At 65.1% G+C, this 113,627-nt stretch carries 117 protein-coding genes and 1 pseudogene (2 of these 118 cut by a window edge); 70 read left to right on the top strand and 48 right to left on the bottom strand.

Features of this window, described 5'->3' with window-relative positions; translation table 11 throughout:
* The 10 genes from CH290_RS29845 to tuf all read left to right on the top strand — a co-directional run.
* Positions 1–461 carry the 3' portion of an acyl-CoA dehydrogenase family protein gene (locus tag CH290_RS29845; RefSeq protein ID WP_033190196.1) on the top strand. Its footprint begins 700 nt before the window's first position, so only the last 461 of its 1,161 coding nucleotides appear in the window; its start codon lies beyond the left edge, outside the window; it ends in the stop codon at positions 459–461.
* Positions 461–1,228 carry an enoyl-CoA hydratase family protein gene (locus CH290_RS29840; protein WP_019665497.1) on the top strand — a complete coding sequence of 256 codons (768 nt, stop codon included), beginning with the start codon at positions 461–463 and terminating at the stop codon, positions 1,226–1,228. Before CH290_RS29845 ends, CH290_RS29840 begins: the two co-directional genes overlap by 1 nt.
* Positions 1,229–1,263: 35 nt before the next feature.
* Positions 1,264–1,887, top strand: coding sequence for a TetR/AcrR family transcriptional regulator (locus CH290_RS29835; protein WP_026347861.1), 624 nt, complete (start codon positions 1,264–1,266; stop codon positions 1,885–1,887).
* 129 nt (positions 1,888–2,016) lie between these two features.
* Positions 2,017–3,405 (top strand): guanine deaminase, encoded by a 1,389-nt coding sequence (locus CH290_RS29830; RefSeq protein WP_033190241.1) that lies wholly within the window; start codon positions 2,017–2,019, stop codon positions 3,403–3,405.
* Positions 3,406–3,440: 35 nt separating this feature from the next.
* Positions 3,441–3,953 carry a DUF3558 domain-containing protein gene (locus CH290_RS29825; protein ID WP_020112655.1) on the top strand — a complete coding sequence of 171 codons (513 nt, stop codon included), beginning with the start codon at positions 3,441–3,443 and terminating at the stop codon, positions 3,951–3,953.
* Positions 3,950–4,468, top strand: coding sequence for a DUF3558 domain-containing protein (locus tag CH290_RS29820; RefSeq protein WP_033190197.1), 519 nt, complete (start codon positions 3,950–3,952; stop codon positions 4,466–4,468). The genes CH290_RS29825 and CH290_RS29820 overlap by 4 nt, the downstream gene beginning before the upstream one ends.
* A gap of 301 nt (positions 4,469–4,769) precedes the next feature.
* A complete protein-coding gene (gene rpsL, locus CH290_RS29815; protein ID WP_008714048.1) occupies positions 4,770–5,144 on the top strand; it encodes a 30S ribosomal protein S12 in 375 nt (124 codons plus the stop codon).
* On the top strand, positions 5,144–5,614 hold the full coding sequence (gene rpsG / locus CH290_RS29810) for a 30S ribosomal protein S7 (protein ID WP_003941856.1): 471 nt from the start codon (positions 5,144–5,146) through the stop codon (positions 5,612–5,614). The genes rpsL and rpsG overlap by 1 nt, the downstream gene beginning before the upstream one ends.
* Before the next feature lie 135 nt (positions 5,615–5,749).
* Positions 5,750–7,861: an elongation factor G gene (fusA, locus tag CH290_RS29805; RefSeq protein WP_019665492.1), complete on the top strand. Its 2,112-nt coding sequence runs from the start codon at positions 5,750–5,752 to the stop codon at positions 7,859–7,861.
* 123 nt (positions 7,862–7,984) lie between these two features.
* Entirely contained in the window at positions 7,985–9,175 is a 1,191-nt protein-coding gene (tuf, locus tag CH290_RS29800; protein WP_019665491.1) for an elongation factor Tu, read from the top strand.
* 171 nt (positions 9,176–9,346) lie between these two features.
* Here tuf and CH290_RS29795 read toward each other — a convergent pair whose 3' ends face one another.
* The 5 genes from CH290_RS29795 to CH290_RS29775 are packed head-to-tail and all read right to left on the bottom strand — an operon-like array spanning position 9,347 to position 11,804.
* Positions 9,347–9,886 carry an Asp23/Gls24 family envelope stress response protein gene (locus CH290_RS29795; protein ID WP_019665490.1) on the bottom strand — a complete coding sequence of 180 codons (540 nt, stop codon included), beginning with the start codon at positions 9,884–9,886 and terminating at the stop codon, positions 9,347–9,349.
* A complete protein-coding gene (locus CH290_RS29790) occupies positions 9,883–10,806 on the bottom strand; it encodes a DUF6286 domain-containing Asp23/Gls24 family envelope stress response protein (RefSeq protein WP_230621068.1) in 924 nt (307 codons plus the stop codon). The genes CH290_RS29795 and CH290_RS29790 overlap by 4 nt, the downstream gene beginning before the upstream one ends.
* Positions 10,807–10,849: 43 nt before the next feature.
* The gene (locus tag CH290_RS29785) at positions 10,850–11,029 is read right to left on the bottom strand and encodes a hypothetical protein (RefSeq protein WP_033190199.1); all 180 of its coding nucleotides are present in this window, start codon (positions 11,027–11,029) and stop codon (positions 10,850–10,852) included.
* A complete protein-coding gene (locus tag CH290_RS29780) occupies positions 11,026–11,364 on the bottom strand; it encodes a hypothetical protein (protein ID WP_033190200.1) in 339 nt (112 codons plus the stop codon). Before CH290_RS29780 ends, CH290_RS29785 begins: the two co-directional genes overlap by 4 nt.
* Positions 11,361–11,804: an Asp23/Gls24 family envelope stress response protein gene (locus tag CH290_RS29775; RefSeq protein WP_019665486.1), complete on the bottom strand. Its 444-nt coding sequence runs from the start codon at positions 11,802–11,804 to the stop codon at positions 11,361–11,363. Before CH290_RS29775 ends, CH290_RS29780 begins: the two co-directional genes overlap by 4 nt.
* A gap of 75 nt (positions 11,805–11,879) precedes the next feature.
* On the opposite strand from CH290_RS29775, the gene CH290_RS29770 reads away from it, so the two are divergent.
* Both CH290_RS29770 and ilvA read left to right on the top strand, forming a co-directional pair.
* Positions 11,880–13,028, top strand: a complete 1,149-nt coding sequence (locus CH290_RS29770) for an NAD(P)/FAD-dependent oxidoreductase (protein ID WP_033190201.1) — start codon at positions 11,880–11,882, stop codon at positions 13,026–13,028.
* A gap of 59 nt (positions 13,029–13,087) precedes the next feature.
* On the top strand, positions 13,088–14,245 hold the full coding sequence (gene ilvA / locus CH290_RS29765; RefSeq protein ID WP_230594052.1) for a threonine ammonia-lyase: 1,158 nt from the start codon (positions 13,088–13,090) through the stop codon (positions 14,243–14,245).
* A gap of 26 nt (positions 14,246–14,271) precedes the next feature.
* Here ilvA and CH290_RS29760 read toward each other — a convergent pair whose 3' ends face one another.
* Positions 14,272–14,646 (bottom strand): VOC family protein, encoded by a 375-nt coding sequence (locus CH290_RS29760; protein ID WP_019665483.1) that lies wholly within the window; start codon positions 14,644–14,646, stop codon positions 14,272–14,274.
* A 185-nt stretch (positions 14,647–14,831) separates the two neighbouring features.
* Between CH290_RS29760 and CH290_RS29755 the strand changes: the two genes are divergently transcribed.
* Entirely contained in the window at positions 14,832–15,800 is a 969-nt protein-coding gene (locus CH290_RS29755; protein ID WP_026347857.1) for an ATP-binding cassette domain-containing protein, read from the top strand.
* On the top strand, positions 15,797–16,588 hold the full coding sequence (locus tag CH290_RS29750) for an ABC transporter permease (protein WP_019665481.1): 792 nt from the start codon (positions 15,797–15,799) through the stop codon (positions 16,586–16,588). Before CH290_RS29755 ends, CH290_RS29750 begins: the two co-directional genes overlap by 4 nt.
* A 60-nt stretch (positions 16,589–16,648) precedes the next feature.
* Here CH290_RS29750 and greA read toward each other — a convergent pair whose 3' ends face one another.
* A complete protein-coding gene (gene greA, locus CH290_RS29745; RefSeq protein ID WP_026347856.1) occupies positions 16,649–17,143 on the bottom strand; it encodes a transcription elongation factor GreA in 495 nt (164 codons plus the stop codon).
* 264 nt (positions 17,144–17,407) lie between these two features.
* Positions 17,408–17,833 (bottom strand): DUF4307 domain-containing protein, encoded by a 426-nt coding sequence (locus tag CH290_RS29740; protein WP_033190203.1) that lies wholly within the window; start codon positions 17,831–17,833, stop codon positions 17,408–17,410.
* A gap of 124 nt (positions 17,834–17,957) precedes the next feature.
* Between CH290_RS29740 and mca the strand changes: the two genes are divergently transcribed.
* The 3 genes from mca to CH290_RS29725 are packed head-to-tail and all read left to right on the top strand — an operon-like array spanning position 17,958 to position 21,096.
* The gene (gene mca, locus CH290_RS29735) at positions 17,958–18,836 is read left to right on the top strand and encodes a mycothiol conjugate amidase Mca (RefSeq protein WP_026347855.1); all 879 of its coding nucleotides are present in this window, start codon (positions 17,958–17,960) and stop codon (positions 18,834–18,836) included.
* Positions 18,833–19,084 carry a hypothetical protein gene (locus tag CH290_RS29730; RefSeq protein ID WP_019665477.1) on the top strand — a complete coding sequence of 84 codons (252 nt, stop codon included), beginning with the start codon at positions 18,833–18,835 and terminating at the stop codon, positions 19,082–19,084. The genes mca and CH290_RS29730 overlap by 4 nt, the downstream gene beginning before the upstream one ends.
* A 2-nt stretch (positions 19,085–19,086) precedes the next feature.
* Complete coding sequence (locus CH290_RS29725; protein WP_019665476.1) at positions 19,087–21,096, top strand: thioredoxin domain-containing protein; 2,010 nt, start codon at positions 19,087–19,089, stop codon at positions 21,094–21,096.
* On the opposite strand, the gene trhA is transcribed toward CH290_RS29725, so the two are convergent.
* On the bottom strand, positions 21,093–21,758 hold the full coding sequence (trhA, locus tag CH290_RS29720; protein WP_019665475.1) for a PAQR family membrane homeostasis protein TrhA: 666 nt from the start codon (positions 21,756–21,758) through the stop codon (positions 21,093–21,095). The genes CH290_RS29725 and trhA overlap by 4 nt on opposite strands.
* 168 nt (positions 21,759–21,926) lie before the next feature.
* Here trhA and CH290_RS29715 point away from each other — a divergent pair, with 168 nt between their 5' ends.
* Positions 21,927–22,709, top strand: a complete 783-nt coding sequence (locus CH290_RS29715; RefSeq protein WP_019665474.1) for an isoprenyl transferase — start codon at positions 21,927–21,929, stop codon at positions 22,707–22,709.
* 69 nt (positions 22,710–22,778) lie between these two features.
* Here CH290_RS29715 and coaA read toward each other — a convergent pair whose 3' ends face one another.
* Positions 22,779–23,702 carry a type I pantothenate kinase gene (gene coaA / locus CH290_RS29710; protein WP_026347854.1) on the bottom strand — a complete coding sequence of 308 codons (924 nt, stop codon included), beginning with the start codon at positions 23,700–23,702 and terminating at the stop codon, positions 22,779–22,781.
* 157 nt (positions 23,703–23,859) lie between these two features.
* Here coaA and CH290_RS29705 point away from each other — a divergent pair, with 157 nt between their 5' ends.
* The 3 genes from CH290_RS29705 to phoH2 all read left to right on the top strand — a co-directional run bounded on the left by CH290_RS29705 (position 23,860) and on the right by phoH2 (position 28,176).
* Complete coding sequence (locus CH290_RS29705; RefSeq protein ID WP_026347853.1) at positions 23,860–25,056, top strand: hypothetical protein; 1,197 nt, start codon at positions 23,860–23,862, stop codon at positions 25,054–25,056.
* A gap of 58 nt (positions 25,057–25,114) precedes the next feature.
* Entirely contained in the window at positions 25,115–26,398 is a 1,284-nt protein-coding gene (glyA, locus tag CH290_RS29700; RefSeq protein ID WP_019665471.1) for a serine hydroxymethyltransferase, read from the top strand.
* Between the two features lie 452 nt (positions 26,399–26,850).
* The gene (phoH2, locus tag CH290_RS29695) at positions 26,851–28,176 is read left to right on the top strand and encodes an RNA 5'-3' helicase PhoH2 (RefSeq protein WP_170947447.1); all 1,326 of its coding nucleotides are present in this window, start codon (positions 26,851–26,853) and stop codon (positions 28,174–28,176) included.
* 37 nt (positions 28,177–28,213) lie between these two features.
* Here the strand turns inward: phoH2 and CH290_RS29690 are convergent, their stop codons facing one another.
* The gene (locus CH290_RS29690) at positions 28,214–28,582 is read right to left on the bottom strand and encodes a limonene-1,2-epoxide hydrolase family protein (protein ID WP_033190204.1); all 369 of its coding nucleotides are present in this window, start codon (positions 28,580–28,582) and stop codon (positions 28,214–28,216) included.
* A gap of 135 nt (positions 28,583–28,717) precedes the next feature.
* Here CH290_RS29690 and CH290_RS29685 point away from each other — a divergent pair, with 135 nt between their 5' ends.
* The gene (locus CH290_RS29685; protein ID WP_020112643.1) at positions 28,718–29,575 is read left to right on the top strand and encodes an acyl-ACP desaturase; all 858 of its coding nucleotides are present in this window, start codon (positions 28,718–28,720) and stop codon (positions 29,573–29,575) included.
* 84 nt (positions 29,576–29,659) lie between these two features.
* On the opposite strand, the gene CH290_RS29680 is transcribed toward CH290_RS29685, so the two are convergent.
* Positions 29,660–31,063: a class II fumarate hydratase gene (locus CH290_RS29680; protein ID WP_019665467.1), complete on the bottom strand. Its 1,404-nt coding sequence runs from the start codon at positions 31,061–31,063 to the stop codon at positions 29,660–29,662.
* Positions 31,064–31,143: 80 nt separating this feature from the next.
* On the bottom strand, positions 31,144–32,184 hold the full coding sequence (glpX, locus tag CH290_RS29675) for a class II fructose-bisphosphatase (RefSeq protein ID WP_026347852.1): 1,041 nt from the start codon (positions 32,182–32,184) through the stop codon (positions 31,144–31,146).
* Positions 32,185–32,341: 157 nt separating this feature from the next.
* Between glpX and CH290_RS29670 the strand changes: the two genes are divergently transcribed.
* Positions 32,342–32,911 (top strand): DUF4245 domain-containing protein, encoded by a 570-nt coding sequence (locus CH290_RS29670; protein ID WP_020112642.1) that lies wholly within the window; start codon positions 32,342–32,344, stop codon positions 32,909–32,911.
* Here CH290_RS29670 and CH290_RS29665 read toward each other — a convergent pair.
* Genes CH290_RS29665 through CH290_RS29655 form a run of 3 tightly spaced genes read right to left on the bottom strand, consistent with a single transcriptional unit; the run spans position 32,908 to position 34,938 of the window.
* Entirely contained in the window at positions 32,908–33,129 is a 222-nt protein-coding gene (locus tag CH290_RS29665; protein WP_019665464.1) for an exodeoxyribonuclease VII small subunit, read from the bottom strand. The two genes, CH290_RS29670 and CH290_RS29665, sit on opposite strands and share 4 nt — an antisense overlap.
* A 10-nt stretch (positions 33,130–33,139) precedes the next feature.
* The gene (gene xseA / locus CH290_RS29660) at positions 33,140–34,360 is read right to left on the bottom strand and encodes an exodeoxyribonuclease VII large subunit (RefSeq protein ID WP_033190205.1); all 1,221 of its coding nucleotides are present in this window, start codon (positions 34,358–34,360) and stop codon (positions 33,140–33,142) included.
* Complete coding sequence (locus CH290_RS29655; protein WP_020112640.1) at positions 34,357–34,938, bottom strand: lipid droplet-associated protein; 582 nt, start codon at positions 34,936–34,938, stop codon at positions 34,357–34,359. Before CH290_RS29655 ends, xseA begins: the two co-directional genes overlap by 4 nt.
* Before the next feature lie 91 nt (positions 34,939–35,029).
* Between CH290_RS29655 and CH290_RS29650 the strand changes: the two genes are divergently transcribed.
* Positions 35,030–36,040: a 4-hydroxy-3-methylbut-2-enyl diphosphate reductase gene (locus tag CH290_RS29650; RefSeq protein WP_019665461.1), complete on the top strand. Its 1,011-nt coding sequence runs from the start codon at positions 35,030–35,032 to the stop codon at positions 36,038–36,040.
* A 31-nt stretch (positions 36,041–36,071) separates the two neighbouring features.
* On the opposite strand, the gene CH290_RS29645 is transcribed toward CH290_RS29650, so the two are convergent.
* Positions 36,072–37,058: a DUF6542 domain-containing protein gene (locus tag CH290_RS29645; protein ID WP_176460159.1), complete on the bottom strand. Its 987-nt coding sequence runs from the start codon at positions 37,056–37,058 to the stop codon at positions 36,072–36,074.
* 20 nt (positions 37,059–37,078) lie between these two features.
* Positions 37,079–38,245, bottom strand: coding sequence for a DNA recombination protein RmuC (locus CH290_RS29640; protein WP_033190242.1), 1,167 nt, complete (start codon positions 38,243–38,245; stop codon positions 37,079–37,081).
* Between the two features lie 213 nt (positions 38,246–38,458).
* Between CH290_RS29640 and CH290_RS29635 the strand changes: the two genes are divergently transcribed.
* Together CH290_RS29635 and CH290_RS29630 are read left to right on the top strand one after the other, a co-directional pair.
* Positions 38,459–39,655 carry a metallophosphoesterase family protein gene (locus CH290_RS29635; RefSeq protein WP_020112637.1) on the top strand — a complete coding sequence of 399 codons (1,197 nt, stop codon included), beginning with the start codon at positions 38,459–38,461 and terminating at the stop codon, positions 39,653–39,655.
* The gene (locus tag CH290_RS29630; protein ID WP_020112636.1) at positions 39,652–42,654 is read left to right on the top strand and encodes an AAA family ATPase; all 3,003 of its coding nucleotides are present in this window, start codon (positions 39,652–39,654) and stop codon (positions 42,652–42,654) included. The genes CH290_RS29635 and CH290_RS29630 overlap by 4 nt, the downstream gene beginning before the upstream one ends.
* On the opposite strand, the gene CH290_RS29625 is transcribed toward CH290_RS29630, so the two are convergent.
* From CH290_RS29625 to CH290_RS29600, 6 genes are all read right to left on the bottom strand, one after another.
* Complete coding sequence (locus CH290_RS29625; RefSeq protein WP_019665456.1) at positions 42,633–43,853, bottom strand: AI-2E family transporter; 1,221 nt, start codon at positions 43,851–43,853, stop codon at positions 42,633–42,635. The genes CH290_RS29630 and CH290_RS29625 overlap by 22 nt on opposite strands.
* A 224-nt stretch (positions 43,854–44,077) precedes the next feature.
* Positions 44,078–44,590 carry a methylated-DNA--[protein]-cysteine S-methyltransferase gene (locus CH290_RS29620; protein WP_094628389.1) on the bottom strand — a complete coding sequence of 171 codons (513 nt, stop codon included), beginning with the start codon at positions 44,588–44,590 and terminating at the stop codon, positions 44,078–44,080.
* Positions 44,587–46,032: a DNA-3-methyladenine glycosylase 2 family protein gene (locus CH290_RS29615; RefSeq protein ID WP_033188098.1), complete on the bottom strand. Its 1,446-nt coding sequence runs from the start codon at positions 46,030–46,032 to the stop codon at positions 44,587–44,589. The genes CH290_RS29620 and CH290_RS29615 overlap by 4 nt, the downstream gene beginning before the upstream one ends.
* 74 nt (positions 46,033–46,106) lie before the next feature.
* Complete coding sequence (locus tag CH290_RS29610) at positions 46,107–46,277, bottom strand: YbdD/YjiX family protein (protein WP_371828032.1); 171 nt, start codon at positions 46,275–46,277, stop codon at positions 46,107–46,109.
* Between the two features lies 1 nt (position 46,278).
* A complete protein-coding gene (locus CH290_RS29605) occupies positions 46,279–48,564 on the bottom strand; it encodes a carbon starvation CstA family protein (RefSeq protein ID WP_033188099.1) in 2,286 nt (761 codons plus the stop codon).
* 137 nt (positions 48,565–48,701) lie between these two features.
* On the bottom strand, positions 48,702–49,877 hold the full coding sequence (locus tag CH290_RS29600; protein WP_020112630.1) for an ROK family protein: 1,176 nt from the start codon (positions 49,875–49,877) through the stop codon (positions 48,702–48,704).
* A 148-nt stretch (positions 49,878–50,025) separates the two neighbouring features.
* Here CH290_RS29600 and edd point away from each other — a divergent pair, with 148 nt between their 5' ends.
* The 4 genes from edd (at position 50,026) to CH290_RS29580 (ending at position 55,309) form a co-directional block, all read left to right on the top strand.
* Positions 50,026–51,849: a phosphogluconate dehydratase gene (edd, locus tag CH290_RS29595; RefSeq protein ID WP_033188033.1), complete on the top strand. Its 1,824-nt coding sequence runs from the start codon at positions 50,026–50,028 to the stop codon at positions 51,847–51,849.
* A 46-nt stretch (positions 51,850–51,895) separates the two neighbouring features.
* Positions 51,896–52,513, top strand: a complete 618-nt coding sequence (gene eda, locus CH290_RS29590; RefSeq protein WP_020112628.1) for a bifunctional 4-hydroxy-2-oxoglutarate aldolase/2-dehydro-3-deoxy-phosphogluconate aldolase — start codon at positions 51,896–51,898, stop codon at positions 52,511–52,513.
* Between the two features lie 91 nt (positions 52,514–52,604).
* The gene (gene ychF / locus CH290_RS29585; RefSeq protein ID WP_019665448.1) at positions 52,605–53,684 is read left to right on the top strand and encodes a redox-regulated ATPase YchF; all 1,080 of its coding nucleotides are present in this window, start codon (positions 52,605–52,607) and stop codon (positions 53,682–53,684) included.
* A 77-nt stretch (positions 53,685–53,761) separates the two neighbouring features.
* The gene (locus CH290_RS29580) at positions 53,762–55,309 is read left to right on the top strand and encodes a carboxylesterase/lipase family protein (RefSeq protein WP_033188034.1); all 1,548 of its coding nucleotides are present in this window, start codon (positions 53,762–53,764) and stop codon (positions 55,307–55,309) included.
* A 49-nt stretch (positions 55,310–55,358) separates the two neighbouring features.
* Here CH290_RS29580 and CH290_RS29575 read toward each other — a convergent pair whose 3' ends face one another.
* The 5 genes from CH290_RS29575 to CH290_RS29555 are packed head-to-tail and all read right to left on the bottom strand — an operon-like array spanning position 55,359 to position 59,977.
* Positions 55,359–56,363, bottom strand: a complete 1,005-nt coding sequence (locus tag CH290_RS29575) for a polysaccharide pyruvyl transferase family protein (RefSeq protein ID WP_033188035.1) — start codon at positions 56,361–56,363, stop codon at positions 55,359–55,361.
* Entirely contained in the window at positions 56,360–57,262 is a 903-nt protein-coding gene (locus CH290_RS29570; protein WP_033188036.1) for a glycosyltransferase family 2 protein, read from the bottom strand. The genes CH290_RS29575 and CH290_RS29570 overlap by 4 nt, the downstream gene beginning before the upstream one ends.
* Before the next feature lie 54 nt (positions 57,263–57,316).
* The gene (locus CH290_RS29565; protein ID WP_033188037.1) at positions 57,317–57,835 is read right to left on the bottom strand and encodes an acyltransferase; all 519 of its coding nucleotides are present in this window, start codon (positions 57,833–57,835) and stop codon (positions 57,317–57,319) included.
* Positions 57,836–57,840: 5 nt separating this feature from the next.
* A complete protein-coding gene (locus tag CH290_RS29560) occupies positions 57,841–58,773 on the bottom strand; it encodes a glycosyltransferase family 2 protein (protein ID WP_052082962.1) in 933 nt (310 codons plus the stop codon).
* A gap of 40 nt (positions 58,774–58,813) precedes the next feature.
* Complete coding sequence (locus tag CH290_RS29555; RefSeq protein ID WP_033188038.1) at positions 58,814–59,977, bottom strand: winged helix DNA-binding domain-containing protein; 1,164 nt, start codon at positions 59,975–59,977, stop codon at positions 58,814–58,816.
* Between the two features lie 100 nt (positions 59,978–60,077).
* Here CH290_RS29555 and CH290_RS29550 point away from each other — a divergent pair, with 100 nt between their 5' ends.
* Positions 60,078–60,437 carry a helix-turn-helix transcriptional regulator gene (locus CH290_RS29550; RefSeq protein ID WP_230620848.1) on the top strand — a complete coding sequence of 120 codons (360 nt, stop codon included), beginning with the start codon at positions 60,078–60,080 and terminating at the stop codon, positions 60,435–60,437.
* 31 nt (positions 60,438–60,468) lie between these two features.
* On the opposite strand, the gene CH290_RS29545 is transcribed toward CH290_RS29550, so the two are convergent.
* Positions 60,469–61,428: an SDR family NAD(P)-dependent oxidoreductase gene (locus CH290_RS29545; RefSeq protein WP_020112623.1), complete on the bottom strand. Its 960-nt coding sequence runs from the start codon at positions 61,426–61,428 to the stop codon at positions 60,469–60,471.
* Positions 61,429–61,463: 35 nt separating this feature from the next.
* Between CH290_RS29545 and CH290_RS29540 the strand changes: the two genes are divergently transcribed.
* From CH290_RS29540 to CH290_RS29525, 4 genes are all read left to right on the top strand, one after another.
* Entirely contained in the window at positions 61,464–63,365 is a 1,902-nt protein-coding gene (locus tag CH290_RS29540; protein WP_033188039.1) for an alpha-amylase family protein, read from the top strand.
* Positions 63,366–63,448: 83 nt separating this feature from the next.
* Positions 63,449–64,435, top strand: coding sequence for an alpha/beta hydrolase (locus CH290_RS29535; protein ID WP_019665440.1), 987 nt, complete (start codon positions 63,449–63,451; stop codon positions 64,433–64,435).
* A 26-nt stretch (positions 64,436–64,461) separates the two neighbouring features.
* The gene (locus tag CH290_RS29530) at positions 64,462–64,827 is read left to right on the top strand and encodes a VOC family protein (RefSeq protein ID WP_019665439.1); all 366 of its coding nucleotides are present in this window, start codon (positions 64,462–64,464) and stop codon (positions 64,825–64,827) included.
* A gap of 13 nt (positions 64,828–64,840) precedes the next feature.
* Positions 64,841–65,314 carry an SRPBCC family protein gene (locus CH290_RS29525; protein ID WP_026347847.1) on the top strand — a complete coding sequence of 158 codons (474 nt, stop codon included), beginning with the start codon at positions 64,841–64,843 and terminating at the stop codon, positions 65,312–65,314.
* Here CH290_RS29525 and CH290_RS29520 read toward each other — a convergent pair.
* From CH290_RS29520 to CH290_RS29505, 4 genes are all read right to left on the bottom strand, one after another.
* Positions 65,296–66,174, bottom strand: coding sequence for a PE-PPE domain-containing protein (locus CH290_RS29520; protein WP_033188040.1), 879 nt, complete (start codon positions 66,172–66,174; stop codon positions 65,296–65,298). The genes CH290_RS29525 and CH290_RS29520 overlap by 19 nt on opposite strands.
* Before the next feature lie 49 nt (positions 66,175–66,223).
* Positions 66,224–67,531, bottom strand: a complete 1,308-nt coding sequence (locus tag CH290_RS29515) for a WS/DGAT domain-containing protein (RefSeq protein ID WP_033188041.1) — start codon at positions 67,529–67,531, stop codon at positions 66,224–66,226.
* Between the two features lie 52 nt (positions 67,532–67,583).
* Entirely contained in the window at positions 67,584–68,363 is a 780-nt protein-coding gene (locus CH290_RS29510) for a hypothetical protein (RefSeq protein WP_019665435.1), read from the bottom strand.
* A gap of 130 nt (positions 68,364–68,493) precedes the next feature.
* Positions 68,494–69,072 (bottom strand): TerD family protein, encoded by a 579-nt coding sequence (locus CH290_RS29505; RefSeq protein ID WP_033188042.1) that lies wholly within the window; start codon positions 69,070–69,072, stop codon positions 68,494–68,496.
* Between the two features lie 135 nt (positions 69,073–69,207).
* Here CH290_RS29505 and CH290_RS29500 point away from each other — a divergent pair, with 135 nt between their 5' ends.
* Positions 69,208–69,975, top strand: a complete 768-nt coding sequence (locus tag CH290_RS29500; RefSeq protein ID WP_033188043.1) for a DUF1906 domain-containing protein — start codon at positions 69,208–69,210, stop codon at positions 69,973–69,975.
* Between the two features lie 62 nt (positions 69,976–70,037).
* Here the strand turns inward: CH290_RS29500 and CH290_RS29495 are convergent, their stop codons facing one another.
* Positions 70,038–71,273, bottom strand: a complete 1,236-nt coding sequence (locus CH290_RS29495) for an MFS transporter (RefSeq protein ID WP_033188044.1) — start codon at positions 71,271–71,273, stop codon at positions 70,038–70,040.
* A gap of 51 nt (positions 71,274–71,324) precedes the next feature.
* Positions 71,325–72,167, bottom strand: a complete 843-nt coding sequence (locus tag CH290_RS29490; RefSeq protein WP_026347845.1) for an Rv1157c family protein — start codon at positions 72,165–72,167, stop codon at positions 71,325–71,327.
* Positions 72,168–72,452: 285 nt separating this feature from the next.
* Between CH290_RS29490 and CH290_RS29485 the strand changes: the two genes are divergently transcribed.
* Positions 72,453–73,697: a mannosyltransferase gene (locus CH290_RS29485; protein ID WP_019665430.1), complete on the top strand. Its 1,245-nt coding sequence runs from the start codon at positions 72,453–72,455 to the stop codon at positions 73,695–73,697.
* On the opposite strand, the gene CH290_RS29480 is transcribed toward CH290_RS29485, so the two are convergent.
* The gene (locus tag CH290_RS29480; protein ID WP_019665429.1) at positions 73,639–73,929 is read right to left on the bottom strand and encodes a 4a-hydroxytetrahydrobiopterin dehydratase; all 291 of its coding nucleotides are present in this window, start codon (positions 73,927–73,929) and stop codon (positions 73,639–73,641) included. The two genes, CH290_RS29485 and CH290_RS29480, sit on opposite strands and share 59 nt — an antisense overlap.
* Here CH290_RS29480 and CH290_RS29475 point away from each other — a divergent pair.
* Complete coding sequence (locus CH290_RS29475) at positions 73,928–74,347, top strand: (deoxy)nucleoside triphosphate pyrophosphohydrolase (RefSeq protein ID WP_019665428.1); 420 nt, start codon at positions 73,928–73,930, stop codon at positions 74,345–74,347. The genes CH290_RS29480 and CH290_RS29475 overlap by 2 nt on opposite strands.
* Here CH290_RS29475 and CH290_RS30495 read toward each other — a convergent pair.
* Entirely contained in the window at positions 74,325–74,501 is a 177-nt protein-coding gene (locus tag CH290_RS30495) for a hypothetical protein (RefSeq protein WP_019665427.1), read from the bottom strand. The genes CH290_RS29475 and CH290_RS30495 overlap by 23 nt on opposite strands.
* Before the next feature lie 187 nt (positions 74,502–74,688).
* Here CH290_RS30495 and typA point away from each other — a divergent pair, with 187 nt between their 5' ends.
* The 5 genes from typA to CH290_RS29450 all read left to right on the top strand — a co-directional run bounded on the left by typA (position 74,689) and on the right by CH290_RS29450 (position 80,036).
* Positions 74,689–76,626 (top strand): translational GTPase TypA, encoded by a 1,938-nt coding sequence (gene typA, locus CH290_RS29465; protein WP_020112613.1) that lies wholly within the window; start codon positions 74,689–74,691, stop codon positions 76,624–76,626.
* Positions 76,627–76,760: 134 nt separating this feature from the next.
* On the top strand, positions 76,761–78,488 hold the full coding sequence (locus CH290_RS29460) for an ABC transporter family substrate-binding protein (RefSeq protein ID WP_033188045.1): 1,728 nt from the start codon (positions 76,761–76,763) through the stop codon (positions 78,486–78,488).
* Entirely contained in the window at positions 78,464–79,369 is a 906-nt protein-coding gene (gene mshB / locus CH290_RS29455; protein WP_033188046.1) for an N-acetyl-1-D-myo-inositol-2-amino-2-deoxy-alpha-D-glucopyranoside deacetylase, read from the top strand. The genes CH290_RS29460 and mshB overlap by 25 nt, the downstream gene beginning before the upstream one ends.
* Before the next feature lie 27 nt (positions 79,370–79,396).
* On the top strand, positions 79,397–79,555 hold the full coding sequence (locus CH290_RS30490) for a hypothetical protein (RefSeq protein ID WP_019665422.1): 159 nt from the start codon (positions 79,397–79,399) through the stop codon (positions 79,553–79,555).
* 28 nt (positions 79,556–79,583) lie between these two features.
* A complete protein-coding gene (locus CH290_RS29450) occupies positions 79,584–80,036 on the top strand; it encodes a hypothetical protein (protein ID WP_019665421.1) in 453 nt (150 codons plus the stop codon).
* Here the strand turns inward: CH290_RS29450 and CH290_RS29445 are convergent.
* Genes CH290_RS29445 through CH290_RS29435 form a run of 3 tightly spaced genes read right to left on the bottom strand, consistent with a single transcriptional unit; the run spans position 79,963 to position 82,627 of the window.
* The gene (locus tag CH290_RS29445) at positions 79,963–80,655 is read right to left on the bottom strand and encodes a uracil-DNA glycosylase (protein WP_170947449.1); all 693 of its coding nucleotides are present in this window, start codon (positions 80,653–80,655) and stop codon (positions 79,963–79,965) included. The genes CH290_RS29450 and CH290_RS29445 overlap by 74 nt on opposite strands.
* On the bottom strand, positions 80,652–82,142 hold the full coding sequence (locus tag CH290_RS29440; protein ID WP_020112611.1) for a PH domain-containing protein: 1,491 nt from the start codon (positions 82,140–82,142) through the stop codon (positions 80,652–80,654). Before CH290_RS29440 ends, CH290_RS29445 begins: the two co-directional genes overlap by 4 nt.
* Positions 82,139–82,627 (bottom strand): PH domain-containing protein, encoded by a 489-nt coding sequence (locus tag CH290_RS29435; protein ID WP_019665418.1) that lies wholly within the window; start codon positions 82,625–82,627, stop codon positions 82,139–82,141. The genes CH290_RS29440 and CH290_RS29435 overlap by 4 nt, the downstream gene beginning before the upstream one ends.
* Positions 82,628–82,863: 236 nt before the next feature.
* Here CH290_RS29435 and CH290_RS29430 point away from each other — a divergent pair, with 236 nt between their 5' ends.
* The 6 genes from CH290_RS29430 to CH290_RS29405 all read left to right on the top strand — a co-directional run bounded on the left by CH290_RS29430 (position 82,864) and on the right by CH290_RS29405 (position 89,641).
* Positions 82,864–85,443 (top strand): bifunctional FO biosynthesis protein CofGH, encoded by a 2,580-nt coding sequence (locus CH290_RS29430; protein ID WP_051104911.1) that lies wholly within the window; start codon positions 82,864–82,866, stop codon positions 85,441–85,443.
* Position 85,444: 1 nt separating this feature from the next.
* Positions 85,445–86,194: a hypothetical protein gene (locus CH290_RS29425; RefSeq protein WP_020112609.1), complete on the top strand. Its 750-nt coding sequence runs from the start codon at positions 85,445–85,447 to the stop codon at positions 86,192–86,194.
* 111 nt (positions 86,195–86,305) lie between these two features.
* Positions 86,306–86,629, top strand: a complete 324-nt coding sequence (gene fdxA / locus CH290_RS29420; protein WP_019665415.1) for a ferredoxin — start codon at positions 86,306–86,308, stop codon at positions 86,627–86,629.
* 2 nt (positions 86,630–86,631) lie between these two features.
* A complete protein-coding gene (dapC, locus tag CH290_RS29415; RefSeq protein ID WP_033188047.1) occupies positions 86,632–87,735 on the top strand; it encodes a succinyldiaminopimelate transaminase in 1,104 nt (367 codons plus the stop codon).
* 40 nt (positions 87,736–87,775) lie between these two features.
* Entirely contained in the window at positions 87,776–89,248 is a 1,473-nt protein-coding gene (locus CH290_RS29410; protein WP_019665413.1) for a SulP family inorganic anion transporter, read from the top strand.
* 3 nt (positions 89,249–89,251) lie between these two features.
* Positions 89,252–89,641, top strand: a complete 390-nt coding sequence (locus CH290_RS29405) for a MerR family transcriptional regulator (protein ID WP_019665412.1) — start codon at positions 89,252–89,254, stop codon at positions 89,639–89,641.
* Here the strand turns inward: CH290_RS29405 and CH290_RS29400 are convergent.
* Positions 89,613–90,017 (bottom strand): hypothetical protein, encoded by a 405-nt coding sequence (locus CH290_RS29400; RefSeq protein WP_033188048.1) that lies wholly within the window; start codon positions 90,015–90,017, stop codon positions 89,613–89,615. The two genes, CH290_RS29405 and CH290_RS29400, sit on opposite strands and share 29 nt — an antisense overlap.
* 2 nt (positions 90,018–90,019) lie before the next feature.
* Here CH290_RS29400 and CH290_RS29395 point away from each other — a divergent pair, with 2 nt between their 5' ends.
* Positions 90,020–91,435 carry an acyl-CoA synthetase gene (locus CH290_RS29395; protein ID WP_033188049.1) on the top strand — a complete coding sequence of 472 codons (1,416 nt, stop codon included), beginning with the start codon at positions 90,020–90,022 and terminating at the stop codon, positions 91,433–91,435.
* On the opposite strand, the gene CH290_RS29390 is transcribed toward CH290_RS29395, so the two are convergent.
* Positions 91,432–92,031, bottom strand: coding sequence for a CHAP domain-containing protein (locus tag CH290_RS29390; RefSeq protein WP_033188050.1), 600 nt, complete (start codon positions 92,029–92,031; stop codon positions 91,432–91,434). The genes CH290_RS29395 and CH290_RS29390 overlap by 4 nt on opposite strands.
* Before the next feature lie 87 nt (positions 92,032–92,118).
* Between CH290_RS29390 and CH290_RS29385 the strand changes: the two genes are divergently transcribed.
* From CH290_RS29385 to CH290_RS29365, 5 genes and pseudogenes are all read left to right on the top strand, one after another.
* Positions 92,119–93,129 carry a DNA polymerase III subunit beta family protein gene (locus tag CH290_RS29385; protein ID WP_033188051.1) on the top strand — a complete coding sequence of 337 codons (1,011 nt, stop codon included), beginning with the start codon at positions 92,119–92,121 and terminating at the stop codon, positions 93,127–93,129.
* Positions 93,130–93,266: 137 nt separating this feature from the next.
* Positions 93,267–93,779, top strand: coding sequence for an OsmC family protein (locus tag CH290_RS29380; RefSeq protein ID WP_019665406.1), 513 nt, complete (start codon positions 93,267–93,269; stop codon positions 93,777–93,779).
* Positions 93,780–93,782: 3 nt separating this feature from the next.
* Positions 93,783–95,080 (top strand): annotated as a pseudogene (locus CH290_RS29375) (O-acetylhomoserine aminocarboxypropyltransferase/cysteine synthase family protein).
* Positions 95,077–95,532, top strand: a complete 456-nt coding sequence (locus tag CH290_RS29370) for a CoA-binding protein (RefSeq protein ID WP_019665404.1) — start codon at positions 95,077–95,079, stop codon at positions 95,530–95,532. The pseudogene CH290_RS29375 and the gene CH290_RS29370 overlap by 4 nt, the downstream one beginning before the upstream one ends.
* 2 nt (positions 95,533–95,534) lie before the next feature.
* Positions 95,535–95,969: a 6,7-dimethyl-8-ribityllumazine synthase gene (locus CH290_RS29365; RefSeq protein ID WP_026347840.1), complete on the top strand. Its 435-nt coding sequence runs from the start codon at positions 95,535–95,537 to the stop codon at positions 95,967–95,969.
* Here CH290_RS29365 and CH290_RS29360 read toward each other — a convergent pair.
* From CH290_RS29360 to dapD, 3 genes are all read right to left on the bottom strand, one after another.
* Positions 95,966–97,372 (bottom strand): cytochrome P450, encoded by a 1,407-nt coding sequence (locus CH290_RS29360; protein WP_033188052.1) that lies wholly within the window; start codon positions 97,370–97,372, stop codon positions 95,966–95,968. The two genes, CH290_RS29365 and CH290_RS29360, sit on opposite strands and share 4 nt — an antisense overlap.
* Entirely contained in the window at positions 97,351–98,061 is a 711-nt protein-coding gene (locus CH290_RS29355; protein WP_033188053.1) for a MinD/ParA family ATP-binding protein, read from the bottom strand. The genes CH290_RS29360 and CH290_RS29355 overlap by 22 nt, the downstream gene beginning before the upstream one ends.
* A 100-nt stretch (positions 98,062–98,161) precedes the next feature.
* A complete protein-coding gene (gene dapD, locus CH290_RS29350; RefSeq protein WP_019665400.1) occupies positions 98,162–99,115 on the bottom strand; it encodes a 2,3,4,5-tetrahydropyridine-2,6-dicarboxylate N-succinyltransferase in 954 nt (317 codons plus the stop codon).
* Positions 99,116–99,225: 110 nt separating this feature from the next.
* On the opposite strand from dapD, the gene CH290_RS29345 reads away from it, so the two are divergent.
* The 11 genes from CH290_RS29345 to CH290_RS29295 all read left to right on the top strand — a co-directional run bounded on the left by CH290_RS29345 (position 99,226) and on the right by CH290_RS29295 (position 108,412).
* Positions 99,226–100,173: an SMP-30/gluconolactonase/LRE family protein gene (locus CH290_RS29345; protein ID WP_033188054.1), complete on the top strand. Its 948-nt coding sequence runs from the start codon at positions 99,226–99,228 to the stop codon at positions 100,171–100,173.
* A gap of 16 nt (positions 100,174–100,189) precedes the next feature.
* Entirely contained in the window at positions 100,190–101,281 is a 1,092-nt protein-coding gene (gene dapE / locus CH290_RS29340; RefSeq protein WP_033188055.1) for a succinyl-diaminopimelate desuccinylase, read from the top strand.
* Between the two features lie 24 nt (positions 101,282–101,305).
* Positions 101,306–102,049, top strand: a complete 744-nt coding sequence (locus tag CH290_RS29335; protein ID WP_033188056.1) for an LOG family protein — start codon at positions 101,306–101,308, stop codon at positions 102,047–102,049.
* Positions 102,046–102,591, top strand: a complete 546-nt coding sequence (log, locus tag CH290_RS29330; RefSeq protein ID WP_019665396.1) for a cytokinin riboside 5'-monophosphate phosphoribohydrolase — start codon at positions 102,046–102,048, stop codon at positions 102,589–102,591. The genes CH290_RS29335 and log overlap by 4 nt, the downstream gene beginning before the upstream one ends.
* 99 nt (positions 102,592–102,690) lie before the next feature.
* Positions 102,691–104,469 (top strand): long-chain-acyl-CoA synthetase, encoded by a 1,779-nt coding sequence (locus CH290_RS29325; RefSeq protein WP_033188057.1) that lies wholly within the window; start codon positions 102,691–102,693, stop codon positions 104,467–104,469.
* 22 nt (positions 104,470–104,491) lie between these two features.
* Positions 104,492–105,352, top strand: a complete 861-nt coding sequence (gene folP / locus CH290_RS29320) for a dihydropteroate synthase (protein ID WP_019665394.1) — start codon at positions 104,492–104,494, stop codon at positions 105,350–105,352.
* Positions 105,349–106,281, top strand: a complete 933-nt coding sequence (locus tag CH290_RS29315) for a glucosyl-3-phosphoglycerate synthase (RefSeq protein WP_019665393.1) — start codon at positions 105,349–105,351, stop codon at positions 106,279–106,281. Before folP ends, CH290_RS29315 begins: the two co-directional genes overlap by 4 nt.
* Before the next feature lie 43 nt (positions 106,282–106,324).
* The gene (locus CH290_RS29310; RefSeq protein ID WP_019665392.1) at positions 106,325–106,618 is read left to right on the top strand and encodes a DivIVA domain-containing protein; all 294 of its coding nucleotides are present in this window, start codon (positions 106,325–106,327) and stop codon (positions 106,616–106,618) included.
* Positions 106,615–107,220, top strand: a complete 606-nt coding sequence (locus tag CH290_RS29305) for a DNA-3-methyladenine glycosylase I (protein ID WP_019665391.1) — start codon at positions 106,615–106,617, stop codon at positions 107,218–107,220. Before CH290_RS29310 ends, CH290_RS29305 begins: the two co-directional genes overlap by 4 nt.
* Positions 107,221–107,317: 97 nt before the next feature.
* Positions 107,318–107,485, top strand: a complete 168-nt coding sequence (locus tag CH290_RS29300; protein WP_068369835.1) for a DUF3117 domain-containing protein — start codon at positions 107,318–107,320, stop codon at positions 107,483–107,485.
* 90 nt (positions 107,486–107,575) lie between these two features.
* Entirely contained in the window at positions 107,576–108,412 is an 837-nt protein-coding gene (locus tag CH290_RS29295) for a methyltransferase domain-containing protein (protein WP_019665389.1), read from the top strand.
* Here CH290_RS29295 and glgA read toward each other — a convergent pair.
* Positions 108,382–109,557, bottom strand: a complete 1,176-nt coding sequence (glgA, locus tag CH290_RS29290; protein WP_026347837.1) for a glycogen synthase — start codon at positions 109,555–109,557, stop codon at positions 108,382–108,384. The two genes, CH290_RS29295 and glgA, sit on opposite strands and share 31 nt — an antisense overlap.
* A gap of 76 nt (positions 109,558–109,633) precedes the next feature.
* Between glgA and glgC the strand changes: the two genes are divergently transcribed.
* The gene (gene glgC / locus CH290_RS29285; RefSeq protein WP_026347836.1) at positions 109,634–110,848 is read left to right on the top strand and encodes a glucose-1-phosphate adenylyltransferase; all 1,215 of its coding nucleotides are present in this window, start codon (positions 109,634–109,636) and stop codon (positions 110,846–110,848) included.
* Positions 110,849–110,972: 124 nt separating this feature from the next.
* Here glgC and CH290_RS29280 read toward each other — a convergent pair whose 3' ends face one another.
* Complete coding sequence (locus CH290_RS29280; RefSeq protein ID WP_026347835.1) at positions 110,973–111,605, bottom strand: O-methyltransferase; 633 nt, start codon at positions 111,603–111,605, stop codon at positions 110,973–110,975.
* Positions 111,606–111,804: 199 nt separating this feature from the next.
* Here CH290_RS29280 and sigE point away from each other — a divergent pair, with 199 nt between their 5' ends.
* The 3 genes in view from sigE to CH290_RS29265 are tightly spaced (at most 59 nt apart) and all read left to right on the top strand, a layout consistent with a single transcriptional unit that may run on beyond the window.
* Positions 111,805–112,410 carry an RNA polymerase sigma factor SigE gene (gene sigE / locus CH290_RS29275; RefSeq protein ID WP_026347834.1) on the top strand — a complete coding sequence of 202 codons (606 nt, stop codon included), beginning with the start codon at positions 111,805–111,807 and terminating at the stop codon, positions 112,408–112,410.
* A gap of 16 nt (positions 112,411–112,426) precedes the next feature.
* Positions 112,427–112,762 (top strand): hypothetical protein, encoded by a 336-nt coding sequence (locus CH290_RS29270; RefSeq protein WP_033188102.1) that lies wholly within the window; start codon positions 112,427–112,429, stop codon positions 112,760–112,762.
* 59 nt (positions 112,763–112,821) lie between these two features.
* Positions 112,822–113,627, top strand: the 5' portion of a protein-coding gene (locus CH290_RS29265) for a S1C family serine protease (protein ID WP_196806923.1). Its footprint extends 670 nt past the window's final position; only the first 806 of its 1,476 coding nucleotides appear in the window; the start codon lies at positions 112,822–112,824; the stop codon falls past the right edge of the window.

Here is a 113,627-nt window from a genome sequence, read left to right as displayed (position 1 = left end):
AGCTGTTCGCCGGTCTGAATCCCGAGCGCATTCTCGGCGCGGCGATGGCCGTCGGGATGGGTAGGTACGCACTCGACGCGGCGGTGAAATACGCCAACGAGCGCACGGTGTGGAAGGCGCCCATCGGGGCGCACCAGGGGATTTCGCATCCGCTGGCGCAGGTCAAGATCGAACTCGAGCTCGCCAAGCTGATGATGCAGAAAGCGGCCGTTCTTTACGACTCCGGCGACGATTTCGGTGCTGCCGAGGCCGCCAACATGGCCAAGTACGCGGCCGCGGAAGCGAGTATCAAAGCGCTCGATCAGGCCATCCAGACCCACGGCGGGGCGGGCTTGACCGAGGAATACGGTCTCGCCGCGATGCTCGGTGCAGCGCGGATCGCGAGGGTGGCGCCGGTCAGCCGGGAGATGATCCTCAACTTCGTCTCCCAACACTCCCTCGGACTACCCAGGTCGTACTGATGGCAGTTCAGGTACATACAGCCGACGCAGTCACCACCCTCACTCTCGACACCCCGCACAACAGGAACGCCCTGTCCACGGCCCTCGTCGACGAACTGACGGCAGGGCTGCACGATGCGGGCGAGGATCCCGACGTTCGGGCAATCGTCCTCACTCACACCGGTGGAACGTTCTGCGCGGGGGCCGACCTCACCGAAGCCGGCGGAACCGTCGAAGGACGCACGGCGCAGATGCTCGGACTGCTTCGTACACTCCTCGAGACCCCGAAGCCCGTCGTCGGACAGATCGACGGCCACGTGCGCGCGGGAGGCATGGGGCTTGTCGGTGCATGCGACATCGTCGTCGCGGGACCGAACTCCACATTCGCGCTGACGGAGGCCCGCCTGGGTCTGGCCCCGTCCATCGTGTCGCTGACGCTGTTGCCTCGGATGAACTCCCGCGCAGCAGGCCGCTACTTCGTCACCGGTGAGAAGTTCGGCTCCCACGAGGCCGAGGCCATCGGCCTGATCAGCGAGGCCGCAGCCGACCCGGCATCCACCGTCGGAGACATTCTCGAGGCTCTCCGGAAAGGATCCCCGCAGGGCCTCGCCGAGTCGAAGCGGCTCACGACGTCGGCGATTCTGGCGGACTTCGACGCTCACGGAACCGACTTGTCGGACCGTTCTGCGAGGCTGTTTGCATCCGAGGAAGCGCGAGAGGGGATGATGTCCTTCTTGGAGAAGCGACCGCCCAGGTGGGTGGCCTCGCGAGTGGCGCCCGCGGAATGAGCGGGCCGGTGCAGAAGTAGGGAGAAGCAGGACCGATGGTGACGGCGCGGGAACCCAAGCAGGATCGAAGTAGGGCGACGCGTCAGCGGCTGTTGGAGTCCACTATCGACTCGCTCGCCGAGCAGGGATGGGGCCCGACGACGGTGGGCGTCGTCGCGGCGCGAGCAGGAGTCTCCCGCGGGGCGACCCAGCACCATTTTCCCACCCGAGAAGACCTGATCACCGCGGCGTTGGACTACATGTTCGACACTCGCATGGACGACGCACGTCGTGAATCCGCGGCGCTGCCACACGGCCCGGCCCGCACCGAACGCGTCGTCGAAAGGCTCGTCGAGTACTACACCGGTTCCGTCTTCAAAGCGGCCCTGCAGGTGTGGACCGCTGCCGCCGCGGACCCGGACATGCGGGCGAGGGTGCTGCCGCTCGAGGAGAAGTTCGGTCGAGTTGCCCACCGCATGGCCGTCGACCAACTCGGCGCCGACGACAGCGACCCGCAGACACACCGGCTCGTGCAGGCGACCCTCGACCTCGCACGTGGGCTCGGCCTCGCCGACGTCCTGAGCGACGACTCACGCCGACGCAGCGAAATCGTCAAGGCATGGGCAGGCGTCCTCGACGCAAGCCTGAAGATCGACCACGCCACCACCGCGGCCGGGTAGGCGAGCGCTCGATCTGCGGCGGTGCCCGGTTCGTGGTTCGCTCTCACCGTGAGTCGGATACGCAGTGCACCTGAAAAACACAGTGCACCTGAAAAACACAGTGCACCTGAAAAACACAGTGCACCTGAAATCCATCGGGGCCATGTTTTCCACATCGCCGGATCTCCGACGGTGACCGCTGCTGCGGACGCGTTGGTCTCCATACCCGACGGTGCGCTGGTGGTCGACGACGACGGTGTCATCACCTATTCGGGACCGTTCGACGCGGTCACGGTCGGGGGCGGCACCGTCGTCGACCATCGTCCTGGTTTTCTTCTTCCCGGGTTCATCGACACTCACGTGCATTTCCCGCAGACGTTCGCCGGGGACGCCTACGGCGGCGGGCAGCTGCTCGAGTGGTTGAACACCTGCATCTTCCCGTCGGAATCGATGTTCGAGGACCCGGAGTTCGCGGCGGAGGCGGCGGCCGCGTTCTGCGATCGACGTATTGCGGCCGGTACGACGCAGGCCATGGTGTTCGGGTCGGCGTTCCCGCACGCGCAGGACGCATTGTTCGAGGAGACCCTTCGTAGAGGACTGCGCGTCGTCAGCGGCAGGGGAGTGCAGACGACGGGCCCCGACTCGGCGAAGGCACTCGTGACCACCGAACAGGACGCGGTACGGCTGGTGTCGGAGGAGATCGAGAAGTGGCATGCCGCCGACACCGGGGACGTCGACACCGCTCTGCTGCACGTCGCCGTCGTTCCACGGTTCTCTCTGTCGGTGACCACGGAGACACTGAGGAACCTCGGCGAGCTGTACGACTCCGTGCGGGACCGCGGCGTCTACTTCCACACCCACCTCAACGAGAACAACAGGCCCGGTACGGGCGAGATCGCAACGACACTCGAGACCTACCAGGTCGACTCGTACCTCGATACCTACGACGGCAAGTTCCTCCCCGGCTCGGTGGTCGGTGGCAAGAGCTTCCTCGGCAAGCGGACGATTCTCGCCCACGCCGTGCACTGCCAGGACGACGAGCTCGCACGGATGGCGGAGACGGGCACGTCCATCGCGCACTGCCCGACATCGCAGCAATTCCTCGGGTCGGGCACCATGCCGTGGAACCGAACCGTGGCCGCAGGGGTGAACATCGCCCTCGGTTCCGATTACGGAGGCGGTGACGAGTTCCTTCTCTCTCGCGTGCTCGGCGACGCGTACAAGGTGCACATCTCCGAACCCGGAGACGCGGGCGTACCCCTGCATCCCGCCGAGCTGCTCTTCACCGGCACCCTGGCCGGGGCGCGGGCGCTCGACATGGAGGGCCGCATCGGCAACCTCGACGTGGGCAAGGAAGCCGATTTCATCGTCGTCGATCCGGCGAAGTGGCAGCCCCTCGACGATCTGATTCGTCGTGGCATCCGTTCCGTCGACCCGGACATGGCTCGCGACCAGACTCTGTTCGCCCTGCTCATGGCGATGCGCGAGCCTGCGATCACGGAGGTCTACGTGCGGGGTCGACGCGTCGACTCCATCTGATCGGTGTCGGTCGGACTGGGTAGGGTCTGAAGACCATGCGGCGGACGGTGATTCTCCTGGGTGTGCTGTCTGCCGTTCTGGCCGGATGCGGAACGGGTGACGACGCCTCGCCGCAGCAGAACTCCACGTCGGCGTCGCCGGGGGAGGCCGGTCCGTTCTTCGGGCAGTGCGGTTCGGTGAACGACGACGAAGTTCTGAGTACCTTCGCCGTGCCGGCATTCACGATGATCACCAGGAATTCGGTGGGGTGCGAATGGGAGGTCGCGGGCAGCACCGGCCCTTCGGTGAGTTTCTCCTGGTACCGCGGCAGCCCCATCGATCGGGAGCGGTCCGGGTCCGAGCTGATCGGTCGACCCGCCGACGACATCGAGATCGACGGGAACCCTGGTTTCTCCGCGGCCACGGACGACTACCTGTGCGAGGTCGGGGTTCAGTTCGGGAAGGATTTCATGCACTGGTCGGTTACGTACGGTGACCAGCCGCCGTCGTCCGATCCGTGCGACGTCGCCACTCGATTGGCAACCCTCACCGTGGAGCGCGCGCAGTGAAACGGCTGTGGATGTCCGCGCTCGTCGTGTTGCTGGCGGGATGCAGCACGACGGTTCAGGGCACCGCGACACCCGAAACGTTCGACAGCGGCGGCGACACGGAGTTCCGAGATCTCCTGACCGAATGCGACGCCGTCGCCGACGATCGAATCGCCGCGACGGTGGGTGGCGACGCCATCGCTCGCGGTTTCTTCGGGGCGATCTGCCGGTGGGACGTGGCCGGTCCCAACGGCATCGTGAAGGTGACGTTCAACTGGTTCGAGAACGGCTCGCTCGACGCCGAGCGAGAGGCCAACGAGAAGATGATGTACCTGGTCCAGGACATAACCGTGCAGGGCCGCAAGGCAATTCGAACCCAGCCGCCGAACGAGCCGACGTCCTGCGGTGTCACGGCCGGGTCTCCGGACTCCGGAGTGGTCGGATGGTGGGTGCAGTACCTGCCTGGATCGGGCGCGCCTGATCCGTGTGAGGCTGCGACGACGCTGATGGATCTGACGATCAATCTGAGTCGGTAGCACGGCGGGGCCCGTTTTGACCCGAAGGCGCGCCGCCGGGTATCGTTATGGGTCGTGTCCGGCCTGGCCGGTCCGTCTGTGTGCCTATGCGAGGTACAGCCGTGCTCATGTTCAGTTCCGAGCGTGCGATGCGGCTGCCGTGTGGGGGTATGCGACACACCCGACCGCGGGGTGCAAGAGACCCGCGGTATGCAGTACAAGAACGACAGTAGTACGGGTGAGGAGCAGTGTTCTCTTGCTCCAACTGCTAGATCCCTGGGTCTTTCGAGAAGAAGACTCGCGACACAAAGAAAGCCGGTTCATGCCAACTATCAACCAGCTGGTCCGCAAGGGTCGCACCGACAAGGTTGCGAAGCTGAAGACCGCTGCCCTCAAGGGCAGTCCCCAGCGTCGTGGTGTGTGCACTCGCGTGTACACCACCACTCCGAAGAAGCCGAACTCTGCTCTGCGTAAGGTCGCGCGTGTGCGCTTGACCAGCTCGGTAGAGGTCACCGCCTACATCCCCGGTGAGGGCCACAACCTGCAGGAGCACTCCATGGTGCTCGTTCGCGGTGGTCGTGTGAAGGACCTCCCGGGTGTGCGTTACAAGATCATCCGCGGCTCGCTCGACACCCAGGGTGTCAAGAACCGCAAGCAGGCTCGCAGCCGCTACGGCGCCAAGAAGGAGAAGAGCTAATGCCACGCAAGGGCCCAGCACCCAAGCGGCCGCTGATCAACGACCCGGTCTACGGATCCCCGTTGGTCACGCAGCTCGTCAACAAGATCCTTCTCGACGGCAAGAAGTCCACCGCCGAGCGCATCGTCTACCAGGCTCTCGAGCAGGCTCGTGAGAAGACCGGCACCGACCCCGTCGTCACGCTCAAGCGTGCACTCGACAACGTCAAGCCGGCCCTCGAGGTTCGCAGCCGTCGCGTCGGTGGCGCGACCTACCAGGTCCCCGTCGAGGTTCGCCCCGGTCGCTCGACCACGCTGGCACTGCGCTGGCTGGTCACCTTCTCGCGCGCTCGTCGTGAGAAGACCATGGTCGAGCGTCTGGCCAACGAGCTTCTCGACGCCAGCAACGGCCTCGGTGCCGCTGTGAAGCGTCGCGAGGACACGCACAAGATGGCTGAAGCCAACAAGGCGTTCGCGCACTACCGCTGGTGACTTCCGGCCGGGAGGGTGCGGTGAAACTTTCCGCACCTTTCCGGCGTTGTACCGAGTACCTGGTCCGGCCCGGCTCACCGTTCACATACTGGTGACAAGCTGGCCCAGTCCCACTTCTTCGACTTACAAGGCGGGATGAATTCCGTGGCACAGGACGTGCTGACAGACCTCAACAAGGTCCGCAACATCGGCATCATGGCCCACATCGATGCTGGTAAAACCACCACTACCGAACGCATCCTCTTCTACACCGGTATCTCGTACAAGATCGGTGAGGTCCACGACGGCGCAGCCACGATGGACTGGATGGAGCAGGAGCAGGAGCGTGGCATCACGATCACCTCTGCTGCCACGACGTGCTTCTGGAACGACAACCAGATCAACATCATCGATACGCCCGGACACGTCGACTTCACCGTCGAGGTCGAGCGTTCGCTGCGTGTTCTCGACGGCGCCGTCGCAGTGTTCGACGGCAAGGAAGGCGTCGAGCCGCAGTCGGAGCAGGTCTGGCGTCAGGCCGACAAGTACGACGTCCCGCGCATCTGCTTCGTCAACAAGATGGACAAGCTGGGCGCTGACTTCTACTTCACCGTGCAGACCATCAAGGACCGCCTCGGAGCCAAGCCGCTGGTCATCCAGCTGCCCATCGGCGCCGAGAACGACTTCGAAGGCATCGTCGACCTCGTCGAGATGAAGGCGAAGGTCTGGAGCGGTGAGACCAAGCTCGGTGAGAAGTACGAGGTTCAGGACATCCCGGCCGACCTCCAGGAGAAGGCGGAGCAGTACCGCCAGGAACTCCTCGAGATCGTCGCCGAGTCCGACGAAGCTCTGCTGGAGAAGTTCTTCGGTGGCGAAGAGCTCTCGATCGACGAGATCAAGGGCGCCATCCGCAAGATGACCGTCAACAGCGAGCTGTACCCGGTTCTCTGTGGCTCCGCGTTCAAGAACAAGGGCGTTCAGCCCATGCTCGACGCGGTCATCGACTACCTCCCGTCGCCTCTCGACGTCGAGTCGGTCCAGGGTCACGCACCCGGCAACGAAGAGGAACTTCTCCTCCGTAAGCCGTCTGCCGACGAGCCGTTCTCGGCTCTCGCGTTCAAGATCGCGACCCACCCCTTCTTCGGCAAGCTGACCTACGTCCGCGTGTACTCGGGCAAGGTCGACTCCGGCGCTCAGGTCATCAACTCGACCAAGGGCAAGAAGGAGCGTCTGGGCAAGCTCTTCCAGATGCACTCCAACAAGGAGAACGCGATCGCGACCGCTTCGGCAGGTCACATCTACGCCGTGATCGGTCTGAAGGACACGACGACGGGTGACACCCTCTGCGATCCGCAGAACCAGGTGATCCTCGAGTCGATGACCTTCCCGGACCCGGTCATCGAGGTCTCCATCGAGCCCAAGACCAAGTCCGACCAGGAGAAGCTGGGAACAGCCATCCAGAAGCTCGCCGAAGAGGATCCCACCTTCTCGGTGAAGCTGGACGAGGACACCGGCCAGACCGTCATCGGCGGCATGGGCGAGCTCCACCTCGACATCCTGGTCGACCGTATGAAGCGTGAGTTCAAGGTCGAGGCCAACGTCGGTAAGCCGCAGGTTGCGTACCGCGAGACCATTCGCAAGAAGGTCGAAAAGCTCGACTACACCCACAAGAAGCAGACCGGTGGCTCCGGCCAGTTCGCGAAGGTCATCATCAGTCTCGAGCCTTTCGAGGGCGAAGACGGTGCGACCTACGAGTTCGAGAACAAGGTCACCGGTGGTCGTGTGCCGAGGGAGTACATCCCTTCGGTGGACGCCGGAGCTCAGGACGCCATGCAGTACGGTGTCCTCGCCGGATACCCGCTCGTCAACGTCAAGGTCACACTGCTCGACGGTGCATACCACGACGTCGACTCGTCGGAAATGGCCTTCAAGGTCGCCGGCTCACAAGCGTTCAAGGAAGCCGCCAAGAAGGCCAGCCCGGTCATTCTCGAGCCCGTCATGGCCGTCGAGGTCACGACCCCCGAGGATTACATGGGTGAGGTCATCGGCGACCTGAACTCCCGCCGTGGTCAGATTCAGGCCATGGAGGAACGTAGCGGCGCTCGTGTCGTCAAGGCACAGGTTCCGCTGTCGGAGATGTTCGGCTACATCGGAGACCTTCGGTCGAAGACTCAGGGCCGCGCTAACTACTCCATGGTGTTCGATTCCTACGCCGAGGTTCCTGCGAACGTCGCGAAGGAAATCATCGCGAAGGCGACCGGAGAGTAGATCTCTCCCGAGCTGGACACGCTGGATCCGTAACACCGCACGACCATGCAGCTCAAAAGAGCTGTACGAGACAACCGCACTGCTGCATTTCAAGCAAGCACCAACAGTCCAGGAGGACACACAGTGGCGAAGGCGAAGTTCGAGCGGACGAAGCCGCACGTCAACATCGGGACCATCGGTCACGTTGACCACGGCAAGACGACGCTGACGGCAGCAATCACCAAGGTTCTGCACGACAAGTTCCCGGACCTCAACGAGGCCTCGGCCTTCGACGAGATCGACAAGGCGCCTGAGGAGAAGGCTCGTGGTATCACGATCAACATCTCCCACGTCGAGTACCAGACCGACAAGCGCCACTACGCGCACGTCGACGCTCCGGGACACGCCGACTACATCAAGAACATGATCACCGGTGCTGCCCAGATGGACGGCGCAATCCTGGTCGTGGCAGCTACGGACGGCCCGATGCCGCAGACGCGTGAGCACGTGCTCCTCGCCAAGCAGGTCGGCGTTCCGTACATCCTCGTCGCCCTCAACAAGGCCGACATGGTGGACGACGACGAGATCATCGAGCTCGTCGAGATGGAGGTCCGCGAGCTCCTCGCTGCGCAGGACTTCGACGAGGACGCACCGGTCGTCAAGGTCTCCGCACTGAAGGCACTCGAGGGTGACCCGAAGTGGGCCGAGAGCGTTGCAGAGCTCATGCAGGCTGTCGACGACTCCATCCCGGACCCCGTCCGTGAGACCGACAAGCCGTTCCTCATGCCCGTCGAGGACGTCTTCACGATCACCGGTCGTGGAACCGTCGTCACCGGTCGTATCGAGCGTGGCGCGATCAACGTCAACGAAGAGGTCGAGATCGTCGGCATCCGTCCGGGCTCGACCAAGACCACGGTCACCGGCATCGAGATGTTCCGCAAGCTGCTCGACTCGGGCCAGGCAGGCGACAACGTCGGCCTCCTCGTTCGTGGCATCAAGCGCGAAGACGTCGAGCGTGGACAGGTCATCATCAAGCCGGGCACCACGACTCCCCACACGGAGTTCGAGGGCAACGCTTACATCCTGTCCAAGGACGAAGGCGGCCGCCACACGCCGTTCTTCAACAACTACCGCCCGCAGTTCTACTTCCGTACCACGGACGTTACGGGCGTCGTCACCCTCCCCGAGGGCACCGAGATGGTCATGCCCGGTGACAACACCGAGATGTCCGTCACGCTGATCCAGCCGGTCGCCATGGACGAGGGCCTGCGTTTCGCTATCCGCGAGGGCGGTCGTACCGTCGGCGCCGGTCGCGTCACCAAGATCATCAAGTGATCTAGTTTCACCAGCAACACCGAGAGCGGCACTCACCTTCGGGTGGGTGCCGCTTTTCGTTGTGCCAAGGGGCGTTTCGCACAGGTTGCAGTCCCCCGCACAGGGTGCAACATGAGCGAGGAACTGGAAACTGTGCGAGTAGCAGCCGTCCCCTGGGGTGCAGCTGCGCACTCAGACGTGCAGCTGCACCCGTAGGGCTACGTCGCTGCCCTCGACTGCGCCGGCGAGGTATACGGCGCGCTCTTCGGCAGTACGAGTGAATGCCTCGATGTCGATGCCCGGTGAAGTCTGCACCGTGACGGCCAACGTCGGGGTGCCGCGATCGTCGATGGCTCGACCCCGGGCCGATTCGACGCCGGGGAAGTCGGCGAGGTCCGCGGCAATGCCACGGGCCAACGCGCCCAGGTCGATTCGTAGGGAATGAGATTCGCTCGTCGAGATCTCGACGGTGCCTGTTCTTCTGGGGGAGAGGTTCCCGATCAGGAGCGCGACGGCGGCGAGTGTGCCGACGACGGCGGTCGCGGCCAGTGCGGCCTCCCACCACGATTGCGCAGGCAACGCCGCGAAGACGTCACGGTCGAATCTGGACAGGGACTCCACGGCGAACGGAACGTCGTAGTACCACGCGACCGCGAACGCCCCTGCGCCGACGAGTGCGACGCCGAGAAGCGTGACCAACAGGCGATCGATCAACGTTGTCGCGCGCTTCACGCCTTGCTCTCCTTCACTCGGACGCGGACGGTCCTCGTGTCGGCCAGCAATGCGATTGTGGGTTCCACTGCAGCGCGGACGGATTCGACCGCAGCGGTGGAACCGTTGGTACCACCGGCGGCACGATGCACGTCGACGGTCACCCGCTTCGGCGTCACGGTGGTCCGCGCGGAATCCACGCCGGGCACCGAGCCCGCATGATCGCTACAGATCCGGGCGACGTCGGTGGGACGCAACCACACCATCGGATACTGCGATGCCTTCGACCCGGCGCCCGTGTGAGTTTTCGTCCGCGGCTTCAGACCGAGAACGACGAGTATCGCACCCACCACGACGCAGGCAGCCGCCGCACCGATCATCCATGGCTGCCAATGCAACTCCGCGATCCAGTTCACGGCGTTGGCGATCCACGGTGAGCCGTCGATGGTGTCGTGCGCGATCAGGAACTCTCGTCCGGCGACGAAGGCGACACCGAGCAGAACGAGCGACAGGACAAGAGCGACCGGTACAGCGGCCGGGCTCGCCGTCGGGGGCCTCGGACGAAACGCAGCAGCGTCGGACGGCGCAGACGGCTCAGGCGAACCAGCGGGCGACGTACCGACCACCAGAACGTTGAGCTGATGCAGCGGCAGACCGATGATGTCGTTCAACGCGCGTCCGACCTTCTCGGCGATCGCAGCCCCGGCGTCGGCGATCCGGCAGGGCCAGGCCAGTGCCACGTACAGGTTGACCGACACCGAATGCTCGCCGACGGACACATCCGCACGCGGAAGTTCACGTCCGGTCAGCTTCGACATCCCGCCGACTTGCCGTACGACCGCAGGAACGGTCAGCGCTGCGGCGACCGCGACACGGGAGACGGCGCGCTCCTTGACGACAAGCGTGCCGGGTCCGCCGGTTCCTGGGACCTCGTCGGCCACGAAGCCCGTATCGACACTCGGGGTCGCTACGTCCTTGCCGCCGTCAGCCACGGCCGCGGCTGCGCAGCAGGGACGTCAGATCGAGGCGACCGTCGAAGTGAGCGCCGACAGCCAACCCGACCGCGCCGAGGAACAGTGCGAGCACGAATCCGCTGAACCCGCCGATGATCCCGGCGAGAGCGAGCAGCAGACCGGTGAGCAGTCCGACGATTGTGTAACTCATGAACCCTCCCCTGAATCGATGTCCCCTGAATCGATGTCCCCTGAATCGATGTCCCCTGAATCGATGTCCTCGACGACGACCGCGACGGGTACCGACACCAGCTGCCCGATCGCTGCCTGGACTCCGCGGGCGACGCCGTGTACGTCGGACGGGTATTCGGCGGTGATGTGCACTTCGCACCGCTCGTCGTCGACGCGGACACCGACGACCTTTCTGCCGGGCAGATAGGTCGCGATCTCGCCGAACTCCCCGGCGTGCAGGCCTGCTACGCCGGACACGGTCGTCGCGGCGGCGGCGATGGCGTCGGCGAGCTGGTAATCCGCTTCGGCGCTCACTGGACCCGAGGTGCGATGTCCGGGTCCACGCCGGTCTCGAGCTCGTCGAACAGGATGACGTCGTAGACGGTGATGTTCACTTCGGTGACCTCGAGGCCCGTCATCCGCTCGACGGCGGTGATGACGTTGCGTCGGATGCCCGCCGCGAGTTCATGCAATGCGACGCCGTACTCGGCGACGATGCCGATGTCGATGGCAGCCTGTTTCTCACCGACCTCTACGGCGACGCCCTGGCTGTGGTTGACGCGGGCGCCGGGGATGCGGTCCCGGAGCGCACCGACGACCCGAGCGGTTCCGCCACCGACGTCGTGGACGCCGTCGATCTCACGCGTCGCGATTCCGGCGATCTTCGCGACGACCGCGTCGGCGATGATCGTTCGACCCTGCGTGGTGGTCAGCGCGGCCGAACTGGCGGCCGCGAAGCTGGGGTCTGTGGTCATGGTCTCGATCGTAGACGCGCAACCGAGCCTCCGTTGCTCAGTGGACGGAGTTCGTTCTCTGGTAGAGATCTCCCCATGACGATCGTGATCGTAGGAGCAGGCCTCGGCGGATTACGTACGGCTCAGGAACTGCGCAAACAGGGGTACGACGGCGGTCTTGTGCTCGTCGGAGACGAACCGCACCTTCCGTACGACAGGCCGCCGCTGTCGAAGGAGGTGATCCGCGGGGAGCGGGAGGACACCACCTTCGAAAGCGAGGAGTACTTCGCCGAGAACCGCATCGAGCTGCGGTTGGGTGTGGCAGCGGTCCGAGTGGATACCGAGAACACGACGCTCGAGCTGGCCGACGGCTCGACGCTCCCGTACGACCAGCTGGTGATCGCGACGGGCCTACGGCCGAGACGGGTGCCGTTGTTGCCGGACCTGCACGGAGTGCACGTCCTTCGCAGCCGCGACGACGCCGAGTCGTTGCGCCGTGACGCCTCGGCTGCCGCACGCGCCGTCGTGGTGGGGGCCGGATTCGTCGGGTGCGAGGTCGCCGCAGGCCTACGGCACCTCGGCGTCGATGTCACGCTCGTCGAGCCGCAAGCCACCCCTCTCGCGTCGGTCCTCGGCTCCGAGGTCGGCGAGCTGGTGTCGAGGCTTCACCGCGACGAGGGCGTGACGGTGCGCACCGGAGTCGGCGTCGACACTCTGCGCGGAACGGACCGGGTCACGCACGTCGTGCTGAGCGACGGAACCGAAGTCGAGGCAGACCTGGTGGTGATCGGAATCGGGTCGACACCGGTGGTCGAGGTGCTGGAGGCGTCGGGAGTCACCGTCGACAACGGCATCGTTGCCGACGCGTACGGGCGCACCGATGTCCTGGGCGTCTGGGCGGTCGGCGACGTCGCAGCCTGGGATCACCCGCAGCACGGTCGCCGACGGGTCGAGCACTGGAGCAATGTCGGTGACCAGGTTCGCGTCATGGTTCCGGCTCTACTGGGCAAGGAACCGGCGGCCGCACCTCGGCCTGTCGTTCCGTACTTCTGGAGTGATCAGTACGACGTCAAGATCCAGGCGTTGGGCAGCCCATCCGCCGATGATTCCGTCGAGATCGTCGAGGACGACGGCAGAAAATTCCTGGCATACTACGTCCGTGACGGAATTCTTACGGCCGTGGTCGGCGCCGGTATGGCAGGAGCAGTGATGAAGATGCGTGCGAAGATCGGTCAGCCCACGTGAGCGGTGCGCTGCTGACGGCGTCGGACATCGCCGACGCCGAGGAATTGCTCGAGCCGGTCATGCGAAGAACCCCTGTCGTGGCGTCACGGATTCTGTCCGATACGACCGGGCACGAAGTGCGACTCAAATGCGAGAATCTGCAACGCACAGGCTCTTTCAAGCCCCGCGGAGCGTACAACCGCATAGCACGGCTCTCACCGGAGGAACGCGCACACGGTGTAGTGGCCGCCAGCGCGGGCAACCACGCGCAAGGTGTCGCCTGGGCTGCGACGCAGCTGGGTACGACGTCGACGGTCTTCATGCCTACCGGCGTCTCGTTGCCGAAGCTCGTCGCCACCAAGGCCTACGGCGCGGACGTCCACCTGACCGGCCGCACGGTCGACGAAGCGCTCACGCACGCGCACGAATTCGCCGCTCGCACCGGCGCCGTGCTGATCCACCCGTTCGACCACGCGGACATCGTTGCGGGACAAGCAACTCTGGGGACCGAGCTACTTCGTCAGATGCCCGACGTCGGCACCATCGTCGTTCCGACGGGCGGCGGTGGATTGCTGGCAGGCGTCGCAGCCGCGGTTCACCTGCACAAGCCGAACGTTCGCGTCGTCGGCGTGCAAGCCGAAGGCGCCGCCGCCTGGCCGGTGTCGCTGAAAGCCGGGTATCCCGTTGCCGCACAGTCGATGTCGACGATGGCCGACGGTATCGCCGTCGGCCTACCCGGTAGCGTTCCGTTCGACCACGTGGTGGACCGCGTCGACGAGATCGTGACCGTCTCAGAAGACGCGCTGTCCCGAGCGCTGCTGCTCTGCATCGAACGGGCGAAGCTGATCGTCGAGCCCGCGGGCGCCGCCGCCGTTGCCGCGCTGATGACCAGGCAGGACCTCCGGCTGGACGGACCGGTGTGTGCCATCCTGTCCGGCGGCAACATCGACCCCCTTCTGCTGACCCACGTCATCACCCACGGATTGCGAGCCGCAGGACGCTATCTCGCTGTCCGCGTCACCATTTCGGACAGGCCTGGCGGACTGATCGGGCTCCTCGACGTCGTCAAGGGAGTCGGCGCGAGCGTCGTCGACGTCGTTCACTCCCGCACCGGCGGTCAGCTGGGACTCGAGGAAGTCGATGTCATGCTCACCGTCGAAACCCGCGGCCCGGCACATCGCCAGGACGTCCTCGACGCACTCGGCGCCGCGGGATTCGCCGTCGACATCTCGTCCTAGGCGCGACGCGGGTACTCCCGGTCCGGTCAGAAATAGCGCTTCGTGATGATCTCGAGGTAGTTCCCGCCCGGATCGAGGAAATACACTCCTCGTCCGCCGTGCTCGGTGTTGGTTTCACCCGGACGGGTCCGTTGCGGATCCGCCCAGTGTGGGGCGCCGCGCTCCCGGAGACGGGCGTACGCCCGGTCGAACAGTGCGTCGTCGACCAGAAATGCGTAATGCTGAGGGTGGTAATCGATCGGTGGAGTCGCGAATTGGAGCATCACCGAATCGTCGAGAGTGATGTTGACGAACGGACCCCAGGACGGGGCGTGTTTCGCTTCGAGAACGTCGACGTAGAACTCTGCGGTCGACCGTGTGTCGGTAGTGGCAATGATGGTGTGATCGAACGTGATCGACATGGTGTGCCTTCTGCTAGGCCCATCGGGGGCGCAGGTGCGAGACTAACGCGAGTCACGGCGGCGAAGCAAGAGATTGTCGGTGGCTGCACGTAGGATCTCCGTCGTCGGTTCTCGGGAGGGCCGATGAGTTCTCGTCGGGCATCGAGTCTGCAGTACGTAAGCACCAAATGAATGGGGAACAGATCATGGCGAACGCCATCGAAGTCGAGAATTTGGTACTCGAGTACGGCAAGAACACGGCGCTGAACGGAATCAGTTTCTCCGTGCCGGAGGGCACGGTTCTGGGCGTCCTCGGACCCAACGGGGCGGGGAAGACGACGGCGGTCCGCATTCTCGCGACCCTCCTGAAAGCGACGTCCGGGTCCGCGCGGGTGCATGGAATCGACGTCGGCGACAACCCGAACGAGGTCCGTAACACCATCGGGCTGACGGGACAGTTCGCGGCCGTCGACGAATACCTGACCGGGTACGAGAACCTGGAGATGGTGGGCAGGCTGTTCGGCCTGAAGAAGTCGGAAGCGAAGACACGGGCGGACCAGTTGCTCGCGCGCTTCGATCTGGAATACGCACGTGACCGCACCGCGAAGCAGTACTCCGGCGGTATGCGTCGTCGCCTCGACATCGCGGCCAGCCTCATCGGCAGGCCGAAGGTGGTGTTCCTCGACGAGCCGACGACAGGCCTCGACCCTCGAAGTCGAATGGCCATGTGGGACTTCATCTCCGACCTCGTCAAGGACGGTACGACGATTCTGCTGACGACGCAGTACCTCGAAGAAGCGGACCGCCTCGCCGATCGGATCATCGTCCTCGACAAGGGGTCGATCATCGCCGAGGGCACAGCGGATCAGCTCAAGGCGCAGGTCGGTGGTGAACGCCTCGAATTCGTCCTCACCGACGAATCGCAGAAGGACCGGGCGCTCGAGATCCTCACTCCCATCGGCCTCGACGCGCCGTCGTACGACGCGCAGACCCGGCGACTCGGCATGCCGGTCAGCGGCGGAGCCGACGATCTGACGACCGCCCTCGTCGCACTCAAGGAAGCCGACATCCACGTCGTCGACGTCGGGCTACGACGGCCGAATCTCGACGACGTTTTTCTCACCCTCACCGGCCGCGCCGCCGAGGACGAACAAGCAGTGGAGGAAGAGAAATGAGCGTGCTGCGCGATTCCCTCATCATCACCAAACGGAACCTGATCAAGCTCAAGCGAGTTCCGGATCTACTGTTCTTCGCGACGCTGTCACCGATCATGTTCGTGTTGCTGTTCGCGTACGTGTTCGGAAGCGCCATCGACATCCCCGGCGTCGACTACAAGAGCTTCCTCATGGGCGGCATCTTCGTGCAGACCATGATCTTCGGTGCATCCATCACCGGGTCCTCGCTCGCCGAGGATCTGCAGAAGGGCGTGATGGACAGGTTCCGGTCCCTGCCGATGGCACGGTCCGCCGTCGTGATCGGTAGAACCGCAGCGGATGTCGGCAACAACATCGTGACGATCACCATCATGTCCATCACCGGTTTGATCGTCGGGTGGCGCATCACGTCGTCGTTCCTCGAAGCCGTCGCCGGCTACGTCTTGCTGCTGCTGTTCGCGTACTCCATCTCGTGGGTGATGGCATTCGTCGGATTGACCGTCCGATCGCCGGAGATCTTCAACAACGCGTCGTTCATCGTGATCTTCCCGTTGACGTTCATCGCGAACACGTTCGTACCCATCGAAGGCTTCCCGACGGTCCTCAAGACCATCGCGGAGTGGAACCCGATCTCCTCGGTGGCTCTCGCCGTACGCGAGCTGTTCGGCAACACCAACCCGCTCGCCCCACCGCCGGAAGCCTGGCCACTGCAGAACCCGATTCTGTACACGCTCATCTGGGTTGTGCTGTTCCTCGTCATCTTCGTGCCGCTGTCGGTACGCAAGTACGAAAGAACTCTCACCGCCTGAGGCCGAGACACGAGAAAGCCCCCGACCACCAACGGTCGGGGGCTTTCTCGTACGTCGCTCTTAAGTGTGGTACGGCTCGGCACTGAGCAGCGTGACCTTCATGGTCTTGCCGTTCGGCAGAGCGTATTCGCGAGTGTCGCCGACCTTGGCGTCGATGAGAGCGCCACCCAGCGGCGAGCTGGGGGAGTAGACCTCGAGCTTGCCGTCGCGGGCACCCTCTTCACGGGTGGCGATGAGGAACGTCTCGGTATCGGACTCGTCACCGTCGTAGTAGACCTTGACGACGGATCCGGGCAGTGCCACGCCGGACTGAGTGGGCGCCTCGCCGACCTTCGCCGAGTTGAGCAGCTCCTGCAGCTGACGGATACGAGCTTCCTGCTGGCCCTGCTCCTCGCGTGCAGCGTGGTAGCCGCCGTTCTCCTTCAGATCGCCCTCTTCGCGTCGCTCGTTGATCTCGGCGGCGATGACCGGGCGATTGGAAATGAGTTGGTCGAGTTCGCTCTTGAGCCTGTCGTGGGATTCCTGGGTAAGCCAGGTCACCTGGGTCTCGGTCATCTCGATCACTCCCTTGTAGTCGAAGTCGCGGTGGACTCCCGGTCTGTTGCTGACGGAGGGCATGCCTCTAGGCGGGTCCCCCTGGAATTGGGCGGATCCCCCTGGTGCGGCCCACTGCCTGAGCCGGCTGCTCCAGCGGTCGCTGTCGGCGTCGTGCAGGGCCAACTCGGCAACCCCGCAGGCCTGAAGGGCCGTCAATGCAGCAATACACGGTTCCAGTGCGGAACCGTGTACAGGCCTATCTTACCACGAGACGGCGGGAGGTCAGCCTGCCCGTAAATACTCGGGAACATTCGTGCTGCATCCGTACACGTCACCGACGGCAGGAGGCTGCGATGTGCGCAGAACGGTGGTCACCTGGACCTCCTGATTCGAGGAACCCGGTACGAAGACCTCGCGGCGGCCGGTTTCCGAGCCGTCGCGGGAGCGCGCTCGAACGATGCAGACAGCTTCCTGCTCCGGGTCCGCCCGGGTGACGCTGAAGCTGATGGAGATGGTCTCGTCGTCCATCAGATCGAACGTCAACGCCTTGCCCTCGACGTCCTGCACCGCGAATCGCTGGTACGCGAGGTATGCGACCACGAGCCCGACCAACACGGCCACGACGAGCAGAAGATTTCTCGTCCGGGGTGCCACTCCCCGCCGCGAGCTGGACGCCGGGTAGCGGCCTTCGGGAAGGGTGGCAGTCATGGGAACGTCGCTTTCGAGGGGGAACCGTCGATTTCCTTGCGGCAGCCGGTGCGTGCAGCGTCGGCGCCAAGTGGAACTATAGGGGGAGGATAAGTTTCCGGTGAAGCTGAGGTGAGGAAAGAACGTGTCCGGACTACGGCTCATGGCGGTGCACGCCCATCCCGACGACGAGTCGAGCAAGGGTGCCGCAACGACGGCTCGGTACGCAGCCGAAGGTAACGACGTCCTGATCGTCACCCTCACCGGCGGCGAGCGCGGCGACATTCTCAACCCCGCGATGGACATTCCGGGTGTCAAGGACCGAATCAACGAAGTTCGGCGGGAGGAGATGGCCGAGGCCGCTCGCATTCTCGGCGTCCGGCAGACGTGGCTCGGCTACGTCGACTCCGGTCTGCCCGAGGGTGATCCACTACCGCCGCTTCCCGAGGGATGCTTCGCACTGGTGCCACTCGAGGAATCCACCGAAGCCCTTGTCAAGGTAGTTCGCGAGTTCAAGCCCCACGTCATCACGACCTACGACGAGAAGGGCGGCTACCCGCACCCGGACCACATCCGGTGCCACGAGGTGTCGGTCGCGGCGTACGAGGCAGCGGGTGATCCCAGCAAGTTCCCCGACGCCGGCGAACCCTGGACGCCGTTGAAGCTGTACTACTCCCACGGATTCCTGCGGAAGAAGATGCAGCTCTTCCACGACTGGTTCATCGACCGCGGTGAGGAAAGCCCCTTCGTCGACTGGCTGAAGAGGTGGACCACGGACCGCGACGAGATCATGGAACGCATCACCACGCAGGTCACCGTCGGCGATTACTTCGAGCAGCGGGACGACGCACTGCGCGCGCACGCAACACAGATCGATCCCAACGGATCGTTCTTCGCCGTGCCGATCGAGGTGCAGCGCAAGCTGTGGCCGACGGAGGAGTACGAGCTCGCTCGCACCCGCGTCAAGACGTCCATCCCGGAGACCGAGCTCTTCGCCGGGATCGATCCGGAGACCGCCACATGATCGTGTCGCTGCTGGCGCAGGGCGCCCCAGGCCCGGAGTTCGGTAAATCCTCGCCCGTCGGCCTGGTCATCATCGTCGCCCTGCTCGTGGGAACAGCGTTGCTGATCTGGTCGATGAACAAACAGATCAAGAAGCTGCCCGAGTCCTTCGAAAAGGACGATCCGGGGCCGGACCAGGCGCTCGACGAAGGCACGGACCGCGGCGCCGTACGCGAAGAGGCACGCGAGACCAAGCCCGGCGAGAGCTGATCGTGCTCGGGGCCAACGCGCTCGACAGGTCCACCAGCCCCTACCTGCGTCAGCACGCGGACAATCCGGTGCACTGGCAGGAGTGGACGACGGAGGCGTTGGAGTCCGCCCGCGAGCGCGACGTCCCGATCCTGCTGTCCATCGGGTACTCGGCGTGCCACTGGTGCCACGTCATGGCACACGAATCGTTCGAAGATGCCGAGACGGCCGCGTCGATGAACGCGAACTTCGTCTGCATCAAGGTCGATCGCGAAGAGCGTCCCGACCTGGATGCCGTGTACATGAGCGCAACCGTCGCGATGACCGGCCAGGGCGGTTGGCCGATGACATGCTTTCTCACTCCGGACGCCGAGCCGTTCTACTGCGGAACCTACTTCCCGCCCCGACCGCGAGCGGGAACCCCGTCGTTCACACAGTTGCTCGAGGCAGTCTCGGACACCTGGACGACCCGCCGCGCCGAGGTGTTCGACGCCTCCGCCGCGATCACCGAGGCCCTCCGGGACAACTCCGGCCGGCTCCCGGCGTCGGGCAAACCCGTCGACGCGGACCTGCTCGCGGATGCAGTGTCCTCGGTGTTGGCCGACGAGGACGCAGAGAGAGGCGGATTCGGTGGCGCGCCCAAATTTCCGCCCAGCTCGCTGCTGGAAGGACTGCTCCGACACTACGAGCGAACCGGGTCGACGTCGGTACGGGGCGCCGTCACGCGCACCGCGTCGGCGATGGCTCGCGGCGGGATTCACGATCAGATCGGCGGCGGATTCGCGCGATACGCCGTCGATGCGGAGTGGATCGTTCCGCATTTCGAGAAGATGCTCTACGACAATGCCCTGCTGCTCAGGTTCTACGGTCACCTCGCCCGCGTCACCGGTGACGCGCTGGCAACGCGGGTAGCCGACGCCACCGCTGCTTTCGTTCTCGGCGCGATGCGCACCGAGCAGGGGTGTTTCGCCGCTGCGCTGGACGCGGACACCGAAGGCGTCGAGGGTCTCACGTACGTGTGGACTCCCGAGCAACTCGTGGAAACCCTCGGCTTCGAGGACGGCGTCTGGGCAGCGGGGCTGTTCGCCGTCGACTCGTCGGGCACGTTCGAGGCCGGCATGTCGGTGCTCCAACTACCGGAGGATCCCGACGACACCGAACGCTTCGAGCAAGTGCGCGCAACCCTGATGGCCGCTCGTGACCTGCGCCCACAACCGGGACGCGACAACAAGGTGATCACCGCGTGGAACGGCCTGGCCATCACCGCTCTCGCCGAGGCAGGCTCCGGACTCGGACGCAGTACCTGGGTCGATGCCGCCGCCGAATGCGGCGAACAGATCTTCGCCCGGCACGAGGAGAACGGCCGGCTGCGTCGGGCATCGCTCGGACCTCACGTGGGCGAGGCGGCCGGAGTGCTCGAGGACTACGCCTGCATGGCCGTCGGATCGCTGTCGCTGCTGTCCGCGACCGGGGACACGGTGTGGTTGGAACGCGCCGTCCGACTCGTCGACGCAGCCATCGAGCACTTCGCCGACCCGGACAACCCCGGCAGCTGGTTCGACACCGCCGACGACGCCGAAGCATTGGTCACCCGGCCCAGGGACCCCCTCGACAACGCCACCCCGTCCGGCGCGTCGACCATCACCGAGGCATTGCTCGCGATCGAAGCGCTCGTGCCGCCGGAGTCCGCCGACGCATACGGTGACCTGGCGGCAGCCGGCCTGGCTCGGGCGTCGGTCGTGATGGAACGCGCGCCTCGGTCGGCAGGGCACTGGCTGGCCGTAGCCGAGGCATCCGTACGCGGTCCGCTGCAGGTAGCGATATCGGTCGATGGTGACAGCCGACTGCTGGATGTTGCTCGCAGGCACGCACCGGGCGGCACCACCATCGTTGCGGGCGCCGTCGATTCGTCTCCGCTGCTTTCGGACCGGCCGACCGTCGACGGCAACGAGGCAGCCTACGTGTGCCGTGGGTTCGTCTGTGACAGACCGGTGACGACGGAGGAAGAACTGATTGCGGCGTTGCGCCGCTAGAACAGCACGAGCCACACCGCGACGAGGTGGCAGATCGCGGCGAGAACGGTAGCGGCGTGGAAGAACTCGTGGTGGCCGAATGTCGTCGGCCACGGGTTCGGCCACTTCGTGGCGTACAGAACAGCTCCGACGCTGTACAGAATGCCGCCGACCAGCAGCAGAACGAACGGTGCATAGCCGACGTGATCGATGAGCGTCGGCGCGACCGGGACAATCGCCCACCCCAGAATGAGGTAGAGCGGAACACCGACCCACCGCGGCGCCTGCGGCCACAACATCTTCAGCGCAACCCCGCCGAGAGCACCCAGCCAGACGATGATCAACAGGGTCCGGCCGGTGCTCGTCGGTAGGCCCAGTATCGCGAACGGGGTGTAACTGCCCGCGATGAACACGAAAATCATCGAATGGTCGGCGCGTTTCATCCACACACGGTGGGCCGGGTTGTCCCAGTGGACACGGTGGTAGGTAGCGCTGACGCCGAACACGCCGCAAACGGTGACCGCATACACGGCCGTCGCGATCCCCGCGCCGACCGACACCAGTGTGAAGGCCAACGTGACCAACACGATGCCGGACACCACCGCCACTCCGAACGCATAGAGATGGATCCAACCGCGCATGCGTGGTTTGACCGGTAGCTCGTCGATCCCGAACATCGTCATAGCCCCACCTCCGACTCGAAACGCAAGATCCGCTCCCTGGAGAACCTACGCAACCGTAAGTTCGCTGCCTACTGTACCGGCGAGTAGCTCGACACGGTCGAATCAGACGGTCATCCGGCAGGCTCCACTCCTGCCGGGCGTAAGGTTGTGCCCCGTGGTGATGTCTCGGTGAAGATTCTCCCGACCAAGGTGCGCAGCGTCCTCTACAACGTGTACGAGCGACGCCTGTTGACACAGCTCGACGACGTGGCGCATCCCCGCCACGTCGCTGTGATGTGCGACGGCAACCGCCGCTGGGCTCGGGAGAACGGCTTCACCGACGTCGCGCACGGGCACCGGATGGGGGCCCTGAAGATCGCCGAGATGCTGGGGTGGTGTGACGCAGCGGGCATCGAGATGGCGACGATCTACCTGCTGTCCACCGAGAACCTCCGTCGCGACCCCGACGAGTTGGAATCGCTGCTCGAGATCATCACCGACGTCGTCGAGGAAATTTCCGGCCCGGAACAGAACTGGACCGTCAAGATCGTCGGGACACTCGACCTTCTCCCGGCCGCAACTGCACGTCGTCTCAAGGAAGCCGCGGAACTGACGGCCGGTCGGACCGGAACCCACGTCAACGTCGCAGTCGGGTACGGCGGCAGACAAGAGATCGCCGACGCCGTCCAAGCGCTGCTGAGCGAGAAGATCGCCGAGGGATTGACCGGCGAAGAGCTCATCGGCTCGGTCAACGTCGACGGCATCGACTCCCACCTGTACACATCGGGCCAGCCCGATCCGGACCTGGTGATCCGGACCTCCGGCGAACAGCGGCTCTCGGGGTTTCTGCTGTGGCAGAGCGCGTACTCGGAAATCTGGTTCACCGAGGCGTACTGGCCGGAATTCAGGCGCGTCGACTTCCTGCGCGCACTGCGCGACTACGCCGCCCGGCACCGCCGCTTCGGCATCTAGATGAGCGGAAATGTGCCTCGTGGTCACCCCGCAGGCTCTGCCCCTGCCGACCCTGGCCTGGATTTCCGCTCACAGCTTGCGTAGCCGCAGCCTGTTGATGGTGTGGTCGGCGTCCTTGCGCAACACCATCGTGGCGCGCGGACGCGTCGGAAGAATGTTCTCCACCAGATTCGGCAGGTTGATCGAGTGCCACAGGTCTTCGGCCGCGATCTTCGCGTGCTCGTCCGAAAGATTCGCGTAGTGGTGGAAGTGTGCGTCCGGATCGGCGAACGACGTCTCGCGCAGTGCAAGAAAGCGTTTGACGTACCAGTGCTCGATGTCCTCGATGCGCGCGTCGACGTAGATCGAGAAGTCGAACAGGTCCGACACCATCAACCGTGAACCCGTCTGCAGAACGTTGAGGCCCTCGACGATCAGGATGTCCGGCTGGCGAACCATGTGGAACTGGCCCTTGATGATGTCGTACGACACGTGCGAGTACACCGGCGCCGACACTTCCTCCGCACCTGACTTCACCTCGGTCACGAAGCGCAGAAGCTTGCGTCGGTCGTAGCTCTCCGGAAAGCCCTTGCGGTGCAGGATTCCGCGGCGCATCAGCTCGGCCGTGGAGTACAGGAAACCGTCGGTCGTCACCAGGTCGACACGAGGATGGTGATCCCACCGTGCCAGAAGCGCCTGCAGCACACGGGCCGTCGTCGATTTGCCGACGGCGACGCTTCCCGCCACGCCGATGACGAACGGCACCTGTCGATCCGGGTGTTTCTCACCGAGGAACGTTGCGGTAGCCGCGAACAACCGTTGCCGCGCCGCGACCTGAAGGTGGATGAGTCTGGCCAACGGCAGATACACCTCGGCCACCTCGTCGAGGTCGATCTGCTCACCCAGTCCGCGAAGCCCGACCAGTTCCTCTTCGGTCAGAACCAGAGGGGTGGACTGACGGAGCGTTCTCCACTGCGCACGGTCGAACTCGACGTACGGGCTGGTCTCGCTCATGCGCGCCGTCCACCACGATGGGTCCGTTCCTGCAGGCGTGAACTCCGGGGGAGCGCGAGTCGCATGAATGACGATTGTGCTCGGTGCCACGAGGACTCGCACGGGCGGGGTAGTTCACTGGTTGTTCACCCGGTCGGTGACGCTAGTGTCGGACAGCATGAACGCCGATTCCTTCGTCCGCGACTACCTCACCCTCGGCCTGAAATTCGATCGCCTCGAAGAGGGGTTCGTCGACGCGTACACCGGTGACCCCGAGCTACGACGGCAGGTGGAGAACGCACCGGCGCCCGAGCCGAAGGAGCTTGCGCGTCGAGCAGGGGAGCTTCGCAAGGAACTGGGCAACACAGGCCTGCCCGAGCAGCGTGCCGAGTTCGTCGACGTTCATCTTCGGGCGCTCGAATGCTCGGCCCGCAAGTTCGCCGGCGAGGACATCGGCTTCGTCGACGAGGTCTTCGCGTACTTCGACGTCCACATCGAGCCGGGCGATCAGGACGAGTACCGCCAGGCCCACCGAAAGATGGACGACGTGTTGGCCGGCCCCGGTTCGCTCGCCGAACGTCTTGCCGCACACCGGGCGCAGGACGTCGTACCCGCGGATCGGTTGCAGGAGTGCGTCGACGCCTTTTCCAGTGCCCTGCGGGACCGCGTGCGTGCCGAATACACGCTGCCGGACACCGAACAGGTCACCTACGAGGTCGTCGGAGACAAACCGTGGTCGGGGTTCAACTACTACCTCGGTGATTACAAGTCCACCGTCGCGATCAACTCCGACCTGCAGCAGCAGATGGCGAACCTGCCTCACCTGATCGCGCACGAGGCGTACCCGGGTCATCACACCGAGCACTGCCGCAAGGAAGCCGGGCTGGTGGCGTCGGGCCAGACGGAGCAGACCCTGTTCCTGGTCAACACTCCGCAATGCCTGATGGCCGAGGGGCTCGCCGACCTCGCGTTGAAGTCGATCGTCGGGCCGGGGTGGGGTGTGTGGGCGCAGGAGATCTACGCCGACCTGGGGCTGCGCTTCGACGGTGAGAAGGCGGAACGGTTGTCCGAGGCGTCGGGGCAGCTGCTCGGTGTGCGTCAGGACGCGGCGTTGCTGCTGCACGATCAGCACAAGTCGCAGGACGACGTCGCTGCCTACCTCGAACGCTGGTCGCTGACGTCGCCGCAGCGCGCCCGGCAGAGTCTGAAATTTCTGTCGTCGCCGTTGTGGCGCGCGTACATCAGTACCTACGTCGAGGGCTACAAGCTTCTCGGTGGGTGGCTCGACAAGGGCAAAACGGTCAGCGAGCGATCCGCGCTGTTCGGCCGCCTGCTCGACGAACCGCTCATCCCCAGCGCGCTGCGTGAGCACTGAGGTGCATCTCGTAAACTGAATGCGCCAATCCCGCAGCTCACCCTTGGAGACACCTGTAATGACCGACGTCAACACCCAGTCGCTCGCCGAACTCGACCCCGAGGTAGCCGAAGCCATGGCTGGCGAACTCGGTCGTCAGCGCGACACGCTCGAGATGATCGCGTCGGAGAACTTCGTTCCACGCGCAGTCCTCCAGGCACAGGGCAGCGTGTTGACGAACAAGTACGCCGAGGGCTACCCGGGACGTCGCTACTACGGCGGGTGCGAGCACGTCGACGTCGTCGAGGATCTGGCGCGCAATCGTGCCAAGGAACTGTTCGGTGCCGAATTCGCCAACGTGCAACCCCACGCGGGCGCGCAGGCCAACGCCGCGGTCCTGATGGCACTGATCAACCCGGGTGACAAGATCATGGGCCTCGACCTGGCGCACGGCGGTCACCTGACGCACGGTATGAAGCTGAACTTCTCCGGCAAGCTGTACGAGGTCGAGTCCTATGGAGTCAGCAAGGAAGACCACCGCATCGACATGGACGAGGTGCGCAAGCAGGCACTGACGTCCAAGCCGCAGGTTCTCATCGCCGGCTGGTCCGCCTACCCGCGCCACCAGGACTTCGAGGCGTTCCGTTCCATCGCCGACGAGGTCGGTGCCCTCCTGTGGGTCGACATGGCCCACTTCGCCGGTCTGGTCGCCGCGGGTGTCCACCCGTCCCCCGTGCCGTACGCCGACGTCGTGTCCTCGACGGTGCACAAGACGCTCGGTGGCCCCCGCTCCGGCCTGATCCTCGCCAAGAAGGAATGGGCCAAGAAGATCAACTCCGCCGTCTTCCCCGGTCAGCAGGGTGGGCCGCTCATGCATGCCGTCGCAGCGAAGGCCGTTGCCTTCAAGATCGCGGCGACGCCGGAGTTCAAGGAACGTCAGGAGCGCACCCTGCTCGGTGCATCCCTCCTCGCCGATCGGTTGAACGCCAAGGACGTCGCGGACAAGGGCATCTCCGTCCTCACCGGTGGCACCGACGTCCACCTCGCGCTCGTCGACCTGCGTAGCTCGGACCTCGACGGCCAGCAGGCAGAGGATCTGTTGCACGAGGTCGGAATCACCGTGAACCGCAATGCCGTTCCGTTCGATCCTCGCCCGCCGATGATCACCTCGGGTCTGCGCATCGGAACCGCGGCACTCGCTACCCGCGGATTCGGCGAAGCCGAGTTCACCGAGGTCGCGGACATCATCGCCACTGCTCTCGCCACCGGCGAGGCAAGCGACTCGCTCAAGGAGCGCGTCGTCAAGGTCGCTCAGTCCAAGCCGCTCTACGACGGTCTGGAGGACTGGGGACTGCTGGGCTAGGCACCCGTCGTCGCACGAAAGGCTCACTCGTTCGAGTGGGCCTTTCGTGCGTTCTGGTCCGTTTTTCGCCGTTCGGTCCCGCCCGGACAGTGCGGAGGTGGTACATGTAGAAGAAGGAGCAGTCGAACGCCGAGTGCTCACCGACCGGGCGCCGCAGAACGGACGCGGACACGCCTGGTTTCGTTGCGTTTCAGCGATTCTGGTACGCCTGACCCGGTTAACGTGTTGTTCACCGACACGCCCTGAACTCGCCGAGCCAATTGCTGGTTTCGGCTGTACCGTCGGCAGTAACAGGCAGCGGGGAAGCTACCTGTGCGGGAGGTTCTGATACGTGACTGAGCTAGTGAGCGCGAGAGGGCCGGCACCCGGCCCTCGTGTCATCTGACACGCCAGGACCGACCGGCCGAGCGACAAATGTCCGCGCGGTGCCGCGCCGGACGTAGGAGCCCCACGTGACCACTTCACGCTCCGTTTCCGCCCCCCTTCGGACATTCGTGCTGGACACCTCGGTTCTGCTGTCGGATCCCTGGGCTGTCATCCGGTTCGCCGAGCACAATGTGGTTCTTCCGCTGATCGTGATCAGCGAACTGGAGGGTAAACGCCACCACCACGAATTGGGATGGTTCGCGCGGGAATCCTTGCGTATGCTCGACGATCTTCGCGTCGAGCACGGCCGCCTCGATCAGCCGGTTCCCATCGGAACCGACGGGGGCACACTGCAAGTCGAGCTCAACCACACCGATCCGTCCGTGCTTCCCGTCGGGTTCCGCACCGACTCCAACGACTCTCGCATCCTCGCCTGCGCCCTCAACCTCGCCGCCGAAGGCAAGGACGTCGTCCTGGTCAGCAAGGACATCCCACTTCGCGTCAAAGCAGGTGCCGTGGGCCTCCCCGCCGACGAGTACCACGCACACGACGTCGTCCCGTCGGGCTGGACCGGAATGGCCGAGCTCGACGTGCAGGCAAGCGACATCGATCGACTGTTCGCCGAAGGCGTCATCGACCTCGACGGTGCACGGGACATGCCGTGCCACACCGGTGTTCGACTGCTCGGTGGACGCTCCAGCGCACTCGGACGCGTCACGGCGGACAAGCAGATCCAGCTCGTCCGCGGCGAGCGTGAAGCATTCGGGTTGCACGGTCGATCAGCGGAACAGCGCGTCGCACTCGACCTTCTGCTCGACGAGAGCATCGGCATCGTCTCGCTCGGCGGCAAGGCCGGAACCGGCAAGTCCGCGCTGGCGTTGACCGCAGGTCTCGAAGCCGTCCTCGAACGCCGAACCCACCGGAAAGTCGTCGTGTTCCGACCGCTGTACGCCGTCGGTGGTCAAGAGCTGGGTTACCTGCCGGGCAGCGAAAGCGAGAAGATGGGTCCGTGGGCCCAGGCCGTCTTCGACACCCTCGACGGTCTCGCCAGCCCCGAGGTGATGGAAGAGGTCATTGCCCGCGGAATGCTGGAAGTGCTGCCGCTGACGCACATTCGCGGCCGTTCGCTGCACGACTCCTTCGTGATCGTCGACGAGGCACAGTCACTCGAACGCAACGTGCTGCTGACCGTACTGTCCCGGCTCGGAAGCGGCTCACGCGTCGTCCTCACCCACGACGTCGCGCAGCGAGACAACCTGCGCGTCGGGCGTCACGACGGCGTCGCTGCCGTCATCGAAAAGCTCAAAGGTCATCCGCTTTTCGCGCACATCACCCTCACCCGAAGCGAGCGGTCCCCGATCGCGGCACTGGTGACCGAAATGCTCGAAGAGTTCGGCCCCGCCGGCGCCTGACATGAGTGGAAATGTAGGCCCTGGCCTACATTTCCACTCACAGCGCGCGGAGCGCGCCTCTGATCAGGCCCTCGAGGAAATCGACGTTGTCGAAGTAATAACGCCAGACGAGGATTTTGCCGTCGCGTAGTTCGAAGGTGCCGCACACCCAGAACTCGATGCGCAGCCGCCGCCAGATCAGCACGTCGGTTCGTTCGGTGAGCACGGTGTCGCCGTCGGACGCGATGTTGTGGATGGTGACGTCGAAGCCGTACTGGGGTTTCGCGAGAAGTCGCATGAACTTGCCGACCCTTCTCTTGCCGCGAACCCGAGGCAATCCCACGTTGTGCCACACCACCGCGTCGTCGAGACGGTCGACGACCCTCTCGACGTCGCGGTTCCTCAGGGCGTCGAACATGCCCTCCACTACCTCGTTCGCCTTCGTCGTATCGATCACTCGGTCCGCTCCTTCACCTAGGACGTGAGCCCGCAGTCTATGAAAGTTCACAGACGTCCGGGGCACTACTCCGCGCTCACCGGGCCAGACGCTACGGTTGCTGGTATGTCTACGAATCTGACGGACGGTGACCTGCTGCTTCGACTCGAGCCAGCCGTCGAAGAGAACCTCAGCCGCCACATCGAGGAGGCGGAGGACTGGCATCCGCACGACTTCGCACCCTGGGACGAGGGCCGCAACTTCGCGTTCCTCGGCGGCGAGGACTGGGCTCCCGAGCAGTCGCACCTGTCCGATGTGGAGATCCTGTCCGCAACCGTCGGGGTGCTGGTCGCAGACAATCTGCCCGCATACCACCGCGAACTCGCTCGTGCGCTCTCCGGCCTCGGCGCCTGGTGGAAGTGGACGGGTCGCTGGACGTCGGAAGAGAACCGTCAAGCCATCGTGCTGCGCGACTACCTGGTACTGACGCGCGCAGTGGACCCCGTCGCGCTCGAACGGGTGCGCATGGAGGAAATGACGAGGGGCTACAGCGCCCCGAGCCTGCACGTCCTGGACATCATCTCGCACTTCGCCATCGACGAGACCGCGGCAGCATTGCGCAACACCAACACCGTCGCCCTCGGCGGCGACGAGGTGCTGGGCAAGATCCTGACCAAGATCGCGGCCGACGACACCCGTCAGGCAACGTTCTACGTCAACGTCGTCAACGAGGCGTTCGGCGTCGCACCGGACCAGATGGCTCGTGCTATCGCGGATCGAGTGAGCGGCTTCGCGATCCCCGTCGTCGACCTGCCGAGCAAGAAGAACAGCACCGAGGCTCTCGCGGAAGCCGGCATCTACGACGAGGACCAGCAGCGAGACAAGGTGTTCAAGCCGCTTTTGGAGCGCTGGAACTTCTTCGGCCGCGACGACCTCGGCGACGACGGCAAGAAAGCTCGTGAGGAGCTAGCTCACCTCGCCTGAGCTCGACCCCCCGAACATGACTGTGCCACCGCAACTGTATGACCGTTGCGGTGGCACACTCATGCCGGAAGGGAGCGGACGAAACTAGTCCTTGACCTTTGCCATGGCGAGGACGTCGAGACGCTTGTCGAGTTCTTCCTCGCTGAGCTTGTCGCCGATGAGCCCGCGGTCGATGACGGTCTGACGGATGGTCTTCTTCTCCTTCAGAGCCTGCTTGGCGACGGCGGCTGCTTCCTCGTAGCCGATTGCGGAGTTCAGCGGCGTCACGATGGACGGCGAGGACTCGGCGAGGGTCTTGAGGTGGTCGACGTTGGCTTCGAGGCCGACGATGCACTTGTCCGCGAAGAGGACCGAGACGTTGGCGAGTAGCTTGAACGACTCGAGGACGTTGCGCGCCATCATCGGGATGTAGACGTTGAGCTCGAAGGCACCCGATGCACCGCCGAATGCGACGGCGGCGTCGTTGCCGATGACCTGTGCGGCGACCTGCGTGACTGCCTCGGGCAGAACGGGATTGACCTTGCCGGGCATGATGGAGCTACCGGGCTGCAGGTCGGGGAGGGCGATTTCGCCGAGGCCGGTGAGTGGTCCCGAGCCCATCCAGCGGACGTCGTTGGCGATCTTGGTCAGCGACACGGCGATGGTGCGCAGTGCGCCCGATGCCTCGACGAGGCCGTCGCGTGCTGCCTGTGCCTCGAAGGAGTCCTTCGCGGCGGTCAGGGCGTCGATTCCGGTCGACTTCACCAGTTCGGCAACAACTTTGGGGCCGAAGCCGTCGGGTGCGTTGAGACCGGTGCCGACGGCGGTGCCGCCGATGGGCAGCTCGCCCAGGCGGGGAAGGGTGGCCTCGACGCGCTCGATGCCTGCTTCGATCTGACGGGCGTAGCCGCCGAATTCCTGACCGAGCGTGACCGGCACGGCGTCCATGAGGTGCGTGCGGCCGGACTTCACGACGGTCTTCCACTCGGTCGCCTTGGCGGCCAGTGCCTCGTGCAGGTGCTTCAGCGCAGGCACCAGTGAGGTGACGGCTGCCTCGGTGGCGGCGACGTGCGTGGCCGTCGGGAAGGTGTCGTTGGAGCTCTGCGACATGTTGACGTGGTCGTTGGGGTGAACCTCGACACCGTTGGCCTTGGCGATGGACGCGATGACCTCGTTGGCGTTCATGTTGGAGCTGGTGCCGGAACCGGTCTGGAAGACGTCGATGGGGAACTGATCGTCGTGCTTGCCGTCGGCGATCTCGGTTGCCGCGGAGATGATGGCGTCGGCGAGGGTGCCGTCGAGCAGCCCGAGGTCCTTGTTGACCTGTGCGCAAGCAGCCTTCAGCAAGCCCATTGCGCGGATCTGAGTGCGCTCGAGGGGGCGGAAGGAGATGGGGAAGTTCTCCACCGCGCGCTGCGTCTGTGCACGCCACAGCGCGTCGACGGGGACGCGAACCTCTCCCATGGTGTCGTGCTCGATCCGGTACTGCTGTTCGTCTGTCTGCGTCATGAGCCTTACTTTGCCAGTTGAAGTTGCGGAGGGGTGAGCGCGCCCTGGGCCGGGAGTGGAGCCTGCGGGAACGACCCGGATCAGAACGACGGAGCTTGCCCTGATTCGTCGCCGTCGAAGTCGACGGAACTGTATTCGCGTAGCTTTTCGAGGCGGTGGTAGGCGTCGATCATGCGCACGGTGCCGGACTTGGAGCGCATCACGATGGACTGGGTGTGTGCACCCCCGCCTGCGTAGCGGACGCCGCGCAGAAGGTCGCCGTCGGTGACGCCGGTGGCAGTGAAGAAGACGTTCTCGCCGGAGACCAGGTCGCGGGTGTTCAGCACGCGATCGAGGTCGTGACCTGCGTCGATGGCCTTCTGTCGCTCGGCGTCGTCGGTCGGGGCGAGGCGTCCCTGCAGGGCGCCGTCCATGCACCGCATCGCGGCGGCGGCGATGATGCCCTCGGGAGTTCCGCCGATACCGATGAGCAGATCGGTGCCGGAATCGGGTCGTGCTGCGGCGATGGCGCCCGCGACGTCACCGTCGGAGATGAGGCGGATGCGGGAGCCGGCGTCGCGGACCTGCTGGATCAGTTCGGCGTGGCGCGGACGGTCCAGGATGCACACCGTGACGTCGGATGCGGAGCCCTTCTTGACCTTCGCGATCCGAGCGATGTTCTCCTTGACCGGTGCAGTGATATCGACGACATCGGCGTACTCGGGGCCGACGGCGATCTTCTCCATGTAGAACACCGCCGACGGATCGAACATCGCGCCGCGCTCGGCGACAGCCAGCACCGAGATCGCGTTGGGCATGCCCTTGGCCATCAACGTGGTTCCGTCGACGGGATCGACGGCGAAGTCGACGTCGGGACCGTTGCCGTTACCGACCTGCTCGCCGTTGTAGAGCATCGGCGCTTCGTCCTTCTCGCCTTCGCCGATGACGACGACGCCGCGCATCGAGACGGAACTGACCAGCTGACGCATGGCGTCGACAGCGGCCCCGTCGCCACCTTCCTTGTCGCCACGTCCCACCCAGCGACCCGACGCGAGCGCACCGGCCTCGGTGACACGAACGAGCTCGAGGGCGAGGTTGCGATCTGGCGCCATGGCGCGAGTGGACTCGGTGCTGGCCGTCATCGGTTTGTAGCCTCCTGGTAGATGGGGGTCTTACCCAGGCGCGATTATCTCATTCGTGAGCCGCGTCATGCGAGCTAGGGCATGCGCCGACCGAGCGCTGGCATGCAGCGGACACCCTGGGTCGTTCCGCAGGCTGCTCTCGCGGGATACTGGAGGCGTGGCGAACAGCAAACCCCGGATCCTCAACAACAACCGCGACATGGTGTGGTCCCTCATTCCGCTTGTCATCGCCTGTCTGCTGATCGCCGGTATCGCCTCCCAGTGCTCTCTCAGCCCCGGCGGACCGACGCAGGGCCCCATCCCGAACTTCGACGTCGACGCTGCCCTGCAGTACGACGCCTCCGAGCTGAACTTCCCGGTCCGCAACCCTCGGGTGCCTGAAGGGTGGACTCCGAACTCCGGCAGCCGCCAGTCCATCGCGGGGGATCAGGGCGGCGACGTCAGCAACGTCGGTTTCATCTCCGACGCTGGTCGCTACATCAAGTTGACGCAGTCCAGCGCGAGCGAGGAGGTCCTCGTTCCGTTCGCCGTCGGCGAGGCGCGCTACGCGTCGGGCACCGAATCGATCGACGGTGCGGAGTGGATCGTCTACGACCAGGAGGGAAGCGAGGCGGTATGGGTCACCGATCTGGGTGACGTCCGATTGTTGGTGACCGGTAGCGGCAGCACCGAGGAATTCACGACGCTTGCCGCCGCAACGACGAGCGCCGAGCCGCTCACTCCCTAGTTCTCTTCTTCCTCGATGTGCGCGAGTGCGTTCTCGACGCGCTTGCGTGCACCGGCAAGGTGTTCCTCGCACCGGGTGGCCAACTGTTCGCCGCGCTCCCACAGCGCAAGCGAGGCGTCGAGATCCAGTCCGCCCTGCTCCAGGACCTTCACCACGTCGACCAGTTCGTCGCGGGCTGCTTCGTAGCCGAGTTCGGTGACCGGTGTTTCCTCGCTCATGGTGTTCCTCTCATTTGACTTTGCCCATGACCGCGGCGGTGACTGCGCCGTCGGCCACTCGTACTCGGATCTGGGTACCCGGAGGGGCGTCGTCCACCGACCTCAACACCTCTGGATCGGTGCCCGCCACCACGCGCTGGACGACGGCATAACCCCTCGCCAGCGTCGCTGCGGGCCCGAGCGTCTGCAGACGTGCCCGCAGATGTTCGACGAGAGTCTCCTGCTTCGCCAACTCGCGCAGGACGTCGCGCCTCCCTGCGTCGACGAGTCTGGTGATCTCTTCGCTGCGCCGGTCGATGCCCGCGACGGGGTCGGCCAGTGCGGGCCGGTGTCGGATCATCTCGAGCGCACGTGCTTCGCGTTGGACCCAGTTGCGCAGTGCAGCAGCTGTTCTGGAGCGCAGCTCGGCGATCAGATTCTGTTCGGCGACGGCGTCGGGAACCACCAGCTTGGCCGCGTCGGTCGGTGTTGCGGCGCGGAGATCGGCGACGTGGTCGCTGAGCGGGCTGTCGGGTTCGTGTCCGATGGCGCTGACGATCGGGGTCGTGGCCTTCGAGATGGCACGGCACAGGGCCTCGTCCGAGAACGGCAGGAGGTCTTCGACGCTGCCGCCGCCGCGAGCGAGGATGATGACGTCGACATTGCCGTCGAGGTCGGAGAGTGCGTCGAGGACCGCCGGTACTGCGGTCGGCCCTTGGACCGGGGTGTGGCGAACCTCGAAGTGCACTGCGGGCCAACGCCGTCGGGCGACAGTGAGAACGTCCTTCTCGGCTGCCGACGCGCGGGCCGTGACCAGTCCGATGGTGCGGGGGAGGAACGGCAACGGGCGCTTGAGGCGAGGATCGAACAGTCCCTCGGCGGCGAGAAGGGCCCGCAGGCGTTCGATGCGTGCCAGCAGTTCGCCGACGCCGACGGCACGAATGTCGGTGGCGCGCAACGAAATGGTTCCACGGCCCGTGTAGAACGACAACTTGCCGTACAGGATCACCCGCGCGCCCTCGGTGAGCGGGACGGGGGAGCGGTCGAGCAACTGAGGCGAACACGTCACCGACAGCGACATGTCCGCGGACGGATCACGAAGAACGAGAAATGCAGTGCGTGTACCCGGCCGAGCGTTGATCTGCGTCAGCTGACCTTCGACCCATACGCTGCCGAGCTTGTCGATCCATCCCGCCACCTTCATGGCGACGGTTCGGACAGGCCACGGCTCCTCTGCAGTACTTGCGGTCACTTGGCCTTCGCGGTGGTGATTCGATTGTCGAGCATGGTCAGAAACGGAGCGCGGCGCAGCGACGCATCCTCGTACTCACGCAGGGCCTCGAGGTCCGCGAGAGACAGCGACCGCAGCCGGGCACGCAGCTGAGCGAGGGCGAGGGTGTCGTAATCCACCATCTCGACGATTTCCGGACGGTCGGCTGCGACCGTCGGCACGTCGTCTTTCTGGATCTCCTCCGGAGGCGTCGAGTACAGCGCGAAGCGCCCTGACGCAGCGACCGGCTCGCCGGCGACATCGTCGTGATCGGGGATGTCGACGTCACCGTCGGTGGCCCCGGGAACGTCGTCCTCGAACACCGCCCAGGACGGCTGCTCCTGATCCGGTGTCCCGATGAGCGGAAGCGACGAGATCGCCTGATCGCCCTTGATGGCCAGCGCCGTCACTTGCTGCTGAAAGCGCATCGTGCTCGCCAGAACTTCGCTGACGACGGTCATCGGAAGCGTGATCGCAGTACTGGGGAGTTTGCGAGCTTCTTCGACGACCGTCACGGCCACACCGGCAGCTACGCGTGCGGCGAACGGAACACGAGTCATGCGCACCAGAGTGCCTGAATTCCGAGTGTTTGGGTAGCCGACATGCTGTGCTCGGCCGGTGAAGCCGAGCCGGGCACGTATCCTTGGGGACATGTCTTCGGCTGTTCCCTTGAATCTCGGTATCGCACGTCCGTCCGGCGACGGCGCACCTGCGTACTCCGGTGCCAAACGAGTCCTCCTCGCAGAGCCACGCGGCTACTGCGCTGGGGTGGACCGCGCCGTCGAGACGGTGGAGAAAGCGCTGGAGAAGCACGGTGCGCCCGTCTACGTCCGCAAGGAGATAGTGCACAACAGGCACGTCGTGGAGACGTTGGCGGACCGCGGCGCCGTCTTCGTCGAGGAGACCGACGAAGTTCCCGAGGGCTCTCTGCTCGTCTTCTCCGCGCACGGGGTGTCCCCGGCTGTGCACGCATCGGCGGCCGAGCGCCAGCTCCGCACCATCGACGCCACCTGCCCGCTGGTGACGAAGGTGCATCAGGAAGCCAAGCGCTTCGCCCGTGACGACTACGACATTCTGCTGATCGGTCACGAAGGACACGAAGAGGTCGAGGGCACAGCAGGCGAGGCTCCGGACCACGTTCAGCTCGTCGACGGCCCCGACTCGGTCGACAACGTCACCGTGCGCGACGAGAACAAGGTGATCTGGCTGTCCCAGACGACGCTCAGTGTCGACGAAACGATGATGACGGTTGCTCGCCTGCGCGAGAAGTTCCCGACGCTGCAGGATCCGCCGAGCGACGACATCTGCTACGCGACGCAGAACCGTCAGGTCGCCGTCAAGGCGATGGCACCCGAGTGCGACCTCGTCATCGTGGTGGGATCGAAGAACTCGTCCAACTCGGTGCGCCTCGTCGAGGTCGCACTGACGGCAGGCGCTCGCGCCAGCTACCTCGTCGACTACGCCAAGGAGGTGGACACCGCCTGGTTGGACGGCATCACCACCGTGGGCATCACCTCGGGCGCGTCGGTGCCGGAGATCCTGGTGCAGGGCGTCATCGAATTGCTCGCCGAGCACGGCTTCGGGGATGTTCAACCGGTCACCACGGCCAACGAAACCTTGGTGTTCTCCCTTCCCCGCGAGCTGCGCCCGGCGAAGGCCTGAGCCGGTTCCGGTCAGCCCCGATCGCGACGCCTCAGGCGTCTCCGCGATCGCGGTAGCGCACCTGCGGTACGGGATGCGGCGGGATGTGCGCGCCGCCTTGCGAAGCGGGTCGGGGTGTCGGAGTCGGTCTGGGTGTAGCTGCCGGCCTCGGTGTGGCAGCGCGAGGGGCCGAGTACGGGTCCACCTCGGGTGGCCGAGGAACCCGCGGGGGCTGTGACCTGGGGACGGGTCGGCGCGCGGGATCTGCAGCAGGCTGTTCGGTCCGCGCAGGCCGGTACGGATCAGCGGCCGGCCGATCGAGCAGAGGGTCGACGCGTTCGCGACGGCTCCTGCGACCCTCGCCTGCATCGGCACGTGTCGCGGTCACGGCTTCGCCGCGGCCGTGGGCAGCGCGAGTGTCGGCGCCCCGGCGCTCGGCAGCTCTGGTCTGCGTCCGCTGGCCGCCGTCTCGGGACGTCCGACGACTGTCCTGGGCCGCCCGGCGGTTGTCTTGTGCCGTCTGACGGTTGTCACGGGCGCGCTGGCGGGTTTCCTGCGCTCGGTCACGGATGGTTCGTTTGGCAGCGCCTGCCGGTGCGTGGCTCGCCTGCTTCTTCAGGAAGATGCGTGCCCCGCCGACCGCAAGGGCAAGTACCGTGCCGAGCAGCATCAGCGGGAACCGGTTGACCAGCGGAATCGCGACGTTCAGCAGAATGTCGCGCAGGCTCGTCCCTGCGTTCTCGATCATGAACTGATACGAGAGCGGCACAGCGACGAACAGAATCAGCGGTGCTTGCACCATCGCGGTGAACAACCCGCGGTAGCGCACCAGCACGACGGCAGCGACGGTGCCGACGATGTAGAAGGACGCGAAAGCCGACGTCAGTTCCGATCCGCGTGCAGCATCGATGGCGACACCGAGAAACGTCGCGCCGACGGCGATGGCCACTGCCCCCCAAGCAGGGACGCCGGGCACGGAAGCGAGAGCTGAACGTTGATCCAGCGGTACCCCGGAACGGGCACGTTGGGAGGTAGACACCCCTCGAGGTTAGCGGCTGTTCACCCCACCGCGTCGCTGACATGACCGAACTGCCCCCGAGAGTGCGACGAATCGGACGTTCTCGGGCGTTGATCGATCCGCTTCACGTCCACGACGTCCGCGTCGAACAGTTCCAGTTCGTGAAGCTTGCGGGCGGTGACGCCTACACGTGCGTCCACCGAGGACACCGTCGAGTTGAAGGAGTCGACGGCCTTGCCGAGATGCGATCCGAGCTTGTCGAGGTGCGAGGACACGACGCCGAGCCGGGTGTACAGCTCGCGTCCGAGCTGCTGGATACGAGCAGCGTCCTCGGCGAGTGATTCCTGCTTCCACGTGTACGCCACCGTCCGCAGCAGCGCGACCAAAGTGGTCGGGGTGGCAAGTATCACGTTCCGGGTGAAGGCGTACTCCAGAAGCGACGAATCGGATGTCAACGCTGCGTCGAGGAACGGGTCTCCGGGAACGAACAGAACGACGAACTCCGGCGTCGGCTCGAACGAACGCCAGTACTCCTTGGCCGCCAACTGATCGACGTGGGTCCTGAGGTGGCGTGCGTGACGCGTCATCGCTTTGCCGCGCCGCTCCGGGTCCTCCTCCTGCGCTGCGTCGAGGTAGGCGGCGAACGGAACCTTGGCGTCCACGACGATCTGCCGACCACCGGCGAGCCTGACGATCATGTCCGGACGAATCCCGTCCTTGGAGACCTGCGTGTCGAAGTCGCAGTGTTTGACCATGCCCGCCAGCTCGACCACACGCTCCAGCTGCATCTCACCCCACCGGCCGCGAATCTGCGGAGCCCGCAGCGCAGTGACCAACTGCGAAGTCTGGGTCGACAGCTGCACCGACGCACGGTGCATACCTGTCACCTGCTCGCTGAGCCCCGCGTAGGCGCGGATACGACTGTGTTCGACCTGGCGAACGTGCTCGGTCAACGCGTCGACAGCGTCGTGCAACGGCTCGACGAGATGCGAGACCTGCTGGCCGATGGCTCCCGAGTGTCTGCGTGCCGAGTCCTCGTTCACGGCAGCGAGAGACCGACGAAGAAGCGCCTCGTTGTCCCGCAACGCGGCCAACTGCGCTTCGGCTCGAACCGCGCGATTACCGGTGCGGGACGCGTGCAGCAGCCACCCGATGGCGGCCCCGACGAGCAGCGCCAGCATCATCCCGAGGGCAGTCAGAGCGTTCATGACGCCGATGATGCACGAGGGCACCGACACACCCGCCGTTCCGCAGGCTCCACTCCCGACCCTGTAGGTCGTTCCGCAGTCCGACGATTGCGGCACACAGTTCCGCCGGACGCTCCACTCCCGCCCCCCGGGTCGTTCCGCAGGCTCCACTCCCGCCGACAGGCCGCGCCACGTCACGGAGTTTGTCGGTAGGTGAAGTTAGCGTCTTGTTCCATGAGGATCCTGCACACGTCGGACTGGCACATCGGCCGCACGTTTCACGGCACCGATCTGCTTGCCGACCAGGCTGCTGCGTTGAGCGCCATTGCAGATCTGGTTGCCGAGCGCACTGTGGACGTCGTCGTCGTGCCGGGCGACATCTACGACAGGGCGGTGCCCAGCGCCGACGCTGTGCTCGTGTGCAACCGCGGGCTCGAGGCCATCCGTGCCGCGGGTGCGGTCATCGTCGCGACGTCGGGCAACCACGATTCGCCTGCACGCCTGGGCGCTGGGTCCGCGTTCGCCGCTGCAGGCGGGTTGCATCTGATGACCCGCGTGTCCGAGGTGGGCACACCGGTGCTGCTCGAGGACCGGTTCGGCCCCGTCGCGTTCTACGGCATCCCGTATCTCGAGCCGGAGACCACCCGCGGCGAGCTCGACATTCCGGGCGCACGTAGCCACGCCGAGGTGCTCGAGGCCGCGATGAGTCGAGTGACGGCAGACCTGGAGCAGAGACGCAGCAACGGTGATGCGGTGCGGTCGGTCGTACTGGCGCACGCGTTCGTCGTCGGCGGGGAAGCAACCGGCTCGGAACGGTCGATCTCCGTCGGCGGGGTGGAGACGGCGCCGGCATCGGCGTTCGACGGTGTGGACTACGTGGCGCTGGGTCACCTGCATTCTCCGCAGACTCTGACGGACCGGGTCCGCTACTCCGGGTCGCCGCTGCCGTATTCGTTCGGCGAGCGCAGCCACCGTAAGGCCGTCTGGATTCTCGATCTCGACGCTCAGGGTCTCGCCGACGTCGAACGCGTGGACCTTCCCATCGTTCGCGGACTGAGCCAGGTCCAGGGGACGGTCGAGGAACTGCTCACCGACGATCGCTTCACCGAGGCCGAGGATCATTACGTCTCTGCCGTGCTGACCGACGCCGTACGGCCGGTCGACGCGATGCGTTCCTTGCAGACGAGGTTTCCCCATGCAATTCACCTCGAATGGAAGCGTCCCGCAGACGATTCCACTGTTCGCTACCGTGACCGCGTGCGCGGCCGGACCGACAGCGAGATCATGGCCTCGTTCGTGACGGACATGCGCAGCGCGCCCAGTGCGTCGGAGATCCGCTTGCTCGAACGCGCCCTGGCCAGCGTTCAGCGAGACGAGGTCACAGCCGACGAGGCGACCGGCCAGTACGAGCTGTTCGGGAAGTCCGCGTGAGGCTGCATTCTCTGGAGATCACTGCATTCGGGCCGTTCGCCGGTACGGAGAAAGTGGATTTCGACGCTCTCGGAGCAGACGGGCTTTTTCTGCTGCACGGTCGTACCGGCGCCGGCAAGACCACTGTGCTCGACGCCGTTGCGTTCGCCCTGTACGGGACGGTGCCCGGTGCCAGGAAAGAAGGCAAGCGTCTGCTGTCCGATCACGCGGAGATCGGCGCCGTCCCCACGGTCACATTGGAAGCGACGTTGGGCGGCAGGCGGATTCGCATCGTTCGCAGCCCGGAGTTCCACCGCCCGAAGAAGCGCGGAACGGGCACCACGAAGCAGAACGCCAAGGCGTCGATGACGTGGCTGGACGGCAAGAGTCAGAACTTGACGCGGCTGGACGAGATCGGCGACGCCGTCGGCGCGGCTCTTGGTATGAGTGCGGATCAGTTCTTCCAGGTGGTGTTGCTTCCCCAGGGTGAGTTCGCCCGGTTCCTCCGGGCGGACAGCGACGAGCGCGGCAACTTGCTCGAGCGATTGTTCGACACGGCACGGTTCGGTGACATCGAGGAATGGTTCGCGGAGCAACGTCGTACCAGCGCCGCGGCTCTCGAATCGAGCCGGATTGCAACGGACAAACTACTGGGGCAGATTTCCACGGCGTCGGGCGTGGCGGAGGAGCTGGATCGACCGCCGGTGGAGTGGGCGGGCGACGTTCTCGAATCGGCGCGGCACGCATCGGTGGACGCTGCGCGCACGCTGGCCCTCGCCCGTGAGGTGTCCGAGTCGGCAACCAAAGAACTCGCGGCACTGGACGCAACTCGGCAACTGCAGACACGCAGAGAGCTGGCCCGGCAGCAGCTGGCGGAATTCCACGCCGCCGCGTCCGCGAGGGACGCACTCGCCAAGGAACTGGAGCAATCCGCAGCGGCAGGCCCCATCGCAGCTCTTGCCGCGGACTGCGCGCGTATCACCTCGGCGAGCGAGGCCGCGACGCGGGAATTCGACTCCGTCCGAACGCTGTTCGAGCGCACCGAAGGATCGACCGTCGTGCTCGACGCCCTGGCGGTGGATCGGTCGCCCGACGCCTCGGACACGCCCGAGGCCCGGGCCGTCGTCGCGGCAGCAGTACGGCAGTGGACGACGGAGGTCGCGGCCTTCGAAGAGCTTCGTGTGCTGACGCGCAAGGCCGACGCAGCGGACAGATCGGCTCGGTCTCTTCTGGCCGAGCACGCAGCCGTCGAGAAGAAGTCGAGCGCTCACCGCGCCGATCGCAACGTCCTGCCCGAGCAGATCGCTCAGGCCGAATCGTCGTTGCGCGCGGCCGTGCACGCGGCTGCCGAAGTGCCTGCGCTCGAGGCAGAGTGGTCTCGTATCACGAGCGCCGTGGAAGCAGCGATCGAACTCGCGAAGACTCGGAAGCGGCTCGTTGCTGCGGAGAAGGCGCATCACGTAGCGGTCGCGTCGTTCAACGATGCGCGCGCTCACACCCTGGACCTGCGCGAGCAACGGCTGTCCGGAATGGCCGCCGAGTTGGCGTCGAGCCTGGTCGACGGTGCGCCGTGCGGAGTGTGTGGGTCACTGTCGCATCCCGCGCCGACCCGCGCCGAGGAGTCGACCGTCACCAAGGACGACGAGGCGGACGCCGCAGCCAGCGAGCGTCGGGCGGGAACCATCGCCGAGAAGAAGGCGGAGGAGGTCACCGCCCTGCTGCGTACCCGCGACGTGCTGGTTCAGCAATCGGGAGACCGTGACAGCGCAGAGTTGGTCGCTTCCCTGGACAAGGTCTCCGTAGCGCTCCGATCCGCACGGACGGCCGCGGAGCAACGAGAGAGCCTGGACGCACGGCTGACGCACCTGCGCGGCGAGGATCAGAGACTCGCCGCCGCGATAGCCGATGAGCAGGCCGCGGCAGCAGGATTGAGTGCGCGGGCCGCGCAGATGGCCGACGACGTGGCGCAGATGAGAGCCACGATTGCCGCAGCCGTCGACGGGACGGAGGGAATCGACGCCGAGGTGAAGCGGCTGGAGACGCTCATCTCACTGTCGTCCGTCGTCGTCGAGCGGCGAGAGGAGGCTTCGCGCGCGCTCCTCGACATGGAGGACGTGACTCGAAGGCTGGATGCGCTGATCGCGGAGTCGGGCTTCTCGACTGCCCGCGAGGCTGCGGCCGCCGTGGTGTCTCCGGCGCGGGCGCAGTCCATCGAAAAGCAGCTCGCGCAAGCCAACGACATCCGCGCCCACGCCGAGCAAGTGCTCGCCGAACCCGCGATCGCGGCCGTCGCGAACCTCGACCCCGTCGACACCGCGGCGGCGCGGGTCGCCGTCGAGGACGCGCAAGTACGCTTGCATGCTGCCGTTGCCGAGCACGCCGAGTGCAAGCGGCGGGCCGAACAGTTGGAGGAGTTGACGGCAGGCTTGTGGGCGGCCATCGACCGTGCTGCGCCCATGCAGACCAAGCACGACGAACTCGCGGCACTCGCCGACGTAGTGGCCGGACGCGGTCAGAACTCGCGGAAGATGTCCCTCCGGTCGTACGTGTTGGCGTCGCGGTTGGAGGAGGTCGCGGAATCCGCGTCGGCGAGACTGCGTCGAATGTCCTCGGGCCGATACGATTTCGTCCACTCCGACGAGGCAGAATCGCGGGGTCGACGCGGTGGGCTCGGTCTCGACATCCGCGACGACTACACCGGTGCCGTGCGCTCGGCGAAGACTCTGTCCGGGGGTGAATCGTTTCTGGCCTCGCTGGCTTTGGCACTCGGCCTTGCCGACGTCGTCGCAGCGGAGAGCGGCGGTGTCGTCCTGGACACCATGTTCATCGACGAGGGCTTCGGCACGCTGGACGCCGACACCCTGGAATCGGTGATGGGAGTTCTGGACGAACTACGTGCAGGCGGCCGGGTGGTGGGCATTGTCAGCCACGTCGACGAGATGCGTCAACGCATCCCGACGCGCCTGCACGTCATTCGTGAGCGAGAGGGATCGAGGCTTCAGCTCTTCGCGGCGTCCTGATCCTTCTGTTTCTTCTCCTTGGAATCCTTGTTGACACCGTCCTCGTCGGTGACGAGATCCTCCGTGTCCGGAGCCTGTTCCTCGAGCTCCACTCGGTCTGATTCGTTGGAGTGCCTGTCGATCTGTTCCGACACGTAGCGGATCAGCACAGCTGCCACGGCTGCTGCGGGGACAGCCAGGAACGCGCCGATGATGCCGAAGACGGAACCACCGCCGGTGACCGCCAACAGAACGATCGCGGGATGCAGGTTCATGCTGCGGCTCTGCAGAATCGGTTGCAGCACATTACCTTCCAGTTGCTGCACCGCGATGATGATGACGAGCACGATGAGTGCCGTAGTCGGCCCGTTCGCGACGAGCGCGACCAACACGGCCAACGCACCTGCGACGAACGCACCGACGATCGGGATGAAGCCACCCAGGAACGTCAACGTCGCCAGCACCAGGGCCAGCGGCACGCCCAGAATGACCAAGCCGAGGCCGATGAAGAAGGCGTCGATCAGACTCACGATGGCCTGAGTGCGGATGAAGCCGCCGAGCGTCGCCCACATACGCGCGAGGACCTCGGCGAGGTGGCGACCAGCGCGGCCGCCGGCGATTCCGTGCAGCCACGGAATGAACCGGACGCCGTCCTTGACGAAGAAGAACGACAGAACGAGCACCAACGCGAGCGTGACGAGAATCGAACCCGCAGCGGAGACGCCGGTGAACACGCCCGAGGCGATCGCGGTGCCACTGTCCTGCAGTCGCGAGGTGATCGCCGACACGGCGTTGTCGATCTGCTCGTCCTGCAAGTTGACCGGCGGGCCCTTGAGCCAATCCTGAACCTGCGCGACGCCGTCGGTCGCCTTGTCCGCGAGTTCGGGTGCCGAGTCCACCACCGACGGCACGATCAACGTGATGATGCCGCCGATGACGAGGAAGAACACGACGAGTGCGGCAGTCGCGGACAACGCCGGAGGCAGCCCGACGCGCATCATCCATTTGGTCGGTGGCCACAGGACCGTCGCGACGATGATCGCGAGCAGAGCCGGCAGGATCACCACCCACAACGCCGAGATGAGCCAGCCGAGAACCCAGGCACCCGCCGAGACGGACACCAGGATCAGCGACCATTTCGCCAACCAGATTCCGCCGACACCGATGAGGTCGCCACGATCACGCCCCGGTTTCACTTCGGGCGCTGTCTTGTCCGTCACGCTGCACGTTCCTTCCGTCGCCCCGCCGCTCGGTGCATCGTTCGATCCACTCGAGTGACCTTAACGTTTCATGACTCCACTCCCGCTCCCCTGGTCATTCCGCAGGCTCCACTCCTGCCTCCCCTGGTCATTCCGCAGGCTCCACTCCTGCCTTCACCGGTCATTCCGCAGGCTCCACTCCTGCTTCCCTGGTCATTCCGCAGGCTCCACTCCTGCTTCCCTGGTCATTCCGCAGGCTCCACTCCTGCTTCGTGTGTCAGGAGCCATTCCTTCGCCGGCAGACCCCATCTGAATCCGCCGAGCGCGCCGCCGATTCGGAACACTCGGTGGCACGGCACGAACAGTGCGGCAGCATTGCGCGCGCAGGCGGACGCAGCCCCTCGAATTGCCGCCGGGCGCCCGGCCATTTCCGCGAATTGCGAGTACGTCACCGGCGACCCGGCAGGCACTGTCCGCAGAACCTTCCAGGCGTGGACCAGAAATTCTCCCGACTGTTGCGATACCGGTACGTCGTCGATGGCGTGCACGTCGCCGCGGTGATAGGCGTCGACGGCTGCGGTCACGCTGCCGAGCGTCGAGGCCTGCCGAAGATCGGTAGGCCGGAGACTTGCGTGGATCAGCGGGACCAGATTGTCGATCGAGTCCGTCCATCCGGCGGCGAGCACCGACCCCGCGTCGTCGACGACGGTCGTGAACGGGCCGATCGGGGTGTCGATCATGGCGAACGATGCAGTCATGCTGCTCTCCTTGTCAGGGCGATGTTCCACAGGTGCATGGAGACGTAGGACCGCCACGGCGCCCAGCGGTCCGAGTCCTTCAGCGAAAGTCCGAGTGCCTCGGCGCCCTGGCGGACGACGAGATCGGTGTCGAGCAATACATCCGGGTCGGCGAGAGTGCGCATGACGACGTACCGCGCCGTCCACGGGCCGATCCCTTTGAGCGCGAGCAAGTCCCGTTCCAGCTCCTCGGCCGGCCGGGCCGGATGAAGGACGATCTTGCCCGACGCCACCGCATCGGCGACGCCGATGATCGAACTGACCCGTGCACGCGGGCCGGTGAGTACCTCGTGTCCGCGTTCGGCGATGACGGCCGCGCTGGGAAACAACCGCGTGACGGTGCCGCCGAGTGGATCCTCGATGTGGTCGCCGAGCGCGTCGACCAGGCGCGCGGTGTGGGTGGCGGCGGCGCGTAGTGAGATCTGCTGCCCGATCATGGTGCGCAGCAACAGTTCCTCACCGTCGATGCTGCCGGGCGCTCGCATCCCGCGGTGTGCGGCGATGTTCGACGCCAATGCCTGGTCCTCGGACAGCGCGGAGTCGACGGCTTCGGGGTCGGCGTCCAGATCGAGCAGGTGACGGATCCGGGCGACGGCGGGGGCGAGGTCTCGCATGTCCATCAGGCTCAGCGTTGCCTCGACGTACCCGTCGACGAAGCGCATCCCGACGACGGCGTGACCGTGGGGGAGACGCAGTGACCGCCGGTAGAGGCCGTTCTCGAACGATTCGATGCCGGGTACCGCGTGGCCTTCGAGGAACCACTCGAGCCACCCGGTGTCCAGCGGCTGCCGATAGGGGAGTCTCACCGACACGGTTCCGTTGGACGAGATGGTCTTTCGGCGAGTCGCTTCGTCGCGCAACGTCGTGGGGTTGACGGCGAATACTTCCCGAACGGTGTCGTTGAACTGCCTGATGCTCGAGAACCCCGATGCGAATGCGATGTCGCTCATCGACATGTCGGTCGTCTGGATCAGGGTGCGGGCGGTGTGGGCGCGGTGGGCCCTGGCCAGCGCGAGCGGGCCCGCGCCGATCTCTGTGGTCAGCACCCGCGTCAACTGCCGGGTCGAGTACCCGAGGGTATCGGCGAGGGCGTCGACGCCACCGCGCTCCACCGCGCCGTCGGAAATCAAGCGCATGGCGCGCGACGTCAGATCCGAGTGGATGTTCCATCGCGGTGAGCCGGGGGTGGCGTCGGGTTGACAGCGTCGACACGCACGGTATCCCTCGTGTTGCGCGGCGGCAGCGGTCGGAACGAACGTGACGTTCTGTGCCTTGGGGGTGGTCGCCGGGCACGACGGGCGACAGTAGATGCCCGTCGTGCGCACGGCAGTGAAGAACTGCCCGTCGAAACGGGTGTCTCGTGCCGAGACGGCGCGGTAACACCGGTCGAAGTCCAATTCCATGGACTCCACTGTGTCACCGCGCCCCCTGTGGTCGCTAGCGGGAATCGGACACGCATGTACGACGCCAGTTCACCTCAACAGCAGCGGGCGCCGGGGTTCGTGTCGGCGTCGGCGTAGCGGTCCCGCCAGAACTGACGTTCGGACGGAACCGGTTCGCCGGGGTGGACCCGCTGCATGTGGGCGACGTAGCGCTCGTAGTCCTTGTCGCCCATCACCGAGGTGATCCACCACAGAAGTCCGCGCATGTCAGTGATGCCCTGCGTGCGCCGCACCCGGTGCGCGGACGGTGCCGTCGGCGATGAGCTTGTCCCATTCGCCCTGGATTTCCTTCTCTGCCGCGGTCTGGACGAAGCCTGCGGGTCCGAAGATCTTCGACGGAACCTCGGGTTCTTCGTTGTCCGGGAGTCCGCCTGCTCGAACAGCCTTGATGCAGACCAGAATGCCGGCTGCGGCGACGATGATGACCAGCACGGCGAAGATGATCGACAACGTTCCCTGGATGAACGTGTTCCTGATGACGGCGTCGATTGCTTCGGCGGACTTGGCGCTGCCGAATTCGGTGAGGCCCTGGTTCTTGGCGTCGACGAACTGGGAGTGCTGCGCCCAGTATCCGATGGCGGGCACCGACGAGAAGATCTTCTGGTACGACGCGGTCATCGTCACGATGAGGTCCCAGGCAAGGGGGACACCGGGAATCCAGGCCCACTTGAACAGGCCGCGCTTCATCACGATGGTCAGGACCACCGTCAAGGCGATCGCGGCGAGCAACTGATTTGCGATGCCGAAGAGCGGGAACAGCGTGTTGATGCCGCCGAGCGGGTCGGTGACGCCCATGAGAAGGATTGCGCCCCACGCTGCGACGACGATGAACGAGCACACCCATGCGCCGGGTCGCCACGACGGGTCCTTGAACTTCTTGGCCGACGAGCCGGGCAGGTTGCCGATGCTGTCGGAGAGCATGAAGCGTGCAACGCGCGTGCCTGCGTCGACCGTCGTGAGAATGAACAGTGCCTCGAACATGATCGCGAAGTGGTACCAGAACGACTTGAGGCTTTCGCCGCCGAAGACCTGATGCAGCACCTCGGACATACCGAATGCGAGCGTCGGTGCACCACCGGTGCGGGAAATGATCGATTCTTCGCCGACGTCGGATGCCGCCTGGCTCAATTCCGCTGCGGTGATGTCCCCGCCGCTCAAGCCGAGCCCGTTGACGTAGTCCGCCGCGGTTTCCGGGGTTCCGCCGGTGAGCGTCGCCGGAGCGTTGAGCGCGAAGTAGATGTGCTGATCGAGAACACAGGCGGTGACGAGCGCCATGATCGCGACGAAGGATTCGGTGAGCATGCCGCCGTAGCCGATCATCCGCATCTGCTTTTCCTTCTCCAGCAGCTTCGGAGTGGTGCCGGAGCAGATGAGGGCGTGGAACCCGGACAGGGCGCCGCAGGCGATGGTGATGAACAGGAACGGGAACAGCGAGCCGGAGAACGCAGGACCGTTGCCCTCGGTGGCGAACGACGTCATCGCGGGCATCTGGATCTCGGGCCGTGCGATGAGGATGCCGACGGCCAGCAGTGCAATGGTGCCGACCTTCATGAACGTGGACAGGTAGTCACGCGGAGCGAGAAGCAGCCACACCGGCAGGATCGAGGCGGCGAGGCCGTATCCGATCAGGCACCAGGCGACGGTGACCTTCGAGAGAGTGAACCAATCGGTGCCCCATTCGGTTTCCGCGACCCAGCCGCCGGCGACGATGGCGAACAGCAGCAGCACGACGCCGATCAACGACACCTCGGACACCTTGCCGGGACGCAGGTAGCGCAGGTAGACGCCCATGAACAACGCGATGGGGATGGTCAGTGCGATGGAGAAGACGCCCCACGGGCTCTCCGCGAGAGCGTTGACGACCACCAGCGCGAGCACGGCGATGATGATGATCATGATGACGAAGACGCCGATGAGTGCCGCGGTGCCGCCGACCACTCCCAGCTCGTCGCGGGCCATCTGGCCGAGGCTGCGGCCCCGGCGTCGCGTCGAGATCCACAGGACGAGGAAATCCTGCACGGCACCGGCGAACACGACGCCGATGATGATCCACATCGTGCCCGGAAGGTAGCCCATCTGAGCGGCCAGAACAGGGCCGACGAGGGGGCCTGCACCGGCGATCGCGGCGAAGTGGTGACCGAAGAGCACCCGCCGATCCGTCGGCATGTAGTCCTTGCCGTTCTCGAGGATCTCGGCTGGCGTGGCTCGGTCGTCGCGAGGGAAGACGATCTTACGCTCGATCAACCGTGCGTAGAACCGGAACGCGATGATGTAGGTGCAGACCGCTGCGATCACGAACCACACCGCATTGGGGTTCTCGCCTCGGACGATCGCGACGACCGTCCAGGCCACACCACCGAGCAATCCGATGAGGACGAACAGGACGCGTTTGGCGGGAGTCATCGGAGATTTGTCGACTACTCCGACCGGGGGCAGATCCGCATCGGTCTTCAACAACTCGATGTTCGGATCGTCTGCCGCTTTCAAAGCCATGGGGACCGCTTTCAGCATTCGCGAATGTGACAGCGATCACCCTAGACGCTCCTGGTGACAGCCCGGCCATATTCCGGTGTAGCTGCGGTCAATGGTTCAGATCCTGCGCCGAACGGGAGAAGCGCCGTGGGCGGACGTCAGCCGCCCAGTGCGTCGTCGACCGCTCGCGCGCTCAGTACCTGGTCCAATACCATTGCCGCGCTACCTATGACGCCGGAGTAGTCGCCGTGTGTCGTCGCTTGAATGGTCAAAGCCTTGGTGGCCAGCGCCGTCGCATTTCCGTAGACGGTCTCACGTAACCCGGCGACGAAGATGTCGTAGGCCTTGGCCATGTCTCCGCCGACGATGAGGACCTCGGGGTTGAGTAGGTTCACGGCGCCTGCCAGCGTCTCGCCGATGTGGCGGCCGCTGTCGCGAATGAGCCGACGCGCCTCGGGGTCGCCGCTCACCGCCAGGTCGACGACGCCTCGAATGTGGCCGACGCTTCTGCCTTGTTCCTGCAATGCGCGTACCAGTGCCCAGCCGCCTGCGATGGCTTCCAGGCAGCCGCTGTCTCCGCAGCGACATGCGACTCCGGCCGCGGCGGAGGTTTTGGTGTGGCCGAATTCTCCTGCTGCGCCGAGTGATCCGCGCTGCAGTTCGCCGCCGGCGACAATCCCCGCGCCGAGACCCGTCGACGCCTTGACCAGCAGCGCATTCGTGAATCGATGCCGGTTGTCGCGGCGTTCGGCCAGCACCATCGCGTTGGCGTCGTTGTCGAGAAAGACCGGCGCGTCGGTCGTGTCGGCGAAGAACGGTGCGAGGGGAACTCCGTCCCAGCCGTGCATGATCGGGGAGTCGAGACTGCACCCACGAGCGGTGTCCGCGGTGCCGGGGATGGACAGGCCGACTCCGAGAATGCGGTGATCGCTGCGTGCAGCGTCGTCGACGAGCGCTTCCAGTCGCTTGGTGATCTGCGGCATCAACTCGTCCGGTCCGATGCCGATCTCCTGGTCGACGGTGTCGCCGAGGAGGAATTCGCCACCGAGGGTGAACACGCCCAATTGTGAACGACTTCGGCCGATGGCTGCAGCGAGCACGATTCCCGCGTCGACGTCGAACGACAACCGGGCAGGTGGCCTGCCCCCGGTCGAGAGAGTGTCCTCGGTTTCGACGATCAATCCGAGTGTGGTGAGCGCAGTGACGCGTGCGGCGACGGCCGATCGCGACAGGCCGGTCGTCTTTCCGAGGTCCGCTCGGGTGTCGGCATCACCGTCACGGATCAGCGCGAACATCTCACCTGCTGTCGCAGGTGGAGCACTTGCACGTGACATTCGCATATACGTCATTCAACCAATCCGCAACCGTTGCGGCAACAACGCAAGATCGCGGACTTAGGGCTTTGAAAAACGTAAGTTGGGTTGTCGTGACGCGTAAGTGCCTCTAGTCTGAATCGTGAAAGACCGAACAGGGAGACACCTCATGGACACCATCCACCCGGTCCTGCGTCAGGTCACCGACCGCATCGCAGCCCGCAGCCAGTCCGCCCGGGCCACCTACCTCGATCGCATCGCCGCAGCAGGAAGTCGAGGCCCCGCTCGCGGGCGGCTTGCCTGCGCCAACATCGCCCACGGTTTCGCCGCGTCGGGAAAAGCCGACAAGCAAGCCCTGCGCGGCATGGTGAAGCCGAACATCGCCATCGTGTCCGCGTACAACGACATGCTCTCGGCGCACAAGCCGTTCGAGACCTACCCGGCTGCACTCAAGGCCGCTGTCATCGAAGCAGGCGGAATCGCGCAGTTCGCCGGGGGAGTGCCCGCGATGTGCGACGGCATCACCCAGGGCCGCGACGGGATGCAACTCTCGCTCTTCAGTCGTGACATCATCGCGATGTCCACCGCAATTGCGCTGTCGCACGACATGTTCGACGCCACCCTCATGCTGGGCGTGTGCGACAAGATCGTGCCAGGAATGCTCATGGGCGCCTTGAGCTTCGGCCACCTGCCCGCCGTGTTCGTCCCCGCGGGCCCGATGACCTCCGGACTTCCCAACGGCGAGAAGGCGAAAGCTCGCCAGCTCTACGCCGAAGGCAAGGTGGGACGAGAAGCGTTGCTGGACGCGGAGGCGGCGTCGTACCACGGCAGTGGCACGTGCACGTTCTTCGGAACTGCGAATTCCAATCAGTTGCTGATGGAGGTCATGGGTCTGCACCTACCCGGCTCGTCCTTCGTCAATCCCGGAACCCCGTTGCGCGACGCCCTGACTCGCGAAGCCGCCCATGTCGTCACCGGTCTGACCGATCTCGGTGAGAACTACACACCGGTCGGCGAAATCGTCGACGAGAAGGCGATCGTCAACGGCTGTGTTGCACTCCTGGCCACCGGCGGCTCGACCAACCACACCATGCACCTCGTTGCGATCGCCCGCGCCGCCGGTATCACGCTGACCTGGCAAGACCTGTCGGATCTATCGGCTGTCGTGCCACTGATGGCACGGATCTACCCCAACGGCAAGGCGGACGTGAACCACTTCCACGCCGCAGGCGGCCTCGGTTTCGTGATCGGTTCGCTTCTCGATGCCGGTCTGATGCACGACGACGTGAAAACCATTGCGGGATTCGGTCTTCGGCGTTACACGCAGGAACCCAAGCTCGACGGCGAGGGTGTGATGTGGCACGACGGTACGCGAATGAGCCACGACGACAGTGTGCTTCGCGGCGCCGACGAACCGTTCAGCGCCGACGGCGGCCTGAAGATGCTGACCGGCCCGATCGGAAAGAGCGTCATCAAGACCTCCGCGCTGGCGGCCGAGCACCGCGTGGTCACCGCGCCCGCGAAGGTGTTCGACGACCAGGCGGACTTCCTCGCAGCGTTCGACGCAGGAGATCTGGAAGGCGACTTCGTCGCAGTGCTGCGTTACCAGGGGCCGCAGGCCAACGGAATGCCTGAACTACACAAGCTGACGCCGGCCTTGGGAATCCTGCAGGATCGCGGCTACCGCGTCGCGCTCATCACCGACGGGCGCATGTCCGGAGCGTCCGGGAAAGTTCCTGCAGCAATTCATCTCACGCCCGAAGCAGCCAGTGGGGGTGCGATCGCGAAGATCGAGGACGGTGACATGATCACCCTCGACTCCGTCGCCGGAACGCTCGACATCGACGTGCCACTCGCGGACTTCGAGGTCAGAGTGGTCACCGGCCGGGCGCCGGCGCAGGACGAATGGGTCTCCACCGGCCGAGACCTGTTCTCCGGCATGCGCGCACTCGTCGGCCCCGCCGACGAAGGCGCCATGTTCGTGATGCGCTGACAGTTCCGCCGTTCAGAAGACCCGACGCACAGAAGAAGGACTACACATGACCGAATCCCTGCTGGACCGCGTACCCGTCATCCCCGTGGTGGTGGTCGAAAATCTCGACCACGCCGTGCCGATCGCCCGCGCCCTCGTCGCCGGCGGCCTGCCCGTCATCGAACTCACCCTACGCACCCCGGTGGCCCTCGACGCGATCGAACGCATTGCCGCCGAGGTGCCCGAGATCCTTCTCGGTGCGGGCACGATCGTCACGCCCGGCCAGGCAAAGCAGGCATCCGACGCCGGCGCGCAGTTCCTCGTCTCACCCGGCAGCACACCAGGGTTGACACAGGCGATGCGCGACACCGGTCTGCCCCACCTACCCGGTGCCGCCACCGTGTCCGAGGTGCTCGCGCTGCTGGAAGCCGGCTACACCGACCTGAAGTTCTTCCCGGCCGAGGCGTCGGGCGGCGCGAACTTCCTGAAGTCGATCCACTCACCCGTTCCAGCGGCCCGCTTCTGCCCGACGGGCGGGATCTCCACGGCCAATGCGTCGACGTACCTGTCGCTGCCGAACGTCGGATGCGTCGGAGGGTCATGGATCACCCCGGCGCCCGTTCTTGCTGCCGAAGATTGGGACGCCGTGACCACCCTCGCCCACGCGGCACGCGCCCTCACCTAGGGTGGCGATGATTCTCCCGTCGTCACGTCCTCCGACGAAGATCCTGGGCGACGCGGTGCTGGTCCCGACGTCAAAGTAGACTCCATAGACCGTGAGCCTCACCCTCGGAATCGTCGGACTGCCCAACGTCGGCAAGTCCACCCTCTTCAACGCATTGACCAAGAACGATGTGCTGGCCGCGAACTACCCGTTCGCGACCATCGAGCCCAACGTCGGTGTCGTGCCGTTGCCGGATCCGCGGCTGGGCAAGCTCGCCGAGGTCTTCGGCTCCGAGAAGGAGGTTCCGGCGCTCGTGTCGTTCGTCGACATCGCCGGCATCGTCAAGGGCGCGTCCGAAGGCGCTGGCCTCGGCAACAAGTTCCTCGCCAACATCCGTGAGGCTGACGCTATCTGCCAGGTGGTGCGCGTCTTCGCCGACGACGACGTCGTGCACGTCGACGGCCGCGTCGATCCCGCCGCCGACATCGAGGTCATCGAGACCGAGCTCGCGATCGCCGACCTCCAGACGCTCGAAAAGGCCATCCCGCGCGTCGAGAAGGAAGCGCGGATCAAGAAGGACCGCAAGCCTGCACTCGACGCCGCCATCGCTGCGCAGGCAGTACTGAACGACGGCAAGACTCTGTTCTCCGCGAAGGACAAGCTCGACTTCGAGCTCCTCAAGGAGTTCCAGCTGCTCACCACGAAGCCGTTCCTCTACGTCTTCAACGCCGACGAATCGATCCTCACCGACGACGCACGCGTCGGCGAGCTCGCACGATCCGTCGCACCCGCAGACGCGGTGTTCCTCGACGCCAAGATCGAATCCGAGCTCCTCGAACTCGACGCCGAATCGGCCGCCGAACTGCTCGAGAGCGTCGGCCAGACCGAACCGGGCCTCGATGCTCTCGCCCGCGCCGGTTTCCACACCCTCGGTCTGCAGACCTACCTCACGGCAGGACCGAAAGAAGCCCGCGCGTGGACGATCCACCAGGGCGACACCGCTCCCCAGGCTGCCGGAGTCATCCACACCGACTTCGAGCGCGGCTTCATCAAAGCCGAAATCGTCAGCTACGACGACCTCATCGAAGCCGGCTCCATGGCCTCGGCCAAGGCCGCAGGCAAAGTCCGTATGGAGGGCAAGGACTACATCATGGTCGACGGCGACGTCGTCGAATTCCGCTTCAACGTCTAGACAGCGCTTCACCCGCTTCGCATATCCTTTCGGAGAACGGAACGTACGGCGGTCGGTGATCACGGACGAGGCGATCGATGAAGAAGACCTTGGCGGCAGTGGCGTGTGTGCTGTTGCTAGGCGGATGCGCTACTGCGACGGACAACCAGCCCGAACCACGGGACCCTCTGTCCGTGGACACCACGACGGGCCTGCTGCGCGGTAGCGAGGTCGGTGGCACGCGGCAGTTTCTCGGAGTTCGATATGCGCAGCCACCAGTCGGTGATCTGCGGTGGGCGTTGCCGGAAGCTGCTCCGGACACCGAGGACACCGTCGACGCCACGTCGTTCGGCGCGCGGTGCCCGCAGGGGACAGGTCCGGATGTGCAGACCGACGAGGACTGCCTGTTTCTGAACGTGACGGTTCCTTCGGACGCGGGTGACGGCCGGCTTCCGGTCGTCGTGTGGTGGCACGGGGGCGGTTTCACCAGCGGCGCGGGCTCGGACTACGACGCCACGCGTTTCGCCGAACAGGGCAACGTGATCGTAGTGACGGTCAACTATCGGCTCGGAATGCTCGGCTATCTCGGTCTTCCCGGCCTGGAGGGCTCCGGTAACTTCGGGCTCGCCGATCAGCTCCTTGCGCTGAAGTGGGCGAACGACAATGCCGAGGCGTTCGGTGGCGATCCCGACAACGTGACCGTGATGGGGGAGTCGGCCGGAGGAATGTCTGCCTGTGCAGCGCTGGGATCCCCTGCTGCGGAGGGGCTCGTCGACAAAGCGATCATCCAATCGGGGTCGTGCCTGATCGACTGGCCCGCCGGAACTCTCTACCCGGGGCTGCCCGAGTTGACGCCGTACGCTCCGCTTGCCGAAAGCGAAGCAACGGGCAGTGCAATCGCAGACGCTCTGGGCTGCACCGACGATCGGCTGCGTTGCCTGCGGGAGTTGCCCGTCGAGAAGGTTGTCGAGCAATCGTCGTCGTTCGGCAATGGTCTGGCCTACGGTACGGACCTGCTTCCGACCAATCCGGCAGACGCAGTTCGAGACGGACGCACGATGCCGATCCCAGTGATCATGGGTGGTAACGCGGACGAGCATCGATCGTTCGTCGGGGGCGCGTTGCTGGCAGATCCGACGTCCGTCACCGACGAGACCTACAGGTCGCTCATCGAGCAGGCATTCGGCACGCGTGCGGGCGAGGTGGAACAGCGTTACCCGAGAAACGGATTCGACAGTGCAGCACTGGCATGGTCCACCCTGGTCACCGATGCGGCCTGGTCGTGCCCGATGCTGAACACGTCCGCGTTGCTGTCTGCGAACGCCGACGTGTGGTCCTACGAATTCGCCGACGAGACAGCCCCGGATGTGAGCGGTGTATCGGCCACGGGATTGGCTCAGGGCGCTGCACATGCGACCGATCTGCCGTACACGTTCGACCTGAACGGCAGTGACCTTCTCACCGGTCCCGGCCAGAAAGACCTGTCGGAGAAGATGATCGAGGCTTGGTCCGAGTTCGCACGATCCGGCAACCCGGGGGAGGGCTGGCCGAAGACAACGGACGCCAGCGGTCCGGTGCTGGAATTCGGCAACCCGGACATCGCGGTGGGCAACTACTACGACGCTCACCAGTGCGGGTTCTGGTGACTCTTCCGCTGTGTCCGCGGATTACCTGGCGCACCAGCGCGCAGGATGCCTAACTCGCGGTGTCGACAGCTTGGGCCACCATGTCCGCAGCGTCGGCCGTTGTCGCAGCGTAGCGGACATTCTCGAACCGGTGTAGGTACGCCGTGTAGATCCCGGACACCTTCTTGTTCGCGTTGTCCATGGCTATGACCTGTTTGCCCATCATCGCGGCCAGCACCGCAGCGTGCAGCCTGTCTGTAAGCACTACCCGGCCCTGGCTCAGTATTCGTCGTGCCACTCGTAGGTTCAACGCGGCAATCCGCGGATAAAAGCGAGACAGGGCGGGGTACAGCGTGGTGGTTGTCCTCGGGTAGCTGTGCGTGATCCGGGTTGGAACAGTGAGCGCATGCCAGACGGCGAGATTCCTACCGTGCAGACCCCAGTCGTACTGGACCGACGAGTGCTTTGTTTCGACGGTTCCGTGATCGGCCTTCTCGGAATCGACTCGAAGTAGTTTGACGACGTCCACCGACGGCTCAGCGGTGTCGGGCGAGATGTGTGCTCCGAACGCCATGTCGGGGCAGAAATCGACGCGGTTGTGTGGGAAGTGTTCGAGTGCGATCTCGTACGAACGCGTCTCTCGCAGCAACAAAGTCAGGTCCGGATGCTGTGCGTAAACAGCTGCTGTTTTCTCGAGCTCCCCAGGGTCGGCATAATCGATGCCTTGGGGGAGCGCGACAACCTTGTTGTGGGGGTAAGCAGAGATGATGCGTTCACGGAACTGCTGCACCTCGGACCAGCGGTCGCCGAAGTTCCCTCCACCGTTGAGTAAAATAGTGTTCCTGCCCACTCGGTTCTGCAGTAGCTCATCGGAGTGAGTGAACAGATCGGACACGTAACAAGGTTTCACACCGAGTTCTTCGAGATAGTTCGATTGGCCGACCCAGATCAGTGAGTCGCCGGCGTTGTGGTGCAACGGGAAGTCCAGCAGTGCGACGTGTTCGTCGGCGTCGACGTGCCGGCTCAGAACAGCGCGAGTCTCGTTCCGAATGGAGTCGAGTGCGGAACCTGTCATCGGCTGTTCGTCCTCATTCCGTGTCCGAGTAGACGTAAGCGCATCGTCAGTGCACCGTATTGCAACCCGATACTGTGCACCCACTGACCGCGGGACAGCGGTCGCAGAATCGATGGCACCCAGGGGTTCCGGACCAGTGTCAAGTACACGATGGTTGCGAGGTGGGCAGGAATCTGCGGCAGCGGCTTGGCGTCCGGGCAACCGAAGGGGCTGTGTTTGCGCGTGAGCAGACAGACAGTTCTTCCGTAACTGGTGCCCTGGCGAAAGGTTTCCCGAAGAGTGCTTCTCAGGCGATAGGCAACCACGGCATCGGGTGCGTGGCCCAGCGACATGCCGGCCTGCTGAATCCGCCACGAGTAGTCCACATCATCGCCGCCTCCGACGAAATCCTCGTCGAAGTACCCGACAATGTCGACTACGCGACGCCACATCGCGAAGTTGCTGCCCGGTGCGTACGGAAGGTACGGCGTAGCAAAGAGTTGCCCGGCCGGTGGAATATCGCGCCAGGTGGCCACTTCGGGCGAGTTGAGCGTGGACACCTCGATCGCGCCCCCGATTGCGTCGTAATTCGAGGCCGCATGGGTGAGCGCTGTCAGCCAATTCGGGTGAACAGCATCATCGGCATCGACAATGGCCAGAAATTGTCCGCGGGCGGCGTCGATACCGACGTTTCGTGCGTGGGAGACCCCTCGCGTACCGGAGGAATCAACCCATCTCAGAGGGAACGGGACGGTCACCTCGTCGAGGTGTTCGCGAAGCCCGTCGGTCGAACCGTTGTCGCTGACTACTACTTCGAAGGTGCCGTCGTAGTCCAGCGCAGCGAGCGCAGTGAGCTGAACGTCGAGATGGGGAAGCCCATTGCGGACGGGGATGATCACGGATACAAGACCGATTGGCACGTTATGACAATACCGATCGCGGGCTTGGAGGTGAATCCGAGCGCATGCTCGGAATCACTCGCCTTGGACGTCGAGATCGCGGATCCGGCGGGCGGGTGAACCGACGTACAGACCGTTCGGCTCACAGTCGCGTGTTACCAACGAGCCAGCGCCGATCACGCATCCACGCCCGATAGTGACGCCGGGCGCAACGACGACGTGCGCTCCCAGCCAACTGCCTGCACCGATCGTCACGGGCGCTGACATGAGTGTCCCAGCTCGGCGCGAAACAGGGCCGATGCGGTGAGTGCTGGTGACGACGGTGACGTTCATTGCGAGGAATGCGTCGTCGTGGATATCGACGGCGTCGGTCGAATCGATGTAAACCCGGTGATTCAGGAACACCCGATCTCCGATGGTGACATTTCCTGGTCCGAAATGGCAGCCGGCGTAGATCAACGATTTCCCGACTTTCCTTCCTAGCCCCCGGTACACAACCCACCGGTATCGCGATGGGATCAACGCCGATGCCGCGAATCGATTAACGACGACGTCGTAGAGTGTTCCTCGAATGTCAGCTGCAACTGTTGCCATGGTGTTCAGTCTGCTATCGGCCCGTGCAGCCGCTCAGGTAAGCCCCTGCGCCGCATGGAACTGCCGACCATTCGGAGCCGGCCTTGCATCGACCCGATTTGCATGCCGATGATATGTGCCCAGCGTCCCCGAGGTGGTGGCTGCAGAAAATTGGGCAACAGCGGATTCCGGGCTGTCGCGAGGTAAAGGATCGACGCGAGATTGGCTGCCACGGACAGCATGGCCGGCTGGCTGGGGCATCCCTGCGACTTGTGCTTTAGCAGGACCGGCCACGCCGCCCGACCGTACAAGATGCCCTGTTCGAACGAGGCCCGGACAGTGCGCCTCAGTCGATAGGACATCATTGCGTCGGGAACGTGACCCAGCGTCATTCCCATCTCCTGAATTCGCCAAGAGTAGTCGACATCTTCCCCTCCCATTGTCAGGGATTCGTCGAAGTATCCGACTGTCTCGGCGACCCGCCGCCACATTGCAAAGTTGCAGCCCTGGGCATAGGGGAGGTACACGGTTTCGAATCGCTGATCGGGTTGGGGAATGCGTCTCCACGCCGCGACTTCGAGAGTATTCAGTGAGTCCAGCTCTACCGGCCCGCCGAGCGCGTCGAAGTTCTCGGCTGCGTCCGTCAACGCGGACAACCAATTGCTGTGCGCAGCATCGTCGGAATCGGTGAAAACGAGCAACTCTCCACGCGCAGAATCAATTCCTACGTTTCGGGCGTGCGAAGCGCCGCGGACGTCCGAACTGTCAACGCATCGAACGTCGAGTTCGACTGTGTGATCCCGAATGAAGTCCCGCAGATCATCGGTCGAGCCGTTGTCGCTCACGATCACCTCGAACGCGCCCTTGTAATCCTGAGCCTCCAGAGCCCTGAGCTGCACGTCCAAGTGCGGCAAGCCGTTGTAGACCGGCACGATGACGGAAACGAGACTGATCGGCATGGTTTAAAACTGTACTGGGTGCACTTTCGCACCGAGTCGCTTACCTACCGCGCAGTCGTTTTTCCAACGGCGTCGGGAAGGACGGTACGACGGCGGTGCCGTCGAGGAGTGTTGTGATCCGCTCGGCTTCGGCGGTGACGTCGGCGGTGTTGGATCCGATGTCCTCGAACAGTTCGGTCGCGACTTCGCCTGCCGGAGTGACTGCCCATCCGCCGACGATTCGGCCGTCGAGCCAGATGGTCGGACCGATGTTGCCGAAGGTGTCGAACAGCGGTGGCTTGTAGTCACCGAGGTACCAGTCGCGGTGCTTCCAGCCCATCGGCGTCGGGTCGAGGGCGGGGAGCAGCACGACGCCGCGCGCGGAGCCGGACAGGTCTGTATCCGGCAGCATGATGCCTTCGCCTGCGGTCAGTTCGACGGCGACCGTGTCGATGGTTGCCACCGCCGCACGTGTCTGGGTCTTGTTCCATCCGGTCCACCATTGGATGTCGGCCATGGTGGCCGGACCGAACACTTCGAGCCACCTGCGCACGAGTTCTCGGCGACTGTCGGTCTCGTCGACGGCGGGGATGCCGCCTGGCCACCAGTGATCGATCGGAGCCCACGCGTGCCGCCGTGACGTCCAGGCGCCGCGAGGTTCGACCCTCACCATTTTTCCCTCGGCTGCCATCATCACCAGGACTTCGGAGGTGACGTAGCGCCTGACGTCGTACGACTTGTCGGTCGTGGGCAGAAACGCGGTCTTGAGCAGTGGAACCGCGGCGGACAACTCGGCTCCCGTTGCTGTGCCGACGGCCTTCAGGCGTGTCTCGGTCTCCTGTTCGACCTGCGCGATCCATGCCGCGGGGTTCTCGACCACCGGATCGGTCGGTCCCTTCTCGACTTGGGTGAGCAGCCGCTTGCGCATCGTTCGTGCGACGCCGAGACTCGCTGCGGCATGGACGAGCGGTAGGTCGTCGTGCGCGAGAACGAACAGCGTGCGGCGCATCGCCATCGAGCGGACCAATGTCCGACGCTCGTACATCGCGGCGCGGACGTCGTCGATGCCCAGCGACCGGGCACGCGCGAGAACGGACAGGTAGACCGTCGCTGGATCGGTGGCGTGCAGGGCCAACACGGACTCGACGACGGCCTCCGGCGTCGATGCCGCCGCGAACTGCCGTGACACCAACCGGGCGCGGCGTTGTGCATCGGTGATCTTCACCCGAACAGTGTGCCTCGCGGGGCCGACATGGCACGATCCGTGCGTGGACGAATCGCAGAACTTGAAGGATCTCGCGCGCCTGCGACGCGTGCGTGACCGGATGGATCGCGACTACGCTCAGCCGTTGGACGTCGAGGCGTTGGCACGCGGTGTGCACGTGTCGGCCGGCTACCTGAGTCGGCAGTTCAAGCGTGCCTACGGCGAATCTCCTTACTCGTACTTGATGACTCGCCGGATCGAACGTGCAATGGCGCTGCTGCGACGAGGAGATCTCTCGGTCACCGACGTGTGCTTCGAAGTGGGGTGTTCCTCGCTCGGCACGTTCAGCACGCGCTTCACCGAGCTGGTGGGAATGTCGCCGAGCGTCTACAAGCGACGTGCGGCCGGAGACGCGGCAGGCATACCGTCGTGCGTCGTGAAACAGGTGACGAGGCCGATCAGAAGCGGCGCACGCCGATGACGTGTCGAGATGCTCGCCCGTACAGCTCCGTCTACAACTCGATTCCGGTTGCCTCCACCACCGTCGACCACAGGGCATCCCTGGCGTCGGGGGAGTCCTTGCGCCACGACGGGTAGTGGGTCGGCCGAATGGCTCGGTCGTGCCAGAACTTTCCGGTGCTGGTGAGCGCTTCGTCGCCGGCGGCGAGCCAGACGATGGTGTCCGCGCCTTCGTCGGGTGTGCGGAGGATGGGTTTCATGACCGTGCCGAACATCGGAATCGAATCGGTCACTCCCGGTGTCGCGGCCCAGCCGGGGTGCATGCTGTGCACCACCGGATCGTGTTCTTCGGTCATTCGCTGAGCCAGCTGCTCGGCGACGACCACCTGCATACGTTTGGTGCGGGCGTACGCCGTCATGCCGGAGTACTTTCCGGAGGCGAACTCGAAGTCGCGCGTGTGCAACGGCACCGGATACATGCCGCCGCTGGAGACGAAGACGACTCGGGATCCGGCGTCGAACAGTTCCCTGGCGCCGACGGTCAGGGCGACGGGGCCGAGGACGTGGGTCGCGAATGCGGCCTCGTGGTTCTGTGCTGTCGACGTGCGCTCCTCGGGCATGACGCCCGCACAGTGGACGATGGCATGCAGCCCGGTCAGCTCCGACGTCAGGTCCGTCACCAGCCGTGCGACGGAATCGAGATCGCTGACATCGCATTCTCGGACGACGATCGACGCTTCCGATGCAGCTGTCTTGATGATCCCGGCGGACTTCTCGAGTCTTTCGGCCGATCGCCCGACGAGGTGTACCCGGGCGCCGAGTTTCGCGAGGGACGTCGCTGTGGCGGCCCCGAGCCCGGAGCTGCCGCCGGTGACGACGACGTCGATCGGTTCGGGAAACGGTGCCGGGTCCGACGCCCAGAACCTGCTGCGCACCGTCGACCCGATGCGGGAGTAACCGGGTACGACGGTTCGATCGAGGACGGTGTCGAGGATGCGCGTCACGGAGACCATGCGTCCTTCGTACCCCACCGTGTCATCATGCAAGCATGGTTCTCTCCGAGGAGGCACGCGATCTGCTCGCTGATCTACCTGCGCACAGACGTCAGACGTTCGAGCTGCGTCTGCAGCAGTGGGGGCCGGATCTGCTCGACGCGGTGACCGCGCTGTATTCCGCACCGGACGACGTGGCGTCGGCTCTCGTCACCGTCGCGGCCCGGGGGTTCGCCGCGCGGTCCGACGAGTTGCACCGGCTCGACGAACGCAGGTTGTTGCAGCCGGACTGGTTCCAGCGGCCGAACATGTTCGGGTACGCCTGCTACGTCGACAGGTACGCGAAGACGTTGAACGGCTTGGGGGACAGGCTCGATCATCTGACCGACCTGGGGGTCACGTATCTGCACATGATGCCGTTGCTGAAGCCTCGTCCCGGTGACAACGACGGCGGATATGCCGTCATGGACTTCTCCTCGGTGCGTGAGGATCTCGGTACCAACGAGGATCTGGCGCAATTGGCCGCCACGTTGCGTAGCCGCGGAATCAGCCCCGTCGTCGACCTGGTTCTCAATCACGTTGCTCGCGAACACGACTGGGCGGTCGCCGCGCGCGCAGGTGACGCGAAGTATCGTGACTACTTCCTGATCTATCCCGATCGCGACACTCCCGACAGGTTCGAGCGCACCCTGCCCGAGGTGTTCCCGGACTTCGCGCCCGGTAGCTTCACCGAGGTCGACGGCGAATGGGTGTGGACGACGTTCAACGAGTGGCAGTGGGACCTGAACTGGGCGAATCCCGCCGTGCTGCTCGAATTCGCCGAAGTAGTGGTGCATCTGGCGAACCTGGGAATCGAGGTGCTGCGCCTCGACGCCATCGCATTTCTGTGGAAGAGGCTCGGGACCAACTGTCAGAACCAGCCGGAGGTGCACGCCGTCACGCAGGCGCTGCGGGCGACCTGCCGGTTGACCGCTCCTGCGACGTTGTTCAAGGCCGAGGCCATCGTCGGGCCCCGCGAACTCATGCCCTATCTGGGCGAGGGGCGCCATGCGGGACGCGTGTCGGACATCGCCTATCACAACAGCCTGATGGTGCACGTGTGGTCGATGTTGGCGTCCGGCTCCACCGATCTGGCCCGGCACGCGCTCGCTGGGTTGCCGCCGACACCGCCCGGCGGTACCTGGGTGACCTATGTCCGCTGTCACGACGACATCGGCTGGGCCATCGATGATTCCGACGCCTCCGCCCGGGGTGTCACCGGCGTCGGGCATCGGCAGTTCCTTGCGGACTGGTACTCCGGCGAGTTCGACGGATCGTGGGCGGAAGGGCTTGTCTTCCAACACAACAGGGAGACCGGTGATCGGCGGATCAGCGGCACGGCCGCGGCCCTCACCGGTCTCGGCCCGTCGAGGAAGGATCCCGCGGGCGGGTTCGCGCGCATTTTCCTCGCGCACGCCGTCGTCGCCGCATGGGGAGGCATTCCCGTCGTGTGGAGCGGCGACGAGATCGGGTCACCGGGCGACCCCGAGTGGGCGTCGGAGGACGGACACTCCGCCGACAACCGCTGGGTTCACCGGCCGCGGATGACCGACGCCGACCGAGCCCGCCGCCACGAACAGGGCTCCGACGCCCAACGCGTTTTCGACGGTGTAGCTCACATCGCACGTGTCCGAGCCGGCCTGCCGATGCTTCATTCCGAGGCTCCGACGCGGGTCCTCACCGACGCGGACATCGACGACGGCCTCCTCGTCGTACAGCGTCGACACCCGAGCGGGACTCTCGTCGGTGTCTTCAACGTGACTGCCGATCATCGACCACTCGCCCGTGCCCGGTTGGCGGACCTGGGGTCGGTCGATGTCCGCGAAGTGCTGTCCGGCCACGATCTGGCAGAGCACGGACTGCACGATCCCGGCGGAACGCTGTGGGTCCCGCCGTACGCCGCGTGGTGGATCGTCTGAGAATCGGCGAAGAGGCGCAGGCGTTATATCCCTGTTACCCTGCCTCCCGAAGGTCGTCGGATTCGGACGTTAGGGACTCGTTGATGTTTTCTCGTGCTCGTAGCTCGGTCGGCGTGCTCCGGGGGCTGCGCTCCCGCCTGCTGTTGGGTCTCGTCACCGTGCTGGTCGCTGCATTCGGCGCCACCTTCGTGGGGACGGGTGTTGCGCAGGCCGATTCCGCTCTGGTCTACGTCCACTCGGATGCAATGAACAAGGACATCCCCGTCAAGGTCCTGAAGGCTGCAGGTGAGGGTCCTGCTCCGACGATCTACCTGCTCGACGGCCTGCGCGCGCCGGACGACAACAACGGCTGGCTCATCGAGACCGACGTGGAGCAGTTCTTCGCCGACAAGCACGTCAACGTGGTCATCCCGTTCGGTGGCGGCGGAACGTTCTACACCGACTGGGAGCGCCCCGACCCCAAGCTGGGCGTCGTGAAATGGGAGACCTTCCTGACGCAGGAGCTGCCGCCGGTCATGTCCGCGCAGTTCGGCAGTGACGGCGTCAACAATGCAGTCGCCGGTCTGTCCATGAGCGGCACCTCCGCGCTGAACCTGGCCGCGAACCACCCCGACTTCTACAAGGCCGTTGCATCGTTCAGCGGCTACCCGACGGCCAGCAGCCCCGGCTACGCGCAGGGTATCCAGGTGTCGGTCGGCGAGATGGGCGGCAACGCGCGCAACATGTGGGGCGCATGGCCGTCGGCGTCGTGGCTCGCCAACGATCCGCTGCTCAACGTCGGCAAGCTCCGCAACACCAAGGTCTTCGTCTCGGCCGGTACCGGTTCGCCGTTGACCGACCCGACCGTCAACCCGGTCAGCGCCAGCTTCGACCCGGTCAAGTTCGCACAGATGGTTCCACTCGAGACTGCGTCGGGTCTGTCCAGTCGCGCCTACGTCGGAGCTCTCCGCGCAACCGGCAACAACCCGGAGGTGCGCATCACCGGAGTCGGAACGCACTGGTGGAACTTCTGGGAAGAGCACCTGAAGGACGCGTGGTTCACCACCTTCGCACCGTCCCTGGGACAGTAGGCATTCCCTCGTATTAGCGTGCACGCATGACTGCACCCAAGATCGAGGTCGACTACACCGTTCTGGACTGCCCGGACCCGGCTGCACTCGCCGGGTTCTACGCGAAGGTTCTCGGATGGAAGCCTACGAGTGACGACGGCGACTGGGTCGTGATTCAGGGACCGGGGGAACTTCGCCTCGCGTTCCAACGAGCCCCCGAGTTCACACCGATCGACTGGCCGTCCGACGGCATCAAGATCCACCTGGATTTCGTCGTCGACGACATGAAGGAAGCCGAGGACTACGTTCTCGAAATCGGCGCGACGAAGATCGAGGGCAACGAGAACCACCCCGGCTTCGCCGTGTTCCGGGATCCTGTCGGCCATCTGTTCTGCCTGTGCCGCAGAGGGTGACTACTATTCGCGCATGAGTTCCTTCCTGGTACAACGCACTACGGTGATCAACGCGTCGCCGGACAAGATCCACCCGTTGATCAACGACTTCCGTGAGTGGCGTACCTGGTCACCGTGGGAAGGCGCCGATCCTGATCTGTCACGGACCTACACGGGTCCGAGCAGTGGCGTCGGCGCCTCCTACGCCTGGTCCGGCAACCGCAAGGCAGGAGCGGGATCGATGACGATCACGGATTCGAAGCCGGGGCAGATCGTCGTCCTCGACCTGGTGTTCACCAAACCCTTCAAGGCGAAGAACGTCACCACGTTCACCATCGACCCGGGCGCGAACGGATCCGAGATCACCTGGTCCATGACCGGCGAGAACAACCTCTTCTTCACTCTTCTCGGGAAGATCTTCCCGATGGACAAGGTCGTGGGGAAGGACTTCGACAAGGGTCTGGCTCAGCTCAAAGCACGGGCGGAAGGTCAGGCGACCAGTTCGTGACTGCGGGGTGACCGATGATCGGCGTGCACCTGCAGCCACTGCGCGAGTAGCTGGCAGCCGGTGATGCCGCTTCCGTCGACATCTGCGGCGTCGAGCGGTTCGGTCGCGTACGCGATGTGGCGGTCGCCCGACGGATTGGTCACCGACCAACGACGCCACGCCAGGGTCTTCGGAAGGTACCCCGAAAGTTCCCGCAGGGCGACGCGTACGCGTCGGGCATCCTTTCTCCATTGCCGCGGCGAGAAGCCGGTCTTCGACGCGTTCTGAAAACCGTTGGTGCGGATGAGATGCCACACCTGTCGAAGCCACAACCGGGTCGTGCGGAACGACATCCACCTCGTGAGATCGGCGATGTCGCGGATGTAGCTGTCCTCGCTGGCGTTGCAGATCATGTCGTGTGGGTGCCCGATCCACATCGTCTCGACCTCGGCCGGTACGTTCGGGCCGACGCCCGCGACTCCGCGACCGGTACAACCGTCGACGGCACCCGCGGGTTGCTGAGGATCGGAGATCAGCCCCGCTGCCGTCACCGTGGGCAGGTGGATCGCCCCGGAAGCCATCTGTCCCAGAACTTCGCGGATGACCGAGCAGCCCTGCGAGTAGCCGATCAGTGCGACCGGGCCTGGGGTCGCTTCGACGGCAGCGATGAGTCGGCGGACTCCCAGTGCGGTGCTGTGCCGATAGCTCAGCCCACCGACCGCGACGGGACCGTACGACGCCGGGTATCCCACCCATCGGCAGGCGAACCGATCGTCCAGCGCGCCGGTGACGTGGCCGAGCAGTCCCGTGACGAAAGTACGGTGGTCGTCCGGTCGGGACTCTCCGGTTCCACCTACGGCGAGAACGGTCAGCTGGGTCATGTCCTCGACTATGACGCGGCATTCTGTGAAATCTCTGGGAAGACGACCGCTACCGGGCGCAGCTCCGGCGAAGCGCGGTCGAGACCTCGTCGATCGCGCGGTCCAGGAACGAGCAGTAGACGTCGGGATCCGGCATCGCCGACGCCGCCGATGTCACGCTGACGGTCACGGCGTCGCCGATGCCGTGGACTCCGTGCGTGAGGCCCATGATCGGAGACAGCGCGGGGAAGCCGGCGGTGAAACGAACCGGTCCGCCACCGACCTCGAGGTCCGCGGCACCACGCGCGACGCTCGACAGGACCGTGTTTCCGGTGACCGTGTCCGGAACGGCGGTGGCGTCGAACTGGCGGACACCCCAGTGCAGCAGTACAGCGGGAACGGCTTCGGATGCGAGCGACTGAGCCTCGGCTGCGGGATGGGCTGCGCGGCGACGACGAGCCTGCAGTGACTCGGAGATGGCGTGCGCTCGGGCGGCGAGATCGGTGATGTCGGGGCGTAGGTCCACTCCGGCATTGCCGAAGTGGTTGCGCGCCCGGCGTTCACCGTGCTTGCCTAGTGTCGCCTCGGCACCGAGCTCGGGAGGTACCGGGTCTCCGTGGTGTGCGAGATAGCGTTCCAGGGCGAGTGATATCGCGGTTGCGGCACCGACCGTGACGCTGATGCCCGGGGCGGTGAAATCGCTGCGATCACGAACGAGGCATCGCACGGACGTGCGGCCCGCCGGTGCGACGTTGACTCGGATCCTGGGCCTACCCGGCGCAGGAGCGGGGACGGTTCCCGCGGCGGTGTCGGCTGCCAGCTGTCGTTCGAGATCGTGTGCGCGAGTGGCTCTTCGGAAGAATTCGCGCGGGCCGATTCGGGTCCGGTCGGCGATGGGGGCCGGCGCGGACCGGTCGTCCCCGAAGAGTCTTCGGGCCAGGCTCGACGCGACACGGCCGTCGCCGAACGCATGTGAGATCTGCAGTATCGCAACGAGTGCCGGGCCGTCGCACCGCGGGGCGCCGGTGACGCCACCGACAAGGTGCAGACGCCAGACGGATCCGTGGGGGTCGAGCTGATCGGTGAATGCCTCGGCAACGGTGTCGAGGCAGTCCCTCCACGTGCGGCCGGTCTCCCGGATGTGTACGAGGTCCGTTGTGTCGGGTGCCCGACGAAGACTCGGATAGCGAAGCGAGAGTGGGAAATCGACGATCCGCATACCGAGGTCGCTGATCTGTTCCGCGCGGCGCAGCAGTTCTTCACGGACGGACTCCGCAGGCGAGTCGGTGTCGAAGCAGTACAACAGAAATTGATCGTTGGGAATCTTCGCGGACATCCAGTACGTCTGGGCATCGGTGGGGTGCAGACGAACGGTCACCTGCCGAGACCAGCTGCGGCAGGTGACCGGTGCGTGGACGACGTGAGAGACGTCAGGCTACGTTCACCAGACCGACCGTCGGGAAGAAGAAGCAGCTCTTGTCGCTACCGTCGACTGCCTTGTGGTTCACGGTGCCGAAGACCGCGGCGAGTACGGTGCCGGCGCCGGTCTCGACCGGGACGGCCCGCGCGCCTGCAGCGGGCAGCACGGCGAGTGCGTCGGTCAGTGGTCCGCGAACCAATTCCTTGACGGCCGGGTTGACGTCGAGGTTGTCCAGAATCGACTGCACCAGCGTCGATGTCGCGCCGCCGAAGTCCGCGAAGCCGCCCTTCAGGGTATTGACGTTGAACCACGCCACCTGCATGCCGCTCTTGTCGCCGGAATCGTCGACGATGCCGGCCGGAACGAATGCGAACAGTGTCTCTCCGGCCTCGGCCGCATTGAGTGCCGGCAACGGGACGGGCGAGGGGATGGTCAGGTTGGGCCACGGGCCTGCGGCCCCGCCGGCCACACCGGGCACGATGCCGAGCGGTGCGCCGGGCGCGGCGGCGCAGTTGATTGCAGCCGTCGGGTAGAAGAACGGCGTGATGCCGACTTCAGTCAGAATGCCGTTCACCGTGTCGAGTGCAGCGAGCGGATTGGCGCCGGTCGGTTCGGCTACCTCCGTGCGAGTCGCCGCGATGGCGTCGGCAGCAGCCTGGGACACGGCATCGAGAGCTGCGGGTGCAGGCGACGCGGGGCCGGGATCGGCCGCCGCGGTCGCGGGAACCGCGAGTAGAGCCGCGCACGACAATGCGACGGTTCCCGCTAAACGGCTGAGACGACGAGACATATGTGACTCCTGGGACTCATGAGGTCAAAGTTACGAATGGGGTGATGGGACCACAATTCTTACGAAGTTCTCAAGCCCAGGAGTTCACGGTTATGCAATTGCAACGTCCGCCTACGCGGAGTTCGGTGCGTCAGCTTGCGTCGATTCCGTAGTCACGCACAATGCCGGCGAGGCCGGAGGCATAACCCTGGCCGATAGCTCGGAACTTCCATTCCTGGCCGCGGCGGTAGAGCTCGCCGAACACCATCGCGGTCTCGGTGGAGGCGTCTTCGGTCAGGTCGAATCGCGCGAGTTCACGACCGTCGGCCCGGTCCACGACACGAATGAATGCATTGATGACCTGGCCGAAACTCTGCCCCAACGCGTCGGCGTCGTGGATGGATACCGGAAAGACGATGGAATCGATCTGCGGGGACAGTGCGACGAGGTCGATGTCGATCGACTCGTCGTCGCCCTCACCTTCACCGGTGCGGTTGTCGCCGGTGTGCTCGATGGCGCCGTCGGGGGAACGGAGATTGTTGTAGAAGACGAAGAACTGATCGCCCGCAGACTTCTTGTCCGCGCCGAGTCCGATGGCGCTGGCGTCGAGGTCGAAATCCCCGCCCGTCGTGCTGCGCACATCCCAGCCCAATCCGATGGTCACGGCAGTCAGGTTCGGGGCTTCCTTCGACAGCGATACGTTTCCGCCCTTGGCCAGGGTGACGCCCATTCACTTACTCCTTCATTCGTAGATGAATTGCCTGCTCTCCACAGTAGGTGGTGAAGAGAGGGGAGGGTGTGACTAGCGATGCTGGAGTGATTGTGGTCAAATACCGAAACCGAAAAAGTTATCAGGGCGGCCGGCGTGCGCGTCGGCGACACGCCGAGCGAAACTATCGATCTGGGGACTTACGTGCACGTATCGCGTCGAGACTTGTTCAAGTACGCCGCTGTGGGATCGGCGGCTGCCGTCGGTCTGGCCGCAGTGTCCACCCAGGCGGCACGCGCCGACGGGCTGGGGACGTTGATCGATTACTCGGGCGGGGTTCCGTCGCCGGAATCCATCCGCGCTGCCGGGCACGTGGGCGCGATCAGATACGTGTCGGACCGTAGGCCGGGAGCCGAATGGATGCTCGGCAAGCCCATGAAGCGTGACGAGGCGGACGCCCTCACCGAGGCAGGCCTCGAAGTGGTGTCCAACTACCAGTTCGGCAAGGGCGAAACCTCGGACTGGAAGGGCGGATTCGCGGCCGGCGTCAAGCATGCGAAGCGCGGCCTCGAACTGCACCGAGCAGCAGGGGGACCGGAGAATCGCCCGATCTACGTCTCCATCGACGACAACCCCACCGCGGTGCAGTTCGCGACCCTGATCGCGCCGTACATCCTGGGCTGGGAATCGATCGTCGGCCCGGAGAACACCGGCATCTACGCCAATTCACCCACGATCGAACTGGCGTCCATCGCCGGGCTCGGTCAGTGGTACTGGCAGCACAACTGGGGCACTCCGAAAGGATTCCGCCACCCGGCTGCGCATTTGCATCAGGTTCAGATCGACAAAGCGAAAATCGACGGAATCGGCATCGACCTGAATGTAATTCTGAAGCCCGATTACGGCCAGTGGTCGTTGGCCTGAACCGGAAAGAATTCCGCAATGAATCTCATCGATGTCATTTATTCGATCGCGGCGTATTTCTATCAGCTTTTCTCGGATTCGCTCGGCTCCTGATTCGCTGTCGTTCTTCCGAACAGCAGAATCAACGACACGACGGCCAATGCTGCGACCGCCGCAGAGAACACGACACCTGCGGTGACCAGACCCCACGCCGTCGCTGCAGCACCTGCGCCGATGACGGGGACAGAAATGGCGATGTAGAGGACGACGAACAGCGTCGACGTCACCTCGGCGCGGCGGTCCGGGGGTAGTTCCTCGGTCACCGACGCCAATCCCTTGCTGAACGTGATGCCCTGACCGATGCCGCACACCACCGCGGCGACCAACAGTACGGGCAGGGATGCGGTGGCCAGAGCCAGGCACAGAGCGCCGACGCCGACGCCGACGATCAGCGTGACGCACCCACCGCGTAGTGCGACGGTGGTGTCGAGACCGCGCAGGGCGATCTGCGCGGCCGCCGACGACGCGAACGTCACGAAGACGACGGCGCCGACGACAGCGTGGTTCTGCACTCCCAGAATCTGCGTGACGAAGCCGGGGGAGACGCCCGTGAACAGCCCGAGAACGGCGAAGCCGGCGAACCCACCGATCGATGCCCGGACGAACGTGGCCCGGACCGGGCCGGGCACGGACAATCTCTGCATGTGCGGACGCGCTCCGGGCAGCACGGTCACCGGCTCCGGAACCAGGAACACGGCGACGCCTGCGACCGCCAGCAGGACGAGGTTCACGACGAACGTCAGCTGCGTCGGCTCGGGGAGGTACTCGACCAGCAGTCCCGCCACGAGCGGTCCGAGCCCGAGTCCGCCGATGTTCGCTGCCGTGGCTATCGCGGGAGCCCGGGACTTCCACGTCGAGGCGCTCGAACCCTCAGGCCCCGGACGTGGAGCGGGAGCCAGTTCCACCAGGGTGACCGTGGCCGTTCCGACGAAGATGCCCGCGGACAGGCCGGACAGGACACGTCCGACGAGAAGGGCAGCGAGAGACCCGGCGAAGACGAACACCAGTGCGCTGGCGATGCCGAGCGCAATGCCTGCAAGCAGGAGCGGGCGCCTACCCAGCGAATCGGACCAACGTCCGAACGCCAGGAGGGCGGCCAGGACGCCGAGCGCGTACGCCGCGAAGATCACGGTCACGACGAACACCGAGAACCCGAACTCGGCCTGGTACAGCGAGTACACCGGGGTGGGCATCGTCGTGCCCATCATCGCGATCGTGAACGCATAGGTGATCGCTACGAATGCAACAGGTTTGCTCACCAGCAAACCTTAGTGGGCAATGCCGGCCAGGGAACGACCAGGCTCGGTCGATCAGGGAACGAACACGGTCCCGATTGTCGGCAGGAATCCGCACGTGCGTGCCGGAGCGGCCGGATCTTCCTTGGACTGCGTCGTGATGGAACCCGAGACGACGGCGAGCACGCGGCCGGGACCGGTGTCGGCGATAGCCGAGACGGTGGCCGGTCCGTCCGGGTTGATGTTCGATGCCCCGGTGAGTTCCGTGGTGCCTGTTCGACGGTTGTCGAGGTTGAGCCACGTGACCGTCAGCGGAGCTTCCTGGACCTGCGCGATGGGCGCGGTGCCGAGCGCGGTGAAGACGAAACCTGCCTGGCCGGCGGGCGGACCGGGAGGGGGCAGCGTTGCCGGGCCGGGTACTGCGAGTGCTGTGCCGACCGAGTCCGCGCTGTCGGAGATGCATCCCTTACCGATGGTGGGGTACAGGAACTGCGCGATGACCGGACCGTCCGCGGGAGGAAGCTCCGGGCCACCGCCGCCGGAACCGTCGAGGAACGTGATGACCCGCTCGAGGGTGGACTTGACCTGATCCGGCAGAGCCGAGTTCTCGAGGAGCGCGCGCGCCTGGGCGAGAAGATCCGCCTGGGGTGCGGCGGCGACATCCGTCGGACCGGCTGCAGCGCCGAGAATGGCCGGCGCGAACGAGGCGAGAGCTTCGATCTGTGCGTAATCGGGAAGCGGCTGATCCGGAGTAGGGAGGAAGAAGGGAGGTACCTGCGTCCCGGGAGTCGGGGACTCGGGAGCGGCGGGGGCCTGCAGTGCAGGTTCGGCCGATGCGGTGGCCGGCACTGCCAGCGCGGCAGCGATTGTCACAGCCACTGCGGTGACGGTCCTGCGCGTTACCCCGTTACGAAGCACTTGATTTCCCCATCCTCATCGAAAGCGGGCCGTGGAACTGTTGCTGGCTCGAGGGGTCACTCTATGTATACGGCCCATCGTTGTACAGCCGATGCCGATGCCAGACTGCCACCGTAGATTAGCCTGTTACAGAAGTGAATAGTGTTACTGGTGATGAAACTGTTATTTGTGACAACCCAACACGAGGCCGCGGAATTGTTGTGAACGGCTGTTTCGGAACCGGATCCGGCGCCCTATAGGCTCAGGCGTCAATCGCGGTCGAATCGAACGGGAGCAGTTACTTCAGTGAACCCCCCGCCCCGTCTGTCGATCCTCCGGCTCGCACCTCTCCTGCTGGCTGTGTCGGTGATCGCGCGTCTCGTCTGGGCGTTCGCAACCGAGAACGGCATGAACCTCGTCGACCTGCACGTCTACGTCGACGGATCCGCGGCGCTGCTGCGGGACGACCTCTACGACTTCACGTATTCCGAAGAGACTCCGGACTTTCCGCTTCCGTTCACGTATCCGCCGTTCGCGGCACTCGTGTTCTTCCCGCTGCACTACCTGCCCTTCACGTTCGTCGGCGTGTGCTGGCAGCTCGCGACGATGGCCGCACTGTTCCTGCTGATCAAGCTCGCACTCGAGATGATCCTCGGCGACGACGCGGCAACCGTGCGACCCGCCATGGCGTGGACCGCGCTGGCTCTGTGGACCGAACCGGTACGCACCACGCTCGACTACGGGCAGGTCAACGTCTTCCTCGCCCTGGGGGCCGTGCTCGCGGTACGCAGCTCCAGATGGTGGGTCGCAGGCGGCATCGTCGGTTTCGTCGCCGGCATCAAGCTGACGCCCGCGATCACCGGACTGTTCTTCCTCGCCACCCGACGATGGAAGGCCGCTGCATTCTCGGCCGTCGCGTTCGGGGCGACTGTCGCCGTCAGTTACGCGGTCCTCGGACACCAGGCGGGCACGTACTTCACGACTCTGCTGGGCGACGCCGACCGCATCGGTCCCGTCGGATCGGTGTGGAACCAGTCGCTCCGAGGGGCGATGAGCCGCATCGCGGGATACGACGTCGAATCGTCCGTCGCCTGGATCGCCGGCGTACTGGTGATCGCTGCCCTCGCGGTCGCTGCGTGGCGGGCGCTGCCCCCCGGTGACCTCCTCGGCACGCTGATCATCGTCCAACTGCTCGGGCTCGCCGTCTCGCCCATCTCCTGGTCCCATCACTGGGTCTGGGTCATGCCGATGCTCGTGTGGTTGCTGCACGGCCCCGACCGCCGACGAATCGGAACCCGCATCGTCGCCGGATACTGGCTGCTCACGACGCTCGTCGGAGTGCCGTGGATACTCAGCTTCTTTCAGGAATCGATCTGGCTGGTCTCCCGGCCCGGAGTGCTCGCCTGGTTCGGTGCCGTCGACATCGTCGGAATCGTGCTTGTCTACGGCTGGGTCGTCTACCTCGGTCGAGATCGCCTGCGCGAGCAGTTGCTCAGTCTTCGGGCAGCAAGGCGTCGATCCGATGCGCCAGATCCACATCCTTCTGCGTGAGCCCGCCCGCCGAATGCGTCGACAGAGCGAACGTCAGCTTGCGCCATCGAATGTCGATGTCCGGGTGATGGTCGGCGGCCTCCGCGGCAGCCGCCACACTGGAGACGAACTCGATCGCGGACGGGAAGGTCGGAAGTTCGACGGTGCGGACGATCGACGAGTCCACCCGTCGCCACTGGGGGAGGGCGCGAAGGGCGTCGTCGACATCGGAATCGGAGAGTAGGTCGTCCATGACTGACGATGGTGGCACGAAGAGACGTCTCGTGGTGGCAGGAGCGATCGTCTCCGACGGATTGTTGCTGCTCGCGCAGCGCTCGCGGCCCGCCGAACTCGCCGGCCTGTGGGAGCTTCCCGGCGGGAAAGTGGAGCCGGGCGAAACCCCCGAGGCGGCGTTGGCGCGCGAGCTGCGTGAGGAACTGGGCGTCGAGACCGCCGTCGGCCATGCGTTGACCGGTGATGTCGGTCTGGCCGAAGGCCGTGTGCTCCGCGCCTACCGCGTCGAGTTGATCTCCGGTAACCCGGTACCGCTCGATCACTCCGCGCTTCGCTGGGTGGATGCGTCGGCGCTGTCCACAATGGACCTCGTCGACGCCGATCGCGCCTGGGTCCCCGAATTGAGTGCCTTTCTCAGGCAGCCCGAGCCTTCTTGAGGCCCTTCTTCAAGTCCTTGCCGGTGGCGCCAGCATCTTCGAGTTTCTTCATACGCATGATGACGACGGGGCACTTCAAGCACCGTGTTTTCTTGCGGCAACACTTCTTCTTGGGCTTCAGACCCGAGATGTCCTTGGCCTTGACCTTGCCCATTTTGGTGGCTCCGCTTTGCTCGACTCGAAGGTGAATTCCTACCCAACAGTACTGCGTGGTGCAGGTCACCCTGTGCGAGCGGGTAAACTCGATCGGTCGCGAGAACCTCGCGGTGCAGCGCGCTTCTCTAGCGACATAAGCCCGCTAGCGAACAAGAGCCCGCATTCGACCCAGGAGAATTTTTCGCGTGAGCGCCCCAAGCAGTGCAGACAACATCGACAGCACCACAACCTTCCGCAACGTAGCCATCGTTGCACACGTCGACCACGGCAAGACCACGCTGGTCGACGCCATGCTGCGGCAGTCGGGAGCGTTCGAGGAACGCGCCGAACTCGTGGACCGAGTCATGGACTCCGGTGACCTCGAGAAGGAAAAAGGCATCACCATCCTGGCGAAGAACACCGCCGTTCACCGCCACAACCCGGACGGCACCATCACCGTCATCAACGTCATCGACACCCCCGGCCACGCCGACTTCGGTGGAGAGGTCGAACGCGGCCTCTCGATGGTCGACGGCGTCGTCCTGCTCGTCGACGCGTCCGAAGGCCCATTGCCGCAGACGCGCTTCGTGCTCCGCAAGGCGCTCGCCGCGTCGCTGCCCGTCATCCTGGTCGTGAACAAGACCGACCGTCCCGACGCGCGCATCGAAGAGGTCGTCTCCGAGAGCCACGACCTGCTGCTGGATCTGGCGTCGGACCTCGACGACGAAGCGTCCGAGGCAGCCGAGCTCGCCCTCGACCTTCCCGTTCTGTACGCCTCCGGCCGTGAGGGCAAGGCATCGAAGGTGCAGCCCGAGAACGGCAGCGCACCGGACGCCGAGAACCTCGACGAACTGTTCGACGTCCTCCTCAACTACGTTCCCGCGCCCAAGGGCAACGTCGACGCGCCGCTCCAGGCGCACGTCACCAACCTCGACGCGTCGGCCTTCCTCGGCCGCCTCGCGCTCGTCCGTATCCACAACGGCACGCTCAGCAAGGGCCAGACCGTCAGCTGGATGCGTGAAGTCGACGGCGAGCCCGTCGTCCAGAAGACCAAGGTCACCGAGCTGCTCAACACCATCGGTGTCGAGCGCGTCCCCGGCGAGAAGGGTGTCGCGGGCGACATCGTCGCTGTGGCCGGTTTCCCGGACATCATGATCGGTGACACCCTGGCCGACCTGGAAAACCCGGTCGCCCTGCCCCGCATCACCGTCGACCAGCCGGCCATCTCGGTCACTATCGGCACCAATACGAGCCCGCTCGTGGGACGCGTCAGCGGCCACAAGCTCACCGCTCGCATGGTCAAGAGCCGTCTGGATTCCGAGCTCGTCGGCAACGTCTCGCTCAAGGTCCTCGACATCGGTCGTCCCGACGCCTGGGAGGTGCAGGGTCGTGGTGAGCTCGCCCTCGCCATCCTCGTCGAGCAGATGCGCCGCGAAGGCTTCGAACTGACCGTCGGCAAGCCCCAGGTGGTCACCCGCCAGGTCGACGGCAAGATCCACGAGCCCTTCGAGGAGCTCACCATCGACACCCCCGAGGAATTCCTCGGCAGCGTCACCCAGCTCCTCGCGGCACGCAAGGGCAAGATGGTGCAGATGACGAACCACGGCGCAGGCTGGGTTCGGATGGAGTTCATCGTCCCGTCGCGAGGCCTGATCGGTTTCCGCACCGACTTCCTCACCGACACCCGCGGCACCGGTATCGCCAACGCCGTCTTCCACGGCTACGCACCGTGGGCAGGCGAGATCCGTGCACGCCACACCGGCTCGCTCGTCTCGGACCGCAGCGGAAGCGTCACCCCGTTCGCCATGATTCAGCTGGCCGACCGCGGAACGTTCTTCGTCGAGCCCGGCGCGGACACCTACGAGGGCATGGTCGTGGGTATCAACCCGCGTCAGGAAGACCTCGACATCAACGTGACCCGCGAGAAGAAGCTGACCAACATGCGTCAGTCCTCCGCCGACGTCATGGAGACCCTGGCCAAGCCGAAGAAGCTGGACCTGGAAATGGCCATGGAGTTCTGTGCAGGCGACGAGTGCGTCGAGGTGACCCCCGAGGTCGTTCGCGTCCGCAAGGTGCACCTCGACTCCAACGAGCGCGCTCGCGAGCGTTCGCGTAGCAAGTCCCGCGACAAGGCTGCTCTGTAATAAGCCTGTTTCGGTAAATTCTGGGCTGATGTCTCCGGTTCGAGCGTGGTGACCCTGCAGAGGGCCATCACGCTCGTGACAGGAGTGGAGCTCGAGGAGTGGACAGGTGCTGTGACGACGAAGGAGCGGCCATAGTGCGGCGGACGAAGAGTGGCATTGCAGTCGCAGCCATTGCACTGGCGTTGGCAGCCTGCACGGCCAATCCGCCGCCTCCCGTCGAGAGCGAACCCACCCCCGAGACCACGACGACCACTCCGGCGCCGACCGAAACCGGCGATCGGGTGGTCGTGGCCATCGACGACGTGGGGATCGGTTTCAATCCCCACCTGCTCTCGGATCAGTCGCCGGCAAATTCTGCTGTCAGTTCCCTCGTCCTACCGAGCCCCTTTCGTCCGATCGCCGATCCGAACGATCCGGCGAGCACCGTCTGGGCTCTGGACTCGACTGTCCTCGTGTCGGCCGAGGTGACGTCGCAGAACCCGTTCACGGTCAGATACCAGCTGCGCAACGACGCACAGTGGTCCGACAGTGCGCCGATCGCCGCCGAGGACTTCAGATACCTGTGGCAGCAGATGATCTCGCAGCCAGGCGTCGTCGATCCCGCTGGATACGCGCTGATCGAGGACGTCGCCTCGTCCGGTGGAGGCAAGACCGTCGACGTCACCCTGTCTCAGCCGTACCCGAACTGGCAGCGACTGTTCACCGACCTGCTGCCGAGTCATCTGCTCAAGGACTCGCCCGGCGGCTTCGAGACCGGCCTCAGCGACAACGTTCCCGTCTCTGGCAGTCAGTTCAACATCAAGTCCATCGACCGTGGGCGCGACGAAATCCTGCTCGAGCGCAACGACCGCTATTGGGGTGAGCCCGCCCTGCCGTTCCAGATTCTGCTTCGCCGGGGCGGAACTCCGGCTCAGCTCGCGGATTCGCTGCGTTCGGGCGACGCACAAGCTGCGCAGGTCCGAGCAGGAACGGCTACGGAAGCGCAACTGTCGGCAATCCCCGGTATTCGCACCGGCATTCGGTTCCAACCCCGCGTTCTGGATCTGACGCTGAACGGGCGCACGCCCGTGCTGGCCGACCCGGTCGTGCGGCGAGGGATGCTGGGTCTGCTCGACTCCTCGCTGTTGTCCACCGTCGCAGCAGGATCCGGATCTGCCGATCATCCTGCCCGTGCGCATCTGACCTCTCCGTCGGACACGCGCTACGACGCCACCGCGCCGGCTCCGATCACTCGCGAGGCCGCGGTGACGCTGCTGGAACAGGCCGGGTACGTTCCTTTGGCCGACGGGTCTTTCGGAAAAGCCGGTGTGCCTCTCGATTTCGTGATCGGTGCCGTGGAGAACGACACGGTGTCGATCGCCGTCGCGAACACCGCGGCGGACCAGCTGTCCGGCGCAGGAATCAAGGCAACGGTCACTGCGCTGCCTGCGGAGGAGTTGTACAGCACCGCTCTGACCGACAGCGAGGTCGACGCGATCGTCGGGTGGTCCGCGGCCGGAGTGGATCCGGCAACCGTCATGGCGTCTCGATTCGGTTGCCCGGCAACGCAGACCGACGCGCCCGCGCAAGTGGAGACCGAGGGCGACGACGCGCCTCTGCCGTCACCGAGCAATCTGTCCGGGCTGTGTGTGCCGGAGCTCGAAGGCTCGGTGGACCGCGCGCTTCGAGGGGAACTACCGGTTGACCGCCTCGTCGCCGAAGCCGAGCCGAAGCTCTGGGAGTTGGCCGCGGTGCTCCCGATCATGCAGGATTCTTCCGTCGTCGCAGCGGGCACCGGCGTGGAAGGTGCGTCGTTGACCGGTCCCATCGAAACGGGGATCTTCGGCGACGCATCGAAATGGGTGAGGACACCGACCAAGTGAAACTGCTACTCGTTCACGCACATCCGGACGACGAGACCATCACCACCGGAGGCACCATCGCGCGTTACGCGCGAGCAGGCGTGGAAGTGACGGTCCTGACGTGCTCGCTCGGCGAGGAGGGCGAGGTCATCGGAGACACGTGGGCACACCTCGTGGTCGACGAAGCGAACCAGCTCGGTGGATACCGCATCCTCGAATTGGAAAGGGCGCTGGCAGTTCTCGGTGCACAGCCTCCGAGATTCCTCGGTGGAGCAGGGAAATACCGCGACTCGGGAATGGCCGGAACGGCGGCGGCGGCCAATCCGCGGGCGTTCGTCAACGCGAATCGAGACGAGGCGCTCGAAGCGATGCTGTCGGTGGTACGCAGTGTGCAGCCGGACGTGATCGTCGGCTACGACCCGGAGGGCGGCTACGGTCACCCGGATCACCAGCAGGTGCATTCTCTGGTGACGGAAGCGTTCGACCTGGCGGGAACGGACCACTATCCGGACGCGGGTGCGCCCTGCACGCCGAGGAAGTTCTACTGGACCGTCACCGGCGAGAAGCAGCTGCACGACGGTATCGACGCGATCGGCGAGGTGCCCGACGGTTGGAGGATGCCGGAGGACGGTGAACTCCCCTCGGTTCCGGAGAGTGTCGTGACGACGTCGATCGATGTGCGTGAGGTCTTCGACCTCAAGCGTGATGCCCTGCGTGCCCACGCCACTCAGGTGACCGTGGCGCCGTCGGGTGTCGAGTACGCGCTGTCCAACAACATCGTGCAACCCATCCTCGCCGACGAGCAGTACGTGCTGGTCCGCGGCGAGCCGGCGGACCTCGATTCGTCGGGTAGGGAAACGGATCTGTTCGCCGGCGTACTAGGATATGGCGTGAATCACTAATTTGATTGCATCTGGGGTGGGTCACACATGTACAACTGGATCGTGCAGGACGCCATAGTCGCGTTCGTCAACTCGCTCATGCCGGACTTTCCGCGGCAGGAAATGCTCTACCAGCAGGGACTGACCGATATCGCGTCGGCGCTGAGCAACCTACTGACCTCGTTGGGATACCCGCCGGTCTCCTGATCGATCTCGATACGTCAGTATTGGACGCATGATCTCGAAGGCCGCATCCAATGCTGTCGTCCTCGTGTCGAGGGCAACTCTCGCAGTACTGATCTTCGACGGTTTTCTGTGCGGCGTTCTGTCGATCCTGTTTCTTCCCACCTACCTCGGCTCGGTGCCGTTCCCGGTGAGTGCGCTCCTTGCCGGGGCTGCGAACGTTGCGTTGCTGTTCGCGGCCCGCAAGGTCGCCGAGGAACCGGTTGCCGTCGCGTCGCCGCTGATCGCGTGGTTCGTGGCCGTCCTGCTGTGCATGTTCGGTGGCCCCGGCGGAGACGTCCTGCTCCTGGCGGACTGGCGCACGGCGGTACTGCTTCTCGGCGGACTCGTTCCACCGGGTGTCCTGCTGTTCAGCTGGAGGCTGCAACGCCTCACAGCAGCCCCGCATGCTCACCCGCATCCCGGAGCACATTCTCGATCATCGTCGGGGTCAGCCTCCCGGTGAACGTGTTCTGCTGGCTGACGTGGTAGCTGCCGAACAAGCGGACGCCGTCGAGTTGGACGTGCACGCCGTGCCCGAACTTCGGCCGCGGTCGCGGGACTTCCCACCCGTTTCGTTCGAGCATCGGCAACAGTGATTGCCAGCCGAAGCCGCCGAGGACGACGATCGATCGCAGTGTCGGCTTCAGCAGGCGCAGTTCGATATCGAGCCACTTCTGGCACCGGTCACGCTCGGTGACCGTCGGCTTGTTGTCCGGGGGAGCACAGTGCACGGGAGCCGTGATCCGTACACCTCGTAGCTCGAGGCCGTCACCGATATGGGTCGACGTGGGCTGGTTGGCCAGCCCGACGGCGTGCAGCGCCGCATAGAGAAAATCTCCGCTTCGGTCGCCGGTGAACATGCGCCCGGTGCGATTGGCTCCGTGAGCTGCGGGCGCGAGCCCGACTATCAGAACGCGTGCATCCGCCGGCCCGAATCCAGGGACCGCTCTGCCCCAGTAGGTTTCGTCGCGGAACGCCGCCCGCTTCTCGACGGCCACCTTTTCACGCCAGTTCACCAGGCGTCGGCAGGCCCTGCACTGCGATACCGCCGCGTCGAGCTGAGGAATGTCTCGTGGGGTCATCGAGCCCACTTGTCACCGGCTCCCGGAGTCACCGCCTCGACGAGTGACCACGCCTGGTCGACGGGTACGTCGAGGATTTCGTAGTGCCCGACACCTGCGGGAGTCGCGGCGACGATGGTCGCGACCCCGGCGCGGCGCTGGAAGAAGCTCTGGCGCACGGTCCACCCGATGATTCCTGCAGCCTCGAGGCTGTGGCGCTTGCGATCCAGCGAACCGTGCTGCGTGATCAGCCAACCCGGTAGAACGGCGTGGCCGAGACCCCGACAGCGGTCCCAGGCAACCAGGAGTGCGCCGACGAACAGAACGGCCAGTGCGGCCCAGACGAGGATGGGGATCGGTGCACCTGCGTACTCCGCGACGCCGACGCCTGCTGCGACGACGGCGACAGGTAGCACCGCCCGTGTGTAACGCCGACGCTGTGCAGCCGGGCCGTGCACCACCAAAGGTTTTCTGGCGTCCCCGTGAAGTCCCGCGTCACCGAGGACGACGGTCATCATTCGTCTGGCTTCGACAGCGGGAGCCTGGGGGAGCAGCAGTGACGACTCCTTCTTCTCCGCACTGACACCGGTCATGATGGCGTCGAGCTTCGCGCCTTTCGCGACCCGCAGCAGCAGCGGCTCGGACAGTGACGTCCCGCGCAGACGTTTACGGTCCAGTGTCGTCGACCGGGTCCTCAGCAGTCCGTGTGCGACGTGCAGTCGAGTGCCGTCGTCGGTGACCGTCAGGTTGCCGTACGCGATCAGGTAGCGGACGCAGGCGAACACGCTCGCTATCGCCAGCAGGACGAGGAGTCCGACCACGATCACCACTGCGATCCCGAATCGCTCGGCGGAGTCGATGCTGTCGGTGACGACCGAGGACTCGGTGATCGTTTCCGCGAATCCGTACTGGAACAGGACACCGATCGCTGCGGCGATGGTGACGACGCCGGTGAACGAGAACGGTGCATAGCGCACCCACGACGTCCGCCAGTGCGCGATCTCGTTCTCTGCCGGTGGCGCTTCGTTCGGAGAGTCCGGTCGTCTCGTGACTCGCTCGAGCAGCTCTTCGCGCAGGGCAGGTACGACCTTCGAGTCGAGTGCGTTCAGCTCGAACTTCTCACCCTTGCCCGCCTGCTGACCCGTGCCGATGCGCAGGATCGACAGACCGAGCACGCGGTGGAGCACACCGGCCTCGATGTCCACGGACCGAATGCGGCTGCGCGGCACCGACAGGAGCTTCTTCTGAAAAACGCCGGTACGCAGCTGCACGTGCACCGGGCCGATTCGGTAACTCGTGGTGAACCAGCGCAGAATCGCGAACACGACGACCACCGCGACGATGATCAAGCCCCACAGATGATTGCCGCTCTGACTACCGACGATGAACGACACCAGCAGGACCGGCAGAACCTTCACTGCCTCGTTGACCGGATGCACCAGCAGCATCCGCTTGTCGAGCCGCAACCACGGTTGCTGCTCTTCCTCGGCGAGAAGTTCGTTGCTCATGTGGCGTCGCCCAACGTCCGTCCCGCGATGTCGGTCAGCTGTGCGACGGTCTTGTCTGCAACCTCCTTGTCGAGGGCCGTGATCTTGACAGCACCCGCGGAGGACGCCGTCGTCACCGTCACCGTGGACAACCCGAGCAGGCGATCGATCGGACCACGCTCGGTGTCCACTGTCTGCACCCGGCTGATCGGGGCGACACGTCGCTCCTGGTTGAACCACCCCGTGCGGGTGTAGACCGCGGTGTCGCTGATCTCCCAGCGGTGCACTCGATACCGCCAGATCGGCGTCACCACGATGTCCAGTACCGCGAGCACAACCGACACCCCGAACACCGTGACGTGCGGCCACGTCGTCCACGTATCAACGACCACCGCCCACACGACCTGTGCGACGAACACCGGAATCCAGATCAACGTCGCATTGATCGCCCACAACTGCTTGGCACGGGGACTCGGACGCCACGCCGGGTCGGTCATCGTGATCATGCCTACAGACCCTATCCGCACACCCTGGCCGCGCGGGTTGTAGCGGGAGCGCGGGTTGCAACCTGCGCGGTGGAACGGAACGTGCGCGGGGAGTGCGGTGACGAGGGATGTTGCGCCGAGCACGTTTGCAGCGGGAAACCCCTGCAGGGTGATCCGGTCGTTGTCGTGACGATTCACCCGCGAAGCGGTCCCGGTGGCACGTCCGTGTGTCGGAGGAGCATGATCGACTGGTGACCATGTTGCCCGATCCCGTTTCCGTGCCGTCCGCAACAGAGAAAGCTTCCGCAGCCGAGAAAGCTCCTGCACCGTCCGCTATGCGTCGGGTGCTCCGGCGCGCGCGTGACGGTGTCAGCCTGAACGTCGACGAAGCCACTGTGCTGCTGCATGCTCGCGGTGACGACTTGGTGGACCTGATGGCGTCGGCGTCTCGGGTTCGCGACGCCGGTCTTCTTGCGGCCGGGCGGGAAGCCACCGTCAGTTATTCGCGCAAGGTGTTCGTGCCGATCACGCGGTTGTGCCGGGACAAGTGCCATTACTGCACGTTCGTGACGGTCCCGGGAAAGCTGAAGGCAGAAGGCCACGGGCTGTTCATGGATCCCGACGAGATCGTCGAGGTCGCTCGGCAGGGTGCGGCATTGGGCTGCAAGGAGGCGTTGTTCACGCTCGGTGATCGTCCCGAGGAGCGGTGGCCGGAGGCGAAGGAATGGCTCGATTCGCGTGGCTACGACTCGACGTTGGATTACGTGCGTGCCATGGCGATCAAGGTGCTCGAGGAGACCGGTCTTCTGCCGCACCTGAATCCGGGTGTGATGTCGTGGCAGGAACTCTCGCGTCTCAAGCCTGTCGCGCCGTCGATGGGCATGATGCTCGAGACCACGTCCCGTCGGTTGTTCGAGGAGAAGGGGCAGGCGCATTACGGCAGCCCTGACAAGGATCCCGAGGTGCGCTTGCGCACGCTGACCGACGCGGGCCGGTTGAACATTCCGTTCACCACGGGAATCCTCGTGGGTATCGGCGAGACCATCCGTGACCGCGCGGAGTCGATCATGGCAATCCGTAAGGTGCACAAGGCGTTCGGGCATGTGCAGGAAATCATCGTGCAGAACTTCCTCGCCAAGCCGGACACCGCGATGCGCCAGGCGCCGAATGCCGGCATGGAAGAGTTCCTCGCGACCATCGCGGTGACCCGGATCCTGCTGGGGCCGGCCATGCGAATTCAGGCTCCGCCCAACCTCGTCGAGGCAGCGGAGACGGCTGCGTTGCTGGGCGCGGGCGTCGACGACTGGGGCGGTGTGTCACCGTTGACGCCGGACCACGTCAATCCCGAGCGGCCGTGGCCGAATCTGGACACCCTCGCCGAGCTGAGCCAGGCCGCGGGATACACCCTCGTCGAGCGGACCGCGGCGCAGCCGCAGTACATCCTCGCCGGCGCGCCCTGGATCGATCCGAGGATCTCCGCGCACGTCAAGGCGCTGGCCGACCCCGAGACCGGGATGGCGCGCGAAGGCGTCATCCCGGAAGGGCAGCCGTGGCAGGAGCCGGACGAGGAGTGGGAATCGTCGGGACGCGTCGACCTGAACACCGAGATCGACACCGAAGGCCGAAACACCGACACTCGAAGCGATCTCGCGAACGCGTTCGGTGACTGGGAGTCGATCCGTGAGCAGGTTCGTGACCTGGCGGGCCTCGAGCGGGTCGACCGAGACCTGGTGTCGGCGTTGAATGCGGCGGAGAAAGACCCGGCAGGGCTGTCGGACGAGCAGTATCTCGCGTTGGCGACGGCCGAGGGCCCTGGCATGGATGCCGTTGCGGCGTTGGCCGACGATCTGCGCAAGCAGGTCAACGGAGACACCGTCACCTACGTCGTCAACCGGAACATCAACTTCACCAACATCTGCTACACCGGTTGCCGATTCTGCGCGTTCGCGCAACGTAAGGGCGACGCCGACGCCTTCACGCTGTCGACGTCCGAAGTCGCCGATCGTGCATGGGAGGCGCACGTCGCGGGGGCGAGCGAGGTGTGCATGCAGGGCGGCATCGATCCGGAGTTGCCGGTCACCGGCTACGCGGATCTGGTGCGTGCGGTGAAGGAGCGGGTGCCGTCGATGCATGTGCACGCGTTCTCTCCGATGGAAATCGTCAACGGGGCCTCGCGCGGCGGTCAATCGATCCGTGAGTGGCTGACGGAACTCCGGGCGGCAGGCCTGGACACCATCCCCGGCACCGCCGCCGAGATTCTCGACGACGAGGTCCGCTGGGTGTTGACCAAGGGCAAGTTGCCTGCAGCCGAGTGGATCGAGGTCGTCACCACCGCCCACGAAGTGGGACTGCGCTCGAGCTCGACGATGATGTACGGGCACGTGGACAACCCGTCGCACTGGGTCGGACACATGAACGTGCTCAAGAAGATTCAAGACAAGACCGGGGGATTCACGGAATTCGTGCCGCTGCCGTTCGTGCACCAGTCCTCGCCGTTGTACTTGGCGGGTGCGTCGCGTCCCGGCCCGACAAATCGGGACAACCGCGCTGTTCATGCGTTGGCGCGCATCATGCTGCACGGACGGATCGACTCCATCCAGACGTCCTGGGTCAAGCTCGGTATCACGGGAACTCAGGTGATGCTGAACGGCGGAGCGAACGACCTCGGCGGAACGCTGATGGAGGAGACCATCTCGCGGATGGCGGGCAGCCAGAACGGGTCGGAGAAGACCGTCGCCGAGTTGCACGAGATCGCTAACGGCATCGGGCGCCAGGCACGCGAGCGCACGACGACCTACGAACTCGTCGACCGTGTCCCTGCCGTGGAGCTGGTCTGACATGGAGGATCGCACCGTAGCGGCGGCTCTGGGGCGCGCCGTCGCCATCATCGACCCCGTACTCGACCTGCTGGCCCAACGGGACCCGGTGGGACTCAAAGGCAGAACGTTCAGGACATCGACGGACACCGACACGGCGCTCGACAAGGTTCTGGACACACTGGCGTCGGCGCTCGATGCGACCGACTTTCCGGGGACCAAGGGGTGGGAGGCTCTCGACGAGGACGCGCGATCGCAGTGGTGGGTGGCGCGCATCGGCGCGTTGAACACCGTCGCGGTCGCGTTCCCCGGAGTGTTCGGCGTTCTCGTCAACCGGCTTCCGCTGCAGGACCTGCTCGGTTTCGCCAACCAGGCGATGGTCCTGGTCGCGGTGGCGCGCGAGAGCGGCGTCACCGACCGAGCGGATCACGTCCGGATGCTCGCGTCGGTGCTGTGCGAACGTGAGATCGATCTCTCCGCCCCCGAACCCGAGCGTCCTGCCACACCGAGAGGTCGCGGTCCTTTCGCGTTGTTGCGCGGAATGTGGGACGTGGCGAACGTGCTGCGCGATGTGTCGGGCGAGCTGGCGAAACGCCCACGTAGCCGGGGTGTGCTCCGGGTGCTCTCCGCCATCCCGGTCGTCGGGGGCGTCGCCGGATACCTGGGAGAACGTGGTGCCCTGTCCCGGGCTGCGGAACAGGGGAGGCAGTGGATCCGTGCGCACCGGAACGACGCGAGCCACGTAGGCTCGAAAGTGACTGTGCGTAAGTGAGGACACCCTGCGCTGGTTGTCGGAATTCTCCGGCGCGATACTAGGATCTTCAGGGCGCCAGGTTCGATCGGATCGTGGCGCCGACTTTGCGGAAAGGGAGGGAGAGCAGCAGTGCCCTACACGATTGCGGAACCGTGCGTGGATGTGATGGACAAGGCATGCATCGAAGAATGCCCGGTGGACTGCATCTACGAGGGCAACCGAATGCTGTACATCCACCCCGACGAGTGCGTCGACTGCGGTGCCTGTGAGCCGGTCTGCCCGGTCGAAGCCATCTTCTACGAGGACGACGTTCCGGATCAGTGGAACGGCTACATCAGCGCCAACGTCGACTTCTTCGACGAACTCGGTTCGCCCGGCGGCGCGGCCAAGCTCGGCCGAGTCGACCACGACTCGCCGTTCGTCAAGGCACTTCCCCCCATGGCCGAGAACTGACGTTGGCGCGCATCTCCGTTGCCGCTGGACTCCCGGATTTTCCGTGGGATTCGCTGACCGCGGCCAAGGACAAGGCGTCGGCGCACCCGGACGGCATCGTCAATCTGTCGGTGGGCACTCCGGTCGACCCCGTCGCTCCGATCATCCGTGACGCTCTGAACTCGGTCTCGGACCAGCCCGGCTACCCGACGACCCTGGGAACGGATGCGCTGCGGAGCGCAGCAGCCGAGTCGTTGGCTCGCCGCTACGGAGTCACCGGTATCGACCCGTCCGCGGTGCTCCCGGCCATCGGTACCAAGGAAATGATCGCCTGGTTGCCGAAGCTGCTCGGCCTCGGCGCCGACGATCTCGTGGTGATCCCGGAACTCGCCTACCCGACGTACGAGGTCGGCGCTCTGCTCGCCGGCGCGCGCGTCACCCGGGCCGACGGGCTCAACCGTCTCGGGCCCGAGAACGCGTCCCTGGTCTTCGTGAACTCGCCGTCCAACCCCACCGGCAAAGTGCTGCCGGTCGATCACCTGCGGAAGGTGGTCGCGTGGGCGCGGGAGCGGGGTGCCGTCGTCGTGTCCGACGAGTGCTACCTCGGTCTGACGTGGGAGGCGGACGCCGTGTCCGTCCTCGACCCGCGTGTGTCCGACGGAGACCACACCAACTTGCTGGCGGTGCATTCGCTGTCCAAGACGTCGAACCTGGCCAGCTACCGTGCCGGGTTCGTGACCGGTGACCCGGTGCTGGTGAAGGATCTGCTCGAAGTGCGTAAGCACGCAGGCATGATGGTGCCTCTTCCGGTGCAGGCGGCCATGACCGCGGCCTTGAACGACGACGCGCACGAGAACGAGCAGCGTGAGCGATACCGTGCACGCCGTACCGAACTGAAGTCTGCCGTCGAGAAGGCCGGATTCACCGTCGACCACTCCGAGGCAGGTCTGTACCTGTGGGCGTCGCGCGGCGAGTACTGCCGTGACACGGTCGACTGGCTCGCCGAACGGGGCATCCTTGCTGCGCCGGGGGAGTTCTACGGCCCGGGCGGGACCCAGCATGTGCGCATTGCGCTGACGGCCACCGACGAGAGAATCCACGCGGCAGCGGAGCGGTTGCTCTCCTGACGTCGAACTCTACCCTCACGTGAGGGTAGAGTAGCGCTACGTGCCGACCGACGTACTGAGCGCGCTGCGTTCACCCAAGATCCTCAAAACCGAGATCCTCGCCGGACTCGTCGTTGCCTTGGCGTTGATTCCCGAGGCGATTTCGTTCTCGATCATCGCCGGTGTCGATCCGCGAGTCGGTCTGTTCTCCGCCTTCACGATGGCCGTCACCATCGCGATCGTCGGCGGCAGAACCGCAATGATCTCCGCCGCGACGGGTTCCGTCGCACTGGTCATCGCCCCGATCGTCCCGAAGTACGGTCTCGACTATCTGGTCGCGACGGTCTTGCTCGGTGGACTGATGCAGATCGTCCTCACCGCGTTCGGGGCAGTGAAGCTGATGAGGTTCATTCCCCGCAGCGTCATGGTCGGATTCGTCAACGCGCTGGCGATCCTGATCTTCATCGCCCAGATCCGATACTTCGTCGACGTGTCGTGGCTGGTGTTCCCGATCGCCGCGGCCGCGATCGTCATCATGGTGGTTCTGCCCCGACTCACCACCGCGATTCCGGCGCCGCTGGTTGCCGTCGCAGCTCTGACCGTCGTCACCATCGTGTTCGGAGTTCAGGTCCCGAACGTCGGCGACGAAGGGGAGTTGCCGTCGTCGCTGCCGTCGCTGTTCTTCCCGGACCTTCCGATGAACCTCGAGACGCTGAAGATCATCGCGCCCTTCGCTTTCGCCATGGCGCTCGTGGGACTGCTCGAATCCCTGTTGACCGCGAAACTCGTCGACGACGTGACCGACACACCGTCGAACAAGACGAGGGAAGGCGCCGGGCTCGGTGTCGCGAACATCGTGACCGGCGCGTTCGGAGGCATGGGCGGGTGCGCATTGATCGGCCAGACGATGATCAACGTGAAGATCTCCGGAGCCCGGACGAGGATTTCGACGTTCCTCGCGGGAGCGTTCCTGCTCGTCCTCGTGGTGGTCTTCGGCGACGTCGTCGCGCGCATACCGATGGCCGTTCTCGGAGCCGTCATGATCATGGTCTGCTTCGCGACGTTCGACTGGCACTCGATCGCGCCGAAAACCCTGCGCCGCATGCCGCTCAGCGAAACCGCCGTGATGGTGGCGACGGTGGCGGTCACGGTCGCCACCGACAATCTGGCCTACGGCGTCATCGTCGGTGTCGTCGTCGCGATGATCCTGTTCGCACGTCGCGTCGCGCACGTCACGGAGGTCGTCGAGATCGCGCATCCCGACGACGACACTCGGGTCTACGGCGTACGCGGCGAACTGTTCTTCGCGTCGAGCAACGACCTGATCCACCAGTTCGACTACGCGACAGACCCGGCCAACGTCGTCATCGACCTGTCCGACGCGCACATCTGGGATGCGTCGACCGTTGCTACCCTCGATGCCGTGACGACGAAATACGCCAAGTACGGCACGCACGTCTCCATCGTCGGACTGGCCGGGGCAAGCAAGGAAAGGCATGATCGACTGACCGGACGCCTCGGCGGAGAAGGCTGAATCATGGCTGCGCACATGCAGATCGGTGAAGTCGCCGAACGTACCGGCTTGTCCATCAGAACGCTCCGCCACTACGACGAGGTGGGCTTGGTGCCGCCGTCGGAGCGCAGTGCCGGCGGGTTCAGGTTGTACACCGACACGGACGTCGAGCGACTGCTGGTGATCCGGCGCATGAAACCACTCGAATTCACGCTCGACGAGATGAGCAGACTACTGGCCTCGCTGGACACCATCGAGTCGGGCGGCGACGACGCCCAGGAGGCAGGCGCTTTCGTCGACGAATGCCATGCCAGGGCCGAGGCAGCGTGCGCGAACCTGCGGAAGAAGCTGGCGTACGCCGAGGAGTTGACCGCAGTTCTGGCCGCTAACCGACATCCCAGCCGCCGCGCCTGATACGCAGGATGTACACCAGCTCGGTGCTGCCGAACGCCTCGACCGTCGTGAACCTCTTCGGTTCGGTGTTCGTGGACGGGTTGCGGGCGAACTGCTCCTCGTAGAGTTGCCCGGCCCGAAGGTCGGCAAGTTCGACGCGTGTCCAGAAATCGTCGGACTGCACCGAATACACAAGCCGCGGCGCACTGTCGGTGACATGGTCGAAGTCGAGATCGTCGTCGTCGGCGGTGTCGTCCGCCAGTTCGTCCGACTCCTCGTCGGTATCGACGTCCTGTTCGGCGTCGGTGCCGATGAGGTACACCCCGGGTTGCAAGCTGCCGGCCGGGACCGTCAAATACTCGGCGTAGTCGCCGGAGTCGATTCCATCGGCGTCCATGTATGTACGGTAACCATGTGCTGCTTCGTTCACTGAACCCACTCGCCGTTGCGCGCGGAGACGATATTCCCGACGCCGTCACCATCGACGGAGTCTCGCTGTCACGAGGAGACATTCTCGGGGCGGCGACGTCGGTGGCGGAGCGTGTCGCCCAGGCGGACCGGCTTGCCGTGCTGGCGACGCCGTCGGTGAAGACGGTGCTGGCAGTGGTCGGGTGTCTGATCGCAGGCGTGACGATCGTTCCCGTGCCCCCGGACGCGGGGCCGGCGGAACGGGCTCACATTCTTCGAGACTCCGGTGCCCAGGCGTGGCTCGGAGCCGCTCCCGACGACACCGCCGGGTTACAGGTGCTGCCCGTGCGTCAACACGCTCGGTCGTGGCACAGCTACCCGGACCCGCATCCGTCGTCGACGGCGTTCGTTCTCTACACCTCGGGCACCACCGGCCCACCGAAAGGCGTGCTCCTCTCGCGTGAGGCCATCGCGGCGGGAATCGACGCCCTCGCCGAGGCCTGGCAATGGACGTGGAAAGACACACTGGTGCACGGTCTTCCGCTGTTCCACGTACACGGACTGATTCTCGGTCTGCTGGGACCGCTCCGGGTGGGAAGCCCCGTGATCCACACCGGCAAGCCGACGCCGGAGCTGTACGCCGCCGCGGGTGGCTCGCTCTACTTCGGAGTTCCGACTGTCTGGTCGAGGGTCGCCGCGGACGCCGACTCCGCTCGCGCACTGTCCGGTGCTCGTCTGCTGGTATCGGGGAGCGCGCCGTTGCCGGTACCCGTGTTCGAGAAACTGCGCGAGTTAACCGGTCAGGCACCGGTCGAGCGGTACGGCATGAGCGAAACGCTGATCACACTGTCGACGCGTGCCGACGGAGAACGCAGGCCGGGATCGGTGGGTCTTCCCGTTGCCGGCGTCGATACCCGGTTGGTGGGCGAGGACGGCGCGGTGCTGCCGCACGACGGTGACTCCATCGGTGCGCTCCAAGTCCGCGGACCGATGGTGTTCGACGGCTACCTGAACAACCCCGAGGCAACGGCCGAGTCCTTCACTGCCGACGGCTGGTTCGACACCGGGGATGTCGCGGTGATCGAGCCCGACGGCTTTCACCGAATCGTCGGCCGCGCGTCGACGGATCTGATCAAGTCCGGCGGTTATCGCGTCGGGGCAGGGGAGATCGAGACGGTACTGCTCGGTCACGCGACGGTCGACGAGGTGGCCGTGGTGGGGCTTCCGGACGAAGACCTGGGGCAGAAAATCGTTGCATTCGTCGTCGGGACGGGTGTGGAGCCGACGGTGTTGATCGACCTGGTGGCGTCCGAATTGTCGAACCACAAGCGGCCCAGGGAAATTCGTGTCGTGGATTCGCTACCGCGGAATGCGATGGGGAAAGTGCAGAAGAAGCAGCTCAGCTAGGAAAGTCGGCCGAAACCGACTATCGCGGAATCGGACAGAACGTCGACGGAGTGCACGCGGATCTTTCCGAGTTCGTTGCCTCCCACCGTCGTTGCGGTGTCTCCGTCGACCGCCACGACGATGTTGGTGTGCTGGCCGACCCAGCTGCTGTTGTCGTACAGCACGACGTCGCCGACGGAGGGGACGTAACCCTTGGGCTCGAACGTGCCCTGCTGCTGGTAGTACTCGGTCAACGTGTACACCCCGGGGATGCGCCAACTGCCGGAATGCGGGTTGCTCAGCGGGCGGCCCGCTTCACGCATGATCCAGCTGACGAAGTTCGCGCACCAGGCCTCCTCGACGCCCTCGGAGTAGAAGGTGCCGGGGCGTTGCCGTTCGTGCTCCGCCCGAGTGAGGTCGACGACGGCCGCCTGCTCGGGAGTTAGTGCGGACGTGTCGACGTCGGGAAACGGCGTCGTGTCCCACGGCAGGTACCGGCTCGGGGCCAACCACAGCACGGCGCCCGCCACCACCACGACGACCGCGACGAACGCCACGAACCAGCGGCCGACGCGTCGGCGACCGCGTTGCGGGGCGGTGGGGACCTCGATGCTCATCCTTCGAATGTACCGGCAGGTCCGTTCGAGCCGACGGTGAAGAACCACGCTTGACCTTCGACCGACCGGAGACCCCAGGATGGGCTCGTGACCACATCGGAATTGATGACAATCGGCGCATTCGCCCGCGCAACAGGGTTGACCCCCGGTGCCCTGCGCTTCTACGCGGACTCGTCTCTCCTGGAGCCCGCCAGGATCGACGAGACCACCGGCTACCGCTACTACGCGCCGGGGCAGCTCGAGCAGGCCGAGGTGATCCGGAGCCTGCGGCAGATCGACATGCCGTTGGACATGATCGAGTCGGTCCTCGCCGGCGACGCCTCACCGATCGATCGGCACGTGAGCACCCTGACCGATCAGGCGCGGCTGGCGGCTCGTTCCGCCACCGCCGTGCACGCAACACTCGACACCGAAAGCAGGAAGCCAATGTTCACTGTCAACGGCCCGGTCCTCGCCGCCGCACTCGATCAGACCCTCACCGCGACGTCGCATCACCCCGAGCATCCCGTTCTCGCCGGGGTGTACCTGGAATGGCGGGACGACACGCTGGCCATGACCGCGACCGATCGATTCAGGTTGGTGTCCCGGTCGCTGGTGGCGAAAGCGGTTGCAACCGAGCCCGAATGGACCGCAGTGGTCGACGGGGACGATCTGCGGTCCGCGGTCCAATCCATCAGGCAGCACCATCGAGTGCAGGTGGATCGCACCCCCTCGGCGGTGACCTTCCGGCCGGGCGACGACCGTGCCCGCATCCTTGCGGCCGAGTTTCCGGACTACCGCGCAATGCTCGGCGCGCTGCCGGACGTCACCACCCGGATGGTCGTCGCCAAGTCGACGTTGCTGTCCATGCTCGACACCGAGAACGAGTACATCGATTTCACCACGTCCGACATGGATGCAACCGTGTCCGGACCCGACGTGGACATGGCGTTCGCCGTGACCAACCTGTATCCGGCCGTCGTGGCAGCGCTCGGCCCCGACGTCATGATCGACGTGTCGGGTCCGGAGTACCCGGTGGTGATTCGCTCCGCGGACAGCGGCGACCTCACCACTCTCGCGATGCCCGTCGACCGGAAGCTGCTACTGTCGCGTTCGTGACCGCGACCCACGTGACAGCCGATGTGCTGGTGAGGCGTCGCACCGTCGATTTCGGACTGGTCTGCTCTTCGCGTTGTTGCGCGTCCTGATCCAACCAATCAGGTCAGCACCCAACACACCTCACGAAGGGGACAGTCATGTCCACAGCTCTGTCGCACCTCGGATCCGTCACCAGCGCAACCAAGAACGCAGTCGACGCCGATCCACACAACGCCCTCGTCGTCTTCCGTGCATCCGCAGCCGCGCACGATGCCGTCGCCAGCACGGTCACGCTCGGCAAGTTCAGTGTCGAGGTGGACGAACCGCCCGCCCTCGGCGGCGAGAACACCGCGGCCAACCCCGTCGAGTACTACCTGGCGTCTCTGCTGTCCTGCCAGGTCGTGACCTACCGGGTCTGGGCGGACAAGCTCGGTATCGCGGTCGACGACATCACCGCGCGTGCCGAGGGTGACCTCGACGTTCGGGGCTTCTTCGGCTTCGACGACTCGGTTCGGGCCGGGTTCGGCGAGGTCCGAGTGATCGTCAAGGTCACCGGGCCGGAATCGCGTGAGCGCTACGAGGAACTGCAGGAAGCGGTGGACGCGCACTGCCCGGTCCTCGATCTCACACGCAACCGGACGCCGGTGCACACGACCCTCGAAACGGCCTGACGGATGAGCGAGAGGTCGTTCGGTCTCCGAACGCGCGCGATACATGCAGGTGCCAGACCCGATTCCGAGACCGGCGCGCGGGCGGTACCGATCTACTCGACCGCGAGCTACGTGTTCGAGGACTCGGCGGACGCCGGCGACCTCTTCGCTCTGCAGAAGTACGGAAACGTCTACAGCCGGATCGCCAATCCCACCGTCGCCGCCTTCGAGGAGCGCATCGCCAGCCTCGAAGGCGGCATCGGGGCGGTCGCATTCGCCAGCGGCCTGGCTGCGGAGTTCGCAGTGTTCGCCGCGCTCGCCGGCACCGGTGACCACATCGTCGCGGCAGCCGGGTTGTACGGCGGCACCATCACACAACTCGACGTCACGCTGCGACGGTTCGGTGTGGACACCACGTTCGTTCCGGGTACCGACCCGGCGGACTACGCAGCAGCGGTGACCGACCGGACGAAGCTGATCTACGTGGAGGTCATCGGCAACCCGTCGGGTGACATTGCCGATCTGCAAGGCCTCGCCGTCGTCGCCCACGAGCACGGAATCCCGCTCGTCGTGGACGCCACCATGGCAACGCCGGTGTTGTGCCGGCCGATCGAGTTCGGCGCCGACATCGTCGTCCACTCGGCGACGAAATTTCTCGGCGGTCACGGGTCGACGCTCGGAGGAGTGGTCGTCGAATCCGGCAGATTCGACTGGGGCTCGGGGCGATTCCCGCAGATGACCGAACCCGTCGCGTCGTACGGAGGCCTGTCCTGGTGGGGGAACTTCGGCGAGTACGGCTTCCTGACGAAACTTCGCAGTGAACAACTCCGCGACATCGGTGGGTCCTTGGCCGCGCAGTCGGCGTTCACCCTGATACAGGGCGTGGAGACCCTGCCGCAGCGGATGGAGGCACACGTGCAGAACGCCCGCGACGTGGCAGCCTGGCTCGACGCCGATCCGCGAGTGGACTACGTCGCGTTCTCGGGTCTGCCGAGCCATCCCCACCACGAGCGTGCCCGAAATACCTTCCGTCGGGACCTGGTGCAGTGTTCACCTTCGGGGTCGACGGCGGCAGGGACGCCGGCCGAGCATTCGTCGAGAACGTCCGAATCGCGAGCCACGTAGCGAACATCGGCGATGTGCGCACACTCGTCATTCACCCGGCCAGTACGACACACCGCCAACTGACCGACGATCAACTACACGAGGCCGGTGTCCGGCCCGAGGCCGTCCGCATCAGCGTCGGGCTCGAGGACATCGACGACATCGAGTGGGACCTCGACCAGGCACTCACGGCGGCAACGGGACGGGAGCGGTCATGACCATCAGGCAGATCCTGCAGCAGACCACATCGGTCGCGATCGTCGGCGCATCGAAAAATCCATCGCGTGCAAGCTATTTCGTGAACAAGTATCTGTCGTCGACGAGCGCGTACGACATCTACCTCGTCAACCCCACGATCACCGAGATCGAGGGCACGCCGGTGTATCCCACACTTGCCGACCTTCCGGTGAGACCGGACCTCGTCGACGTCTTTCGCAAACACGACGACCTGCCGGCCGTGTTGGCGGAAACAATTGCCGTCCAAGCGAAAACGATCTGGCTGCAACTCGGACTCGTACACGACGAGGTCGCGCGCGACGCCGAACGCGCAGGACTGTCCGTGGTGATGGACAAGTGCCTGAAGATCGAGCATGCACGGTTCCACGGCGGACTTCACCTTGCCGGTTTCGATACCGGCGTCATCGACTCACGGAGGCGTCTAGCATTATGACCATGACCGAGCAGCCCCGAACCGTCGCATTCGTGCAAGCCACCTGGCACAAGGAACTCGTCGATCGAGCGCGCGAGGGTTTCGTCGCCGAATTCGGTGCCGAGGTCGAGATTTTCGAGGTACCGGGCGCGTTCGAAATTCCGCTGCACGCCCAGCGGCTCGCACGGACCGGCCGCTACGCGGCCATCGTCGCCGCAGCACTGGTGGTCGACGGCGGAATCTACCGACACGAATTCGTGGAAACCGCCGTCATCGACGGCCTCATGCGGGTCCAACTGGACACCGACGTTCCCGTCTTCTCGGTGGTGCTGACTCCGCACCACTTCCACGAACACGCCGATCACACCGACTTCTTCGCCGACCACCTCGAGAAGAAAGGCGTCGAGGCGGCACGGGCAGTCACACGAACCCTGGTATCGCTGAACTCGATCGGCTAGAGCGCGCACCTGGCATCGCCGGCGCTCGGGGTGATCGAGCGCTGCCGAACCCTCATGCGCATGTTCTGCGGCTTCAGCGTCAACGATTCCTGGATGTCCAGTTCGTAGCCGTCTTCGAGGTCGAAGTCGAAGGACCGCACCAAGTGCGCGAGCGTCAGCACCGATTCGTGTAGCGCGAACTGACGCCCGATGCAGCCGCGCATTCCGGTTCCGAACGGCTTGTACGCCTGGGCCGGGCGAGATTTCGAGCGGGCCGATGAGAAACGATCAGGATCGAAGACGTGAGAATCCGGGCCCCAGATCGGGTCGCGGTGCAACCCGAGTGTCAGGACGAATGCCCACTCACCGGCCTTCATCGGATATCTGCCGTCCGCCAACGACGTGTCCTGACGCGCCTTGCGGAAGTAACCGGGAGCCGACGGCCAGAGACGTAGCGTCTCGTCGACGACGCTGCGGGTGTAGCGCAACTTGGAGACGTCCGCGTAGCTCACCACGTCGGATGCGTGGTCCGCCTCTTGGCGGACTCGGGCGGCGACATGGGGATGTGTCGCGAGGAAGTACAACGCGAACGCCAAGGTACCCGCGGTGGTTTCGTTTCCCGCGACGAGGAACGTCAGAACCTGGTGGCGAATGTTCACCTTGTCGAGCAGTTCCCCGGTCTCGGGATCGGGGGTGTGCAGCATGAGGTCGAGCAGGTCGTCGTGACGAGTCTCTGTGTCCAGCATCCTTTTCCGAATGACGTCGTCGACCACGCCGTGCACGTACTCGATGTCGCGCTCGTTCCGGACCCGAGCTTTCCTGTCGAACAACCGCATGAACGGCAGATCGTTCGACGTCCGGTTCACGTGACCGAGCACGCGGACTATCGCGGAGACGAATGCGTCGTCGTCTCGTCGGAACGAGTCGAAGCTGTAGCCGAACCCGGCGCGGGCCATGTTCTCCAGTGTCAGCTTGTTCAGATCCGCCGTCACGTCGATCGACTGATCGGAGCGTGTCCGCCAGTGCGAGGTGAGCTCGTTCGCCACGTCCTGCATGACGTGGTGATGACGTTGCATTGCATCCCGGCTGAATCCTGGCATCAGAAGTCGATGTGCCGCACCCCAGTTGGGCTCGGAGTTGAACGCGGTGAACAAGCCGTCGCCACCCAGTGCGCGCAGCTTGCGATGCGGGAGTGCGAGAAACTTGGCGAACCGTGTCTCGTCGTTCAGCTCGGCTACCAGATCAGCACCGCTGACCACGACAAGGCGGTGCGACAGGATCTTCCGTTCGAATATCGGTCCCAATTCCGACGCCATCTTCAGTTCACGCTGGGTCGGTTTTGCCGCATCGATGCTGAGGATGTCACCCACTATCGGGAGGCGGAATCGAGGTTTGGGAATTGTCACGCCGACAGTGTGCCCCATACCGAGCGGATGTTCGATGTGAGAATGCGGTCGTAGGCCTGTGTCGTGGAAGGCGACAGATCAGCTGCGGTGACAGTGGATCCGGACGAGAGGTGCGGATCGTAGGGCACTTCGAGAACGTCGAAGACTCGGTCGAGGTCGCGCCGCACGTCGTCGACCGCCGAGGTGTTCGGTCCTGGAGTGCAGTGCGCGACCACAACAGTGGTGCGGCGCAGTGCTTTCTCACCGGCAGCCAACCCGATCGTGTGGAGCGCAGCCCTCGAGCGTCGAACCGCATCGGGCCTCGCAGGGACCACGAGCACCACAGCTGCCGACGGCCCGCTCCGCAGTGGGCTCGCGCTGTCGCGTTCCACACTTCCGTGCCCGAAATCGTAGATCGCCGCGTCGGTCGTGCAGGTCAGATGCCAATCGAGACGGCCGAAGTCGGGGTCGATCGAGTCCGGCCACGCCCGTCCCAGGACCTGAGCCCCGGTACTGGTGGTCGACAAGTCGACGCCGACATACCCCGATTCGACGGTCGCTGCGGTGACAGTATTGTCGGCGGCGCGTTCGACGAGATCACCGCCGCCGACGGTCGCATCGACGACCACCACGGACTTCCCGTGCAGCGAAAGAGCATTGGCAAGACCGACCGACGTCGTCGTGGTCCCGGCCCCGCCGCACGCCCCGAGTACCAACGTCACACTCATGGAGCGCCTTCTCGACAGGTTCGGTGCAACGTCCGGGCCGAGCGTCAAGCCGCGGGAAGCTCCCAAGCGGAAGCGCGGGGGTAAGTATACAACCGGCGAATCAGTCGTTCGCGTGCAGAGCGGCGTTCAACTCGACGCCGGTGCCCTTCCACGGAACGACCTCCACCGCACCGGACACGGAGTTCCGACGGAAGAGCAGATTGCTCTTTCCGCTGAGCGTCGCAGCCTTGACCACGGTGCCGTCGGGACCGGACACCTTGGTGCCCGCGGTGATGTAGAGACCGGCCTCCACCACGCAGTCGTCACCCAGCGAGATACCCAGACCGGAGTTGGCGCCGAGCAGGCAGCTCTTACCCACCGAGATGACGTTCTTTCCGCCGCCGGACAACGTGCCCATGATGGACGCGCCGCCGCCGACGTCGGAGCCGTCGCCGACGACGACTCCGGCCGAGATACGACCCTCGACCATCGAGTTGCCGAGCGTCCCGGCGTTGAAGTTCACAAAGCCCTCGTGCATGACGGTGGTACCGCTGGCCAGGTGTGCACCGAGGCGCACACGGTCGGCGTCGGCGATCCGCACGCCGGAGGGGGCGACGTAGTCGACGAGGCGGGGAAACTTGTCGATCGAGTACACGGTGACCTGGCCGCGGGCACGAAGGCGAGCGCGAACGGTCTCGAAGCCCTCCACCGCAGCCGGGCCGAAGTTGGTCCACACGACGTTGGCGAGGAATCCGAACTGGCCGTCGAGGTTGACACCGTGCGGCTGTACGAGCCGGTGAGAGAGCAGGTGAAGGCGAAGGTAGACGTCGTGCGCGTCGACAGGTGCATCGTCGACGGACGCAATGGTGGTGCGCACGGCCACGACGTCGACGCCGCGAGCCTCGTCCGGGCCGACGAGTGCCGCGAGCTCGGCGGGGATGTCCGCACCGTCGAGTCGGGTGGTGCCGGAATCGGTGTAGTCACCGAGCTCAGGGCTCGGGTACCAGGTGTCGAGTACGACTCCGCCGGTGGTGATGTTGGCAAGACCGATTGCAGATGCTCCCTGTGCGCTCACAGGTATCGAGAATACGGTGTGGGTCCGCAGGGTGTGGACACGGCCGATGGATGTCACCGCCGGGGTGTAGACATGAACGTGGGTAGCGGGGAGCCATCGACGTGTGGGGGATGAACGTGCGCGTAGCGAAACGAATTCGGACAGCAGTGACAGCAGTGACCGTGGCGGCGGTCGCCGCCACCGGCGCGGTGCTCGTCGGGACACCGGCCGCGTCCGCGGCACCGGACTGCGCGGCCGCTGCGGCACCGGTCCGGGTCGGTTCGGTCGGCGGCGCGGCGCTCGAAGGACTCGCCGTCGACTCGTCGGGCAGGCTCTACACGACGGACATCATCACCGGAGGCGTCTTCCGGATCGACGCACCTGGGCTGCCCGCCTACGAGATCGCGCGTGTCCCCGGCGGCGGTGGCGCGCTCGCCTGGATGCCCGACGGCACCCTGCTCGTCGGCTACGGAGCCAACCCGACCGTCATCGTCGGCGACATCGTCAAGGCAGCCGGGATCGTGCGGTTGAATATCGACACGCTCGAGACCAGCACGTTCGCCACCGGCCTCAGTGCGGCCAACGGTCTTGCCGTGGCCGACGACGGAACTGTGTACGCGACAAACGATTTCGGTAGCCTGGTCGGCCAGGTCGCGTCGGACGGGACGGTGAACCCCGCGTGGGCGCGGCTACCCAGTGCCAACGGCGCGGTGCTGGACGAGGCTGGTCGGTACCTGTACGTGTCCCGAACGTTCGTGAACTCGGGCGTCAGCAGAATTCCCATCGCGAACCCGTCCGCACCGGAGAGCATTCTCGACCTGAACGGACTCGACTCGCTCAGCGCACCGGACGGGCTCACCCTCGATTCCGCCGGCCGTCCGGTCGTGCCGCTGAACACCCGAGGCCAGATCGTCCGAATCGATGCGCCCGGGAAGTACTGCGTCCTCGGCAGCGGAATCCCCACCTCGAGCGTCGTGATCTACGGACGGGGCGAGCAGGGCTTCTCCAGCGGACGGCTGTTCCGGGCGGGCTTCGACGGGTCGGTGTACGAGATCCCCGGCGGCCGCGACCTCGGCTAGAGCTTAAAATCGTCCGATGAGTGTTCCCCGCCTGGACTTGCACGCCGACCCGATCGACCTGACAGCCGCACTCGTCGACATCCCCAGCGTCTCCGAGGACGAGTCGGTGATCGCCGACGCCGTCGAAGCCGCACTGCGCGAGCAGACAACCGGGTTCGAGATCGTCAGGAACGGCAACGCTGTACTCGCGCGGACACACCGTGGCCTGCCCACTCGCGTGATGCTCGCCGGACACCTCGACACCGTTCCGATCGCGGACAACGTGCCGAGCCGTCGTGAACGCGACCACGCCGACGGCGACGTGATCCACGGTTGCGGCACGGTCGACATGAAATCCGGGGACGCAGTCTTTCTGCACCTGGCGGCCACCGTCGACGCTGCCCACGACCTGACCTTGGTCTTCTACGACTGCGAGGAAATCGCGGCGTCCAAGAACGGGCTCGGCCGCATCGAACGTGAACTGCCGGAGTGGTTGCAGGCGGACGTCGCCGTTCTGGGCGAGCCGTCGGGAGGGTTCATCGAAGCCGGCTGCCAGGGCACTCTGCGGGTGCGCCTGACGGCGAGTGGCACCCGTGCGCACAGTGCCCGATCATGGCTGGGAGACAACGCCGTTCACAAACTCGGTGCAGTGCTGGACCGGCTGACGGCGTACGAAGCTCGGCAGGTCGACATCGACGGCTGTGTCTACCGCGAAGGACTGCAAGCGGTGTGCATCTCCGGAGGCGTCGCGGGAAACGTCGTCCCCGACGCCGCCGAGCTCGACGTCAACTTCCGATTCGCCCCCGACCGCAGCGTCGAGCAGGCCGTCGGTCATGTTCGCGACGTGTTCGCCGGGCTCGATGTCGGCGTCGAGGTCGCCGACTCCTCGCCCGGTGCACTGCCCGGCCTCGGAGCTCCTGCCGCGGCTGCGCTGATCGAGGCCGCAGGTGGCCAGTTCCGCGCCAAGTACGGGTGGACCGACGTCTCCAGGTTCTCCGCTCTCGGAATCCCCGCCGTGAACTACGGGCCGGGCGACCCGAATCTGGCGCACAAGCGTGACGAGCGGGTGCCGACAGCACAGATCACCGACGTCGCAGCAGTCCTTCGTGCCTATCTCTCGAAGTCGTGAAGGGCCGCCGGATAGCCTGTCCGCATGGACGACGACAAGGCAGCTAGGCACAAGGGTTCGGTGGTGTTGCGGCGCGGACGCAACTCCGAGACGTCCACGTCGGATCAGCGTCTGCTGGATCAACGCGGCCCCGGCAACTGGATCCACACCGACACGTGGCGGGTGCTCCGCATCCAGAGTGAATTCGTCGAAGGGTTCGGTGCGCTCGCCGAGGTGCCAAGGGCCGTCACGGTATTCGGCTCCGCCCGCACCCCGCAGGATCACCCTGAGTACGAGCGCAGCCGGCAGCTCGGACAAAGCCTCGCCGAGGCCGGATTCGCCGTCATCACCGGTGGCGGGCCCGGCGTCATGGAAGGAGCCAACCGCGGCGCATCCGACGCCGACGGCTTCTCCATCGGCCTCGGAATCGAGCTGCCGTTCGAGCAGGGACTCAACGACTGGGTCGATCTCGGCGTCAACTTCCGTTACTTCTTCGTCCGAAAGACGATGTTCGTCAAGTACTCCCAGGCATTCGTGTGCCTACCCGGCGGATTCGGCACCCTCGACGAACTGTTCGAGGCACTCACCCTCGTTCAGACCCGGAAAGTCACCAGGTTCCCGATCATCCTGCTGGGCACCGACTTCTGGTCCGGTCTGATCGAGTGGATCAAGAACACCCTCGTCGCCGAAGGCAAGGTCTCGCCGTCCGACCTGGAACTCATCCACTGCACGGACAGCGTCGAGGAAGCCGTGCGGATCATCCAAAGCACAACGGGGGAGCAGTCATGAGTTGGAACGTCTGCGTGTACTGCGCGTCGGGGCCCGTCGATCGGTCGTTCATCGACTTGGCGCGCGAGCTGGGAACGGAGATCGGACGCCGAGGATGGGGGCTGGTGTCCGGCGGCGGCAACGTGTCGATGATGGGCGCCGTCGCGGAGGCAGCTCGCGCGGCAGGCGCGAACACCGTCGGCGTGATCCCGAAGGCGCTCGTCCACCGTGAAGTCGCCGACGTCGACGCCGACGAACTGATCGTCACCGACACCATGCGCGAGCGAAAGAAGATCATGGAGGACCGCGCCGACGCGTTCATCACGTTGCCGGGAGGCATCGGGACGCTCGAGGAACTGTTCGAGACCTGGACAGCGGGTTACCTGGGAATGCACGCCAAACCGATCGTTCTGCTGGACCCGGTCGGTCACTACGACGGACTCCTGCAGTGGATCGACAGCCTGTCCTCGACGGGATTCGTGCAACAGCGGGCCCTGGACGCGCTGGTCAGAACCGACACCGTCCGGGGTGCACTGGATGCATGCGCGGAGCCTGCGGAGTGACCTCGAAAACGGCCGGGAGCGGAGCCTGCGGAGTGACCTCGAAATCGGACGTTACTCTGGAGTAAGGTTAGCAAGGTCACATCGGACTAAGGGGAGTTCATGGCTGTCGATGCCCGTCAGAAGATCAAGGTGACCGACGTCGCCGTCGCGTTGCCGAAAATGGTGACGGAGGTGCCCAGCCTGCTTCGGGGTGTCGCCGGGTTCACCCGCAAACCCCATCACAAGGCGTCGATCGGCCTCGTGTTCCAGGATGCTGCGGCGAAGAACGGTGACAGGCCGTTCGTACGGTTCGAAGGGGAGTCCACGTCGTACGCGGACGCCAATGCGATTGTCAATCGGTACGCTGCTGTCTTCGCGGACCGGGGTGTGACGCGCGGGGATGTCGTCGGGGTGTTGAGCAAGAACCGCCCGGAGGCTCTGTTCGCGGCGTTGGCTGCGGTCAAGCTCGGTGCGACGGCTGGAATGCTGAACTACAACCAGCGTGGTGACGTGCTCGAGCACAGCCTGGGAATTCTCGATGCGAAGGTCCTGGTGTTCGACGAGAACACGCAAGAGGCACTCGATTCGCTCGAGGCCGCTCCGCAGGCCGGTTCGGTGCTGCCGCTGAAGGAACTGGACGAGCTGTCGCAGAAGGCGTCGCCGAAGAATCCGTCGGTCACCGCGGAGATCCTGGCGAAGGAGAAGGCGTTCTACATCTTCACCTCGGGCACGACGGGAATGCCGAAGGCGAGCCTGATGAGCCATTTCCGGTGGCTCAAGTCGATGTCGGGTCTGGGCAACATGGGTGTGCGTCTGCGTAGCGACGACGTCATCTACTGCTGCCTGCCGCTCTATCACAACAATGCTCTGACGGTGACGCTGTCCTCGGTGCTCGCCGGTGGTGCGACGATGGCGATCGGCAAGCAGTTCTCGGTCAGCAATTTCTGGGAACACATCAAGGTCAACAAGGCCACGGCGTTCACCTACATCGGTGAGCTGTGCCGGTACCTGCTCACCCAGCCGAAGAAGGCGACCGACCGGGACAACACGGTCAAGCTCGTCGTCGGCAACGGCCTTCGCCCGGAGATCTGGGAGGAGTTCACCGAACGGTTCGGCATCCAACGCGTCGCCGAGTTCTACGGCGCCAGCGAGTGCAACATCGCCTTCATCAACGCGCTGAACATGAAGAAGACCGCGGGCATCTGCCCGCTGCCGTACGCGGTGGTCGAGTACGACGAGGAGTCCGGCAAGGCCAAGCGCGGTCAGAACGGCAAGCTGCGGAAGGTCGGGACCGGTGAGGTCGGTCTGCTGCTCTCCAAGGTCACCGATCGCGCCCCGTTCGACGGCTACTCCGACGACGAGGCCACCGAGAAGAAGCTCGTCCGCGACGGGTTCAAAGACGGCGACGCATGGTTCGACACCGGCGACCTCGTGCGTAAGCAGGGTTTCCTGCACGTCGCTTTCGTCGACCGCCTCGGCGACACGTTCCGCTGGAAGGGTGAGAACGTCGCGACCACGCAGGTGGAAGGTGCCCTCGGCGGCCATTCCGCCATCGACGGTGCCGTCGTCTACGGCGTCGACATCGACGGTGCCGACGGCAAGGCAGGCATGGCTGCGGTGACGTTGCGCGACGGTGAGTCGTTCGACGGCAAAGCCGTCGCAGCGCATCTGTACGACAAGCTTCCGACGTACGCCGTGCCGTTGTTCGTGCGCGTCGTCGACAGCCTCGAACAGACGTCCACGTTCAAGAGCCAGAAGGTCGCCCTCCGCAAGCTCGGCTACGAGGAGGACGGCGAGAGCGAGCTCTACGTGCTGCGCGGCAAGTCCGGCGGTTACGACAAGGCGTACGACGGTTACGTCGACGAGGTCGCGGCAGGTAAGGCGCCCAGCAGCAAATAATGCCCGTGCCAGTATTGAAAGCATGAGCACTCTCTGCGGCAAGCCGGTGGCCGACGATCGCGCGCTCGTCATGGCGATCGTCAACCGCACTCCTGATTCCTTCTACGACAAGGGTGCGAACTTCACCGACGAGGCGGCGATGGCGTCGGTCCATCGCGCCGTCGCCGAGGGTGCCGACATGGTCGACATCGGCGGCGTCAAGGCGGGCCCGGGTGTGCTCGTCGACGCTGCCGAGGAGATCCGTCGCGTCGTTCCGTTCGTCGAGGCCATCCGCGGTGAGTACCCGGATCTGCTGATCAGTGTCGATACCTGGCGTAGCGACGTGGCGAGGCTTGCGTGCGGTGTCGGTGCCGATCTCATCAACGACACGTGGGCCGGGGCGGACCCTGGCCTCGTCGGGGTGGCCGCCGAGGAAGGCGTCGGCATTGTCTGCTCGCACACCGGAGGTGCCACACCGCGTACCCGACCACACCGTGTTCGCTATACCGATGTCGTTGCCGATGTCGTCGAGGAAGTGACAGCCGCGGCCGAGAAAGCTGTTGCCGCGGGTGTGCGTCGCGACTCGATTCTCGTCGATCCGACCCATGATTTCGGCAAAAACACCTTCCACGGGCTCGAGTTGTTGCGTCGCGTGGACGTTCTTGTAAACACCGGATGGCCAGTGCTCATGGCGCTGAGCAACAAGGATTTTATCGGGGAGACTCTAGGTGTAGAACTCGCCGACCGGTTGGAGGGAACATTGGCAGCGACAGCATTGGCCGCAGCAGGCGGCGCCCGAATGTTCCGGGTGCACGAGGTTGCGTCGACCAGAAGAGTCGTAGACATGGTTGCGGCGATACAGGGAAACAGGGCTCCGGTGCGGACCGTCAGGGGGCTGGCATGACGCTTGCGGACCGAACCACCGTCCTGGATTCATGGGCGGACACGAATACGTGGGACACCCCGTCGTGGTCCATCGCCGAACTCGAGGCAGCGAAGGCGGGCCGCACCGTCTCCGTCGTACTGCCTGCGCTCGACGAGGAAGACACCGTCGCGGCAGTAGTGGATACCATCCACCCGTTGCTCGGTGGTCTCGTCGACGAACTGATCGTCCTGGACTCCGGGTCGACCGACGCCACCGCCGAACGTGCCACCGCCGCCGGCGCACGAGTGATCAGTCGCGAGGAAGCAATTCCCGGACTCGACCCGGTCAAGGGCAAAGGTGAAGTGCTGTGGCGAGCGATCGCTGCCTCGACGGGTGATCTGATCGCGTTCGTCGACTCCGATCTGATCAACCCGGACCCGGCGTTCGTACCCAAGCTCCTCGGCCCCCTGCTGATGGGCGACGGTATCCATTTGGTGAAGGGCTACTACCGACGTCCGTTGCGCACCAGCGGCACCGAGGACGCCAACGGCGGTGGCAGGGTCACCGAACTGGTTGCCCGGCCGATGCTCGCCGCCATGCGCCCGGAGCTCACCGGCGTGATCCAACCGCTGGGCGGGGAGTACGCGGGAACGAGAGAGCTCCTCTCCGCGGTGCCGTTCGCGCCCGGCTACGGCGTGGAGATCGGGCTGTTGCTCGACACCTACGACAAACTGGGACTCGGCGCGATCGGTCAGGTCAATCTCGGTGTCCGCAAACACCGCAACCGCCCGCTGGTGGAACTGGGCGCGATGAGCCGTCAGATCGTGGGCACCATGTTGAACCGCTGCGGAATGGTGGACTCGGGGGCCGGACTGATGCAGTTCCGCGTCGACGGAGATTCCTTCGTGCCGTTCTCCACCGAGGTGTCGCTGGCCGATCGACCCGCCATCAACACCTTGCACGTGTAACGCGCAGAACCGTTCGAGAGCAGGGCTGTGAGAAGATTCTGCGATGCTGACGCTTCTGCTGTACGTCGTCGTCATCGCGGTCATCGCAGCCCTGCTCTTCTTCGTCGCAAGTGCCGTGTTCGGTCGCGGTGAAGAGCTCGAACCCTTGCCCGAGGGGACGACGGCCACCGTCCTACCTGCAGAGGGCGTGACCGGCGACGACGTGAAAGACCTCAAGTTCCAGCAGACGTTGCGTGGCTACAAGCCCAGCGAAGTCGACTGGGCCCTGGAACGACTCGCCGCGGAGATCGACCTGCTCCGGTCGCGCCTGGACGATACGACGAACGTGGACAAGTGACGGCCGTACCCGGCCCCGACGGCAAGCTGCGGTGCCCGTGGGGAGCAACCGACGACGAGCTGTACCGGACCTATCACGACACCGAATGGGGTCGTGAACTCCACGGCCGAGACGCCCTGTACGAACGATTGTGTCTCGAAGCGTTCCAGTCCGGATTGGCGTGGATCACGATCCTGCGCAAGCGCGAGAACTTCCGTCGCGCCTTCTCCGGATTCGATCCGGAGAAGGTCGCGGCATTCGGCGCCGCGGACACCGAGCGGCTGATGCAGGACAGTTCGATCGTGCGCAACCGCGCCAAGATCGACGCAGCCATCGGCAACGCGAGGGTGATCCTCGACCTGGACCCCGACCTCGATTCGCTGCTCTGGTCGTTCGCTCCGGCCCCGCGAGGACAGCGTCTCGATTCGATATCGGACGTACCTGCGGTGACCACCGAATCCACCGCGATGGCCAAGGAGCTCAAGCGTCGTGGGCTGCGGTTCTTCGGTCCGACCACGGCTTACGCATTGATGCAGGCCACCGGAATGGTCGACGATCACCTGACGGGATGTTGGGTGAAGTCCCCGAATACCGACTCCAGTTCCCGGTATCGGTCCCGATAGGGAAGAATGGAGCGCAAGAACCATTCTCGCTCACGGCGAGAACACTTTTTTGGCCGAAGCGCAGAGCTGGGTGGCGCAGATCTGGAGGGAGCAGAGGATGGCGGCGATGAAGCCCCGGACCGGGGACGGTCCCCTCGAAGCAACCAAAGAGGGACGAGGGATCGTGATGAGGGTGCCGCTCGAAGGCGGAGGACGCCTGGTCGTCGAGCTCACCCCTGACGAGGCAGCCGCCCTCGGTGAAGAGCTGAAAGGCGTCACCGGTTAACTGTTTTTCGTTTCTGTGCCCAGCCCCGCTTGCCGATTACGGCAGGTGGGGCTTAGTGGTGGTCGGGGTGCGCGGTAGGCGGGGTGTGTCGTGCTCGCCGACGTGATCGACCTGCTCGTCTGCCCGCACTGCGGCTCCGACCTCGACGTGGAGGACCGCACTCTCCTGTGCGATCGAGGGCATTCGTTCGACGTCGCACGTCAGGGATACGTCAGTCTCCAACCGGGCAGCGCAGGCAAGATCACCGGCGACTCACCGGACATGATCGCGGCCCGCACCGCGTTCCTGAGCACCGGCCACTTCGACCGGGTGACGGCGGCCCTCGTCGACGCGGTCGGTGCGTCTCGCACCGTGCTCGAGATCGGCGTCGGCAGCGGTCATTATCTGGCGGCCGTCCTCGATCGCACCGGTGGACGCGGAATCGGCATCGACGTGTCCAAGGCCGCGGCTCGTCGTGCGGCGCAGGCTCATCCCGCGATCGGGTCCGTGGTCGCCGACGTCTGGAACGGTCTACCCGTCCGTTCCGGCTCGCTCGACGCGATCACCTGTGTCTTCTCGCCGCGCAACGCCGCAGAATCCAGGCGGGTCCTCGCACCGGGAGGCAGGCTCGTCGTCGTCACCCCCACCGTCCGGCATCAACAGGAACTGATCGGCGAACTCGGCCTCATCGGCGTGGACGAGGACAAGGCCAGGCGGCTCGGTGATTCCCTGTCCGGAGGGTTCGACCAGGTGGACCGGACAGCCGTCGAATACCGCATGGAGCTCACCCACGCCGAGGTGGGCAGCCTCGTCGGGATGGGTCCGTCCGTTCGGCACACCACCGAAGCGGACAGGCGTGCCGCAATCGAATCCTTGTCCGAGCCGGTGGCCGTGACCGCGTCGGTCGTCGTCGGAACCTACGAGCGACGGGCGAGCGCCGCGGAGTAGACGTCCAGCGTCTGCTGAGCGATGGCCGCCCACGAGAATTCTGCGACGGCACGGGCACGACCCGCCTTGCCCATCGATGCCGCGAGCGTCGGATCCAGCGCGACCTCGTTGACCGTCCGGGCCAGAGCCTGCTCGAACGCCTGCGGTTCGTATGCGTTGTAGTGCACGAGGCGACCGGTGACACCGTCGTCGACGACCTCCGGGATGCCGCCGACGTCGGACGCGACCACCGCGGTTTCCGCTGCCATGGCCTCGAGGTTGACGATGCCCAGTGGCTCGTACACCGACGGGCAGACGAAAACCTGTGACGCAGAAAGTATTTCGCGGATCTTTTCGGTGGGAAGCATTTCGCGCACCCAGTGGACGCCGTCGCGCGCAGCGGACAGCTCGGCAACCGCACGTTCGGTCTCCGCGGCGATCTCCGGAGTATCGGGAGCGCCCGCGCAGAGCACCAGCTGAATCGACGGATCGAAATGGTGCGCGGCCGCGATCAGATGCCCGACGCCCTTCTGGCGCGTGATCCGCCCGACGAACGCGACGATCGGCCGATCCAGGTCGACACCGATGGCGTCCAACGCGGAATCCGACGGATCCGCGGCGGGTCCGGCGTGCCAGTTCTCGGTGTCTATTCCGTTGCGCACCACATGAACACGCTGCGGGTCCAGGCGCGGGTAGGCATCGAGGACGTCCTTGGCCATGCCCTCGCTGACGGCGATGACCGCGTCGGCGTACTCGACGGCATTGCGCTCGGACCACGACGAGATGCGGTAGCCGCCGCCCAGCTGCTCGGCCTTCCACGGACGGCGAGGCTCGAGCGAATGCGCGGTGAGGATGTGCGGAACGTCGTACAACTCCGCGGCCAGGTGGCCGGCGAGACCGGTGTACCAGGTGTGCGAGTGCACCACGTCCGCGTCCGCCGCGGCGTTCGCCATTCGCAGCTCCGCCGACAGGGTCGTCAGCGCCGCATTGGCGCCTTTCAGTGCCGGATCGGGATCATGGACGTGCGCGGTGTCCCGCGGCGCACCCATGCAGTGGATGTCGACCTCGCACAGCGCTTTCAGCTGCGCCGCGAGTTCGGTGACATGCACCCCGGCGCCTCCGTAGACCTCCGGCGGGTATTCCCTAGTCATCATCGCCACGCGCACATCTGTAAACCTACATTCCCGCGGTGAAACGCGTGTACTGCTAGCAAGCTTCACCCAGTGCGGATAGGTTGGCTCTGTGAGGACACAACCGCATGTTCTAGGGATCGTGCTTGCCGGCGGTGAGGGTAAGCGGCTCTACCCCATGACCGCGGACAGAGCAAAGCCAGCCGTACCGTTCGGCGGCGCCTACCGACTGATCGACTTCGTTCTGAGCAATCTCGTCAACGCCGGATACCTCCGGCTGTGCGTGCTGACCCAGTACAAGTCCCATTCACTGGACCGCCACATCTCCCAGACCTGGAGGCTGTCCGGATTCGCCGGCGAGTACATCACCCCGGTCCCGGCGCAGCAACGCCTCGGCCCACGCTGGTACACCGGCAGCGCCGACGCCATCTTCCAGTCGCTCAACCTCGTCTACGACGAAGACCCCGAGTACATAGTCGTTTTCGGTGCCGACCACGTCTACCGCATGGACCCCGAGCAGATGGTCCAGCAGCACATCGACTCCGGTGCAGGCGTCACCGTCGCCGGGATCAGGGTGCCGCGCAGCGAGGCCTTCGCGTTCGGATGCATCGACAGCGACGAGAACGGCAAGATAACCCAGTTCCTGGAAAAGCCCGCTCAGCCTCCAGGCACACCCGACGACCCCAACGTCACCTACGCATCGATGGGCAACTACGTCTTCACGACGAAAGTACTGATCGACGCCATCAAAGCGGACTCGGAGAATTCCGACTCCGACCACGACATGGGCGGCGACATCATTCCCGCACTCGTCGAAGCCGGTGTCGCCTCGGTCTACGACTTCAACGACAACGTCGTACCCGGCGCCACCGAACGCGACCGCGGATACTGGCGCGACGTCGGAACCATCGACGCCTTCTACGACGCACACATGGACCTGGTGTCCGTGCACCCGATCTTCAACCTCTACAACCGCCGGTGGCCCATCCGCGGCGCCGCCGAGAACCTCCCACCCGCCAAGTTCGTGCAGGGCGGGCTCGCGCAGGAATCCGTCGTCGGCGCCGGATGCATTCTCTCGGCCGCGACCGTCCGCAATTCAGTACTCAGTTCCAACGTCATGATCGACGACGGTGCCACCGTCGAAGGCAGCGTCCTCATGCCAGGCGTACGCATCGGCAAGGGCGCAGTGGTTCGCCGGGCGATCCTGGACAAGAACGTCGTCGTCGGGCCCGGCGAAATCATCGGCGTCGACATGGAACGCGACAACGAACGCTTCAACGTCTCCGCAGGCGGCGTCGTCTCCGTCGGCAAGGGCGTCTGGATCTGACGGGAGTGGAGCCTGCGAAATGACCCAAGGTCAGCTGCGCGAAGCCCCGGGAGTGGAGCCTGCGAAATGACCCAAGGTCAGCTGCGCGAAGCCCCGGGAGTGGAGCCTGCGGAACGACCCGAGGTCAGCTGCGCGAAGCGCAGATCAGTCCGTCGCCGAGCGGAAGCAGGACGGTGGTGAGACGCTCGTCTTCGGCGATGGCTCGGGCTGCTGCCCGGACTGCGACGGTGGTGGCGTCGCGCTGAGTCGAGTCCGGCACCCGGCCGTTCAGCAGTGCGTTGTGTAGCACCAGTACACCGCCGGGGCGTAGTAGTCGGACGCTCTCCTGAACGAAATGAAGATGGTCGACGGGGCTGGCGTCGATGAACACGAGGTCGTAGGTGTCGTCGGCGAGGCGAGGGAGGACGTCGAGCGCCCACCCGTTGATCAATCGCGTACGTGACGGCGGGATACCTCCGGCTCGGAACGCTTCCTTGGCCGCGCGCTGGTATTCCGGTTCGGTGTCGATGGTCGTGAGTACGCCGTCCTCGCGCATCCCGTCGAGCAACCAGAGGCCGCTGATGCCGGCGCCGGTCCCGATCTCGACGACGGTCTTGGCGCCGAGCATCTGAGTGAAGATGCTGAGAATCGCGCCGACGGAGGCCGGCACGGGTGCTGCACCGAGGTCCTCGGCGCGTTCGCGGGCCGAGACGAGAACGTCGTCCTCCTGGGCGGATTCCTCGGCATACGACAGCAATCTCTCGGCATTAGTCGGCACCCTGCGACATTAACGTGACCCGGACGAATTTCCGAGCGGACAGGTTTCTCAGCGGCACCTCAGGTTATTCACACGTCGGCCACACGCGAGTGGGAGAAGCTACTTGTGATCGCTTGATCGACGAGCAACGCGAAACAGGAACATCCCGGCGGTGTCGGTGGTTGTACTGGTACGTGTTCCTGAGCAGGAGGATCCAGCCATCTACGAGATCAAAGAAGATCTAGACACCGCCGAACTGAGCGGCACCGCCGCTTTCGATGCCAGCGGCGAGGACGCCACCATGCCGTCCTGGGACGAACTGGTCCGTGAGCACGGTGACCGCGTCTACCGTCTTGCCTACCGGTTGTCCGGTAACGCCCAGGATGCCGAGGATCTGACGCAGGACACGTTCATCAGGGTGTTCCGTTCCCTGTCGAACTACCAGCCGGGAACGTTCGAGGGTTGGTTGCACCGCATCACCACCAACCTGTTTCTCGACATGGTCCGTCGCCGCAACCGCATCCGCATGGAGGCGCTGCCCGAGGACTACGACCGTGTGCCGTCGGAGACACCCAACCCCGAGCAGATTTATCACGACGCCCGGCTGGATCCGGATCTTCAGTCCGCGCTCGACTCGTTGGCGCCCGAGTTCCGTGCAGCGATCGTGCTGTGCGACATCGAAGGCCTGTCCTACGAGGAGATCGGTGCGACACTGGGCGTCAAGCTCGGGACGGTGCGTAGTCGTATCCATCGTGGACGCGCGGCGCTACGGGAGTACCTTCGAGTGAACGGGAAGGTCGACACTTCTCACGCCAGTGTTCAGTAGCTACGAGGAGGGTTGGATGACGCAGGCCCGAGAGCCACGGCGGTTCAGCTCTACCGAACATCTGGCCAGCGAAGCGATCGCTGCATTCGCCGACGGTGAGCTGCGTATGAACGCGTACCTACGTGCTGCTCGGCACATTGCGGAGTGCCCGGAGTGCGCAGCCGAGGTCGATGCCCAGCAACAGGCGCGTAGCGCCCTGAAGGATTCGGGCGAGATGTCCATGCCCAACTCGTTGCTCGGTCTGCTCAGTCAGATCCCGATGTGCGAGCCGCCCGAGGTCAAAGCAGAGGTCGAGCGACGCCGACGCGTCATCGTGACGTCGGTCGTGAACCTTCGTCGCAGACGCCGTTAGGGTCGCCCTGTGTAATCTTGGCCGCTGTGACCGACGTGAGCGAGGGGTACCGGGAACGCGTGAGCACCAATACAGATCGCAGCACCGACACTGACCCGGAGGCGCCGCGGCTACCACCGCGTCCGGTCTACCGGCCGGAGGTCGATCCTGCCGCCACTGCCGCCTTCGGTCGGCCGAGCGACGTCCAAGGCTCCTTCACCCCCGCGGCACGACGCGGCGAACCGTCGCCCAGAATCACCTCGCGCGCGCCCGACCCTGTTCTCGCCGAGGCTTTCGGCAGGCCCACCGACGCGCAGGAATCGCTGCAGCGCGATCCTGAAGCTCCCACCGGCCCCCCGGAGGCAGAACCGGAACCCGAGGATCCGTGGCGCGACCCGAACTCCACCGTCAGGCTCGGCGCCGCAGCCGAGGACATCCCCGAGCCCGCAGTCCAACCGTTCGGCCCGAAGCTCGGTGTCCGTGAGGTTCTGTTCGGCGAGAAGGTCGCCCCGAAAGCGCTCGTCGTTCTCGGCGTCGTCGCGTTGGCCATCGGTCTCGTCGGCGGCCTCATCGGGCGCGAAACAGCCGAGGTGACCGGAGCGTTGACCAGCCAGAAGGTGAATCTGACGCAGTCGACCGGCGAGGACTTGCCCCAAGGGCAGGTGGCACGCGTCGCCGACGCCGTCCTGCCGTCCGTGGTGTCCATTCAGGTCACGCTCGGCGAGAACGCAGGCACCGGATCCGGCGTCGTCATCGCCGGCGAGGGCTACATCGTCACCAACAACCACGTCATCTCGATGGCGGCCACCAATCCCGATCGCGCCACGCTGCAAGTGACGTTCTCCGACGGCACCAAGGTTCCCGCGGACATCGTCGGCCGCGACAT

Source organism: Rhodococcus sp. 06-156-4, assembly GCF_002259345.1.
Classification (GTDB): Bacteria; Actinomycetota; Actinomycetes; order Mycobacteriales; family Mycobacteriaceae; genus Rhodococcoides; species Rhodococcoides fascians_E.
The sequence above is the reverse complement of the archived record's forward strand: the minus strand, read 5'-3'. Positions and strand labels throughout refer to the sequence as shown.

Excerpts from the sequence above, each read along its gene's own strand:
- CH290_RS29370 (WP_019665404.1), top strand. The coding sequence starts at position 95,077 with ATGACCATCAGGCAGATCCTGCAGCAGACCACATCGGTCGCGATCGTC.
- CH290_RS29365 (WP_026347840.1), top strand. The coding sequence starts at position 95,535 with ATGACCGAGCAGCCCCGAACCGTCGCATTCGTGCAAGCCACCTGGCAC.
- CH290_RS29580 (WP_033188034.1), top strand. The coding sequence starts at position 53,762 with ATGAAGAAGACCTTGGCGGCAGTGGCGTGTGTGCTGTTGCTAGGCGGA.
- CH290_RS29480 (WP_019665429.1), bottom strand. The coding sequence starts at position 73,929 with ATGGACGACCTACTCTCCGATTCCGATGTCGACGACGCCCTTCGCGCC.
- CH290_RS29525 (WP_026347847.1), top strand. The coding sequence starts at position 64,841 with ATGAGTTCCTTCCTGGTACAACGCACTACGGTGATCAACGCGTCGCCG.
- CH290_RS29550 (WP_230620848.1), top strand. The coding sequence starts at position 60,078 with ATGGATCGCGACTACGCTCAGCCGTTGGACGTCGAGGCGTTGGCACGC.
- CH290_RS29560 (WP_052082962.1), bottom strand. The coding sequence starts at position 58,773 with ATGCCGATCAGTCTCGTTTCCGTCATCGTGCCGGTCTACAACGGCTTG.
- CH290_RS30490 (WP_019665422.1), top strand. The coding sequence starts at position 79,397 with ATGTACAACTGGATCGTGCAGGACGCCATAGTCGCGTTCGTCAACTCG.
- CH290_RS29600 (WP_020112630.1), bottom strand. The coding sequence starts at position 49,877 with ATGTCACGTGCAAGTGCTCCACCTGCGACAGCAGGTGAGATGTTCGCG.
- CH290_RS29540 (WP_033188039.1), top strand. The coding sequence starts at position 61,464 with ATGGTTCTCTCCGAGGAGGCACGCGATCTGCTCGCTGATCTACCTGCG.
- fusA (WP_019665492.1), top strand. The coding sequence starts at position 5,750 with ATGAATTCCGTGGCACAGGACGTGCTGACAGACCTCAACAAGGTCCGC.
- CH290_RS29430 (WP_051104911.1), top strand. The coding sequence starts at position 82,864 with ATGTTGCCCGATCCCGTTTCCGTGCCGTCCGCAACAGAGAAAGCTTCC.
- CH290_RS29425 (WP_020112609.1), top strand. The coding sequence starts at position 85,445 with ATGGAGGATCGCACCGTAGCGGCGGCTCTGGGGCGCGCCGTCGCCATC.
- CH290_RS29270 (WP_033188102.1), top strand. The coding sequence starts at position 112,427 with ATGACGCAGGCCCGAGAGCCACGGCGGTTCAGCTCTACCGAACATCTG.
- CH290_RS29335 (WP_033188056.1), top strand. The coding sequence starts at position 101,306 with ATGGACGACGACAAGGCAGCTAGGCACAAGGGTTCGGTGGTGTTGCGG.
- CH290_RS29620 (WP_094628389.1), bottom strand. The coding sequence starts at position 44,590 with ATGACTGCATCGTTCGCCATGATCGACACCCCGATCGGCCCGTTCACG.
- mshB (WP_033188046.1), top strand. The coding sequence starts at position 78,464 with ATGGGTGAGGACACCGACCAAGTGAAACTGCTACTCGTTCACGCACAT.
- trhA (WP_019665475.1), bottom strand. The coding sequence starts at position 21,758 with ATGACGATGTTCGGGATCGACGAGCTACCGGTCAAACCACGCATGCGC.
- CH290_RS29750 (WP_019665481.1), top strand. The coding sequence starts at position 15,797 with ATGAGCGTGCTGCGCGATTCCCTCATCATCACCAAACGGAACCTGATC.
- CH290_RS29610 (WP_371828032.1), bottom strand. The coding sequence starts at position 46,277 with ATGCGCGGACTTCTGTGGTGGATCACCTCGGTGATGGGCGACAAGGAC.
- greA (WP_026347856.1), bottom strand. The coding sequence starts at position 17,143 with ATGACCGAGACCCAGGTGACCTGGCTTACCCAGGAATCCCACGACAGG.
- CH290_RS29450 (WP_019665421.1), top strand. The coding sequence starts at position 79,584 with ATGATCTCGAAGGCCGCATCCAATGCTGTCGTCCTCGTGTCGAGGGCA.
- CH290_RS29655 (WP_020112640.1), bottom strand. The coding sequence starts at position 34,938 with ATGACTCGTGTTCCGTTCGCCGCACGCGTAGCTGCCGGTGTGGCCGTG.
- edd (WP_033188033.1), top strand. The coding sequence starts at position 50,026 with ATGGACACCATCCACCCGGTCCTGCGTCAGGTCACCGACCGCATCGCA.
- coaA (WP_026347854.1), bottom strand. The coding sequence starts at position 23,702 with ATGAGCGAGACCAGCCCGTACGTCGAGTTCGACCGTGCGCAGTGGAGA.
- CH290_RS29825 (WP_020112655.1), top strand. The coding sequence starts at position 3,441 with ATGCGGCGGACGGTGATTCTCCTGGGTGTGCTGTCTGCCGTTCTGGCC.
- CH290_RS29535 (WP_019665440.1), top strand. The coding sequence starts at position 63,449 with ATGTTTTCTCGTGCTCGTAGCTCGGTCGGCGTGCTCCGGGGGCTGCGC.
- CH290_RS29640 (WP_033190242.1), bottom strand. The coding sequence starts at position 38,245 with ATGAACGCTCTGACTGCCCTCGGGATGATGCTGGCGCTGCTCGTCGGG.
- eda (WP_020112628.1), top strand. The coding sequence starts at position 51,896 with ATGACCGAATCCCTGCTGGACCGCGTACCCGTCATCCCCGTGGTGGTG.
- CH290_RS29635 (WP_020112637.1), top strand. The coding sequence starts at position 38,459 with ATGAGGATCCTGCACACGTCGGACTGGCACATCGGCCGCACGTTTCAC.
- CH290_RS29615 (WP_033188098.1), bottom strand. The coding sequence starts at position 46,032 with ATGGAATTGGACTTCGACCGGTGTTACCGCGCCGTCTCGGCACGAGAC.
- CH290_RS29520 (WP_033188040.1), bottom strand. The coding sequence starts at position 66,174 with ATGACCCAGCTGACCGTTCTCGCCGTAGGTGGAACCGGAGAGTCCCGA.
- CH290_RS29605 (WP_033188099.1), bottom strand. The coding sequence starts at position 48,564 with ATGGCTTTGAAAGCGGCAGACGATCCGAACATCGAGTTGTTGAAGACC.
- CH290_RS29755 (WP_026347857.1), top strand. The coding sequence starts at position 14,832 with ATGGCGAACGCCATCGAAGTCGAGAATTTGGTACTCGAGTACGGCAAG.
- CH290_RS29760 (WP_019665483.1), bottom strand. The coding sequence starts at position 14,646 with ATGTCGATCACGTTCGATCACACCATCATTGCCACTACCGACACACGG.
- CH290_RS29345 (WP_033188054.1), top strand. The coding sequence starts at position 99,226 with ATGAACGTGCGCGTAGCGAAACGAATTCGGACAGCAGTGACAGCAGTG.
- CH290_RS29565 (WP_033188037.1), bottom strand. The coding sequence starts at position 57,835 with ATGGCAACAGTTGCAGCTGACATTCGAGGAACACTCTACGACGTCGTC.
- dapE (WP_033188055.1), top strand. The coding sequence starts at position 100,190 with ATGAGTGTTCCCCGCCTGGACTTGCACGCCGACCCGATCGACCTGACA.
- CH290_RS29530 (WP_019665439.1), top strand. The coding sequence starts at position 64,462 with ATGACTGCACCCAAGATCGAGGTCGACTACACCGTTCTGGACTGCCCG.
- CH290_RS29360 (WP_033188052.1), bottom strand. The coding sequence starts at position 97,372 with ATGGGGCACACTGTCGGCGTGACAATTCCCAAACCTCGATTCCGCCTC.
- rpsG (WP_003941856.1), top strand. The coding sequence starts at position 5,144 with ATGCCACGCAAGGGCCCAGCACCCAAGCGGCCGCTGATCAACGACCCG.
- CH290_RS29775 (WP_019665486.1), bottom strand. The coding sequence starts at position 11,804 with ATGACCACAGACCCCAGCTTCGCGGCCGCCAGTTCGGCCGCGCTGACC.
- CH290_RS29510 (WP_019665435.1), bottom strand. The coding sequence starts at position 68,363 with ATGTCTCGTCGTCTCAGCCGTTTAGCGGGAACCGTCGCATTGTCGTGC.
- glpX (WP_026347852.1), bottom strand. The coding sequence starts at position 32,184 with ATGACGGCCAGCACCGAGTCCACTCGCGCCATGGCGCCAGATCGCAAC.
- CH290_RS29440 (WP_020112611.1), bottom strand. The coding sequence starts at position 82,142 with ATGAGCAACGAACTTCTCGCCGAGGAAGAGCAGCAACCGTGGTTGCGG.
- CH290_RS29315 (WP_019665393.1), top strand. The coding sequence starts at position 105,349 with ATGACGCTTGCGGACCGAACCACCGTCCTGGATTCATGGGCGGACACG.
- CH290_RS29650 (WP_019665461.1), top strand. The coding sequence starts at position 35,030 with ATGTCTTCGGCTGTTCCCTTGAATCTCGGTATCGCACGTCCGTCCGGC.
- CH290_RS29545 (WP_020112623.1), bottom strand. The coding sequence starts at position 61,428 with ATGGTCTCCGTGACGCGCATCCTCGACACCGTCCTCGATCGAACCGTC.
- CH290_RS29505 (WP_033188042.1), bottom strand. The coding sequence starts at position 69,072 with ATGGGCGTCACCCTGGCCAAGGGCGGAAACGTATCGCTGTCGAAGGAA.
- folP (WP_019665394.1), top strand. The coding sequence starts at position 104,492 with ATGAGCACTCTCTGCGGCAAGCCGGTGGCCGACGATCGCGCGCTCGTC.
- rpsL (WP_008714048.1), top strand. The coding sequence starts at position 4,770 with ATGCCAACTATCAACCAGCTGGTCCGCAAGGGTCGCACCGACAAGGTT.
- CH290_RS29300 (WP_068369835.1), top strand. The coding sequence starts at position 107,318 with ATGGCGGCGATGAAGCCCCGGACCGGGGACGGTCCCCTCGAAGCAACC.
- CH290_RS29475 (WP_019665428.1), top strand. The coding sequence starts at position 73,928 with ATGACTGACGATGGTGGCACGAAGAGACGTCTCGTGGTGGCAGGAGCG.
- CH290_RS29380 (WP_019665406.1), top strand. The coding sequence starts at position 93,267 with ATGTCCACAGCTCTGTCGCACCTCGGATCCGTCACCAGCGCAACCAAG.
- CH290_RS29355 (WP_033188053.1), bottom strand. The coding sequence starts at position 98,061 with ATGAGTGTGACGTTGGTACTCGGGGCGTGCGGCGGGGCCGGGACCACG.
- CH290_RS29435 (WP_019665418.1), bottom strand. The coding sequence starts at position 82,627 with ATGATCACGATGACCGACCCGGCGTGGCGTCCGAGTCCCCGTGCCAAG.
- CH290_RS29400 (WP_033188048.1), bottom strand. The coding sequence starts at position 90,017 with ATGGACGCCGATGGAATCGACTCCGGCGACTACGCCGAGTATTTGACG.
- CH290_RS29575 (WP_033188035.1), bottom strand. The coding sequence starts at position 56,363 with ATGACAGGTTCCGCACTCGACTCCATTCGGAACGAGACTCGCGCTGTT.
- CH290_RS29730 (WP_019665477.1), top strand. The coding sequence starts at position 18,833 with ATGATCGTGTCGCTGCTGGCGCAGGGCGCCCCAGGCCCGGAGTTCGGT.
- CH290_RS29785 (WP_033190199.1), bottom strand. The coding sequence starts at position 11,029 with ATGAGTTACACAATCGTCGGACTGCTCACCGGTCTGCTGCTCGCTCTC.
- CH290_RS30495 (WP_019665427.1), bottom strand. The coding sequence starts at position 74,501 with ATGGGCAAGGTCAAGGCCAAGGACATCTCGGGTCTGAAGCCCAAGAAG.
- glyA (WP_019665471.1), top strand. The coding sequence starts at position 25,115 with ATGACCGACGTCAACACCCAGTCGCTCGCCGAACTCGACCCCGAGGTA.
- CH290_RS29310 (WP_019665392.1), top strand. The coding sequence starts at position 106,325 with ATGCTGACGCTTCTGCTGTACGTCGTCGTCATCGCGGTCATCGCAGCC.
- CH290_RS29680 (WP_019665467.1), bottom strand. The coding sequence starts at position 31,063 with ATGACGCAGACAGACGAACAGCAGTACCGGATCGAGCACGACACCATG.
- CH290_RS29740 (WP_033190203.1), bottom strand. The coding sequence starts at position 17,833 with ATGACTGCCACCCTTCCCGAAGGCCGCTACCCGGCGTCCAGCTCGCGG.
- CH290_RS29770 (WP_033190201.1), top strand. The coding sequence starts at position 11,880 with ATGACGATCGTGATCGTAGGAGCAGGCCTCGGCGGATTACGTACGGCT.
- CH290_RS29685 (WP_020112643.1), top strand. The coding sequence starts at position 28,718 with ATGTCTACGAATCTGACGGACGGTGACCTGCTGCTTCGACTCGAGCCA.
- CH290_RS29325 (WP_033188057.1), top strand. The coding sequence starts at position 102,691 with ATGGCTGTCGATGCCCGTCAGAAGATCAAGGTGACCGACGTCGCCGTC.
- log (WP_019665396.1), top strand. The coding sequence starts at position 102,046 with ATGAGTTGGAACGTCTGCGTGTACTGCGCGTCGGGGCCCGTCGATCGG.
- CH290_RS29835 (WP_026347861.1), top strand. The coding sequence starts at position 1,264 with ATGGTGACGGCGCGGGAACCCAAGCAGGATCGAAGTAGGGCGACGCGT.
- CH290_RS29395 (WP_033188049.1), top strand. The coding sequence starts at position 90,020 with ATGTACGGTAACCATGTGCTGCTTCGTTCACTGAACCCACTCGCCGTT.
- CH290_RS29705 (WP_026347853.1), top strand. The coding sequence starts at position 23,860 with ATGAACGCCGATTCCTTCGTCCGCGACTACCTCACCCTCGGCCTGAAA.
- CH290_RS29405 (WP_019665412.1), top strand. The coding sequence starts at position 89,252 with ATGGCTGCGCACATGCAGATCGGTGAAGTCGCCGAACGTACCGGCTTG.
- CH290_RS29390 (WP_033188050.1), bottom strand. The coding sequence starts at position 92,031 with ATGAGCATCGAGGTCCCCACCGCCCCGCAACGCGGTCGCCGACGCGTC.
- CH290_RS29665 (WP_019665464.1), bottom strand. The coding sequence starts at position 33,129 with ATGAGCGAGGAAACACCGGTCACCGAACTCGGCTACGAAGCAGCCCGC.
- ilvA (WP_230594052.1), top strand. The coding sequence starts at position 13,088 with ATGCGAAGAACCCCTGTCGTGGCGTCACGGATTCTGTCCGATACGACC.
- CH290_RS29445 (WP_170947449.1), bottom strand. The coding sequence starts at position 80,655 with ATGACCCCACGAGACATTCCTCAGCTCGACGCGGCGGTATCGCAGTGC.
- CH290_RS29840 (WP_019665497.1), top strand. The coding sequence starts at position 461 with ATGGCAGTTCAGGTACATACAGCCGACGCAGTCACCACCCTCACTCTC.